Here is a 113,101-nt window from a genome sequence, read left to right as displayed (position 1 = left end):
CGCGCCCACCGAGCGCACGGGCGGGCGGGGCATCGCCACCGTGCAGGGGCGCACGCTCGGCGGCTCCTCCTCCATCAACGGGATGATCTACAACCGCGGCCAGCCCGGCGATCTCGACTCATGGGCCCAGCGCGGCAACCGCGGCTGGGGCTACGAGGACTGCCTGCCCTACTATCGCCGCACCGAGCGCCGCATCGGCTATGGCGAGCCCGACAAGCGCGGGCGCGAGCAGGGCATCCCCGTCACCGACACGGACTGGACCTCCCCGCTCACCGAGGCCTTCATCGCCGGCTGCGTGAACATGGGCATCCCGCGCAACCCCGACTACAATTCGGGCGACCAGGCGGGGGTGGGCTATTTCCAGCGCGCCATCCTCAACGGGCGGCGCGTCTCGGCCTATCGCGCCTTCCTGCACAAGGCGCTCGGCCGGCCCAACCTCGATCTGCGCACCGAGGCGCGCGCGAGCGAGATCATCCTCGAGGGCCGGCGCGCCGTGGGCGTGCGCTACCTGCGCGCGCGCGGCGGCGAGCCCGTGGAGGTGCGGGCGCGGCGCGAGGTGATCCTTTGCGGCGGCACGGTGAACAGCGCGCGGCTCTTGCAGGTCAGCGGCATCGGCCCGGCCTGGCTGCTGCAGCAAATCGGCGTCGAGGTGCGGCACGAACTCCCCGGCGTGGGCGAGAATTTCCGCGACCACTACGCAAGCCGCATCGTCATGCGCGCAAAGCCCGGCACGGTGACGCTGAACGAGCTCAGCAAGGGCGCGCGCCTCGCGGGCCAGGTGCTGCGCTGGGGGGCGGGGCTGCCCTCCATCCTCGCGATCGTGCCCTCGGTGGTCTATGTGTTCTGGAAGAGCTTCGAGGGGCTCGACCAGCCCGACCTGCAATGCGTCTTCACCCCCGGCAGCTACAAGGAGGGGCAGGTCTATGTGCTGGACGACTACCCGGGCATGACGGCCGGCGCCTGGCAGCACCGGCCCGAGAGCACGGGCTGGGTGCGCGCGAAGAGCCGCGACGTGTTCGAGGATCCGGAGATCCAGCCCAACTACCTCGCGCACGAGATGGACAGGCGCGTGCACCTCGCTGGCATCCGCTTCCTGCGCCGCGCGCTGAACACGCCCGAGATGCAGCCCTTCATCGAGGCCGAGACGCTGCCGGGACCGCAGGCGCAGAGCGACGACGAGCTGCTCGACTTCGCCTACCGCAACGGCAGCACGACCTATCACCTCATCGGCACCTGCCGCATGGGCCCCGCCACCGACCCGACGGCGGTGGTGGACGACCGGCTGCGCGTGCACGGCCTCGCGGGGCTGCGCGTGGTGGACGCCTCGATCATGCCCTCCATGACCAGCGCCAACACCTACGCCACCACGCTGATGATCGCCGAGAAGGCGAGCGACTTCATCCGCGGGCGGGAGGCGGAGACGGAAGCGGCGTGAGGCGCGCCCCGGCCCGCCGTCGCGGCCGTGCCTGAGCATGTGCGGGCGCTATTTCCTCCACCGCGATCCGGCCGCGCTGGCGCGCCATTTCGGCGCCGCCAACCCCACGCCCAACTTCGCGCCGAGCTGGAACATCGCGCCCACCCAGGATTCCCTCGTGCTGCGCCGCCACCCCGAGACCGGCGCGCGCCACCTCGACCTGCTGCGCTGGGGCCTCGTGCCCCGCTGGGCGAAGGACGCCTCGGCTGCGGCGCGGCTGATGAACGCGCGCGACGATTCGGTGGCGGTGAAGCCGAGCTTCCGCGAGGCCTTCCGCAAGCGCCGCTGCCTCGTGCCCATGGACGGCTTCTACGAATGGCGCGCCGAGGGCGGGCGCAACCAGCCCTATGCCTGCGCGCTGCGCTCGGGCGCGCCCATGGCCTGCGCGGGGCTGTGGGAGGGCTGGCGCCAGCCCGACGGAGCCTGGCTGCGCAGCTACACCATCATCACCACCGCCGCCGCCGGCCGCCAGGCGCTGCTGCACGCGCGCATGCCGGTGATCCTGCCGCCCGAGGCCTGGGATCCCTGGCTCACGGGCGAGGACGAGGCGGCGCTGCTGGCCCTGCTGCGCCCGGCGGAAGATGCGCTGCTGGCCTTCTGGCCCGTCTCCGCCCGGGTGGGGCGTGTGGCGGAGAACGACCCCGGGCTGCTGGCGCGCGACCCGGCCGCCCAGCCGCCCCCGGAACTCGACGACCCGCCGCCGCGCGCGAACGACCCGTGAGCGTCAGTCGTCGCGGTGGACCTTCTCCATCCGCTCGTGGCGCTCCTGCGCCTCGATGGAGAGGGTGGCGATGGGCCGCGCCTCGAGCCGGCGAAGGCCGATGGGCTCGCCCGTCTCCTCGCAATAGCCGTAGGTGCCGTTCTCGATCCGCTCCAGCGCCTGATCGATCTTGGCGATGAGCTTGCGCGCGCGGTCGCGGGTGCGCAGTTCCAGGGCGCGGTCCGTCTCGACGCTGGCGCGGTCGGTCAGATCGGCCTCGGCAATCCCGCCGGCGGAGAGGGAGTTGAGGGTCACGCCCGCCTCGCGCAGCAACTCGTGGCGCCAGCGCAGCAGCTTCTGGCGGAAATACTCCTGCTGCAGCGCGTTCATGAACTCCTCGTCCTCGGAGGGACGGTAGTCCGGCGGCAGGGTCACAACCATGAGCGTTTGCCTCGCCTTGTTGTGCGGCCAACCCGGCGTCAGCCGCGGTTCCAAGGGCTGGCCGCTGTCTAGGGGAGAGCGTGGCCGCCAACAAGGGGGTCAATCGCGACAAGTGGATGACCCGCCAGCGGGTTTGGCCTCCAGCGGGTTTGCGCCGAGCGGGATTGCGCCGACCGGGCCGTGTCAGGCCCCCGGCTCCTCGCCCCGGCGCGCGAGCTCCACCCGCGCGCGGAGGGAAATCTGACCGAGGATCTCGCGCAGGGCAGGGTCGGCCCCCGATTCGCCCTCGGCCAGCGCGGCCAGCCGGCCGAGCGCGGCGCGCCGCGCGCCACCGCCCAGCAGCCCGCGCTGCAGCTCCGCCAGCGCATCGAGCAGCGCACCCCCGCGGCGGCGTGCCGCGGCGTCGCGCTCGGCGGGGCTTGCGGCGCTCTCGGCGCCGAGAAGGGCGCTGGCGGTCACGGCGGCCAGGGGCGCGGCGGCCTCGGCGGCGGCGGCCTCGGCCTCCGCGGCCGGCAGACGGAAGCCGCCCGTCCCGGCCCGGGCGCGCACCGCCGCACGCCCCGCCAGCCCATAGCCCCGCACCGGCTCCACCATCGCCTGTCCTCCGCGCCTCCTGTCTTCCTGCCCGGCCCCGGCAGCTTCGCACCCCGCCTGGGCAGCTTTCGCCGCCCCCTGGCCCCCGGGGTGCTGGCACGCCGGTTGCGAGGCAGGGGCAGCAACCCGTGAGGCGACAGTGACGGTGCATCCTTTCCGCTTGGTGAAAAGACGCGGCGCGCTCGCCCTGCTGCTCCTGCTGCTGCTCGCGCCCGCGCTGGCCGCGGCCCAGCCCGTGCGCATCAAGGACATCGCGGATGTCGAGGGCGTGCGCGACAACCAGCTCGTCGGCTACGGGCTGGTCGTCGGCCTGCCCGGCACGGGGGACCGTCTGCGCACCGCGATCTTCACGCGCCAGTCCCTGGTGGGGATGCTGGAGCGGCTCGGCGTGAACACGCGCGACAACGAGGCGCGGCTGGACACGCGCAACATCGCCGCCGTGATGGTCACGGCCAACCTGCCCGCCTTCGCCCAGCCCGGCTCGCGCATCGACGTGGCCATCGCCTCGCTCGGCGACGCGACGAACCTCACCGGCGGCACGCTGCTCGTCACGCCGCTGCTCGGCGCGGATGGCGAGGTCTATGCGGTGGCGCAGGGCACGGTGGCCACGGGCGCCATCGCCGCGCGGGGCGCGGGCGCCTCGGTGCAGCGCGGCGTGCCCACCGCGGCGCGCATCGCCTCCGGCGCCATCGTCGAGCGCAGCGTGCCCTTCGCCCTGCAGGGGCGCGACACGCTGCGCCTTTCCCTGCGCAACCCGGACTTCACCACGGCCCAGCGCATCGCCGGGGCCATCAACCGCCGCCACCCGGGCGCCGCCCGCGCCACCGACCCGCGCACCGTGCTGCTGGCGCTGCGCGGGCGCGACCCCCTCGCCTTCATGGTGGAGATCGAGCAGCTCCGGGTGGAGCCCGACCAGGTGGCGCGCGTGGTGATCGAGGAGGCCTCGGGCACCATCGTCATGGGCGCCAATGTGCGCGTCAGCACCGTGGCGATCGCGCAGGGCAACCTCACCATCCGCATCACCGAGACGCCGCAGGTGAGCCAGCCGAACCCGCTGGCGGGAGGCGAGACGGTGGTGGTGCCGCGCACCCAGATCGAGGTGGACGACCAGGGCGAGCGCCGCATGGGCGTGCTGCAGAGCGGCGTGACGCTGGCCGAGCTGGTGCGCGGGCTGAACAGCCTGGGCGTGGGCCCGCGCGACCTGATCACCATCCTGCAGACCATCCGCGCCGCCGGCGCGCTGCAAGCAGAGCTGGAGGTGCGCTGACAATGACGGACAGGACCGGCCGCAGCGCCGATTTCCTCGGCCGCTCCGCGGCGGGGCAGGCCGAGCCGGAGCTGCGCTGATGATCGACTCCCTCATCCCCCTGCCGCCGCGCGGCGGCGCCGCCACCCCCGAGCGCATGCGCCAGGCAGCGCAGGGCTTCGAGGCGCAGGTGCTCTCGCAGCTTCTCCAGCCCGCCTTCGCCGGGCTCGACAGCTCGCGCTCCGCCTTCGGCGGCGGCTCGGCCGAGGCGCAGTGGCGGCCGATGCTGGTGGATGCCTTCGCCGCCGCCGCCGTGCGCGCGGGGGGCGGCATCGGCCTCACCCAGATGCTGCTGCGCGAGATGGAGCGCCGGCAGAACGCCACACAGACCCCGCAGGAGAACCGCCCATGATGGACGCCGTGATCGCCGCCGGAGAACGCCTCGCCGAGGCGCTGCGCGCCGAGAACGAGGCGCTGGCCGCGCTCGACCTCACGCGCGCCGCCGCCCTCGCCACGCGCAAGGTGCAGGCCACCGACGCCTTCGCCGCCGCCGCCCGCGCCGCCGAGCAGGTGAAGGCCCGCGCCCAGGGCGAGACCCGCGCCCAGGCCGAGCGCCTGGCCGCCGCGCTCGCCGAGCTCGGCCAGGAGAACCGTCGCCTGCTCGAGCACGCCATCGCGCTGCAGTCGCGCGTGATCGAGACCATCGCCCAGGCCACCCGCCCCTACACGGCCGCGCCGGGCTATGGGCGGGCCGGTCGCCATCGCCCCGCCCCCCAGGCGGCGGCCCTTGCGGTGGCGACGCGGGCCTGACAGAAGCCCGCCGCATGGACGGCGCGGCGGGCGAGGCGGAATGGCAGGCGCTGCTGGCGGGCGCGCCGGCGGAGGGCGAAGGGGGTTCGCTCTCCTCCCTGTTCGCCCCTCTCTTCGCCCCCCCGACCGCGCCCGATGGCTGCATCGTCGTGGGCCGGCTCGCCCAGACGCTGGACGGGCGCATCGCCACGCGCGGCGGCCACAGCCGCTGGATCGGCGGCGAGGGCGATCTGCGCCACACCCACCGGCTGCGCGCCCTCTGCCACGCAGTGGTGGTGGGCGCGGCCACGGTGGCCGAGGATGACCCGCAGCTCACCACCCGCCTCGTGCCCGGGCCCTCGCCGCTGCGCGTGGTGCTCGATCCCTCGCGCCGGCTCGGCGCGGGGTTCCGCCTGTTCCGCGAGGGCCCGCCCACCCTGCTGGTGACCGCCGCCGAGGGCCCCGACCGGCATGGCATGGCCGAGGTGCTGCGCATCGGGTGCGACGCGTCAGGCGGCCTTGATCTCGCCGCCCTGCTGCGCGCCCTGGCCGCGCGCGGCGCCACGCGCATCTTCGTCGAGGGCGGCGGGCAGACCGTCTCGCGCTTCCTTGCGGCGGGGCTGCTCGACCGGCTGCACGTGACGGTGGCGCCGATGATCCTGGGCTCCGGCCGCCCCGCCTTCGCCCTGCCCGAGGTGGCGCGGGTGGACGAGGGGCTGCGCTTCGCCTGGACCGTGCATGACCTGGCGCCCGACGTGCTGTTCGACATCGCGCTCGGGCGGCGCAAGCCGTGAGCCCCGCTTCGGAACATGCGGCGGCCAAGGCGCCCGACCTGGCCCGCGAGGCCATGGCCAGCCGCGCGCTGTGGCATGTCGCCCCGGGCGTGGCGGAGCTGCGGCCCTCCACGGCCGGCGCGGCCCCGCCCGGGGCGCTCGCCGTGCGCGCGCGCTTCTCGGCGCTCTCGCGCGGCACCGAGCGGCTCGTGCATTTCGGCCGCGTGCCGCCCGAGGCCGCGGACGCCATGCGCGGCCCCGGCCAGGAGGGCGATTTCCCCTTCCCCGTGAAATACGGCTACTGCCTCGTCGGTATCGTCGAGGAGGGCCCGCGCGCGGGCGAGCGCGTGTTCTGCCTGCACCCGCATGAGGAGCGCGCCCTGGTCGCGCCGCATTTCTGCGCCCCCATCCCCGACCACGTCCCCGACGCGCGCGCCACGCTGGCCGCCAACATGGAGACGGCGCTGAACGCGCTGTGGGACGCCGCCCCGCTCCCCGGCGAGCGCGCGCTGGTCATCGGCGCGGGGGTGGTGGGGCTGCTCGCCGCCTTCCTGCTCGCGCGCATCCCGGGCATGTCGGTGACGGTGGTGGACCGCGATCCGGCCCGCCGCGCGCCGGCCGAGCTGCTCGGCGCGTGCTTCGCCGCGCCCGAGGAGGCGCCCGGGGAGCAGGAGCTGATCCTGCACGCCAGCGCCAGCGAGGCGGGGCTGCGCGTGGCGCTGGAGAAGGCCGGCTTCGAGGCGCGCATCCTCGAGCTCTCCTGGTTCGGGGCCGCCTGCCCGGCCCTGCCGCTCGGCGCGGCCTTCCACCACCGGCGGCTGCGGCTGATCTCGACGCAGGTGGGCAGCGTCAGCCCCGCCCTGCGCGGCCGGCGCAGCCATGCCGAGCGGCTCGCGCTCGCGCTCTCCCTGCTCGGGGATGCGCGGCTCGATGCGCTGCTCGGCCCCGTCATCCCCTTCGCCGAGCTTCCCGCGCGCATCACCGCCCTGCTCGCCCCGCCGCCCGGCGCGGCACAACCCCTCTGCCCCCTCGTCAGCTACGGAACCTGAGCCCCATGTTCAGCCTCACCGTCGTGGATCACATCATGATCGCCCACAGCTTCCGCGGCGCCGAGTTCGGCCCCGCCCAGCGGCTGCACGGCGCGACCTTCGTGGTGGAGGCGGAGTTCCGCGCGCCGAAGCTCGACGACCTGCACCTGCTGATCGACATCGGCCTCGCCAAGGAGGTGCTGCGGCGCATCCTCTCCGGGCTCGACTACCGCAACCTGGACGAGGAACCCGTCTTCGCCGGGAAGAACACCACCACCGAGTATCTCTGCCTGCACATCCACGGGCTGCTCGCCGCCGCCTGCCGCGACGGCACGCTGGGCGCGGGCGGGCGGGGCGTGAGCGCCATCAAGGTGCTGCTGCGCGAGAGCCACATCGCCTGGGCCGCCTTCGAGGGGCCGGTGGGCCAGGCCTAGCATGGAGATCGCCCTGCTCGTTCCCGCCCCCTTCGACACCCTCTCGGGCGGCTATGGCTATGACCGGCGGATGGTCGCGGAGCTCGCCGCCCTCGGCCATGCGGTGCGGGTGGTGGAGCTGCGCGGCCGCTTCCCCCTGCCCGACGCCGAGGCCGAGGCCGAGGCGGCCCGCGCCCTCTCAGGCCTCGCGGCAGGCGAAGTGGCGCTGCTCGACGGGCTCGCCCTGCCCGCCTTCGCCGCCCAGGCCGAGGCGCTCGCACGGCGGGGCGCGGTGGGGCTGATCCACCACCCCACCAGCCTCGAGCCCGGCGCGGCGCGCGAGATCCTGGAACCCGTGGAGCGCCTGCTCTTCGCCGCCTGCGCGCGGCTCATCGTCACCTCGCCCCTGTCGGCGCGCGGGCTGGAGGCCTTCGGCGTGGCCCCCGACCGCGTGGGGGTGGTCGAGCCGGGCACCGACCCCGCGCCGCGCGCGCGGGGATCGGGCGGGCCGGGCTGCCGCATCCTCTCGGTCGGCTCGCTCATCCCGCGCAAGGGCCATGACGTGCTGCTGCGCGCCCTGGCGCGGCTCGCCGACCTCGACTGGACGCTGCGCATCGCGGGCCCCGCGCCTGACCCCGTGCACGCCGATGGCCTGCGCGCGCTGGCCGAGGAGCTCGGCCTCGCCCGCCGCGTCGCCTTCCTCGGCGCGCTGCAGGGCGCGGCGCTGGAGGAGGAATACGCGCGGGCGGACCTCTTCGCCCTCGCCACCCATTACGAGGGCTACGGCATGGCGGCGGCCGAGGCGCAGGCGCGCGGCCTGCCGCTCGCCATCACCACGGGCGGCGCGATCGCGGAGGTGGTGGGGCCGGGTGCCGCCATCCTCTCCCCGCCCGGCGATCACGCGAGCCTTTCGCGCGGCATGCGCCGGGCGATCTATGATCCCGCGCTGCGCGCGCAGATGGCGGAGGCGAGCTGGCAGGCCGGGCAGCGCCTGCCCCGCTGGCCGGATCAGGCCGCGCGGCTGGCGGCCGAGCTGGAGCGCGCCCATGGCTGAGAGCTTCGCCGCCGACTGGCTCGACCTGCGCGAGCCCTTCGACGCCGCCGCCCGCGCCCCTTCGCTCGCCGAGGCGCTGGTCGCGCATCTCGACGCGAAGGCCAGGCCGCGGTTTCTCGACCTCGGCGCGGGGTCGGGCAGCCTCACGCGCTGGCTCGGGCATTTCGTCGGCCGCGCCCATTCCTGGGTGCTGGCCGACGCCGACCCCGCGCTGATGGCCCGCGCCTTCGACGCCATGATCGAGGGCGCGGAGGCGCTGGGCTGGCCCGCCACCTGGCCGCAGAAGAAGGCGCTGCTGCTGCACGCCCCCACCGGCGCCTGGCGGATCGAGGGCATCCTGACCGATCTCGCCCGCGCCCCCGAGGGGCTACCGCTGGCCGCCGTGGATGCGGTGACCTGCTCGGCACTCTGCGACCTCGTCTCCGAGGCCTGGCTCGCGCGGCTCGCTGCGGCGCTCGCGCGCCACCGCCTGCCCTTCTACGCCGCGCTGAACGTCAGCGGGCGCGAGCGCTTCACCCCCCCGCACCCGGGCGACGCCTGGGTGGCGCGCGGCTTCGCGCGCGACCAGCGGCGCGAGAAGGGCTTCGGCGGCCCCGCCCTCGGCCCCGCCGCGCCGGCGGCCATCGCCCGCGCCTTCGCCGCGGCCGGCTATCGCGTGCTGCGCGCGCCCTCGGACTGGATCATCCCCGCCGCGGCGGGCGAGATGGCGCGCGAACTCGCCCTCGGCCATGCCGAGGCCGCGCTGCGCCACGAGCGGCGCGAGGCTTGGCGCATCGAGGCCTGGGCCGCCGTGCGCGCCGCCCAGGCCGAGGCCGGGCGGCTCTCCATCCGCGTCCCGCACCAGGATCTGCTGTGCCTGCCGCCGATCTAGAGCGCGAGGCGCGGCTGGCCGCCGCGCTGCGGGCCAATCTGCGCCGCCGCAAGGCCCAGGCCCGCGCCCGCGAGGCCCTTGCGGAGGGCGAAACCCAGCCCCCCGCCCCGGCAACTGGACCGGACTCGGCCCCCGGCGCTATCTCCCCCCACCCGGAGGAGACCGCCCCGGACCCCGCAAGCCGGAACCAGCCCTGATGCCCATCATGCCCGACCACTGGATCCGCCGCATGGCGACGGAGCATGGCATGATCGAGCCCTTCGTCGAGGCCCAGCAGCGCGCGGGGGTGATCAGCTACGGCCTCTCCTCCTTCGGCTATGACGCGCGCGCGGCGGGCGAGTTCAAGATCTTCACCAACGTGGACAACGCGGTGGTGGACCCCAAGGCCTTCAGCGAGCAGGGCTTCGTCTCGCGCAGCGGGGATGTCTGCGTCATCCCGCCCAACTCCTTCGTGCTGACGCACACGGTCGAGTATTTCCGCATCCCGCGCGACGTGCTGGTGATCTGCCTCGGCAAATCCACCTATGCGCGCTGCGGGCTGATCGTGAACGTCACGCCGCTGGAGCCGGAGTGGGAGGGCCAGGTCACCATCGAGATCAGCAACACCACGCCGCTGCCCGCCAAGGTCTATGCGAACGAGGGGATCTGCCAGTTCCTCTTCCTCAAGGGCGAGGGCGCGCCGGAGGTGAGCTACGCCGACCGGCGCGGCAAATACATGGGCCAGCGCGGCGTCGCGCTGCCGCGGCTGTGAGCGGGCGGGGCTGATGGACCGCATCCGCATCCGCGGCGGCCGGCCGCTCTCGGGCAGCGTGCCCATCTCGGGCGCGAAGAACGCGGCGCTGCCGCTGATGGCCGCCGCCCTGCTCGGCGACGGGCCGCTCGTGCTGACCAACGCGCCCGACCTCGCGGACATCGCCACCATGCGCGCGCTGCTGGAGCAGCACGGGCTCAGCGTCGTGCACGACAAGGCGGCGCGCAGCCTCACCCTCTCGGGCGGTGCGGTCAATCTCGAGGCGCCCTACGACATCGTGCGCAAGATGCGCGCCTCGGTGCTGGTGCTCGGCCCGCTGCTGGCGCGCTACGGGCGGGCGCGCGTCTCGCTGCCCGGGGGCTGCGCCATCGGCACCCGGCCGGTGGATCTGCACATCAAGGGGCTCGAGCAGCTCGGCGCGCGCATCGAGATCAACCAGGGCTACATCGAAGCGAGCGCGCCGCCCGGAGGGCTCGTCGGGGCGCGGATCATCTTCCCCCAGGTCAGCGTGGGCGCGACCGAGAACCTGCTGATGGCCGCGACGCTGGCCAAGGGCGAGACGGAGCTGATCAACGCCGCGCGCGAGCCCGAGATCACCGACCTCGCCATGTGCCTCATGCGCATGGGCGCGCGCATCGAGGGCATCGGCACCGACCGGCTGCGCATCGAGGGCGGCGCCTCCCTCGGGCCGGCCACCCACCCCATCCTGCCCGACCGGATCGAGGCCGGCACCTATGCCTGCGCCGCGGCCATCACCGGCGGCAGCCTGCACCTGGAGGGCGCGCGGCTCGACCATCTCGGCGCGGTGGCCCGCGTGCTGCGCGAGGCGGGGGTGGATGTGGCCGAGACCAATTCCGGCCTCTCCGTCTCCCGGCTCAACGGGCTGCGCGGCGCCGACGTGATGACCGAGCCCTTCCCCGGCTTCGCCACCGACATGCAGGCGCAGTTCATGGCGCTGATGTGCGTGGCCGAAGGCGCCTCCATGATCACCGAGACGATCTTCGAGAACCGCTTCATGCATGTGCCCGAGCTGATGCGCATGGGCGCGCGCATCAACTTCCACGGGGCCTCGGCCATCGTGCGCGGCGTGCCCAAGCTCTCCGGAGCGCCGGTGATGGCGACCGACCTGCGCGCCTCCGTCTCGCTCGTGCTCGCCGGCCTCGCGGCCGAGGGCGAGACCATCGTCAACCGCGTCTATCACCTCGACCGCGGCTATGAGCGGGTGGAGGAGAAGCTCGCGGCCGTGGGCGCCGAGATCGAGAGGCTGCCGCGCTGATGGACCTGCCCCAGCCCTTCGCCGCGACACAGGCGGCCACGGGCCTCGTGCTCGCGCTGCCCAAGGGGCGCATCCTGAAGGAGCTCGCGCCGCTGCTGGCGCGCGCGGGCATCGCCCCCGCGCCCGACCTGATGGACGAGGACAGCCGCCGCCTGCGCTTCCCCACCAACGACGCGGCGCTCGACGTGATCCGCGTGCGGCCCTTCGACGTGGCCACCTTCGTCGCGCACGGCGCGGCGCAGATCGGCGTCTGCGGCGCCGATGTGCTGATGGAATACGACACGGACCAGATCTACGCCCCGCTCGACCTCGGCATCGGCCGCTGCCGCGTCTCGGTGGCCGAACAGGGCGGCACGGCGAGCGGCGAGGACGCCTCGCGCTGGTCGCGCATCGCGGTGGCGACGAAATACCCCAACATCGCCCGCCGCCACTTCGCCGCCCGCGGCATCCAGGCCGAGGTGGTGCACCTGAACGGCGCGATGGAGCTCGCCCCCTCCCTCGGCCTCGCGCGCGTCATCGTGGACCTGGTGCAGACCGGCTCCACGCTGAAGGCCAATGGGCTGGTCGAGACGGAGGTAATCGCCGAAGTCACCTCGCGCCTCATCGTCAACCGCACCGCGCTCAAGACGCGGCCCGAGGAGGTGGCGGCGCTGATCGCGCGCTTCCGCGCGGCGCTGGCATGAGGCGGCTCGACACCCGCGCGGCGGGCTTCGAGGCCGCCTTCGCCGCCCTGCTGGACGAGGCGCGCGAGACCACCCAGCGAGTGGACGCCGCCGTGGCGGAGATCATCGCCGCGATCCGCGCCGAGGGCGATGCGGCGCTGCTCCGCCTCACCGCGCGCTTCGACGGCTGGAGTCCGGCCGATGCGGCGGCGCTGCGCGTCGGCGAGGCGGAGGTGGACGCCGCCTGCGCCGCCATCCCGCCCGGGCTGATGGCTGCGCTCGACCTCGCGGCCGCGCGCATCGAGGCCTTCCACCGCGCCCAGATGCCCGCCGATCTCGAACTGCCAGGCGCGGACGGCGTGGCGCTCGGCCTGCGCTGGGGGCCGCTCGACGCGGTGGGCCTCTATGTGCCGGGCGGCAAGGCCGCCTACCCCTCCTCGGTGCTGATGAACGCCATTCCCGCGCGCGTGGCGGGGGTGGGGCGCATCGCCATGGCGGTGCCCGCGCCTGGGGGTGTGCTGAACCCGCTGGTGCTGGCCGCGGCCCGCCGCGCGGGGGTGAGCGAGATCTGGCGCATCGGCGGCGCCCAGGCGGTGGCCGCCCTCGCCTGGGGCACGGCCTCCCTCGCGCCGGTGGACCGCATCGTGGGCCCGGGCAACGCCTATGTGGCGGAGGCGAAGCGCCAGGTCTTCGGCCGGGTGGGGATCGATTCCATCGCCGGCCCCTCGGAGGTGGTGATCATCGCCGATGCGGCGAACGCGCCCGAGCACCTCGCCATGGACCTGCTCGCCCAGGCCGAGCACGACGAGGCCGCGCAATCCATCCTGATCACCGACGATCCGGCGCTCGCGGAGGCCACCGCCGCGGCCGTCGCGCGCGCGCTCGATGCTTTGCCCCGCGCGGCCATCGCCGGCGAGAGCTGGCGGCGGCACGGCGCGATCATCCTGGTGCGCGACATGGACGAGGCGGCGGCGCTGACCAACCGCCTCGCCCCCGAGCATCTGCAGCTCATGGTGGCCGAACCCCGCACGCTCTTCGCGCGCATCCGGCACGCGGGCGCGGCCTTCCTCGGCCGCCACACGCCCGAGGCCATCGGCGACTACGTGGCCGGGCCCAACCATGTGCTGCCCACCGGCCGCACCAGCCGCTTCGCCTCGGGGCTTTCGGTGTTCGACTTCCTGAAGCGCAGCACCTGGGTGGAGTGCGACGCGGCGGGGCTCGCGGCCATCGGCCCCGCGGCGGTGCGGCTGGCGGAGGCCGAGGGGCTCGACGCGCATGCCCGCAGCGTGGCGCTGCGCCTCGGAATCCCTTGACCGGCTTTCGTTCCGGGCGCATCTAACGGCCGCCGGCGCCGGGGGGCCGCCCGCGGCGCGATCACCCGCGCCCACCCCGCTGCTGAAGGATTGGAATGTCGAAAGAGGATATGATCGAGTTCAGCGGCCAGGTCGTTGAACTCCTCCCCAACGCCATGTTCCGCGTGAAGCTGGACAATGACCACATGGTGCTCGCCCACACCTCCGGGAAGATGCGCAAGAACCGCATTCGCGTCCTGGCGGGGGATCGGGTGAACGTCGAGATGACGCCCTATGACCTGACCAAGGGGCGGATCACCTTCCGGTTCAAGTGACGCGCTGGCCGGGCTGACGTGCAGGGGCGGGGCCCGCGGCGGCCGAAGGGCCGGCCCGGGGCGCGCATCCCGCCCGGGCCCGCTTCCCAGGTGCCGCGCCCTGCCCTAACCGCAGCGGCGTGACCGATTCCCCTCCCCTCTGGCTCGCCTCCGCCTCGCCCCGCCGGCAGGAGCTGCTTGCGCGCATCGGTGTGACGCCGGCGCGCATCCTCGCCACCGAGATTGACGAGACGCCCCGCAAGGGCGAGCTGCCGCGCCAGCTCGCAGCCCGGCTCGCCGAGGCGAAGGCGCGCGCGGTCGCATCGCCGGAAGCGCTGGTGATGGCCGCCGACACGGTGGTGGGCCTGGGCCGGCGCATCCTGGGCAAGCCGGCCGACGCGGAGGAGGCGCGGCGCTTCCTCGCGCTCCTCTCCGGGCGGCGGCACCAGGTCCACACGGGGGTGGCGCTCCTCCTGCCCGACGGGGCGATGCGCCGACGGCTCGTCACCACCACCCTCGCCTTCCAGCGCCTGACCGACCAGCAGATCGCCGCCTATGTCGAGACCGGCGAGTGGCGGGGCAAGGCGGGCGGCTACGCCCTCCAGGGCCGGGCGGAGATGTTCGTGCGCTTCCTCTCGGGCAGCCATTCCAACGTGGTGGGGCTGCCGCTCTTCGAGACGGCGCAGCTCCTGCGCGGCTGCGGCTGGCTGCGGCCGTGATCGAAATCCGCCTGGCGCGCAGCCCCGGCGAGCGGCGCGTCGCTCTGGTGAAACATGGCGTGCTGACCGGCTACCGGCTGGAGCGCCCCGCCCGGCCGGACGGGGTGGGCGACATCCTCCAGGGCCGCATCCTGGCCGTGGCGCCCGCGCTGGCCGGCGCCTTCGTGGCGCTCCCGGAGGGGGTGACAGGCTTCCTGCCCGAAAGCGAGGCGCCGGAGCGGCGCCTGCCGCCCGAGGGGACGCGCCTGACGCTGCGCGTCATCCGCGCCGCGCAGGGGGGCAAGGGCCCCCGCCTCTCCGCCCGCACGCCGCAGCTCCCGGGCGAGGGGCTGCTCGCCCGCGGCCCCGATCAGGCCCTGCGCTGGGCCGCGCAGCACCCCGCGGCACGGGTGGTGGTGGACGATGCGGCCGAGCAGGCGCGCCTCGTCGCCGCGCTGGGACGCGAGCGGGTGGTCCGCGGCCAAGCCTTCGACGAGGCGCTGGAGGCGGAGGTGGAGCAGCTCGAATCTCCCGAGGCGGCCCTGCCCGGCGGAGGGCGGCTCATCATCTCCCCCCTGCCCGCGCTGACGGCGGTGGACGTGGACTCGGGCGGGGCGGAGCCCATGGCCGCGAACAAAGCCGCCATCCCGGAGTTCGCGCGGCAGATCCGTCTGCGCGACCTCGCCGGGCCCATCCTGCTCGACCTCGCGGGGCTCTCGCCGAAGCAGCGCGCCAGGCTGGAGGCGCCGCTGCGCGCCGCGCTGGCGGGGGATGGGCTCGCCCAGCCGCTCGGCTTCGGGCCGCTCGGGCTGTTCGAGCTGCGCCGGGCGCGAATCCATCCGCCGCTGCACGAGGTGCTGGCCGATCGCGCCCTCGCGCGGGGGCTCGCGCTGCTGCGCCGCGCGGCCCGGGAGGCGTCGGCCGCGCCGCACCGCCGCCTCGCCCTGCATGCGCCCCGCGCCGTGCTGGAGGCGCTGCGCGCCCTGCCCGGCGCGCTGGAGGAATACGCAGCCAGCGCCGGCCATGCGCTGGCGCTGCGCGAAGCTTCCGCCGAGGAGGTGACCGATGCCTGAGCGCAACCCGCCGGGCCGACCGCGCTGCCCGGTCTGCGGCCGGCCCGCGCCCCCGCGCCAGCCGGGCGCGCGCGGCCCCTGGCCCTTCTGCTCGGACCGCTGCCGGCAGGTGGATCTCGGGCGCTGGCTCAGCGGCGCCTATGCGCTGCCGATGCAGGAGCCGCAGGCGCGCGCCGGAGAGGAGGAAGGCTGACAGGGGCAGCCGCGTTCCGCGACTCCCGGCGAGGCGCCTCCGCTCCCGGTGTAACCCCGCCCCCCCGGCTGGACACCCCCGCGCCCCTTCGCTATCACCCCGCGACCGACGGCGCCCAGGTAGCTCAGTTGGTAGAGCATGCGACTGAAAATCGCAGTGTCGCTGGTTCGATTCCGGCCCTGGGCACCACCTTCCTCCCGTCCCGCCACCGCCCCGTCTCTGCGAAGGGATCGCCATGTCCGACACCCTCCCCTTCCGCAGCGAGGTGAGCTTCAGCGCCCCGCAGGCGAATGACCGCTTCCAGGGAGAGCGGGTGCGCTATGCCGGCACGGTGGAGGGACAGATCCGCCTCGAGTTCTTCAACCGGACCGGCGAGCGCTGCACGCTGAGCTTTCCGGCGAAGGATCTCAAGTCGGTGCTCGATTTCCGCACCCTGTTCGGCTTGTTCAGGCGCTGAGCGCACGCGCGTAGCCGGCCAGCGCGGCGCAGCGCGCCTCGGCCGGCGGCGCGTCCCAGGCGGCGGCCAGGGCGCGCGCCTCGGCCTGCGGCCCCTCCTCCAGCAGCGCCGCCATGGCCGTCGCCCAGGCCTCCGCCGCCTCGGCCGGCAGCAGCCGCGCATACCCGCCCAGATACTCGCGGTGCACCGGGATGTCGGAGGCGAGCACCGGCACGCCCAGCGCCAGCGCCTCCTGCGCCGGATAGTCGAAACCCTCCTCCAGCGAGGGGGCGAGCAGAGCGCTGGCCGCGCCAAGCAGGCGTCGCAGCGCGGCATCGCTCAAGCCCTCAGCCCGGCGCAGCCAGGCCGGCCCCGTGCGCCCGCCAAGCGCCGCGACGGCGTCCGCCCCGGGCGCGCCCACCAGGACGAGGTCCACGGCGCAGCAGGCGTTGAGCCGCCGCATCGCCTCGATGACCGTGCCGAGGTTCTTGCGCGCCGTGAACAGCCCGGCCGCCACGAAGAAGGGCCGCGCAGGGCGCACCCTCTGAACCGGGCCGTGCAGCGTGGGCGGCAGCGGCAGCGGCATGGGCCGCGCCGGCGGCAGGGCCCAGCCCCGCGCCGCCGCCGTCGCCGCGATGCGCGCCGCCGAATCGCGCGAGTTGGTGGTCAGCGCGAAGCCGCCCGCCGCCAGGTGCGCGAACATCCGCGCGAAGGCCTCGGGCAGCCCGGGCACGGCGAAATCGGGCCGGCGCAGCGGAATGTCGTCATGCACATGGGCGAGTCGCGCACGGGCCGGGGCGAGGGCGGCGATCAGCCGCGGATCGTCGAGGTTGCGATGCGAGAGGTTCACATAGACCGCCCCCGCCAGCGCCTCCGGGCCCAGCACGGGGGCGCGGCGCGGGCGGAAGCGCAGATCGGCGATCGCCCAGGAGAGGCGCTCGGCAAGGCCCGGCCGCCCCTCGCCGGCGGCCAGGCGCAGCACGGGCAGGGCGCCGCCATCCCCCGCCAGATAGGCCGCGACGCGCCGGCAGCCCGCATCGCCCTCGCGCCCCGCCCAGCGCGCGAGCGCCCCGCCCGCCACCGCCACCGCCACGGCGCGCGGCAGCAGCCGCACCGCCCCGCCATCTGTGAAAACGAAGCCCGCCTCCGGGTCATGCCGCAGCAGGTGGTCGGCGAACAGCGCCTCGAAGCGGTCTATGCCGCCCGGCGCGCGCCGTCCCCCGCGCCAGAGCAGGCGCGAGAGATCGAGCAGCAGGCGCGGCTCAGTCGAGCGCGTCATCCAGGAAATACCACTGGTCCAGATGGGGCAGGATGGCGGGCTCGATCCACTCGTTCAGCAGCGTCACATCCGCGAGCAGCGCCGCCTCGCCCGTCTCGGCGCGGGGCGGCAGGCGCCGCGGCGGGTGGAACACCACGCGGAACCGGTTCCCGGGCAGGCGCAGCACCTGGTTGACGACGATCACCGCGTCGGTGGCGCGGGCGAGCCGCGCGGCGACGGCGAGGTTGCCGCGCGTGTGCGGCGGCCGGCCGAAGAAGGGCGCCATCAGCCGCCCCGCCCGCGCCTCGTCGCCGAAGACGGCCACCACCCGGCCCTCGCGCAGCTCGCGCAGCCCCTGGCGCACGCCGGCCAGCGTCGGCTCCAGCAGCCGCACGCCGAGCCGGCCGCGCAGGCCGCGCAGCACGCGCGTGGCGCCGGGGCTTTCGGCCTCTTCGTAGAAGGAGGAGAGCGGCACGCCGAGCTCGCGCAGCGCCGCGCCCAGCAGCTCCCAGTTGCCGGTGTGCAGCGAAAGGCCGAGCAGCGGCCCGGCCTTGTGCGCCGCCACCCCGGCCTCATGGCCCTGCATCTCCACCCGCCCGGCCGGGAACTGCCGCTCGACGGAGGCGATCTCGCCCACCAGCGAGGCGAGGTGGACGATGAAGCGGCTCGCCATCGCCTCGCGCTCGGCCTCGGGCAGATCGGGGCGCAGCCGCGCGAGGTTGCGCCGCGCGCCCTCCAGCACCCAGGGCCGGGCGAGGCGCAGCTCCGCCAGCGTGAAGCGCCGCGCCAGGCTGGGGCCGAGATCCATGGGCAGGCGGCGGAAGGCGGCGTCCAGCGCGATCTCCCACGCGTCGCGCGCGCGGTTGAGGAGGGTGGGGCGGCGCCGGGCGAGCCGCGCGGCCAGGATGGGGTTCGCCTCCTCGCTCACCGCGGCAGGGCCCGCACGAGAAGGGGCGCGCGCGGGCGCAGCGAGAGCCGCGCCACCGGCTCGGCCACCACGCCCGGGCGCAGCACGAGGCGGAAGCGCCGCGCGAGCGTGGCGAGGCAGATCATCGCCTCCGCCATGGCGAAGGCGAGGCCCGCGCAGACGCGGGGGCCGGCCGAGAAGGGGATGTAGCTGTAGGGCCGCGGCCGCGCCTCGCCCAGGAAGCGGTCGGGGCGGAAGGCGTGCGGCGCCTCCCAGAGATCGGGCGAGCGGTGCAGCAGCCAGGGGCAGACCAGCACCAGCGCGTCCTTCTCCACCTCCAGCTCGCCGATCCGCATGGCCTCGCCCGCCTGGCGGGGCAGGATGGGCACGGGCGGGTAGAGGCGCATCGCCTCCTCGATCACGGCGCGCGTGTAGGGCAGGCGCGGCAGGTCGTCGAGCGCCGCGCCCCCGGGCGGCAGGGCGGCGTCCAGCTCCGCGTGCAGGGCGGCCTCGGCCCAGGGGGCCTTGGCGAGCAGGTAGAAGGCCCAGGTGAGCACGGCGGCCGTGGTCTCATGGCCGGCCATGAAGATGGTCGCGGCCTCGTTGCGCACCGCGGCGAGCGCGGCCTCGCTCACCGCGCCCTCGCCGGCGCGGCGCAGCAGCCAGTCGAGGATGGAGCCCGCCTCGCCCTCGCCGCGCAGATGGCCCGCGACGAGCCCCTCGACCACCGCCTGCACCTCGGCCGCGGCCTCGCGCACGGGCCGCGCGCGGCCCTGCGCCCAGCCCTCGGGCCAGCCCAGGAAATAGCCGAGGTTGAAGCTGTCCACCGCGCCCTGGTAGCGGGCGAAGCCGCGCACGATGCGGCGCAGCGCCTCGGCGGGCAGGCGGCGGCCGAACACGCTGCGCGCGATGATGCCGGCGGTGAGCTCGGCCATCTCCGCCAGCAGGTCGTGCACGGCCTCGGGCCCGGCCTCGGCCCAGCGCGCGGCGAGCGCGCCGGCCGCCTCGCTCATCAGCGGCGCGAACTCCGGCAGGTGGCTGCGGTGGACGATGTCCGCCACGATCGGACGGCGCTGCCGCCAGGTCGCGCCGTCGCTGACGAAGAGCCCGTCGCCCAGCAGCGGCTCGAGGGAGCGGCGCATCATCGCGCCCTTGCGCTCGAAGGCGGCGTGGTGGGTGACGAAGACGGCGCGCACCGAATCCGGGTGGTTGAACACGCAGACCTGGCGGCGCAGCAGCCGGAAGCGGAAATCCGCGGCGGCGAAGGCCTCTTCCGTCCAGCCGGCGAGCAGGCTCTCGCGCGCGAGCAGCAGGGCGCGCAGGGGGCCGGGCGGCGCAGGCAATGGGGGCGGATGGGCGGGGAGGAGCGCGCCCTCCTCCACCCGCTCGACGAAGGCGGGGGCGGCGGCGAGGCGCGCCAGCACGCGGTCGAGCAGCCCAGGCATCGGCTCAGTCCCGCGGCTCATGCGCGGCCATGAGGCGGCGCTGGGCGCGGCGCAGCCCGGGCTCGATGAGCCAGGGCAGCCGGTGCAGCAGCGTCACGCCCAGGCCGGGGGTGACGTGGCGCCTGCCGCGCTCGGCGCCCTCCAGGATACGGCGCGCGACATGTTGCGGCGCAAAAATCCGATTGCCGCGCATGAAGATCTCTGCGACCCTTGGTCGTGCTTTCACCTCTTCCTGCAATTGCGGCGTGTCCGTGTCCGGCGGGAAGGCCGTGGTGACGGTGACGCCCGAAAGGCCGAGCTCGAGATGGAGGATATCCCCCAGGGCGCGCAGCGCGGCCTTGCCGGGCGCATAGCCCGAATAGCCGTAGAAGCTCCCCAGCGCCGCGGCCGAGGAGACGAGCACCACCCGCCCGCGCCCCGCGCGCCGCATGGCGGGCAGGCAGGCGCGCAGCAGGTTCACCGCGCCCTGGTAGTTGGTGGCCCATTGCGCCGCGTGGTCCTCGGCGGCGAGATCGGCAAAGCGGCCCGGGCGGACGATGCCCGCGCAGGCGATGCACCAGCCGGGCGCGCCGTGCCGTTGCACCGCCGCCGAGATCGCCGCCTCCAGAGGCCGGGCCTCACGCACATCGGCGGGCAGCGGCAGAAAGCGCGCACGCGCCTCGGGCGGCAGGGCGTCGCGCGCGGCGGCCAGCCGCTCCGCCCCGCGGGCGATGGCGAGAACCTGCGCGCCGCGCGCCAGCAGCCCCTGCGCGAGCGCCAGGCCGATGCCGCTGGAGGCACCGCTCACCACCGCGAGCACGCCACCCCTCGCCCCTCCGCAAGCCTCGACATGGATTGCAGGGTAACCCCTTTCGGCACTGCGAGAAACGGCCCTGCCCGCCGGCGCGCCCGTCATAGAGCAAGTCGAAGCCGGTGGTTGGCGCTGGCGATGGCTGGCGCCGGCCGGTTCATGCGATGGACGGGCATGGCCTGCCCTGCCCCTCCGGCGCCCCCGCATTCCGCGGCGCAGCTTCCTGCCCGGGCCTCGCCGCATGCAGGCGCATTGACGCGGCCGGGCGCCTGCCCCTATTCGAGAACAAAACAGAAGCTTGCAGGGCGGCTGAGCGCACCCCGCGCGGCCCGTCCGTTCCCGGGGAGCCACCCTTCTTGATCACCGTCCCGGATTCACCGCTCGGCATCCTCGGCATCGCCGCGCGGCTTCCGGGCGCGCCCGATCTCGGCGCGCTGTGGTCGGTGCTGGAAGAGCAGCGCTCCACCGTGACCGACCGCCCCCCGCCCGACCGCTGGCACCCCGAGCGCTTCCTCAACCCCAACCCACGCGTGCGCGGGGCCACCTACACCTTCGCCGGCGGCTATCTGCGCGAGGCGCACGCCTTCGACGCCCAGGCCTTCGGCCTTTCGCCGCGCGAGGCGGCGCAGATGGACCCCCAGCAGCGCCTCATGCTCGAGGTGGTGTGGGAGGCGCTGGAGGATGCGGGCATCCCCCCCTCCTCGCTCGCCGGGCGGGCGGTGGGCGTCTATGTCGGCGCCTCCGCCACAGACTACGCGGACGGGCCGCTGCTCGACCTCGGCGCCATCGAAGCGCATTTCATGACGGGCAACAGCCTGTCCATCATCTCCAACCGCGTCTCCTATGTCTTCGACCTCAAGGGCCCGAGCCTGACGCTGGACACGGCCTGCTCCTCCTCCGTCGTCGCGCTGGCCGAGGCCGCGATGGCGCTGGAGAGCGGGCGGATCGAGCTCGCCATCGTGGGCGGGGTGAACGTGCTCGCCTCGCCCGCGCCCTTCATCGGCTTCTCGCGCGCGGGGATGCTCTCCCCCACCGGCCGCTCGCGCCCCTTCTCGGCGCTGGCGGACGGCTATGTGCGCAGCGAGGGCGCGGTGGCGCTGGTGCTGGGCAAGCTCTCCGAGGCGCGGCGCTACGCCCGGCCGCGCGCGCTGCTGCGAGCCATCGGCGTGAACTCGGACGGGCGGACGAACGGCATCAACCTCCCCTCCGTCGAGGGGCAGCGCAGCCTGCTGACGGCCGTCTATGAGCGGGCGGGGATCGCCCCCTCCGCGCTCGACTTCGTGGAGGCGCACGGCACCGGCACCCGCGCGGGCGATCCGGTGGAGGCGCGCGCCATCGGCACCGCGCTGGGGCGCGGGCGCAATGCGCCGCTGCCGCTCGGTTCGGTGAAATCGAACGTCGGGCATCTGGAGGCGGCCTCGGGGCTCGCGGGCCTCGCCAAATGCGTGCTCGCGCTCGAGCATCGCCGCCTTCCGGCCAGCCTCTACCTCGAACAGCCCAACCCCGAGATCCCGATGGAGGAGCTCGGGCTCGCCCCGGCGGCTCAGCCGGTGGCGCTCGCCCCCGCGGGGCGGCTGCTGGCCGGGCTGTGCAACTACGGCTTCGGCGGCACCAACGCCCATGCCGTGCTGGAGAGCGCCCCCCTGCCCGAAACCGCCCCCCCGCGTGGCGAGGGGTGCGATGTGCTGCTGCTCTCCGCCCATACGCGCGAGGCGCTGCAGGCCCTGGCCGGCGACTACGCCCAGGCCCTGCGCGAGCACGATCCGCGCTCGCTGGCGGCCGAAGCGGAGGCGACGCGCGACCGGCTGCGCCATCGCCTGGTGCTCGACCTCGGCGCGCGCGGGGACGCCGTAGCGGAGCTGGAGGCCTTCCACCGCACCGGCCGCCCCGCCACGCCGGTCGCCGCGATCCAAGGCGAGGCGGCGGCCGCGCGCGCGCGCGTCGCCTTCGTCTTCTCCGGCAATGGCAGCCAGTGGCCGGGCATGGGCCGCGCCGCCTACCGGGCCAACCCCCGCTTCCGCGCCGCCTTCGACGAGATCGCGGCCATGGTGCGCGCCGAGGGCGGCGCCTGCCCGCTGGAGACCATGGAAGCTGCGGACTGCGCCGAGCGTCTGCGCCTGACCACCGCCGCGCAGCCGCTGATCTTCACCACCCAGATGGCGCTCGTGGCGGCGCTGGAGGCGGAGGGGCTGCGGCCCGATCTGGTGCTTGGCCATTCCGTGGGCGAAGTGGCCGCGGCCTGCTCCTCGGGCGCGCTCAGCCTCGCGGATGCGGTGCGCCTGATCGTGCGGCGCAGCGCGCAGCAGGAGTTCGCGCGCGACCTCGGCCGCATGGCCGTGCTCGCCTGCGACGGCGCGCGCGCGGCGGAGCTGCTGGCGGAGGCCGGCGGTGGGGAGGTGGAGGTGGCGGCGCTGAACGGCCCGGCCTCCACCACCATCTCCGGCACCCAGGAAGGGGTGGCCGCAGTGATCGCCGCGGCCCGGCGCGAGCGGCTGGCGGCGGTGCAGCTCGACATCGAATACCCTTTCCACAGCGCGCTGCTCGAGCCGGCGCGCGAGCCGCTGATCGCCGCCCTCTCGGACATCGCCCCGCGCCCGGCGCACACGCCCTTCCTCTCCACCGTGACCGGCCAGGCGGCGGCGGGCGAGACGCTGGACGCGGCCTACTGGTGGTCCAATGTGCGGGCGCCCGTGCTGTTCCAGCCGGCGGTGGAGGCGGCGCTGGCCGAGGCCGGTGTGGTGGTGGAGATCGGCCCCCGCCCCATCCTGGGCGGCGCGATCGCCGAGGTGGCGCGCGGCGCGGGCCGCCGCGCCGCCGTGCTGGCAAGCCTGACACAGGAGGCCCCTCCCCCCGGCAGCGACCCCATCCGGCGCATCGTGCTCGAGGCGCTGGCGCGCGGCGCCGACCCCGGCCCGCGCGAGCGCCCCGCGCCCAGCCCGCGCCGCGGCCCGCGCCGGCTGCCGCGCATGCGCTGGAACCGCGCGCGCTACCGCATCGAGCCGACCAAAGAGGCCTATGGCATCTACGGCGTGGAGCAGGTGCCGGTGCATCCTCTGCTGGGCGCGCGCATCGCGCCCGGCGGTGCGGAATGGCGCCACCTGCTGGGCGCCGACATGGTGCCTTTCCTGGCCGGGCACCGGGTGGATGGCGAGGTGGTGTTCCCCGCCACCGGCTACATCGAGATCATGATCGCCGCGGGGCGCGAGGCGCTGGGCACCGCACGGCTGCGCGTGGAAATGCTCGACGTGCTGCGCCCGCTGGTGCTCGAGCCGGGCGAACCGCGCGAGCTCAGCGTCACTTGGCATGAGGCCGAACGTGCCGTGCAGGTGCGCTCGCGCCGGCGCTTCGAGCCGGCGGAGAGCTTCGTGCTGCACGCCCGGGGCCTCGTCTCGCCGGAGCCCTCCGCCCAACCCCCGGCCCCGCCCGAGCCGCCCAACCTCGAATGGGAGGGGCGCGAGGCCGTCTACGCCGCGGCCGAGGCGGCGCGGATGAGCTATTCGGGCGCCTTCCGCGCCGTGGTGGCCTGCGGCCGCGCCGGCCCCGTCACCGTCTCCGAGATCGCGCCCAGCAGCCCCGACCTCGGCGCCTTCAAGGATGTCTTCGCGACCGACCCCGTCTCCTTCGACGCCGCCTTCCATGGGCTGATGCTCGGCATCGAGCGCGGGCCGGGAATCGTGGCGGGCGAGCTGCCGGTGCGGGTGGCGCGGCTGTCGCTGTACGAGCCGGGGCGCAAGGCGCACCGGGCGGTCGCGCGGCTCATCCGCCGCACGCGCGGGGCGCGGGTGTTCGACGTGGATCTGCTCTCGGCCTCGGGCTCGGTGGTGGCGCGGGCCGAGGGGGTGGTGATGCGCCGCGTCACCTACGCCGCCTCCCGCGCCGAGGACCGCGTGGTGCGCGTGCGCGAGGAGGAATGGGCGCCGGCGCGGCCCGACCTCGCCGCGGCGCTGGCCGGGCTGGCTCGCGCCACCGCCGACCAGCACGCCGCCGAACGCGAGGCGCTCGCGGCCTTCGCGCTTTCCGCCGCCGCGCGCGCCGTGCACGATGTGGCGGGACCGCGCTTCTCTCCCTCGGGCCCGGCGCGGCTGCCGCCCGGTGCGCGCACCGCGTGGCAGGCGCTGACCGACGCGCTGCTGGAGGCCGGGGTGCTGCGCCATGACGGGGCGCAGCTCGCCTTCACCCAGCCGTCCGAGCTGCCCTCGCCCGCCGAGGCGCTTCGCCTTCTTGCCCGCCGCGCCCCGGCCGCGCCGGCCGATCTGCGCCTCGCCGCGCATATGCTGGGCGCGCTGCCCGGGCTGCTCGCCACCGGCTTCCCCACGCCCGAGGGCGCGCCGCTCGCCGAGGCGATGGCGGCGCACTCCGTCTTTCTCGCCCCGGTGCTGGACGCGGCGCGACAGGTGGTGGAGCGCCTCGCCGCCGACCACCCCGAGCGGCAGCTTCGGCTCGGGCTCACGGAGAGCGCGCTGCCCGGCCTGCTGCCGCGGCTGCTGCCGCTGGCTCGGACGCGGCGGATCAGCCTGCGCCTGCTCACCGCCTCGCCGGAGGCGGCGGAGGGGGCGCTGGCGCGGCTCGGCGCGCGCGAGGTCGTGGGCATCGGCGACCCGGCGTCCGAGGAGGAATCCCAGAGCCTCGACCTGATTCTTGCGGTCGCCGCCCAGCCGCTCGGCGAGGGCAGCCCCTCCGCGCTAGACCTGCTGCGCGCCCTGGCGCGGACGGATTGCCCGGTTCTGCTGGCCTCGCCGGCGCACCACACGGCGATTGACCTGCTGCACGCCGCCACACCCGACTGGTTCCGCCTCTCGCTCACGCCCGAGGAGCCGGTGGGCGCCTGGCCCTTCCCCGAGGAGACGGACGCGGCGCTCCTCGGCGCTGGCCTCCGGCCCGCCTGCGCGCCGGCCCTCCTTCCGGATGGCTCGCGCCTGCTGGCCCTGGTGCCGGAGGCGCTGCCGCCGCCCGCCAGCGCGCCCGCACCGCGCAGGGGCGAGGGTCTCGCGCTGTTCGGGCTGCGCGCGGCGGCGATGGAGCGCCTCGCGCAATGGCTGCCCGGGGCGGAGCTGCGCAGTTTCCCCGAACCCGCCGCTCTCGCCGCCGCGCTGGCCGAGCGCAGCCAAGCCCCCGGCCGGCCAGCCGTGGCGGTGGACCTCGACCTCCCCCGCCCCAGCCCGGTGCGCGAGGCGCTGGCCGGGCGGATCCTGCGCCTGCGCGGCCTGGCCATGGCGCTGGCCCGGCAGGGAGGGAACCCGCGCCTCTACGTCGTCTGCGAGGAGGAGGACGCCGTGGCGCACGCCACCGCCGCCTTCGGCCGCGTGCTGATGAACGAGTTCCCCGAGATCGACGTGGTGCTGCTGCGCACCGAGCCGGGCTGCCCCGGCGCGGCGATCGAGGAGGCGCTGCGCCGAAGCCTCGCCGGGCCGCTGACCGAGCGCGAGGTGATGGTGCGCGGCCGCGGCCTCTCGGTACCGCGGGCGGTGCGCGTGGGTGCGCCGCTGCGCGCCCCTCAGCCGGGGCGCGAGCGCTCCCGCCTCGTCGCCGAGCCCGGCGGGCTCGACCGGCTGGCTTGGCGCATCGAGCCGCGGCGGCCGCCCCGGGCGGGCGAGGTCGAGGTGGAGGTCGCCGCGACCGGCCTCAACTTTCGCGACATCATGCTTGGCCTCGACGTGCTGGACGACGAAATCCTGGGCGAGGGGCTGACCAACGGCGCGCTCGGCTTCGAGTTCGCCGGGCGCATCCGCGCTCTCGGGCCGGAGGTGGGGGGGTTTTCGCCCGGCGATGTGGTGATGGGCTTCGCCGCCGACGCCTTCGCCTCGCACGTCACCGTGCCGCAGGGGCAGATCTTCCGGGCCCCGCGCGGGCTGTCCGCCGAGGCGGCGGCGGCCATCCCGGTCGCCTTCGTCACGGCTTGGCATGCGCTGGTGGAGACGGCGCGGCTGCGTGCGGGCGAGACCGTGCTGATCCATGGCGGCGCTGGGGGCGTGGGACTCGCCGCGCTGCAGATCGCGAAGCTCCAGGGCGCGCGGGTGGTCGCCGCCGCGGGCACGGCCGAGAAGCGCGAGCTGCTGCGCCATCTCGGCGCGGACATCGCCGTGGATTCGCGCAGCCCCAACCTCGAGGAGGAGGTGCGCGCCGCCACCGGCGGGGTGGATGTGGCGCTGAACTCCGTCGCCGGCGACGCGATGCGCGCGACGCTGCGGCTGCTCAAGCCCTTCGGCCGGTTCGTGGAACTGGGCAAGCGGGACTTCCTCGACAACACCCGCCTGCCGCTGCGCCCCTTCGTGCGCAACCTCGCCTATTTCGGGGTGGACCTCGATCAGCTTCTGCGCCACGCGCCGCATGTGGCGGCCGAGGCGGCGCGCCGGGTGATCGAGGCCTTCGAGGCGGGCGCGCTGCACCCCATCCCCTATCAGATCTTCGAAGGGGCCTCGGCGCCCGAGGCCTTCCGGCTGATGCAGGCCTCGGGGCATGTGGGCAAGCTGCTGGTGCGGCCCGCCCCGCAGGGCGTCGCGGCCGGCGAGGGCCAGCCCGCCTTCCGCCCCGGGCCGGGGGCGCATGTGGTGCTGGGCGGCACAGGCGGCTTCGGCCTTGCGACCGCGCTGTGGCTGGCCGAAAGGGGGGCGCGCACCGTGATCGTCGCCTCGCGTCGGGGCGAGATCGCGCCCGAGGCGGCGGCGCGGGTGCAGGCGGCCGAGGCGCGCGGCTGCCGGATCCTGGCCGAGCGGCTCGATGTGACCGTCACCGAGGAGGTGATCGCCGCCGTCGCGCGCTGGCGGCAGGAGCATGGCGCCATTGCGGGCGTGATCCACAGCGCCATGGTGCTGGACGACGGCATGATCATCGGCCTCACCCCTGAGCGCCTGCACAGCGTTCTGGCCCCGAAGGTGGACGGCATGCGCGCGCTGGCCGCCGCCACGGAAGGCCATGGGCTGGACTACCTCGTGGCCTATTCCTCCACGACCACGCTGGTCGGCAGCCCGGGCCAGGCGGCCTATGTGGCGGCCAACGCCTATCTGGAAGGGGCCGTTCTGGAACTGCGTGCGCGGGGCGTGCCGGCGCTGGCCGTCTGCTGGGGCGCGATCTCGGATGTGGGGATCATCGCCCGCACCCAGGGGCTCGGGGAGCGGCTGCGCGCCTCGACCGGCGTGGCGGGCGTGCCGGCCCGCGAGGCGCTGGAGCATCTGGGCGCTCTGCTCGCCGCCCCGCGCGCCGCGCCCGCCATCAGCAGCTATTCGGTGCTGCGCTGGTCCCCTTCGGCGTCCAAGCTCGCCACGTTGCGCGGGCCCTATTTCGGCCAGGTTTTCGGCCCGGGCGCGCAGCGCATGGGCGCCGCCGGCGAGGAGACGCTCGACTTCTCGAAGCTCCCGCGCGAGGAGGCGCAGCGCCGCCTCGCCGAGGTGGTGCGCGAGGAGGTGGCGCGCATCTTGCGCCTGCCCGTCGAGGACGTGGACCCCGACCGGCCGCTGATCGATGTGGGGCTCGACTCGCTCATGGCGCTCGAACTGCGGCTGATGCTGGAAAAGCGCACAGGCCTCGAGTTGCCGATGCTGGCGCTGGGCGGCGGCCGTTCTGTTCAGGAACTGGTCAGCCGCATGCTGGCATCCCATCCCGGGGCGGATCGGGCCGGGAAGGCCTGAGCCCGGCAATCGCACGCGACCCAGAGGGCAGGCCAGGACGCGATGGAGGACAGGGCGAGAGGCGGCATCGAGGGCGGAGCGGGGCCGGATGCGGGCGCCAGTGGGGAAGCGCCCCTGCCCGGCGCCCCCACCCGACACCGCCGACCGGCGCCGAGCGCCGGCGCGAGCGGCTGCGAGCCGCGCAGCTTGCCCCCGCCCGCCCCAGCCCCTCCTTCGCCGAGCATCCCGCCTATCTCGAGATCACCCGCGGCCGGGCGCTGACACGACTCGCGGGGCTGCGCGATCCCTACTACCGCCGGCACGAGGGGCGCGCGGGGCCGCACACGCGCCTCGACGGCCGGGCGCTGCTGAACTTCACGAGCTACGACTATCTCGGCCTCAACGGCCACCCCGAGGTGCTGGCCGCCCATCGGGAGGCGGCGGAGCGCTTCGGCACCACCGTCTCCGGCAGCCGCCTCACCTCGGGCGAGCGCGAGGTGCACGCCGCGCTGGAGGCGGCGCTGGCCGAGACCTACGCCGCCGAGGCGGGGCTGCTCTTCGTCAGCGGCCACGCCACGCCCGCCTCGCTGTTCCAGGCGATCCTCGGCCCCGGGGATCTGATCCTGCACGATGCGCTGATGCACAACTGCGCCGTGGTGGGCGCGGCCGGCGTGCGCTGCCACCGCCGGGCCTTCCGCCACAACGACCTCGACCATCTCGAGCGCATGCTGGCGCGCAGCCGGCACGAGCACGGCCATGTGCTCATCGTCACCGAGGGCCTGTTCTCCATGGACGGCGACGGCGCGCCGCTGGAGGCGCTGCTGCGCATCAAGGAGCGCTACGGCGCCTGGCTGATGGTGGACGAGGCCCATGCGCTGGGCACGCTCGGCCACACGGGGCGCGGCAGCCACGAGCATGCGGGGATCGATCCCGCCCGGGTGGACATCTGGTTCGGCACCCTCTCCAAGGCCCTGGTGAGCTGCGGGGGCTATGTCTGCGGCTCGCGCGCGCTGATCGACATCCTGCGCGCCCGCGCTCCCGGCCTCGTCTATTCCGTGGGTATGCCCGCGCCGACGGCGGCCGCGAGCCTCGCCGCGCTGCGGATCATGCGCCGCGAGCCCGAGCGCGTGGCGCGGCTGCAGGCGTTGAGCAGCCGCTTCCACGAGGGGCTGCGCCGCGCCGGGGCAGAGATGGGCACCGCCTGGGGCGTGGCCATCCTGCCCGCCATCATCGGGACGGATCTGGCCACGCTGCAGGCGGCCGAGGCGCTGGAAGCACGGGGCGTGCTGGCCTTTCCCGTGGTCCAGCCCGGCGTACCCGAGGGGGCGGCGCGGCTGCGTTTCTTCATCTCCGCCGCCCACCGGGAAGAGGAGCTGGACCAGGCGCTGGCCGCCATCGGCGAGGTGCTGCCGCGGCGATGACCACCATCCGCCGCAACAAGGGCCTGCTCGCCGGGCCCGAGGCGGCCGTGCTCGACGCCCTCACCCCGCGCCTGCCAGCCTGGGTGACGCCCGACCGGCTCTCGGCGCTGGGCGTGCTGGGCGCGGGGTTCGCCGGGCTCGGCTTCGCCTTCGCGCTCGATCACCGAGGGTTCCTGCTGCTGGCCTGCCTGGGGCTGGTCCTGAACTGGCTCGGGGATTCGCTCGACGGGCGGCTCGCACGGCATCGCGGCATCGAGCGGCCCGCCATGGGCTTCCTGCTCGACAACGGGCTGGACACGCTGAGCTACTTCCTCTTCGCCACCGGCTATGCCGTCTCGGGCCTCGTCTGGGCGCCGGTGCCCTTCATCCTGCTCGCCCTCTACTACATGTTGGCGAACCTCGCGCTGGCGCGGCTTGCTGTCACCGGCGTGTTCGACCTCTCGGTGGGCGCGATCGGCACCACGGAAATCCGCGCGGGCCTCGTCATCGTCGCGGGTGCGGTGGCCGTGATGAGCAATGCCGCCATCCAGGCGCCTCTGCTGTTCGGCTTCGCGATCTTCGACCTGCTCTGCTTCGCCTGGATGGCGCTGATGATCGTCTCCTACCTGCTCACCCTGCGCGCGGACGTGAACAGCGCCCGGCGCGAGTGATCAGCCGAGCTTCGCCTTCAGCACCTCGTTGACCAGCGCGGGGTTGCCCTTGCCCGCCATGGCCTTCATGGTCTGGCCCACGAAGAAGCCGAACAGCTTGTCCTTGCCGGCGCGGTATTCCGCCACCTTGTCGGCGTTGGCGGCCAGCACCGCCTCCACCGCCGCCTCGATGGCGCCCGCATCCGTCACCTGCCTCAGGCCCCGCTTCTCGACGATGGCGCCGGGCGGCTCGTCGGCCTCCAGCATCGCCTCGAACACCTCCTTGGCGAGCTTGCCCGAGAGCGTGCCGTCGGTGATCAGGTCGAGCAGCTCGCCCAGATGCTTGGCACTCACGGGGCTGTCGGTGACGCTGCGCTTGAGGCGGTTCAGCGCGGCGAAATACTCGCCCGTCACCCAGTTGGCGGCGAGCTTGGCGTCGCGCCCGCGCGCCACCTCCTCGAAGAAGGCCGCCGTCTCGCGCTCGATGGTCAGCACATGGGCGTCATAGGGCGTGAGGCCCATGGCGATGTAGCGCGCCCGGCGCTGGTCGGGCAGTTCGGGCAGGCTGGCCCTGAGCTGGTTCACCCAGCTCTGCTCCAGAACCAGCGGCGGCAGGTCGGGGTCGGGGAAGTAGCGGTAGTCGTGCGCGTCCTCCTTCGAGCGCATGGAGCGCGTCACGCCGCGCGCCACGTCGAAGAGGCGGGTTTCCTGCTCGACCGTGCCGCCCGACTCCCAGACTTCGATCTGGCGTCGCGCCTCGGCCTCGACGGCCTGCATGACGAACTTCACGCTGTTGACGTTCTTCACCTCGCAGCGCGTGCGGTAGCCCTCGCCGGGCCGGCGCACGCTCACGTTCACGTCGGCGCGCATGGAGCCCTCGTCCATGTTGCCGTCGCAGGTGCCGAGGTAGCGCATGATCTGGCGCAGCTTGGCGAGGTAGGCGCCGGCTTCCTCGGGGCTGCGCATGTCGGGCTCGCTCACGATCTCCATGAGCGCCACGCCGCTGCGGTTGAGGTCGATGAAGGATTTCGTCGGGTGCTGGTCGTGCAGGGACTTGCCGGCATCCTGCTCGAGGTGCAGGCGCGTGATGCCGATGGTCTTCGTCGTGCCGTCCGCGAGGGTGATCTCCACCGCGCCGCGCCCCACGATGGGGTGGGCGTACTGGCTGATCTGGTAGCCCTGCGGCAGGTCCGCGTAGAAGTAGTTCTTGCGGTCGAAGCGCGACCAGAGATGGATCTCGGCGTTGAGCCCGAGCCCGGTGCGCACGGCCTGCGCGATGCACTCCTCGTTGATCACGGGCAGCATGCCGGGGAAGCCCGCGTCCACGAAGCTGACCTGGCTGTTGGGCTCCGCGCCGAAGGCCGTGGCGGCCCCGCTGAACAGCTTGGCCTTGGAGAGCACCTGGGCGTGGACCTCGAGGCCGATCACGACCTCCCAGGGGCCGGTTTCGCCTTGGATGGTGTAGCTCATGCCATGATCCCCGGCTTTGCGTCGAACCCCGCCGCGCGCTCGATCGCCCCGCCCACGGCGAACACCGTCTCCTCGTCGAAGGCACGGCCGATCACCTGCAGCCCGAGCGGCAGCCCCTGCGCATCGAGCCCGGCCGGCACCGCGAGCCCCGGCAGCCCCGCGAGGTTCGCCGTCACGGTGAACACGTCGTTGAGGTACATCGTCACCGGGTCGTCCTGCTTTTCGTCCATGGCGAAGGCGGCGGAGGGGGTGGCCGGCGTCACGATGGCGTCGCATTGCGCCCAGGCCTCCTCGAAGTCGCGGCGGATCAGCGCGCGCACCTTCTGCGCCTTGAGGTAGTAGGCGTCGTAATAGCCCGCACTCAGCACATAGGTGCCGATCATGATGCGCCGGCGCACCTCCGCGCCGAAGCCGCGCGCGCGGGTGCGCTCGTACAGATCCTTCAGGTCCGCGCCGTTCTCGCGCAGCCCGAAGCGCACGCCGTCGTAGCGGGCAAGGTTGGAGGAGGCCTCGGCCGGCGCCACCACGTAATAGGTGGGCAGCGCGTATTTCGTGTGCGGCAGGCTAATGGGCACCGTCTCCGCACCCGCCTCGCGCAGCCAGGCCAGGCCCTGCTCCCACAGCGCCTCGATCTCGGCGGGCATGCCGGGCAGGCGGTATTCCTCCGGCACGCCGATGCGCAGCCCCTTCACCCCGCGCGCCACCGCGGCGCGGAAATCGGGCACGGGGAGGTTCGCGCTCGTGCTGTCCTTCGGGTCATGGCCGGCCATGGAGGAGAGGAGGATCGCGTTGTCCTCCACCGTGCGCGCCACCGGCCCCGCCTGGTCGAGCGAGGAGGCGAAGGCCACGATCCCCCAGCGCGAGCAGCGCCCGTAGGTCGGCTTGATGCCGGCGATGCCGCAGAAGGCCGCGGGCTGGCGGATGGAGCCGCCGGTGTCGGTGGCGGTGGCGCCCATCGCCAGCCTTGCGGCGACCGCCGCGGCCGAGCCGCCCGAGGAGCCGCCCGGCACCAGCCGCTTCGAGGGATCATTGGCGCGCGACCAGGGGTTCTCCACCGGGCCGAAGGCGCTGGTGAGGTTGGAGGAGCCCATGGCGAACTCGTCCATGTTCAGCTTGCCCAGGAACACCGCCCCGTCGCGCTTGAGGTTCGCGGTCACGGTGCTCTCGTAGGGCGGCACGAAGGGGCCAAGGATGCGCGAGGCGGCCGTGGTCCTCACCCCTTCGGTGCAGAACAGATCCTTGATGCCGAGGGGGATGCCCTCGAGCGGCCCCGCCTCGCCCTTCGCGCGCCGGGCATCGGAGGCGCGCGCCGCCTCCCGCGCCGCCTCGGCGGTGACGGTGATGTAGGCGTTGAGCCGCGGGTTGAGCCGCTCGATGGCGTCGAGGAAGGCGTCGGTCAGTTCGAGCGACGAAATCTCGCGCCTCTCGAGCGCATCCAGACCCTGGGCGAGAGTGAGATCCGTCGGGCGCATCACTCGACCACCTTCGGCACCGCGAAATACGCGCCCTCTCGGTCGGGGGCGTTGGCCAGCACCTTCTCGGCGATGCCGCCATCGGTCACCGCATCGGCGCGCCAGGGCAGCCGCGCCTCGCCGGGCGCGCCGCCCGCCATGGGCTCCACCCCCTCCGTGTCCACCTGTTGCAACTGCTCGATCCAGCCGAGAATCCCGTTGAGTTCGCCCCGCAGGGTCTCCACCTCCGACTCCTCCAGGCGAAGACGGGCCAGGTTGGCGACGCGACGCACCGTCGCGGCATCGAGCGACATGACATCCACTTCCGTTCGTGAGGGTCGGGCCGCATAAGGCCCCGCATGGCTCTCTCCACCATGGCGGCGCTGCGCGCAAGCCTGCCGCGCGGGGCGCGGCTGATTGGCCTCGATCCTGGGCGGCGGATCATCGGCCTTGCTCTTTCGGACGTGACGCTGCTGCTCGCGTCGCCCTATGCGGCGCTGAAGCGGGGCAGGCTGCGCGACAATGCGGCCGAGATCGCCGCCATCGCCCGCAAGGAGGGGGCGGGGGGGCTGGTGGTGGGGCTGCCGCTTTCCATGGACGGCAGCCTCGGCCCCGCCGCCCAGGCGGCGCGGGACTGGGCGCTGGCGCTGAGCGAAGCGACGGGCCTGCCCTGCGCGCTGTGGGATGAGCGGCTCTCCTCCGCAGCGGTGAACCGGGCGATGATCGAGGAGGCCGATCTCAGCCGCCGCAAGCGCGCCGCGGCGGTGGACGCGGCCGCCGCCACCTGGATGCTGCAGGCGGCGCTGGACGCGACGCGCGGGCCGATCAGTTCTCCGTGAAGGCGCGGCGCATGCTCTCGCGCAGTGGCTGGGTGAGGTAGCGCCAGAGGCTGCGCTGCCCGGTGACGATATGCGCCTCCACCGGCATGCCGGGGGCGAGGAACACGCCGGGCAGCCGCTCGATCTGCCCGGGCACGAGGGTGATAAAGGCGCGGTAATAGGTCATCCGCGTCTGCGGGTCGTTCGTCGCGTCCGCCGCGACGAAGCTGACGCGACCCTCGAGCGCCGGGACGACGCCCTGGCGGAAGGCGGTCAGGCGCACATCCGCGCGCAACCCCACATGCACCATGTCGATGTCGAGGGGCTGGATCTGCACCTCCGCCACCAGCGCGTCCTGATCGGGCACGAGGTCCATCAGCGGATCGCCGGGGCGCACCACCCCGCCCACCGTGAACAGGCGAAGGTTGACGATGGTGCCCGCCTCGGGCGCCAGGATTTCGCGCCGCTGGGCGACGTCCTCGGCGGCGCGCAGCCGCTCCTCCGTCTCGGCGAGCCGCCCGGCCACCTCGCGCGATTCGGCCGCGACCTCCTGCACGCGGGCGTTGCGGGCGTTGCGCGCGAGGCTCTGCGCCTCGGCCACCTGCGCCTCGGCGCGGGCGATCTGCGCGATCAGCTCCTCGATGGTCCCCTCGGCGCCCGCACGGGCGCGCTGCACGGCCAGGAGTTCGGGCAGGCGCGACAGGCCCTGGCTCACCAGGCCGCGCCGCATCGCCTCCTCCTGGATCACCAGCTCGAGCTGACGGCGGGCGGCGCGGAGCTGCCCCTGGGCGGCCTCCATGGAGGCGCGGCCCTGCTGCTCGCGCGCCTCGGCGATGGCGAGCTGGCTCTCCAGCGCCGCGCGGCGGGCGGCGAAGAGCGCGGCCTGCCCGGCCATCGCCTCGCGCGCGCGGGGATCTTCGCTGCGGCGCAGCCAGTCGGGGAAGGCGATGGCGGGCGCGTCCTCGGCCTCGGCGGCGAGGCGGGCGGCCTGGGCGGCCAGCGCCGCGCGGGTCGCGCGCAACGCCTCGCGCGTGCTTTCGGCCTGGATGGTGTCCAGGCGCATCACCACCTGGCCCGCCTGCACCCGGTCTCCGTCGCGCACGAGGATCTCGCGCACCACGCCGCCCTCGAGGTGCTGCAGAGTCCGGCGCATGCCCTCGACGCGGATCTGGCCGGGGGCGAGGGTGGCCTCGGCCAGCGGCGCGAGGGTGGCCCAGGCCATGAAGCCGCCGAACAGGCCGATGCACACCAGCAGGCCGAAGCCCAGCACCCGCCGGGTGGGCGGGCGTTCGGCGTCGAAGGGCGCGGCGGCGCTGGCGCTCATGCCCCGCCTCCGGTCGCCGCGGGCGGGGGCGCGCCGGGGGGCGGACGCAAGGCCGCCACCCCGGGCGGCAGCGGCATGCCCGCGCGCGGGCCGCCCATCAGCCGCGCCAGCACCTCATCGCGCGGGCCGAAGGCCTCCACCGCGCCCTCGCGCAGCACCATCACCTTGTCCACCGCCTTGAGCAGCGCGGGGCGGTGCGAAACGACGACGAAGCTCGTCCCCGCCGCCTTGAGCGAGAGCAGCGCTTCGGTCAGCCGCGCCTCGGTCTCGCCGTCGAGGTTGGAGTTGGGCTCGTCGAGCAGCAGGAGCTTCGGCCCGCCATAGAGGGCGCGGGCGAGGCCGATCATCTGCCGCTGCCCGCCCGAGAGGTGCTGGCCGCCCTCGCCGATCTCGGTGTCGTAGCCCTGGGGAAGGCGCAGGATCATGTCGTGGCAGGCGGCGCGCCGGGCGGCGGCGAAGGCGGCCTCCGGGTCGGGCGGGCCGAGCCGGGTGATGTTCTCGAGCACGGTGCCGGAGAACAGTTCCACCTCCTGCGGCAGATAGCCGACATGGCGCCCGAAATCCTCGCGCGGCCAGAGGAACACATCCGCCCCGTCGAGGCGCACGGTGCCCTGCTGCGGCGGCAGGCTTCCGGCGAGCAGCCGCAGCAGGGTGGATTTCCCCGCCGCCGAGGGCCCGATCAGCGCCAGCCCCTCGCCGGGCGAGAGCGCGAGGCTCACCCCCTTGATCAGCGGGGCGCCCTGGCCGGCGAAGCCGAAGACCACGCGCTCCGCCGTGAGCCGCCCCTCCGTGACGGGCGGGGCGGTGCCCGTGGGGCGTAGCGGCGGGCGTGCGAGGAAGGCGCGCAGCCGCGCGCGCGCCTGGCGCGCCAGCACGAGCTGCCGCCAGCCGCCGATGAGCTGCTCCACGGGCGCGAGGGCGCGGGCCATGATGATGGAGGCAGCGATGGAGGCGCCGGGCGTGGCTTCCTGGCGCAGCACCAGGAAGGCCCCGAGCCCGAGCACCGCCACCTGCACCCCGAAGCGGGCGAACTTGGTGGCGGCGAGGATGATGGCCGAACGGTCGCCCGCCTTGAGCAGCCCGGGCTGCGCCTCGGCGAGGCGGCGCTGCCAGCGTTCGCGCACCGCCCGGCCCATGCCCAGCGCATCGATGGCCAGCGCGTTGCGCGCCATGGCCTCCGCACTGCGCTGCGCGGCCGTGACGGTCGGCGCGGCCTCGCGCAGCAGCCGCGCCGTCAGCGCCTCGGACAGCACGGTCAGGCCGAAGAGGGCCAGCGCGCCGCCGAGCGCCACCCAGCCGAGCAGCGGGTGGATGAGGAAGATCACCGCGAAATAGACCGGGGCCCAGGGGATGTCGTTCAGCACGAGCGAGGACGGCGAGGCGAGGAAGCCGCGCAGCGTCTGCAGATCGCGCAGCGCCTCCATGCCGGCGGGCTGGCCGCGAAGCTGCGCCTCCAGCGCGCGGTCGAACACGGCCGGCGCGGCGCGCCACTCCACCCAGGCGGCGAGGCGCTGCATCACGATGCTGCGCGTCGCTTCCAGCACAGCCATAACCACCAAGCCGAAGACGGTGATGACGGTGAGGTGGATCAGCGTGTCAATGTTCCGCGCGGCCAGCACCCGGTCGAAGAGCTGGAGCATGTACAGCGGCACGACGAGCTGCAGCGCGTTCACCACGCCCGAAAAGGCGAAGACCGCCAAGAACTGCGCCCGCACCGACTCGAGGGCGCGTTCCAGCGGATCCTTGCGCGCGGGCCGGCCGGCGGTCTCAGACATGCTGCGTCATCCTGGCGCCTGCCCGGCGGCGCGCCGCGCGCCGCCCAGGCGCTGCGAGGTAACACGCGGCGCGGTGCCTTCCAACGCCCATCCTCCCCCGCCGCCCCCATGATTTCCGGCCGGCCGATCCGGGGGTAGAAGGGGGGCGATGAGCGGCTTCACCTATCCGATCCTGCCCGGGCGCCACCTCCTCGCCATCGAGGGGCTGCAGCCGCCGCACATCTCGGCGCTGCTTGATCTCGCGGAGTCCTACGCGCTGCTCAACCGGCAGGGAAAGACGCAACGGGACCTCCTCAAGGGCCGCACCCTGATCAACCTCTTCTTCGAGGACAGTACCCGCACCCGCACGAGCTTCGAACTCGCCGGCAAGCGGCTGGGCGCCGACATCGTGAACATGAGCGTGAGCACGAGCAGCGTGAACAAAGGCGAAACGCTGCTCGACACCGCCGCCACGCTGAACGCCATGAACACGGACCTGCTGGTGGTGCGCCACGCGCAGTCCGGCGCGCCCGCGCTGCTTGCGCAGAAGGTGGATGCGGCGGTGATCAATGCCGGCGACGGCACCCATGAGCACCCGACCCAGGCGCTGCTCGATGCGCTGACCATCCGCCGCCGCAAGGGGCGGCTGCAGGGGCTCGTCGTGGCCATCTGCGGGGATGTGCTGCACTCGCGCGTGGCGCGCAGCAACATCCACCTGCTCTCGGCCATGGGGGCGCGGGTGAGGATCGTCGGCCCGCCCACCCTCATCCCCGCCGCCGCGGCGCGGCTCGGCGTCGAAGTGCACCACGACATGCGCGCGGGCCTCTCGGATGCCGATGTGGTGATGATGCTGCGCCTGCAGCGCGAGCGCATGGCGGCGGGGCTCGTTCCCTCGGCCCGAGAGTTCTTCCGCTTCTACGGGCTGGACGCGGCGAAGCTGCGGCATGCGCGGCCCGACGCCATCGTGATGCACCCCGGCCCGATGAACCGCGGCGTGGAGATCGACAGCGCCATCGCCGACGACCCCGAGCGCAGCGTGATCGGCGAGCAGGTGGAGATGGGGGTCGCGGTGCGCATGGCCGTGCTCGACGTGCTGGCCCGCGGCCTGCGGCGGAACGCCTGATGCCGCGCCCCGCCCGCCCCGACGAGGCCGAGGCCGCGCGCGCCCTTGTCCGCGCCGCCTATGCCGCCTGGATCCCCGTGATCGGGCGCGAGCCCGGCCCGATGGGCGACGACTACGCCGCGCGCATCGCCGCGGGCGAGCTCTGGTGGGACGAGGGGGGCCAGGCGCTCTGCGTGCTGGTCGCGCAGCCGGACGCCCTGCTGCTCGACAATGTGGCGGTGGCCCCGGCCGCGCAGGGGCGGGGGCTCGGGCGCCGGCTCGTCGCCTTCGCGATCGAGGAGGCGCGCCGGCGCGGCCTGCCCGCCGTCACGCTCTACACCCACGCCCGGATGGAGGCGAACATCGCGCTCTACGCCCGCCTCGGCTTCCGCGAGACCCACCGCGCCCAGGAGAAGGGCTTCGAGCGCGTGTACATGCGGCGGGAGGTGGCATGAGGCCGCTGCTCATCACCAATGCCCGGCTGCTCGACCCGGCCTCGGGCCTCGACGCGCCGGGCGCGCTGCTCATCGAGGGCGGGCGCATCGCCTCGCTCACCGGCGCCGCGGCCGATGAGGCGGAGCGGCTGGACGCCGGGGGGGCGCTGCTCTGCCCCGGCCTCGTGGACATGCGTGCCGCGCTGGGCGAGCCCGGGGCCGAACACCGCGAGACCATCGCCTCCGCCGCCGAGGCCGCCGCCGCGGGCGGCATCACCACGCTCTGCCTGCTGCCCGATACGGACCCCGCGCTGGACGATCCCGCGCTGATCGAGTTCGCGATCCGCCGCGGCGAGGCGACCGGCAGAGTCAGCCTGCTGCCCTATGCGGCGGCCACCAAGGGCTGCGCGGGGCAGGAACTCTCGGAATACGGGCTGCTGCGCGAGGCGGGGGCCATCGCCTTCACCGACGGTCGGCGCGCCATCGGCTCCGCGCGGACCATGCGCCTTGCCCTTTCCTACGCGCGCGCCTTCGGCGCGATGGTGGTGCAGCATCCCGAGGAGCCGAGCCTCGCCGCCGGCGGCGCGGCGACGGAGGGCGAGCTCGCCACCCGCATGGGCCTGCCCGGCATCCCCGCCGCGGCCGAGGCCATCATGGTCGCGCGCGACATCGCGCTGGCCCGCCTCACCGGCGGGCATGTGCATTTCGCCCATGTCAGCACCGCCGCCGCGCTCGACCTCATCCGCGCCGCCAAGGCCGAGGGCCTGGCCGTGACGGCCGACACGGCCCCGCCCTATTTCGACCTGAACGAGACGGCGATCGGGGATTTCCGCAGCTACGCCAAGCTCTCGCCCCCGCTCAGGCGGGAGGAGGACCGCCTCGCCGTGCTCGCCGCGCTGGCCGACGGCACGCTGGACGCCATCGCCTCCGACCACCAGCCGCGCGACGCGGACGACAAGCGCCTGCCCTTCGCCCAGGCCGAGGCAGGGGGGGCGGGTCTCGCCACGCTGCTCGGCGTGACGCTGGCGCAGGTGCACAATGGGGCGCTGTCGCTGGCCGCGGCGCTCGCGCTGCTCACCTGCCGCCCGGCCGCGCTGCTCGGCATCGAGGCAGGGCGGCTGGCCGTGGGCGCGCCGGCCGATCTCTGCCTCATCGCGCTGGAGCGCGCCTGGCAGGTGAAGGCGGGCCAGCTTCCGGGCAAGGCGCAGAACTCGCCCTTCGACGGGCGAGCGCTGGAGGGCCGGGTCATCGCCACCTTCAAGGCCGGGAGGCGCGTGTTCGGATGATGGGCGAGGCGCTGGCGGGAGGGGCGGCGGCGCTGCTGGCCGCGCTGCTTGGCTCCATCCCCTTCGGGCTGCTGCTGACGCGCGCGGCGGGGCTGGGCGACATCCGCGCCATCGGCTCGGGCAACATCGGCGCGACCAACGTGCTGCGCACGGGCCGCAAGGGGCTGGCGGCGGCCACCCTGCTGCTCGATTTCGGCAAGGGCGTGCTCGCCGTCTGGCTCGCCGCCACGCTGTTCGGGCCGGCGGCCGCGCCGATTGCGGCCGTGGCGGCGGTGCTGGGGCATTGTCACCCGCCCTGGCTCGGCGGCAAGGGCGGCAAGGGCGTGGCGACGGCGCTCGGCGTGCTGCTGGGGCTGGGCTGGGGCGTCTTCGTCGCGGCGGCGGCGGGCTGGCTTGCGGCGGCGGCGGCCTCGCGCATCTCCTCGGTCGGCGCGCTCTCGGCCATGGCGGTGGCGGCGGGCGTGGGGTTCCTGGTGCTGCCGCTCGGCGCCGCCCTCGCCGTGCTGGTCATCGCCGCCTATGTGGCGTGGCGGCATGAGGGCAACATCCGTCGCCTGCTGGCGGGCATCGAGCCGCGCATCGGGGAGAAGCGATGAGGCGGCGCCCGGGGGCGCGACAGGCATGAACGCGGAGGCCCTGTTCCGCCTCGCCCGCACCGAGGGCGTGGGCCCCACCCTGCACCGCCGCCTCCTCGCCCGGCATGGCAGTCCCGAGGCGGCGCTGGAGGCGCTCGGCCCGCGCGCCTTCCCGCGCGACTCGGCCCAGCGGGAGATGGAGGCGCTGGCCCGGCGCGGCGCGCATCTCCTCTTTTTCGGTCACGCCCCCTACCCGCCCCTGCTCGCCTTGCTGGAGGACGCGCCGCTGCTGCTCGCCGCCGAGGGCGATCTTGCCGCGCTCGACGCCGCGGCCGTGGCGCTGGTGGGGGCGCGCAACGCCTCGGCCCTGGGACGACGCTTCGCCGAGGATCTGGCCGATGCGCTCGCCGCGCGCGGCGTGGCCGTGGTCTCGGGCCTCGCGCGCGGCATTGACGGTGCGGCGCATGAGGGGGCGCTCCGCTCCGGGCGGACGATCGCGGCCATCGCGGGCGGGCTCGACCGGCCCTACCCGCCCGAACACGCGAAGCTCCAGGCGCGGATCGTCGCCGAAGGCGGGCTGGTGCTCTCCGAGGCGCCGCTTGGCGCCGCGCCCTTCGCCCGGCACTTCCCGCGCCGCAACCGTATCGTTGCCGGGCTCTCGCTCGGGGTGGTGGTGGTCGAGGCGGCGCTGCAGTCGGGCACCCTCATCACCGCGCGCCTGGCGGCCGAGGCGGGGCGCGAACTCTACGCCGTGCCCGGCCACCCGCTCGACCCGCGCGCCCGGGGCGCGAATGACCTGATCAAGCGCGGCGCGCGCCTGGTGGAAAGTGCGAGCGACGTGCTGGACCATCTGCCCGCCGCCCCCTCCGCCGCCCCGCTGCTGCGCCTCGCGGAGCTGCCCGAACCTCCGGCGGAGGAGGGGGAGGAAGCGCCTCCTGACCTCGGACTCACGGCCCAAGTGCTTGAATCCATGGCTGGCGCGCCGATCTCGGTTGACGAGTTGGGCCGCCGCTGCCAGCTATCGCGCTCGCAACTCGCCGCGGCCCTGCTCGAGCTGGAGCTGGAAGGCCGCATCCAGACCCTGCCCGGGAACCGGGTGGCCCCGCTCTGATCGGGGCCTTGGAAGGACAGCGCCCGTGCCCGACGTCGTCGTCGTCGAAAGCCCCGCCAAGGCCCGCACCATCGAGAAATATCTCGGCTCCGGCTTCAAGGTGCTCGCCAGCCTCGGCCATGTCCGCGACCTGCCCGCGAAGGACGGCTCCGTCCGCCCCGAGGAGGATTTCGCCATGGACTGGGAGGCGGACGAGCGCGGCCAGAAGCAGGTGAAGGCCATCGCCGCCGCCCTGCGCGGGGCGAACCGCCTCTTCCTGGCCACCGACCCGGATCGCGAGGGCGAGGCCATCTCCTGGCACGTCAAGGACATGCTGGCGAGCCAGGGTGCCCTGCGCGGCGTGGATGTGCGCCGCATCACCTTCAACGAGATCACGAAGCGCGCGGTGCAGAACGCCCTCGCCCACCCGCGCGACCTCGATACGCCCCTGATCGAGGCCTATCTCGCCCGCCGCGCGCTCGATTACCTGGTGGGCTTCACCCTCTCGCCCGTGCTGTGGCGCAAGCTGCCCGGCTCGAAGTCCGCGGGGCGCGTGCAGAGCGTCGCGTTGCGCCTCATCTGCGAGCGCGAGGCCGAGATCGAGGCCTTTCAGGCACGCGAGTACTGGACCATCGAGGCGCGCATGGCGAACCTCGCCGGCGCCCCCTTCACCGCGCGGCTCACCCACCTCGACGGGCGGAAGCTCGAGCAGTTCGATCTGCCCGACGAGCCGGCGGCGCTGCGCGCCAAGGCCGCCGTGGAGGCGGCGGAGTGGTCCGTCGGTTCCGTCGAGCGGAAGCGCGTCAAGCGCCACCCGCCCCCGCCCTTCCAGACCTCGACGCTGCAGCAGGAGGCCTCGCGCAAGCTCGGCATGGGCGCGCAGATGACCATGCGCACCGCCCAGCAGCTCTATGAAGGCGTGGACATCGGCGGCGAGACGGTCGGCCTCATCACCTACATGCGCACGGACGGCGTGCAGATGGCGCGCGAGGCCATCCAGGCGCTGCGCGCGCACATCCGCCACGCCTTCGGCGAGGACTACCTGCCCGCCGCCCCCCGCGAATACAGCTCCCGGGCCAAGAACGCGCAGGAGGCGCACGAGGCGATCCGGCCCACCGACGTCTCGCGCACGCCCGAGCAGGTGGCGCCCTTCCTCAGCGAGCCGCAGAGGAAGCTCTACGAACTCATCTGGAAGCGCGCCGTCGCCTCGCAGATGCAGTCGGCCGAGCTCGACCAGACCACGGTGGAGCTCGTGGAGAAGACGGGCAAGGCGAGGCTGCGCGCCACCGGCAGCGTCATCGCCTTCGACGGCTTCCTCCGCCTTTACCGTGAGGATGTGGACGACGCGGCGCAGGACGAGGACGAGACACGCATCCTGCCGCCGCTGCGCGAAGGCGAGCCGGTGAAGCGCGGCGAGGTGACGGCCAGCCAGCACTTCACCCAGCCACCGCCGCGCTATTCCGAGGCGAGCCTCGTGAAGAAGCTGGAGGAGCTCGGCATCGGCCGCCCCTCGACCTACGCCTCCATCCTGCAAGTGCTGCAGGACCGGCAATACGTCCGGCTCGAGAAGCGCCGCTTCATCCCCGAGGACCGCGGGCGCCTCGTCACCGCCTTCCTCGTCGCCTTCTTCGAGCGCTATGTGGACACGGGCTTCACCGCCGCGCTGGAGGAGCAGCTCGACGACATTTCGGGCGGGAGGGCGGACTGGCGGGCGGTGATGCGCGCCTTCTGGCGCGATTTCCGCGCCGCGGTGGACGCGACGGCCGATCTCAAGATCAGCGACGTGATCGACCGCCTCGACGCCGAGCTGGGCCCGCATTTCTTCCCCCGCCGCGCCGATGGCGGCGACCCGCGCGCCTGCCCCTCCTGCGCGGGCGGGCGGCTCGGCCTCAGGCTCGGGCGCACGGGGGCCTTCATCGGCTGCTCGAACTATCCCGAATGCCGCTACACGCGCCCGCTCGCCGTGGCCGGCGCCGAGGGCGAGGGCACGACGCTCGCCGAGGGCATCCGCGTGCTCGGCACCGACCCGGCGACGGGCCAGCAGGTGACGCTGCGCCGCGGGCCCTATGGGATCTACGCCCAGCTCGGCGAGCCCGGCACGGACGAGAAGGGTAAGCCCACCAAGCCCCGCCGCGCGAGCCTCACGCGCGGCATGGACCCCGAGACGATGACGCTCGAGCAGGCGCTCGCGCTGCTCTCCATGCCGCGCGTCGTAGGGCGCCATCCCGAGACGGGCGAGGAGATCACCTCCAACCTCGGCCGCTTCGGGCCCTACTTGAAGATGGGCGCGCTCTCGAAATCCCTCGACCGGGACGACGACCCGCTGACCATCGGCCTCAACCGCGCCGTGGCGCTGCTCGCGGACGCGAAGCCGCGCGGCATCACCCTGGGCGAGCACCCCGCGGGCGGGACGGTGGAGGTGCGGCGCGGCCGCTTCGGGCCCTTCCTGCTGCACGGCTCGCGCGTGGCCAACCTGCCGCGCGGGACGGAGATGGAGGCGGTGACGCTCAAGGAGGCCGTCAGGCTCCTCGCCGAGAAGGGCAAGGAGCTGCCGCCCAAGGGCAAGGCGGGCGGGAAGGCGGGCGCGAGGGCGCGCCAGCCGGCCCGCGCCGCGCCCGCGCGCAAGGCCACGGCCAAGACGCCCGTCGCGAAGAAGCCGGCGGCGAAGAAGTCGGCCGCGAAGAAGCCGGCCGCGGCCAAGGCGGGCGCGAAGAAGCCCGCCGCGCGCAAGCCCGCCGCCGGCAAGGGCGCGCGCTGATGGCCCGGCGCGGGCCGCCGGCCAAGGGCCACGCCGCGCGCGGCAGGAAGAGCAACGCCAAGCCCCGCGCCGGCGAGGACTCGCCCGCCCCGAAGCGCGCCCCGAAACGCGCCCCGCGCGCCCAGGTGAAGGCCCCCCGCCGCGCCCCCGCCGGCCCCGCGCCCCTGCCCTCCAAGGCCGAGATCCGCGCCTTCCTCGCCAGCGCCGAAGGCCGGGTGGGCAAGACCGAGATCGCCCGGCACTTCGGCCTGGCCACGGAGCAGCGCCCCGCGCTGCGCCAGCTCCTCTCCGAGATGAAGCTGGAGGCGAGCGCGGCCCCCGTGGGCAAGCGCACGCTGCGCGCCCCCGAACGCCTGCCCGACACGGGCGTGGTGGAGGTCTTCGGCACCGACCCGGACGGCGATCCCATCGCGCGGCCCCTGGCCTGGGACGGGCCCGGCAAGCCCGTGATCTACATGCACCCCGAGCGGCGCGGCCAGACGGCGCTCGCCCCCGGCGAGCGGGTGCTGGCGCGGCTGCGCCATCTCGGCGGCGACAAGTACGAGGGGCGCACGCTCAAGCGCCTCGGCCGCCCCACCGAGCGCGCGCGCATCCTCGGCGTCTTCCAGGACGGGCGCATCATCCCGACCGACCGCCGCCAGAAGGCCGAATGGGTGGTGCCCCGGGGCGAGGATGGCGGGGCGCATGGCGGCGAGATCGTGCTGGCCGAGGCGCTGCCCTCCACGGGCTTCGGGCTGCGCCCCGCGCGCATCGTGGAGCGCCTCGGCAGGCTGGGCGAGCCGCGCTCCGTCTCGCTCATCTGCATCCACGCCCATGGCATCCCCGAGCTCTTCACCGCCGAGGCGGAGCGCGAGGCCGAGCGCGCCCGCGCCGTGCCGCTCGGCTCGCGGAAGGATCTGCGCGACATCCCCCTCGTCACCATCGACGGCGAGGACGCGCGCGACTTCGACGATGCCGTCTTCGCCGAGCCCGAGGGCGCGGGCTGGCGGATCCTCGTCGCCATCGCGGATGTCGCGCATTACGTGAAGCCGGGCTCCGCGCTGGACCGCGAGGCCTGGACGCGCGGCAACAGCGTCTATTTCCCCGACCGCGTGGTGCCCATGCTGCCCGAGCCGCTCTCGAACGGCTGGTGCAGCCTGAAACCCGGCGAGGAGCGCGGCTGCCTCTTCGTCGAGATGCGCTTCGACGCGAAGGGCCACAAGACCGGCCACCGCTTCGGGCGCGGGCTGATGCGCTCCGCAGCACGGCTCACCTACGAGCAGGTGCAGGCCCATGCCGAGGCAGGGACGGACCCCGAGGGCCTCGCCCCCGGCCACATCGCCCGCCTCTACGGGGCCTTCCGCGCCCTGCTCGGCGCGCGCGAGCGGCGCGGAACCCTCGATCTCGACCTGCCCGAGCGGCGCGTGCTGCTCGACGCGAAGGGCCGCGTCACCGGCGTCATTCCCCGCGCACGCCTCGATTCGCACCGGCTGATCGAGGAGTTCATGGTGGCCGCGAATGTCTGCGCGGCCGAGGAGCTCGAGCGGCTTGGCCAGCCCTGCATGTATCGCGTCCACGCCCCGCCCACCGACGAGAAGCTGCGCGCGCTGCGCGAGTTCCTGGGCACGCTCGGGCTGTCGCTCGCCGATGCGGGGTCCATCCGCCCCGCGCATTTCGCGCGGCTGCTGGAGGCCGTGCGCGACCGGCCGGAGGCGCGCATGGTCCATGAGACGGTGCTGCGCAGCCAGTCCCAGGCGGCCTATGAGCCGGACAACCAGGGCCATTTCGGCCTGGCGCTGCCGCGCTACGCGCATTTCACCTCGCCCATCCGCCGCTATGCCGACCTGCTGGTGCATCGGGCGCTGATCCGCGGCCTGAAGCTCGGCACGGACGGGATCACGGAAGCCGAGGCCGCCCGCTTCCCCGACACCGCCGAGCACATCACCGCCACCGAGCGCCGCGCCGCCGCCGCCGAGCGCGACGCGGTGGACCGCTACCTGGCCGCCTACCTGGCCGAGCGGGTGGGGGCCGTCTTCGCCGCGCGCATCTCGGGCATCCACCCCTTCGGCGTCTTCGTCACCCTCGAGGAGACCGGCGCCTCCGGCTTCGTGCCCATGAAGGCGCTGCCGCAGGATTTCTGGATGGTGGAGGAGGGCAACCGCCGCCTCATCGGCCGCCGCAGCCGCCAGGTGCTGAGCCTGGGCGAGGCGGTGGAGGCCCGCCTCGTCGAAGCGAACGGGCAGACGGGCTCGCTGCTGTTCGAACTGATGCTGGGCGGGGCGGCGGCGCCGCTGCGGGGGGCGCGACGCAGGCGCAAGGCTTGACCCCGAGGCCCGCCCTGGCCGATAAGCGCGCCTCTTCCCGATCCGAATTCAGGCGGCAGCAGACATGGCAAAGGCCAATACCATCCTCATCAAGCTCGTGAGCACGGCCGACACCGGCTACTTCTACGTGACGAAGAAGAACACCCGCACCGCGACCGGCAAGCTCGAACTGAAGAAATACGACCCCGTGGCGCGCAAGCACGTCCTCTTCCGCGAGGGCAAGATCAAGTAACCCCCGTGGGCGCGGGCGGCACGAGCTATTCGGCCGCCGCGCGCTCCATTTCCTCTTCGGTCGCCAGATAGGCCCGGTTCCGGCCATCGCGCTTGGCGCGATACAGGGCTGCGTCCGCCGCGCCGATGAGTCGGTCCGCGGGCGTTCCCGCCTTGCCGACCGCCACGCCGATGCTGAGGGTGACGGGGATGCTGTGTCCCTCCGCCGTCACCGGCTTCGCCGCCACGGTGGCGCGCAGTCGCTCGGCCACGCGCATTGCTTCGGGCGCCTCCGCCCCTGCCAGCACCGCCAGGAATTCCTCGCCGCCATAGCGCGCCACCACGTCGGCGGCGCGGAGCTGCTCGCGCAGCCGCTCGGCCACCTCGCGCAGCGCCGCATCCCCCATGTTGTGGCCGTAGGTGTCGTTGATGGACTTGAACTTGTCGATGTCGAGGATCAGAACGGCGGCATTCTCGGTGCGCAGGAGGCTGTCCAGATGCCGGCGCACATAGCGGCGGTTGCGCAGCCCGGTAAGCTGATCCGTCACCGCCAGCTCCAGCGAGCGGTCGAGATCCGCGCGCAACCGCTCCTGATACCGCTTGCGGCGCACCTGGTTGCGCGCGCGCGCGCGCAGCTCATTGGGGTCGAGCGGGCGGAAGCAGTGATCGTTGGCGCCGAGGTCGAATCCGCGCAGCACCTCCTCCTTCTGCTGCGCGTCGGCCAGCAGGATCACCGGCAGATCGCGGGTCGCGTTCTGGGCCCGCAGGCGGGAGGCGAGGCGCAGCACCTCGCTCGGGTCCGTGCCGAGCGCCAGCAGCGCCACGTCCAGGTCGCCCTGGGAGAGGCGGCGCAGCGCCTCCTCGGCGGTCTGGACCGGATAGACCAGGAAACCATCCGCCAGCAGGGCTTCGCGCACGCGCTGCGCCTCGTCCGCGTCGGCGCCCAGCACCAGGGCGCGGGCGCCCTCCACCGAAGGGGTGGGCTCCGCCCCGCTCTCGATGCCGAGCTCGCGCACCGTCTCCGTGCGCAGCCGCCAGGCGTCCTGCACCTGCTTGACCCGCAGCAGCGCCCGCAGCCGGGCGAAGAGGGTGGCGTTGTCCACCGGCTTGGAGAGGAAGTCGTCCGCCCCGGCCTCCAGGCCACGCACGCGCTCCACCGTGTCGGTCAGCGCGGTGATCATGACGACGGGGATGTGCTGGGTGCGCGGGTCCGCTTTCAGCGCCCTGCACACTTCATAGCCATCCATCCCCGGCATCATGACATCCAGAAGAATGACGTCTGGCAATTGCGTGAAAGCGATGTGCAACGCCTCCGGACCGCTGGAGGCGAGCAGCACTTCGTAATACTCGGCCTGGAGCTTGGCCTCGAGCAGGCGGAGGTTGGTGGCGATGTCGTCCACCGCGAGGATGCGCGCCGTCATGCGCCGAAACTCCCCCACCGCCGCCCCGGGGCCTCGCGCGACCGCAACAGGAGTGCCCCGTGTCCGACATCACCTTCAGCAAGCCGGCTGAGACGGCCAACAGCGCGCTCTTCTTCCGCCGCTGGCTGCGCAACCCGCTGCAGATGGGCTCGATCATCCCCTCCTCGCCGGCGCTGTGCCGGCGCATCGCGGCCGCGGTGCAGCGCGGCCCGGAGGAGCATGTTCTGGAACTGGGCGCCGGCACCGGCGTCGTCTCGGCCGCGCTGCTCGCCTCGGGCGTGCCCGCGCACAAGCTGACGGTGGTCGAGATCGTGCCCGAGATGGCCGACTTCCTCCGCGAAGCCCTGCCCGGCGTGAACGTGATCTGCGGCGACGCCTTCGATCTGAAGAACGCCCTGCCCGAACACCTGCATGGGCGGATCGGCACGGCGATCTGCGGCATCCCGCTGGTGCTGCTGCCGCTCGAACGCCAGCGTGCCTTCGTGGAGGCGGTGGAGAGCGTCGCCCCGGGCAAGGGCTTCCTGCTCTACACCTACTGCATCACCTCGCCCCTGCCCTATGGCAAGCTCGGCCTCGCGGCGAAACGGCTGGCCTGGACGCCGCTGAATTTCCCGCCGGCCAGCGTGTGGCGCTACACGCCCCGCCCCGCACGCTGACCGGCGGGCTGCGCCCACCCTGCGCGTGATGCCGATCCCGTTGTCCGCCTGCTCCTGCATGACATGGCGATAGCACGGCGGCCGCGGCTGAGGGAGTGGAAGCTCTTCGATACACGCCATCGCCGCAGCCGATCCTGACGCCTCAACCGGAGGTGAGGGTCACATCCCGTCCTTCCGGCCCCCGCAGCCGGGCGACGAGGCGGGGATGCGCGCCGCGCTTGACGACCAGCGCCTCCCCGAGCCCGCGCTCGGCAAGAGCGGCCTTCACCGCATCGGCCTCCGGGTGCTCGGCCAGCAGTTCGACCAGGCGGAAGTGGCTGTCGCGCAAGCGTTTTCCGGCGCGTTCGCCCTTCCACTCGATCATCGGCGGGATCAGGTTGTCCAGATCCTGGCGCTGCGGCGGCAGGGCCATGCGCCAGTGCAGGTCGCCGCGGCGCATCTCCCGCACCTCGCCCCCGCGCGGGCCGAGCCGCGCCATCAGCGCATCCATGGCCGTGGTCCGCGCCACCCAGGCCAGGAGCCGGGGCTCCGCCTCCAGCATGGTCTTCACCCCGGGGTCGTCCAGGTCGAACAGCCGCGGATGCGGCGGCTCGGGCTGCGAGGGGTCGGCGGCGATGATCTCGAGGTAGCAGTCTGGGCCAAGGCCCAAGAGCATGTTGTGCGTGCCCGCCCCCTCATGCTGGCCGCCGGGCTGCGGCTTCACGCCGAAATGCTGCTCGACGAAGGCCGCGCCCTCCTCCAGGGTGCGGGCGCCGAGCACGATGTGGTCTATCTCTGCCATCCTCAGCGGGCCTTGAACTGCGTGGCGCCGAACATGTTCTCGCGTTCCTCCTCGCTCATCGGTCCCTGGCGCTGGCGATCGGCCAACACCGCCACCCCGCGCTGCACGGCGGCGCGGGCGGCGATGGCATCGTGCCAGCGTTTCACGGAAGGGAAATGCGCGAGATCAATCCCGCGCCGGTCCGGGTTGCGGACCCAGGGGAAGGTCGCGATGTCGGCGATGGTGTAGTCCGGCCCCGCGAGGTAGGCGCTCTGCGCGAGGCGCTTCTCCAGCACCCGGTGCAGGCGCTGCACCTCGTTCGCGTAGCGCGTGATGGCGTAGGGGATCTTCTCCGGCGCATAGGCCGCGAAGTGGTTGTACTGGCCGAACATCGGGCCCACCCCGCCCATCTGGAACATGAGCCACTGCAGGCAGAGGTGGCGCGCCTCGCCCGCAGCCGGCAGCAGGGAGGAGCCGGTCTTCTCGCAGAGATAGATGAGGATGGCCCCGCTCTCGAACAGCGCGAGGGGCCGGCCCTCGGGGCCCTCGGGATCCTCGATGGCGGGAATGCGGTGGTTGGGCGTGATGGCCAGGAACTCCGGCCGGAACTGCTCGCCCGCGCCGATGTTCACGGGCACCACCTCATAGGGCAGGCCGAGCTCCTCCAGCAGGATGTGGACCTTGTGGCCATTCGGGGTGGGCCAGCTGTGGACGCGGATGGGGGCGGGCATGGGATTCCTCTGCCTTGTCGCGCGACGATGCCGCCCCGTGCGGGGCGCGTCCAGGGCGGTGCTTCAGTCCCGCGCCACGCCGAACTCCAGGTCGCGCTGGACCCAGACGGCGATCAGCAGCCCGAAGCCGAGCATGGTGGTGAGCATGGCCGAGCCGCCATGGCTGATCAGCGGCAGCGGAACGCCGCCCACGGGGATGCTGCCGGTCACCATCGCCACGTTCACGAAGACATAGAAGAACCAGTTGGCGCCGAGCCCGATGGCAAGCAGCCGCCCGAACTGGTGCCGGCAGCGCAGCGCCACCAGCAGGCAGAAGGCCACCACGCAGAGGAGGAGGAAGAGCGTGACGAGCGCTCCCACGAGGCCGAACTCTTCGGCGATCATCGTGAAGATGAAGTCCGTCTCCTTCTCCGGCAGGAAGTTCAGGTGGCCCTGAGTGCCCTGGAGAAACCCCTTGCCCCAGACGCCGCCCGACCCGAGCGCGATCTTCGACTGGATGATGTTGTAGCCCGCCCCCAGCGGGTCGCTCTCCGGGTCGAGGAAGGTGGTGATTCGCGCGCGCTGGTAGTCGCGCAGGTTGGCATAGACGATGGGCGCGGCCGCCGCGGCCCCCGCGATCACGCCCGCGAACTTCCACCAGCGCACGCCCGAGGCCCAGAACACCACGCCCCCGAGCGCCAGCGTGATCAGCGAGGTGCCGAGGTTCGGCTGCTTGTAGATCAGCACCACCGGCACCGCGACGAGCAGCAGCGGCGGCAGCAGGAAGAAGGGATTGCCCACGCGCTCCCAGCTCGCGCGGTGGAACCAGGCGGCGAGAGCCAGCACCAGCATGATCTTCATCAGCTCCGAGGGCTGAAGCTGGAAGGGCCCGAGATTGATCCAGCGCTGCGCGCCTCCCCCCACCTGCCCGTGCAGCGCCACCAACACGAGCAGCCCGACCCCCACGAGATAGCCGAGCGGCGCCAGAGCGGCGATGAGCCGGATGTCCACGAAAGCGATGCACAGCATCATCACCAGACAAAAGCCGAAGCGCAGCGCGTGGCGGTTGGCGTAGAGATCGGCATTGCCCGAACCCGCCGAGGTCAGCGCCACGTAGCCGATGCCCGCGATGGCGCAGAGCAGCAGGACGAAAAGCCAGGGGATGGACCAGAGCTTGCGCAGCACCCCCGCGCCGCGGTCGCGCGCCAGCAACCGGCGCTCGAAAAGGGAGGAGGAGGAGATCATTTCGTTGCGCCCTCAGGCGCCGGGCGGCCGCCTTCGCGGCCTTGGCTGCGCCGCGCCATCAAGACACCCGGGCACATCACCAGGGCCCTCACCCTCCGCGCGCCGCATCGGCGACGCGCGGCCCGGGCGGAGCCGCCCGGAAGCGGTTGAAGGTATCCACCAGAACATCGCGGGCGAGCGGAGCCGCCGCCCCCGAGCCGGAAGTGCCGTGCTCCACCACCACGCTCACGGCATAAAGCGGGTTGTCGTGCGGGGCATATCCCACGAACAGCGCATGCGGCCGCCACTCGCGCGGCAGGGTGGCGACGTTGAAGCCGCGCTCGCGCTGCTCGCGGCTGACGCGCCGCACCTGGGTGGTGCCCGTCTTGCCCGCCATCATCCCGAAGCCGCCCGGCAAGCGTGAGGCCTGGGCCGTCCCGCCCCCCTCGTTCACCACGGACCACATCGCATCGCGCATCAGACGCAGGTCGCGCTCGGGGATGCCCATGGAGGGCCAGTCCTCGGGGCGCGAGCCGCGCACCGGCCGTCCGCCGATGGCACGCGTCAGATGCGGCTGCACAGCACGGCCCGAGGCGAGCCGCGCCGTCATCACGCAGAGGCTAAGGGGCGTAAGCTGATAGAAGCCCTGACCGATGCCGTGCACGATGGTGTCGCCCAGCGCCCAGGGCCGCCCCTGCGCCTCTCGCCACTCCCGCGTGGGCACGAGGCCGCGCCGTGTGCCGGGCAGCTCGATGTCGAGGTCCACCCCCAAACCGAAGCGCCGCGCCATCGCCGCGATGCGGTTGATGCCGAGCCGCTTCGCCATCTCGTAATAGTAGACGTCGCAGGAGACCTTCACGGAGGTCCGCATGTCCACCGCACCGTGGCCGTTGCGGTTCCAGCAGTGGAAGCGAGTCTCGCCGAGGTCGTAGTGGCCGGGGCAGACCACGCGCTCGAAGGGAGTGGTGACCCTGGCCTCCAGCGCCGCCAGCGCCACCACCATCTTAAAGGTGGAGCCCGGCGCATAGAGCCCGTTCGTCGTCTTGTTGATGAGCGGGGTGGAGCGCCCGGACGTCCATTGCCGCCACTGCGCGGCGGTGACGCCCGCATTAAAAATGTTCGGGTCGAAGGAGGGCTGGCTCGCCATCGCCAGTACCTCGCCGTTGCGCGCGTTCATCACGACGACCGAGGTGCCCTCCTCGATCTTGCCGCGGATGGTCTTCTGCAGCTCCGTGTCGATGGTGATCTCGACATCCTGGCCCGGCACGCCCTCGCGCCGGTCAAGCTCCCGGATCACCCGCCCCACGGCGTTCACCTCGAGCTGCACCGCCCCCGCACGCCCGCGCAGCACCTGATCGTGATGGCGCTCTATGCCCGCCCGGCCTACCCTGATGCCGGGAAGCTGCAGCAGCGGGTCGCCGTCCATGTCGCGCTCGGCCGGAGGCGCCACATAGCCCACGATGTGCGCGAGGTGCTCGCCCTCCGGATAGATGCGTGTGGTGCCGACATCGGTCAGGATACCCGGCAAATCCGGCGCGTTCACCTCGATGCGCGCCATCTCCTCCCAGGTCAGGAACTCGCGCACGATCACGGGGACGAAGCGGCGGCGGCGGCGCACCTCGCGCTCGATGCGCGCGCGCTCATGCTCGGCTAGAGGAACGATGCGATGGAAGGTCTCGAGCGTCGCGTTCACGTCCGAGGTCTGCTCGGCGACCAGGAGCGCCCGCCAGTTCAACCGGTTCCCCGCCACCACGCGGCCGTTGCGGTCGAGCACCCGCCCGCGCGGGGGGGAGAGCAGCCGCGCTGAGAGGCGGTTCTCCTCGGCCAGGGTCGCGAAACGCGCGCCCTGCTCCACCTGCAGCCGGTAGAGCCGCCAGCCGAGAAAGCCGAAGGCGCCGAGCTGCAGCCCGCCCAGCACCAGCGCCCGACGGGTGAAGACGGCGCGGCGGCGCTCCTCCTCGAGCTTCACGCCGCGCATGGAGAAATTGGCGATTCCTCCCTTCTCGCGGCGGCGCCAGATGCGCGGCCATTTCATGACCCGCCGCCCCAGCCACGCCCAGGCCTCATGGCGCGGCCCCTTCGGCGCGGCGCATCGCCATGTGCGCGCGGGTGAGGATCCAGGCGAGCCCCGGATAGAGGCCCACCGCCACGCCGAACATGTGCAGCCCTGGCATGGGGGCGGGCCACTGCCAGCCGAGCAGCGCCTGCAGCACCCAGCCGAGCACCGCCGCCCCCGCCGCGACCACGCAGAAGGCAAGCCAGCCGAGGAGGAAGGAGGTGCGCGCCAGCACCTCACGTGCCCGGAAGGCGACGCCATGCACCAGCAGCAGGGTCAGCACGCCGATGCCCATGGGCGTGAAGGAGAGAAGATCGAGCAGCAGGCCGAGCACGAACACCACCGGCGCGGGCATGGCGGCCGGCCGGAAGATGCTCCAGAAGAAGACGCAGGGCAGGGCGGCGGCCATCATCAGCCCCGGGACGCCCACCGGGGTCGCGCCCAGCACCATCAGCGCGGCCGCGAACACCGCCGGAAAGGCGGCGCGCAAGGCGGCGTCGAGCCTGCGCATCAGCCCCATCGGCGGCTCGGGGCGGCCCTTGGGCCCCGGTGTCGAGGCCATGGGGATCACCGCCGGCCGCGCGGTTCGGGCCGGGCCACCGCCTCGGGGGGCAGAATGCCCGCGAGGCCGAAGTCGAACAGGCGCAGCACGTCCAGCCGGTCGAGCTGGGCGAAGAGCTCCACCTCCGCCGCGCCGCTCTCGGTCCAGCGCACCACGCCCACCGGCAGCCCCGCGGGGAAGGCGCCGGCCTCGGCGCTCGTCACCACCCGCTCCCCCTCGCGCGGCAGGCTGCCCTCGGGCCAATGCTGCAGCCGCGGGCGGGCCTGGTTGTTGCCCACCATGATGGCGCGCGCGCGCGAGCCCTCCAGCGTGACGGGGACGCGGCTGTTGATGTCGGTGGCGAGCAGCACCCGCGCCGAGCGCGCGCCCACCTCCGTCACCCGCCCGGCGAAGCCGCGCTCGTCGAGGGCGATCTGCCCCTTGCGGATGTTGTGCTGCGGCCCGGCGGCGAGCAGCACGGCGCGCGCGTAGGTGCCGCCCGCATCGGCCACCACCCGGGCGGTGCGGAACTGCGGCGCGGGATCGGGGATCCAGGCGAGCTGGCGGCGCAGCAGCGTGTTCTCCGCCTCCAGCGCCAGCGCCGCCGCCTGCCAGCGGTGCAGCCGCTCGTTCTCCTCGACGAGGCGCGCGTTCTCCGCGCGCAGCTTCATCAGCGCCTCGCCCTCCGCGATGGCGCGGCGCACGGCGGTCACGGGCTGCTGCGCCGCCGTCCAGACGGGCGAGAGGGCATCCGCCAGCGCCATGCGCGCGCGCTCGACCAGCAGCGCATCCGCCTTGCCCAGCAGCATCGTGCCGAAGGCGACGGCGATGAGCACGGGCAGCGAGAGCCGCGCCAGGGCCTGCCGCAACGGGATGCTGAGACGGATCAAGAGCCCCCCATCGGTTCGAGACGCCGTTCAGAGACGAGCGGCCGCCGCCAGCGGGCGGCCGGGAGCGGAGCGGGCGCCGGTGCCCCGGCGGCCCGCCTTAATACATGGACGAGAGCACCTGGCGAAGCCGTTTGATCTCCTCCAGCGCCCGCCCGGTGCCGAGCGCCACGCAGTTCAGCGGCTCCTCCGCCACCACGACGGGCAGGCCTGTCGCATCCCTGAGCACTTCGTCGAGCCGCGTCAGCAGCGCGCCGCCGCCGGTGAGCACGATGCCCTTGTCCACGATGTCGGCCGCCAGCTCGGGCGGCGTGTTCTCGAGCGCCACCTTCACCGCGTCCACGATCTGCGTCACCGGCTCGTTCAGCGCGAAGGCGATCTCGCGCTGGCTGACCACCACCTCGCGCGGGACGCCGTTCATCAGCTCGCGCCCCTTCACCTCGGTCATCGGCCCCTCCTCGCCCTCATAGGGGGGCGAGGCGGCGCCGATCTCCATCTTGATCCGCTCGGCCGAGCTTTCGCCGATCAGCAGGTTGTGGGTGCGCCGGACGTAGCTGATGATCGCCTCGTCCATCTTGTCGCCCCCCACGCGCACGCTGCGGGCATAGACGATGCCGCCGAGGCTGATCACCGCGACCTCGGTGGTGCCGCCGCCGATGTCCACGACCATGGAGCCGGAGGGCTCGGTCACGGGCAGGCCGGCGCCGATCGCGGCCGCCATCGGCTCCTCGATCAGCAGCACCTTGCGCGCGCCGGCGCTCTCGGCGCTCTCCTGGATGGCGCGCCGCTCCACCGCCGTGCTGCCCGAGGGCACGCAGACGATGATGAGCGGCGAGGTGAAGCTGCGCCGGTTGTGCACCTTGCGGATGAAGTGCTTGATCATCTCCTCCGCCACCTCGAAATCGGCGATCACGCCGTCCCTCAGCGGGCGGATGGCGGCGATGTTGCCGGGCGTGCGGCCGAGCATCTGCTTGGCCTCCTCGCCCACGGCCAGCACCTGCTTGCGGCCGCGGTTGTCGGAGATCGCCACCACCGAGGGCTCGTTCAGCACGATGCCGCGCCCCTTCACGTAGACGAGGGTGTTCGCCGTGCCGAGGTCGATGGCCATGTCGGCGGAGAGGAAGCCGAACAGGCGTGCAAACATGCGGGATGGACCTTGCGTCTGGGGTGCGGTGCGGAAGCGCCGATGCCTAGCCGCTCGGGGGGGATGGGGCAAGCTTGGCCCTCCCCGGGGCCCGGGCCTGCCCCCGGGTCAGCCCAGCACGAGGCCGAGCGCCTCGGCCCAAAAGGGGCCCCAGCTCTTGCGGTGCGGCTTGCCCGGGCGCCAGTTGCGCAGGTAGCAGGCCCAGGCCGCCTCCTCCTGCCCGGCATCGGGCTTGGGCAGGGGGGCGGGATCGGTGAACAGCAGCAGCCGGGCGAAGGCGCAGGCCAGCTCATCGCCCTCGGCGCCGGCGAAGCTGCGCCAGATCGCCTCCGCCTCCCAGGGCAGCCCGGCCTCCAGCGTCAGCAGCTTCGCGGGGCCGCGGCTCGCGGGGTGCTGCATCACCCCGCGCACACCCCCGCCCCGTTCGAACTGCCAGAAGCCGGTGGCAGGGCCGAGCTCTCCCGGCTTCTTGCCGGGCACCACCTGGTCGCGATGGCGAAAGCGGCTTTCCTGCAGGCCGATGGCGATCAGCATGGCCTCGGCCGCCGCGCCGCCGGGGATGCGGTGCTCGGCCGCGAGCCGCGCGGCCATGGGGCGGATCAGGGTGACGTAGGGAACGCTCATCGCGGGCCTCCCGCCGGCTGCGGCGGGAGGCTAGCGCGAAGAGGCCTGCCGCGGAAACGCATTCCCGCTCCGGCGGCGGCAGGGCAGGCCCGCCGCCGCCCGTGTCCGCTCAGGCCCGCAGCACGGCCGGCGGCTCCGTCCGCTCGCGCTTCACCAGCAGCTTGTTGAGCGCATGCACATAGGCCCGGGCGGAGGCCACGATGGTGCAGGTGTCCGCCCCCTGCCCATCCACCAGCTTGCCCTTCTCTTCCAGCCGCACCGTGACGCGCGCCTGCGCGTCCGTGCCGCCGGTGACGCTCTGCACCGCATAGAGCTTGAGGTTCACCTCGTGCGGGAAGGCCTGGCGCAGGGCGTTGAAGGTGGCATCCACCGCGCCGTCGCCGGTGGACATGCCATCGCGCCGCTCGCCGTCCACCTCCAGCGTGATGCTGGCCATGGGCTTGGCGCCCATGCCGGTCGTGACGTGCAGTCCGATGAGGCGGATGCGCTCATGCGCGCGGCCCACCTCGTCGTCCACCAGGGCGGCGATGTCCTCGTCGTAGACGACCTTCTTGCGGTCCGCGAGATCCTTGAAGCGCTTGAAGGCGTCGTTGAGCTGGTTGTCGCCGATCTCGTAGCCCAGCGCCTTCAGGCGGTCGCGGAAGGCGGCGCGGCCCGAATGCTTGCCGAGCACGAGGGAGTTCTTCGTCCAGCCCACGCTCTCGGGCGTCATGATCTCGTAGGTGGAGGCGTCCTTCAGCACGCCGTCCTGGTGGATGCCGCTCTCGTGCGCGAAGGCGTTGCGGCCGACGATGGCCTTGTTGGGCTGCACGTCGAAGCCCGTGGTGGCGGCGAGCAGCTTCGAGGTGCGCAGCAGCTTCGTCGTGACGATGTTGTTGCTCACCGGCACCGCGTCATGGCGGGTGCGCAGGGCCATCACCGCCTCCTCGAGCGAGGCGTTGCCCGCGCGCTCGCCGATGCCGTTGATGGTGCACTCCACCTGGCGCGCGCCGGCGCGGATCGCGGCCAGCGTGTTGGCCACCGCGAGGCCGAGGTCATTGTGGTTGTGGGTGGAGAAGATCACCTGATCGGCCCCCGGCACGCGGGTGCGCAGCATGGTGAACAGGGCGAACATGTCCTCCGGCACGGCGTAGCCCACCGTGTCGGGGATGTTGATCGTGGTGGCGCCCGCCTTGATCGCGGCCTCGACGCAGCGGCAGAGGAAATCATGCTCCGTGCGCGTGCCATCCTCGGCCGACCACTCCACGTCGTCGGTGTGCTGGCGTGCGAGGGTGACGCTGCTGGTCACCAGCTCCAGCACCTGCTCGGGCTCCAGGCGGAGCTTCACGCGCATGTGCAGCGGGCTGGTGGAGACGAAGGTGTGGATGCGCTTGCGCGCGGCGGGCTTCACCGCCTCGGCGGCGCGCAAGATGTCGGCCGGCGCGGTGCGCGCCAGGCCGCAGACCACGGGGCCGTCCTTGGCAAACCGCTTCGCGATGGCCTCCACGCTCTCGAAATCGCCGATGGAGGCGATGGGAAAGCCCGCCTCCATCACGTCCACGCCGAGTTCGGCCAGCGCCTCGGCCATGCGCAGCTTCTCCTCGAGGTTCATGGAGAAGCCAGGCGACTGCTCGCCGTCGCGCAGGGTGGTGTCGAAAATGATGACGCGATCCTCGGCCAGGGCGCCGAAGGAAGGGTGCGTGATGGGCATGGTGTCAGGCTCGCTTCGATGAGGTGTCCGCTTCAAGTGATCCCCTGGGAGGAGCGGGCCGCGGCACGCGGCGTCGCCTCACGCCCAGGGGCGGAGAAGTCGAAGCGGAAGGAGCAGGGCGAGCGCGTACGCCCGGCGATACGCCGGGGCGGAAGAGACAACCCGGATCGGGGCGCTGGCCATACTGGAACGATAGCAGCGGCCGCCAGGCGCCGCAAGCGGGCGGATCCGGCGCGGGCCGCCTGGCTTGTCGGAAGAAGGGCCGGGATGGCGCCGGACAGCACCGCGCGCCTCCGGCACCTGCCCGACATTGCGGCCCATGGACGGGCCCGGAGCCGCCGCCGCCGTGCTTCCGCCCGCCGGCTGGCTATTCTCAACGGCCTGTCATACAGCCATTCTTTTCGTCCTGACAGTTTATGTGTAAATACCGAATGACATCCCCGGCGATGGAGGAAACAGCATGTTCCGCAAGCTCGGTGTCGAGTTCCTCGGCACCTTCTGGCTGGTGCTCGGCGGATGCGGCAGCGCCGTCATCGCCGCCAAATTCCCCGAGGTGGGCATCGGCCTCGTCGGCGTCTCCCTCGCCTTCGGCCTCACCGTCCTCACCATGGCCTATGCGCTGGGGCATGTCTCAGGCGGGCATTTCAATCCCGCCGTGACGATCGGCGTGGCCGCCGCCGGACGCATGGATCCCGACGAGGCCATTCCCTACATCATCAGCCAGGTGGCGGGCGCCATCCTTGCGGCCATGATCCTGTGGTTCATCGTCTCCGGTCAGCCCGGCGGCTGGGATCCGGCCGCCAAGGGCCTCGCGCAGAACGGCTACGAGAGCGCCTCGCCGGGCGGTTATTCCATGGCCGCGGCCTTCCTGACCGAGATGGTGTTCACCTTCCTCTTCCTGATGGTCATCCTGGGCGCCACCTCGCGGAAGGCGCCGGCGGGCTTCGCCCCGCTCGCCATCGGGCTGTGCCTGACGTTGATCCATCTCGTCACCATCCCGGTGACGAACACGAGCGTGAACCCGGCGCGCTCCACCGGGCCCGCGGTCTTTGCGGGCGGGCTGGCCCTGCAGCAGCTCTGGCTGTTCTGGGTGGCGCCGATCCTGGGCGCGGCGCTCGCGGGCCTCGCCAACCGCTTCACGGAGGACAACGAGTAGAGGCCGCGCCCCGGGTTTGACGGGGACGGGCGCGGGCGCGATAGCTCGCCGCCATGTCCTTGTCCTTCGAGGCGTTGCGCCGCGCGGTGGCGCGCCGGCCGCGCCTGTGGGCGGCGCTGCTTCCGCTCTACCGCCGCTGGGTGAGCGCCCGGTTCGCCATCGCACGCTGGCCCAGGCGCCCGCTGTTCGGCGGGCTTCTGCCCACCGGCTTCGAGCGCGCCTATCGCCGTCGCCTGCGCGCCGAGGCCGCCCGCGCCGCCCAGGACAAGGCCGCCATCGCCCGGCACATCGCCGCCCTGCCGCGCCGCCCGCTCATCTCGGTCCTGCTGCTGGGCGAGGCAGCGCGCCCGGGCGGGCGAGAGGCGAGCAGCGCCTCCCTCGCCGCGCAGCTCTGGCCGGAATGGGAGCTGCTGCCCCCCGGGGACCCGCAGGCCAGGCTGCTGGCGGCGCGCGGCGAATGGGTGGTGCTGCTGCGCGCCGGCGACAGGCTCGCGCCCGAGGCGCTTTATGAAATCGCCATTGCCGCGGAGGAGGAGCGGCACCTCGCCGCGCTCTATGCCGACGAGGATCGGCTCGACCCACGGGCCGGGCGCTGCGCTCCGATGTTTCGGCCAGGCTTTGACCCCGATCTGCTGCGTGCGATGGACCCCATGCGCCACCTGGCCGCCTTCCGGCGCGAGACAATGCTGGCCCTGGGCGGTTTGCGCCCCGCCTTCGCGCCGGCCGAGGCGCATGACCTCGCGCTGCGCCTACTCGCGGCGAAGGGGGCCGGCGCCTTCCGCCGCATCCCCGCCATCCTCTGCCATGCCGCTCCGACGCCGGAGGCCGAGGACCGCGCGCACAGCGACGCCTCGCGCCGCGCCCTGCGGGCGCATCTCGACGCCATCGGCGTGGCGGCCGAGGTGGACGCCGCCCCGCTCGCGCCGCTGCTCCACCGCATCTCCCCTGCCCTGCCCCGGTCCGCGCCGCTGGTCAGCGTGATCATCCCCACGCGCGACCGAGCGGGGCTGCTGCGCGCGGCGCTCGAGGGGTTGCTGCACCGCACGGAGTATCCGGCACTCGAGGTGCTGGTGGTGGACAACGACAGCCGCGAGCCCGAAACCCGCGCGCTCTTCGCCGAGCTCGCGCGCGATCCGCGCCTGCGGGTCCTGCCCATGCCCGGGCCTTTCAACTACCCGCTACTCAACAACGCCGCCGCGGCCGAGGCGCGCGGCGAGTTTCTGCTGCTGCTGAACAACGACACGGAGGTGATCCAGCCCGACTGGCTCGCCCGCATGGTGGCGAAGGCCGCCGATCCGACCATTGGCGCCGTGGGTGCGCGCCTGCTCTACGCGGACGGGCGGCTTCAGCATGGCGGGGTGGTGACAGGCATCGGCGCGCGGCGCGACGCCATCGCGGCGCATCTCTCGGCCGGCAGCCCGGGCAATGATCCAGGCCCGTTCGGCTGGATGGGCATCACACGCGAGGTCAGCGTGGTCACCGCCGCCTGCCTCTTGGTGCGCCGGGAGCATTACCTCGCGGTGGGCGGGATGGACGCCAAGGCGCTGCGCGTCGCCTTCAACGACGTGGATTTCTGTCTCAAGCTGCGCGCGGCGGGGCTGCGCAACCTCTACATGGGCGAGGTGGCGCTGTTCCACCTCGAATCCGTCAGTCGCGGCGCCGAGGACACGCCCGAGAAGCGCGCCCGTTTCCAGGCCGAATGCGCGACCATGCGCGCGCGCTGGGGCGTTGTGCTCGACAACGATCCCTTCTGGAACCCGAATCTGGACCCGCTCTGGACCGAGCCCTGGCCGGCGCGCGCGCCGCGCCGCCCCAGGCCCTGGGCCGCCTATCTGCCCGGCGGGTGAGTGGCCCACCAGTGGCGCGCGATTTCCTCGCGCGTCGCCACCCAGACATCGCCGGCCGCGCGCACATGGTCGAGGAAGCGCGCCAGCGCCGCGGCCCGGCCCGGCCGCCCCACCAGGCGGCAGTGCAGGCCGACGCTCATCATGCGCCCGCCCTCCGCACGCAGCAGGTCGAAGGCGTCGCGCAAGTGGCGCTCGAAGCCATCCGGATCGCCGAAACCGGGCGGAACCGCGAACTTCATGTCGTTGTTGTCGAGCGTGTATGGCAGGATGAGATGCGGCTTGCCCGCGACATTCACATAATGCGGCAGGTCGTCGTCATAGGCGTCGCTGTCGTAGAGGAAGCCGCCGTGCTCGGCGACGAGACGGCGCGTGTTGGGCGAGATCCGCCCCGTGTACCAGCCCACCGGCCGCCGCCCGCAGAGCCGCTCGATGGTTTCCACGCAGCGGGCGATCTCCGCGCGCTCCTGCGCCTCCGGCACCGCGTGGTAGTCGATCCAGCGCCAGCCATGGCTCGCCACCTCATGGCCCTGTTCGGCAAAAGCGCGCGCCACTGTCGGGTTGAGTTCCAGCGCCCGGCCCACCGCATAGACGGTGAGGCGCAAGCCGCGCTCGGCGAAGAGGCGCAGCACCCGCCAGACGCCGGCGCGCGCGCCGTAGTCGAACTGGCTCTCGACCGTACGGTTGCGCGCGCCGATCAGCGGTGCGCCGCCGGGGACTTCGTGCAGGTAGATTTCGCTGCCGGCATCGCCGTTGAGCACCGTGTTCTCGCCCCCCTCCTCGTAGTTCAGCACGAAGGAGAGGGCGAGGCGGGCCCCATTCGGCCATTTCGGATCCGGCGGATGCGCCCCATAACCGAGGAAGTCGCGGGGGTAGGCGGTGCCGTCGTCGAGGATCGCGCTCATGGCCCGGCAGCTTGGCCATCGCGGCGCGCCGGTCAAGGCGAGGTGACAGGCGCGGCCGGGCGCGGCACAAGGAGCGTCGCGAATCCGAGGAGGCGAAGCCATGCCCAGCGCGCACAGCATCTCCAGGGGCAGGATCCAGGCGGCAGGCGTCGCGGCGCTGCTCGGCCTGCTCTCCGCCTGCACCCAGCCGGTCTCCGAGACGCGCTTCCCGAGCCCCACCCTTGTCGGCGATCAGCCCGCCGCAGGGCCGCCCGCCACACCGCCCGTGCCGGCCCCCGGTACGGATGTGCCGAGCGACCGCGCCTTCGTCGTGTTCTTCGAGGCATGGTCGGCCGCCATCCAGGAACCTGCGATGGAGGGGCTGACGCGCGTGGCGCAGATCGCGCGCGAGCATCCGCGGCAGAATGTGCTCGTGATCGGCTACACCGCCCCGCGCGGGTCGGGCGAAGCGAACCGGCTTCTCTCGCGGCTGCGGGCCCAGATCGTGCGCGACACCCTGGTGGAAAAGGGCGTTCCGCCGCAGCGCATCCGCATCATCTCGCGCGGCCCGATTCCGGGCTTCGAAAGCGTGGAGAGCCGGCGCGTCGAGGTCCGCGCCGAGGAGCCTCGCCCGGTGCGACGAGCCCGGTAGCGTCGCACGGAGCGGCGGCTGGTAAGCTTTTGTTTCGGCAACCAGCCGCCTGCCCACTTGGCGTGTTCCATACGTTTGGCCATTCAGGCGAAGGCCCGCTCCACCTCAGGCCCGGGCACAGGGGCGAGGGCGATTTCCCGAATGATCTTGCAGCGCACTGCCTGCTCGAAGGCCTCATAGCCCTCCGCGACCATGAGGAAAGCGCCCGGCCCGCCGATCACACGCTCGCGGAAATACTCGTCCAAGGGCTGCTGCAGACCGAGCCCCGGTGGCGGTGGCGTGCGGTCGAGAACCGCAAGGCCGTTGAGCACGATGCCCTGTTCCAGCGCGTCTCGCCGGGCGAGTTCCACGTCGCGGCCGGAGTTGTTGATGCCATCGCCTGAGATGTCCACCACCCGCCGCGTGCCCTCATAGCCTTGGCCGAACAGGCGAGCGGCGAAGTCGATGGCCCCGGAGATGGAGGTGTAGAGGTGCGTCCGGCGCGGGGCGGCGTCCACCGCGCGGGCGAAGCGCTCGCAGGCCTCGGCGCCGTCGAGCTTCATCCAGGGAATCAGATGCTCCTGGATGTTCCAGTCGGACCAAGTGAAGAGGGTCACGGCGATCTGCCCCAGCGGGCCGCGGGTCAATGCCTCGATCATGCGCTGGTCGCGAAAGGCGGCGGCATAGCCCTTGAACTGCATCTCCATCTCCTCGGCGTCCACCGAACGCGAGACATCGACCGCGAGCACCAGCTCCACGTCCACAGGTTCGAGGGCGCGAGCAGGGGCGGCGCGAAGAAAGGCGGGGGCGGCGAGGGCGGCGGCGAGGAGGCGGCGACGGTGCATCGGATCCCTCAGTCTCCAGATCGGTCCGCTTCCCCGGCGTGGGGAAGCGGATCAGGTGGATGGGCCGTGCCGCGATTCCCGCTTTGATCCGCACTATGCGGCGCGCAGGTCAGGATTCAAGACGTATTTGCTGCGCTGCACAACAGTTTTTCCGATCTCCCTTGTCGGAAAAGGCGATTTTGGCCCTCGCCGGGAGTGTTGCAACAATTCGTGAACGAAACGTTAGCGCCAAGCCTTGGAAATCACGTGGCGAATCGGGTGCCTCCCACGCGCGGGTCCGCGTTCAGCCGCGCACTGAGCGCCCGAAGCCTGCGATAGCGCCCCTCGCCCAACGCGGGCAGCACCTTGTCGGCGAAGTCGAGGGCGATCACCGCCGTCACATCCGCCTGAGTGAGCCGGCCGAGGCAGAGGAAGCCCCCCTCCAGCATCGCCTCCAGCGCCGCGAAGCCGCCGCGCGCCTGCTCGATCAGCTTCTCCGCCCCCTCGGCCCAGCGCAGGGCCTCGGGCCGGCGCTGCGTCTCGTAATAGGCCTGGACGGATTTCTCGGCCGCCCCCACGCCGAGCGCCACCGCGCGCAGCACCGCGCGCCGCTCGGCCCCCGCGGGCGGCGTCAGCGCGGCGGGGCCGGCCAGGCTGTCCAGGTGGTCGAGGATGGCGGCGGAATCCACCAGCACCTCGCCATCGGCCAGCACAAGGGCGGGCACCCGGCCGAGCGGGTTGTGGCGTGCGATCTCCGCCCCGTCGGTCACGGTGGAGAGCGGCAGCGCCTCCCACTCCAGGCCGTAGAAGTTCAGCGTCGCCGCCACGCGTCGGACGAAGGGCGAGAGGGTGCGGCCGATCAGCTTCATCAGAATCCAGCTCCGGGTTGGGCGAGGTAGGTCAGTTCCGCTGCCGTGCTCTCGCGCCCCAGCGCGGCGTTGCGGTGGGGGAAGCGGCCGAAGCGGGCGATCACGTCCCGGTGGCGCCAGGCGTAGTCGATGGTCCCGTTCGGGCGGGCATGGGCGGGGTGGTCGCGCAGCCCCTCGAACAGCGCGACGGAGAGATCCTGCGCGGGCATCTCCTCGGCGTGCTCGAAGGGCAGGTAGAGGAAGATCCGCTGGGTGGGCGCGAGGGCGAGGTCCATCCGCGCGCCCGGCACGAGGCGCCGCGCCAGGGCCAGCGCATGGGCGTCGCTCGCGAAGGCCTCGGGCGCGCCGCGATGGAGGTTGCGCGGGAACTGGTCGAGCACCAGGAACAGCGCCAGCGCCCCCTCCGGCGTGGCGGCCCAGCCATCCAGCGCCCCCTCCCGTCCGGGGGCCAGCAGCGCGCCGAACCGGGGGCGGATCGCCTCGTCGAAGGCGGGATCCTTGGCGAACCAGGCGGGGCGGAAGACGTCGGGCCCGTCGGCGAACCAGAACGCCAGGATGTCGGCGATCATGGCAGGGCCCGCTCGATCACGCGGATGGAGTGCAGCGCCTCCCGCCCCGAGAGCTCCGCGATCTGGTGGCGGCAGGAGGTTCCGTCGGCGACGATCAGGTGCTCCGGCGCGGCGGCGCGCACCGCGGGCAGCAGGGAGAGCTCCGCCATCGCCTTCGAGGCCTCGAGGTTCTTCGCGTCGTAGCCGAAGGCCCCCGCCATGCCGCAGCATGAGGAGGCGATGGGCGTCACCGCTAGGTCGGGGATGCGGCGCAGCGCCTTCACCGCGGCGGGTAAGGCCCCGAAGGCCTTCTGGTGGCAGTGGCCGTGGATGTGCGCCGCGGGCGCGACGGGGCGCAGCGCGGGCAGCCCGCCCTCGCGCTCCAGGAACTCGGTGGCGAGGAAGGCGCGGCGCGCCAGGGCTTCCGTCTCGGGCCCCGGCAGCAGGGCCAGGAACTCGTCGCGCAGCGTCATCAGGCAGGAGGGTTCGAGGCCGATCACCGGGGCATCCGAGGCCGACAGCGCCGCCAGGGTGCGCCGCGCCTCGGCCCGCGCCTCCTCCACCATGCCGGCCGCGAGCCGGGTCCGGCCGCAGCAGAGCGGCCGCCCCCCGGCGGCGGCGGGCTTCACCGTACAGCCCGCGGCGGCGAGCACGCGCACGGCGGCGCGCAGGTTCTCGGGCTCGAAGTGGCGGTTGAAGCAGTCGGCGAAGAGCAGCACCTCGCGCGCGCCCCCGCGGGCGCTGGCCTCCGCGTCGCGGAAGATGTCGCGGCGGAAGCGCGGCAGGCGGCGTTCGGCGCTGAGGCCGATCCAGCGCTCGCCGAGGCGCGCGAGCACCGGCACGCGCTCGCGCAGGTTGGCGAGGAAGGGCAGCCGCGAGGCGAGCCCCGCCCAGCGCGGCAGCGTCGCGATCAGGCGCTCCTTCAGCGGAACGCCGCGGGCCGCGTTGCGCGCGGCCAGCGCCTCGATCTTCAGCCGCGCCATGTCCACGCCCGTCGGGCATTCGCGCCGGCAGCCCTTGCAGGAGACGCAGAGGCTCATCGCCTCCTGCACCGCCTCGCCCGCGAGCCCGCCCGGGATCTGGCCGGTGAGCGCGAGGCGCAGCGTGTTCGCCCGGCCGCGGGTGAGGTGCTGCTCGTCCCGCGTCACGCGGTAGGAGGGGCACATCACGTTCGCGTCGAACTTCCGGCAGGTGCCGTTGTTGTTGCACATCTCGACCGCGCCGAGCAGGCCGCCCTGCGGGCCCGGATAGGCGCTCCAGTCGAGGACGGGCGTGATCCGCTCATCCGCCGCGTAGCCCGGTCCGTAGCGGAAGAGGCTCCGGTCATCCATGCGCGGGGCGCGGACGATGCGCCCCGGGTTGAGCAGGCCCTGCGGGTCGAAGGCGTCCTTCACCGCCTCGAAGGCGCGCACAAGGCGCGCGCCGAACATCGGCGCGTGGAACTCCGAACGCACGATCCCGTCGCCATGCTCGCCCGAATGGCTGCCCTTGTATTCGCGCACGAGCGCGAAGCACTCCTCCGCGATCTCGCGCATGCGGCGCACGTCGGCGCCGTCCTTCATGTTCAGCACGGGGCGCACATGCAGGCAGCCCACGCTCGCATGCGCATACCAGGTGCCCTTCACGCCGTGCCGCTCGAAGACGGCGGTGAGGCGCTCGGTGTAGTCGGGCAGGTCCTCGAGGCTGACGGCGGCGTCCTCGATGAAGGAGACGGGCTTCGCGTCGCCCTTCATGCTCATCATGATGTTGAGGCCGGCCTCGCGCACCTCCGCGATCCCGGCCTGGAAGGCGGCGTCGGTGGCGCGCACCACCATCCTCGGCAGGCCGAGGTCGCCCATCATCTCCTCCAGGCGGTCGAGCGCTTCGAGCAGCGGCCCGTCCTCGTGGCCGTGGAACTCGACGATGAGCAGGCTGTCCGGCTCGCCGATCAGCATGCGCTCGATGATCGGCCGATACAGCGGGATGGAGCGGCCGAGCTCGATCATCGTGCGGTCCACCAGTTCCACCGCCTCGGGGTCGAGCGTGACCAGGTGCTTCGCCGCCTCCATCGCGCGGCGGAAGCTCGGGAACTGGCAGATGCCCACCACCTTGCGCGGCTTGATGGGCCAGAGCCGCAGCTCGAGCGCGGCGGAGAAGGCAAGCGTGCCCTCGCTGCCCACCAGGAGCCGCGCGAGGTTGCCGCGCCCCACCTCGCCCGGCGCGGGGTTCGCGCCGCGCGCCTCGGGCGTCAGCGCATCGAGGTTGTAGCCGCCCACGCGGCGAAGCTGCGCGGGGAAGCGCGCGGCGATCTCGGCGGCCTCGCGCGCGCCGAGCGCGTGCAGCCGCGCGATGAGCTCCGTGCGCGGACTGCCCTCGCCGAAGACATGGCGCGAGCCGTCGGCGAGGACGGCCTCGATGGCGCGCACGTTGTCGGCCATCAGCCCGTAGCGGATGGACTTCGCGCCGCAGGAGTTGTTGCCCGCCATGCCGCCGATGGTGCAGCGCTGCCAGGTGGAGGGGTCCACGGGGAAGAACAGGCCCCGCGGGCGCAGCGCCTCGTTCAGCGCGCCAAGGGCGATGCCCGGCTCCACCCGCGCCGTCTCGCCCTCCACCTGCAGCACGCGGCGCAGGTGCTTCGTGCAGTCGAGCACGAGGGCGCGGTTCACCGTCTGCCCGCATTGCGAGGTGCCGCCCCCGCGCGGCAGCACGGGGATGCCCTCCTCGCGGCAGATCGCCATGGCCGCCTCCACGTCCGCGACGCTGCGCGGCACGAGCACGCCGATGGGCTCCATCTGGTAGATGCTCGCATCCGTCGCGTAGCGGCCGCGGTCGGCGGGGGTGAACAGGACTTCCCCCGCCGTCTCGCGGCGCAGGCGTTCGGCGAGGCGGGAATCCCCGATGCGGGCGGCGATGGCGTTCATGCCCCGCATCTAGCCCCGCGCGCGCGCCGCGTCACATGGATCATGCTCATGGGCGCGAGAAGCGGAACTCATTTGGCGCGCGGCCCGCGCCGTGGCACAGCGGCGGCGTCACGAGGAGCGCCCCATGGCCTACTACCAGTCCAAGCCCGTCGCCGGCCGCCACTTCCTGCAGATCCCCGGGCCCACCAACGTGCCCGACCGCGTGCTGCGCGCCATGGACAACCCGACCATGGACCACCGCGGGCCGGATTTCGGCAAGCTCGGCCTCGCGCTGCTGGAGAAGGTGCGGGCCGTGTTCCAGACCTCGGGGCCCGTGGTGATCTACCCCGCCTCCGGCACCGGTGCGTGGGAGGCGGCGCTCGTCAACACCCTCTCGCCCGGGGACCGCGTGCTGATGTGCGAGACGGGCTGGTTCGCCAGCCTCTGGCGCGAGATGGCCGAGCGCCTCGGCCTGCGCCCCGAGTTCCTGAAGGGCGACTGGCGCCGCGGCGCCGACCCCGAGCAGATCGAAGCCCGGCTGCGCGAGGACAAGGCGCAGGAGATCAAGGCCGTCTGCGTCGTGCACAACGAGACGAGCACGGGCTGCACCTCGCGCATCGACGAGGTGCGCCGCGCGCTCGACGCCGCGGGCCATCCCGCGCTGCTGCTCGTGGACACCATCTCCTCGCTCGCCTCCATCGACTACCGGCACGAGGAATGGGGCGTGGACGTGACGGTGGCGGGCTCGCAGAAGGGGCTGATGCTGCCGCCGGGCCTCAGCTTCAACGCGATCAGCGCCAAGGCGCTCAAGGCCAGCGAGACGGCGAGGCTGCCGCGCAGCTTCTGGGACTGGAAGCCGATGCTGGCCGCCAACGCCACCGGCTACTTCCCCTACACGCCGGCCACCAACATGCTCTACGCGCTCGACGCGGCGGTGGACATGCTGCTCGAGGAGGGGCTGCAGAACGTCTTCGCCCGTCACGACCGGCACGCCGAGGCCACGCGCCGCGCCGTGCGCGCCTGGGGCCTCGAGATCCAGTGCGCCGAGCCGCGGCACTATTCCTCGAGCCTGACCGCGGTGCGCCTGCCCGAGGGGCACTCGGCCAACGCGCTGCGCGCCGCGATCCTGGAGAAGTTCAACATGAGCCTCGGCAACGGGCTCGGCCAGCTCAACGACCGCGTGTTCCGCATCGGCCATCTGGGCGACTTCAACGACCTGGCGCTGATGGGCACGCTCTCGGGCGTGGAGATGGGGCTCGCCGTGGCCGGCGTGCCGCACAAGGCCGGCGGCGCCCGCGCGGCGATGGACTACCTCATCGGCAACGCGGTCTAGGCGGCAGGCGATGCATACCAGCGGCCGCTTGCCTTGACTCGTGAGAAGGCGGCGCGGCCGCTGGTGTTTCCCTGTTTTGGCGCGCCGCCGCCCCACCGGGCCCCAACGCGGCTTGCCGCGTTGAGTGGTGGCAACCCGGCGTGCGCGACACGTCCGGCGTGACCGCCGCCCGCATCACTCTGGCGGGCTGGCGGTTCCCTCCCCCAGGGGGCGGGTCATGAGCACCGTGTCCACCCATTGCCCGTGCTTCCAGCCCGTGCCGGGCAGCAGCCCGGCGTGCCGGAAGCCCATGGCCGCGTGCAGGCCGATCGAGGCCGCGTTGGCGCTGTCGCCGATCACGGCCACCATCAGCCGGAAGCCCTTGGCGGTGCAGCGCGCGATGAGCTCGGCCATCAGCGCCCGTCCCGCGCCCTTGCGGTGCAGCCCGGGCGCCACATAGACGCTGTTCTCGACGGTGAAGCGATAGGCGGGACGGGTGCGGAAGGCCGCCGCATAGGCGTAGCCGAGCAGCCGCCCGCTCGTCTCGGCCACCAGGTGGTCATAGCCCTGATCGAGCACGGCCCGCCTGCGCCGGGCCATCTCGGCGTCCGAGGGTGAGGCGAGTTCGAAGCTCGCGCGGCCGTGCCGCACCCAGTGGGCGTAGATGGCGGTGAGGGCCGGGATGTCCCCCTCCCGGCTGTCGCGGACAAGCATGCGCCGCCCATGCCGCGAAGTGCCGCGCGCCGCAAGCGGATGACCGCGCGGGTGTTCCGCGCTACCACGGGCGCGGCAGCAGGAAGGGGGCGAGGATGGACGGCATGGCGGAGGAGGCGACGACGCCGATCCTGGCGGTGGAGGGGCCGGTGGCCACCATCCGCCTGAACCGGCCGAAGGTGCACAACCGCATCGAGCCGGACGATCTGCTCGCCCTCTCCGAACAGCTCGCGCGCGTCGAGCGGGACCGCGCGATCCGCGTGCTGGTGCTCACCGGCACGGGCAAGTCCTTTTCCTCCGGCTACCACCTGGGCGACCTCGCCGCACGGCCCGGCGCGGAGGTGACGGCGCGCGCGGAGGGGCCCTCCTTCGAGGGGGTGTGCACGCAGCTCGAGAACCTGCGCGTGCCCGCCATCGCGCGGCTGAACGGCGGCGTCTATGGCGGCGCGACCGACCTCGCCCTCTGCTGCGACTTCCGCATCGGCGTGGAGACGGCGGAACTGCGCATGCCTGCCGCGGCGCTGGGCATCCACTACTACCCCTCGGGCATCCTGCGCTACGCGAGCCGGCTCGGCCACAACGCGGCGAAGAAGCTGTTCCTTACCGCCGAGACGATCAAGGCGCCCGAGATGCTCGCCATCGGCTACCTGACCGAGATGGTGCCGGCCGCCGAGCTCGATGCGCGCGTGGCGGCGCTCGCGCAGCGCCTCGCCGCCAATGCGCCGCTGGCCGTCGAGGGGGTGAAGCGCAGCCTCAACGAGATCGCACGCAGCGCCTTCGACGCGGCGGCGGCGCTGGAGCGCGCCAACCAGAGCCAGCGCAGCGAGGACCTGAAGGAGGGCCTCGCCGCCTTCCGCGAGAAGCGCCCGCCGCGCTTCATGGGGCGGTGATCCGGCTCAGCCCGGGGTGCAGGCCAGGAAACGCAGCGCGACGGTGCTTCCGGCGAGGGAGCCCGGCAGGGGATGGAAGCCCGTCAGGGTGGACTGCTGCCCGGGCCCCATCAGCCCCGTGATGGTCCCGGACTTCCTCTCGCTCTGACGGGTCATGGTCACATCCGCGGTGACGCGCACCGCGTGCGCATGACGATTGGCGAGCATGAAGCGCAGGGAGTGCAGCGCGCTGCCCGCATGGCTCACCTCGATGACCCGCAGGTCGCAGCCGTTCTCCCTGTTGCCCGTCACGGTGAGAGCACTCCCCGTCCAGGTGGTCTGCGCCGCCGCGGCCCCGGAGAGAGCCAGCGACAGAGCCAGGGTGGCCGGTGCGATGCGGGGCTGCATGATGGTCTCCTGCGGGTTTCGGCAAGACTGCCCCTCGGTGGAGACAGGGTCCATCGCCGCCTTCCTATCCGGCTGATCTGCCGGATCGATGGAGCGAGGTGCGGCATTTGCGGCTGGCCCGTCCGCAGCCACGCACCGCGGTCCCGTCAGGGAAGTTTCTCTGTGTATAAACGCGCCGGCCAGATGGGGGGCTCTCCGCGGCCTGGATGGATCATCCTTGACGCGCCAGCGCGCCGGGCGTAAGGTGCGCTGCTGGCCGCAGAGGCCATGTCCGGCCCCTCCTGAGGTTGGGGGGTCGCCGCCGCTCCGCGAGGTTCGCGCAGCGGCGCGTTTTCGTTTGGAGGGGTTTCTCGCGTGTTCGAGGCGTTGGGATCGAAGCTTCAGGGGGTGTTCGACCGCTTGCGCGGCCGCGGCGCCCTGTCCGAAGCCGATGTGAACGACGCCCTGCGCGAGGTGCGGGTGGCGCTGCTGGAGGCGGATGTCGCCCTGCCGGTGGTGAAGGACCTGATCGCCCGCGTGCGGGAACGCGCGGTGGGGGCGGAGGTGATCCGCTCCGTCTCCCCCGGCCAGCAGGTCATCAAGATCGTCCATGACGCGCTGGTGGAGGCGCTGGGCGGGGCACCGGGGCAGGAGGGCGCCCCGCGCGGGCTCGATCTCAACGCCCCTGCGCCGGTCCCGATCCTGATGGTGGGCCTGCAGGGCTCGGGCAAGACGACCACCTCCGGGAAGATCGCGCTGCGGCTGCGCACGCGCGAGCGCAAGAAGGTGCTGCTCGCCTCGCTCGACGTGCACCGGCCCGCCGCTCAGCTCCAGCTCGCCCAGCTCGCCGAGCGGGCGGAGGTGACGAGCCTGCCCATCATCGCCGGCCAGACGCCGCTGCAGATCGCCGAGCGCGCGATGGCGACCGCGCGCGGCGAGCTCTACGACGTGGTGATCCTCGACACGGCCGGGCGGCTCGCCATCGACGAGGCGCTGATGGAGGAGGTGGCGGCGGTGAAGGCCGCCGTCCGTCCGCACGAGACCCTGCTCGTCGTGGACGCGATGACGGGCCAGGACGCGGTGAACACCGCGCGCGCCTTCAACGAGAAGGTCGGCGTCACCGGCATCGTGATGACGCGGGTGGACGGCGATGCGCGCGGCGGCGCGGCACTCTCCATGCGCGCGGTCACCGGCGCGCCGATCAAGCTGCTCGGCGCGGGCGAGAAGCTCGACGCGCTGGAGGATTTCCACCCCGACCGCATCGCCGGGCGCATCCTCGGCATGGGCGACATCGTCTCGCTCGTCGAGCGCGCGGTGGAGAGCATCGACCAGGCGGAGGCCGAGAAGCTGGCCGCCCGGATGCAGAAGGGGCAGTTCACCCTCGAGGACTACGCCGCCCAGCTCCGGCAGATCGGCAAGATGGGCGGCATGACGGGGCTGATGAGCATGCTGCCCGGCGTGGCCAAGGTGAAGGCCCAGCTCGAGGACGCGAAGCTGGACACGGGGCTGCTGAAGAAGCAGGCCGCCATCATCGGCAGCATGACGCCCGGCGAGCGGCGCAACCCCGACATCATCAAGGCGTCGCGCAAGCGGCGCATCGCCGCCGGTTCCGGCAGCACCGTGCAGGAGGTGAACCGCCTCCTCAAGCAGTTCGAGGACATGCGCGACATGATGAAGCGCATGAACAAGATGGGCCAGAAGGGGATGCTGCGCGGCGGGCTCGCCGGGCTGCTGAACCCTCAGGGCCGACGACCCTTCTAACATTTCGACACACAGGAGTGATTGACCGATGGGCCTGAAGATCCGCCTTGCCCGCGCCGGCGCGAAGAAGCGCCCCTACTACCACATCGTGGTGGCCGACAGCCGCAGCCCGCGCGACGGCCGCTTCATCGAGAAGCTCGGTTCCTACAACCCGATGCTGCCGGCCGAGCACGCCGACCGCATCCGCCTGCAGGACGAGAAGATCAGGGAGTGGCTCGGCAAGGGCGCCCTGCCGACCGACCGCGTGGCGAAGTTCCTCGGCCGCGCCGCCATCATCCCGATGCCCGCCATCCCCGAGCAGCCCAAGCAGTCCGCGCCGAAGAAGAAGGCGCAGGAGCGGGCGGCCGCGGCGGCCAAGGGCTGACGCAGGGGCGCTGACGGCGGCACGCGATGGGCGAGGGGCTGGTCCTGCTGGGCGAGATCGGGCGGCCGCACGGGGTGCGGGGCCTGGTGCGCGTGCGCAGCTTCACCGCCACGCCGGAGGGGCTCACGGCCTATGGGCCGCTCTCCGACGGGCGGGGGCGCAGCCTTGTGCTCACCCTGCTCGCGGCTGATCTCGCGCGCATCGAGGGCGTGACCGATCGCGACGCCGCCGCGGCGCTGACGGGCACGAAGCTCTACGTGCCACGCGCGGCGCTGCCGCCGCCCGGGGAAGAGGAGTTCTACCTCGCGGACCTCGAGGGGCTGCGGGGGGAGACGGCGGCGGGCGAGAGTCTGGGCGTCGTCACCGCCGTGGAGGACCACGGGGCCGGCGCCTTCCTCGTGCTGAGCGGCCCGCCCGAGCGCCTCATCCCCTTCACCCGCGCCGCCGTCCCGGTGGTGGACGTGGCGGGCGGGCGCGTCGTCGTCGTGCCGCCGGTCGAGGTCGTGGCGGACTCGGCAGAGGATGCGGCGTGATGTGGCGCGCGAGCGTGCTGACCCTCTTTCCCGAGATGTTCCCGGGCCCCCTCGCCCATTCCCTAGCCGGGCGCGCACTGCGCGAGGGGCGCTGGTCGCTGGCGGCCGAGGACATCCGCGCCCATGGCGAGGGGCGCCACCGCACGGTGGACGACACGCCCTTCGGCGGCGGCGCGGGCATGGTGATGCGCCCCGACGTGGTGGACCGCGCCATCGCGGCGGCCGTGCCGGAGGGGGATCCGCGCCCGCTCATCTACCTCACCCCGCGCGGGCGGCTGCTGGATCAGGCGCTGGTGCGCGAGCTGGCCGCGGGCCCCGGCGTGGTGCTGCTCTGCGGCCGCTACGAGGGCGTGGACCAGCGGGTGATCGAGGCGCGCGCGATGCGCGAGGTCAGCATCGGCGACTATGTGCTCTCGGGCGGTGAGGTCGCCGCGCTCGTGCTCCTCGACGCCTGCGTGCGGCTGCTGCCCGGCGTGATGGGCGCGGCCGAGAGCGCGGAAGAGGAAAGCCACGCGGCGGGCCTCCTCGAATACCCCCACTACACGCGGCCCGCCGAGTGGCAGGGCCGCGCGGTGCCGCCCGTGCTGCTCTCCGGCCACCACGCCGAGGTGGCGCGCTGGCGGCGCGAACAGGCCGAGGCCGCGACGCGCGAGCGCCGGCCCGACCTGTGGAACCGGCCCCGCTTCGGAACACGGATGGACGCGGGCTGCGGGCCTGCCTAGATCGAATCTTGGAAAGGACGAGACCGATGAACCTGTTGCAGCAGTTCGACGCCGAGCAGAAGGCGAAGCTCCTCGCCGCCCGCCCCGTGCCCGATTTCGCCCCCGGCGACACGGTGCGCGTGATGGTGCGCGTGGTGGAAGGCGAGCGCGTCCGCACCCAGGCCTATGAGGGCGTGGTGATCGCGCGTTCCAACCGCGGCCTGCACAGCAACTTCACCGTGCGCAAGCTGAGCTACGGCGAGGGCGTGGAGCGCGTCTTCCCGCTGCACTCGCCCTCCATCGCAGAGATCAGCGTGGTGCGCCGGGGCAAGGTGCGGCGCGCGAAGCTCTATTACCTGCGCGGCCGCACGGGCAAGTCGGCGCGCATCGCCGAGAAGCTCGGCCTGAAGGCCGAGCCGGCGCCGGCCAAGGACGCCGAGTGAGCACCGATGGGGGCCGCGCCGCAAGGCCGGCCCCCTTTCGCCTGGAGGGGGACGCCAATGGCCGCAACCGGCCCGCGCACGCTGTTCGACAAGATCTGGGCCCATCACGTCGTCGAGACGCTGCCCGACGGCACGGCGCTGCTCTACATCGACCGCCACCTCGTCCATGAGGTGACGAGCCCGCAGGCCTTCGAGGGGCTGCGCGCGGCGGGCCGCCGCGTCCGCCGGCCCGACGCCACCATCGCCGTGGTGGACCACAACATCGCGACCGACGAGAGCCGGCGCACCGGCATCACCGACCCCGAGAGCCGGCTGCAGGTCGAGACGCTCGAGAAGAACGTCGCCGAGTTCGGCGTGCCCTACATCCCGCTGCTCGACGACCGCCAGGGCATCGTGCACGTGATCGGGCCGGAACTCGGCCTCTCGCTGCCGGGCATGACGATCGTCTGCGGCGATTCCCACACCTCCACGCACGGCGCGCTCGGCGCGCTCGCCTTCGGCATCGGCACGAGCGAGGTCGAGCATGTGCTCGCGACGCAGACGCTGCTGCAGAAGCCCGCGAAGAACATGCGCGTGCGCGTGGAGAGGACGCTCGCGCTGGGGTGCACGGCGAAGGACATCGTGCTCGCCATCATCGGCAAGATCGGCACGGCGGGCGGCACGGGCCATGTGATCGAGTATGCCGGCGAGGCGATCCGCGCCCTCGACATGGCGGGCCGCATGACGGTCTGCAACATGAGCATCGAGGCGGGCGCGCGCGCCGGCATGGTGGCGCCCGACGAGACGACCTTCGCCTATGTGAAGGGCCGGCCTCACGCGCCGAAGGGCGAGGCCTGGGAGCGGGCGCTGGCCTACTGGCGGAGCCTTCCCTCGGACCCGGGCGCGCCTTTCGACAAGGAGGTGGTGCTGGACGCCGCCGCCATCGCGCCGATGGTCACCTGGGGCACGAGCCCCGAGGATGTGCTCCCGATCACCGGCACCGTCCCCGACCCCGCCGAGGCGCCGGACGAGGCGCGCCGGGCGCAGCTCCAGCGGATGCTCGACTACATGGGCCTGACGCCCGGGCAGAAGCTCACGGACCTCAAGGTGGACGTGGTCTTCATCGGCTCCTGCACCAACTCGCGCATCGAGGACATCCGCGCCGCCGCCGCCATCGCCCGCGGCCGCAAGGTGGCCGAGGGCGTACGCGCCATGGTGGTACCGGGCTCGGGCCTCGTGAAGAAGCAGGCGGAGGCGGAGGGGCTGGATCGCATCCTGAAGGAGGCCGGCTTCGAGTGGCGCGAGGCGGGCTGCTCGATGTGCCTCGGCATGAACCCCGACAAGCTGACGCCCGGCCAGCGCTGCGCCTCCACCTCCAACCGCAACTTCGAGGGACGCCAGGGCCCGGGCGGGCGCACGCATCTGCTCTCGCCCGCCATGGCCGCGGCCGCCGCGCTGGCCGGCCACCTCGCCGATGTGCGGGACTGGCAGCCCGCAGCAGGGAGCGCAGCATGAAGCCCTTCACCACGCTCACCGGCATCGCCGCGCCGCTGCCCAAGGCGAATGTGGACACGGACCAGATCATCCCCGCGCGCTTCCTCAAGACCATCGCGCGCACGGGGCTGGGCCGGCACCTCTTCGCCAATTTCCGCTACCGCGAGGACGGCTCCGAGAACCCGGACTTCGTGCTGAACCAGGAGCCCTATCGCCGGGCCGAGATCCTCATCGCCTTCGAGAATTTCGGCTGCGGCTCCTCGCGCGAGCACGCGCCCTGGGCGCTCCTCGACTTCGGCATCCGCTGCGTCATCGCGCCCGACTTCGCGGACATCTTCCACAACAACTGCTTCAAGAACGGCATCCTGCCGGTGAAGCTGCCGCGCGAGATCTGCGCCCAGCTCATGGAGGATGCGAAGCTCGGCGCCAACGCCCGCATCACGGTGGACCTGGAGTGCCAGGTGGTGGTGCGCCCGAACGGCGAGGAGATCCCCTTCGAGGTGGATCCCTTCCGCCGCCACTGCCTGCTCAACGGGCTGGACGACATCGGCCAGACGCTGCAGCACAAGGCCGCCATCGACAGCTACGAGGCGAGGCAGCGCGCGGCCCAGCCCTGGCTGTTCGGGCCGTAATCCGCCGCCGGACGGCAGCCGCCACACCAACCCTGCCGCGCGGCGGAGTGTCTTCCGCCCCGCCGCACGGCAGCCGCCACACCAACCCTGCCGCGCGGCGGCAAGAAGGTGACAGCCATGCCCGCGAACAAGAAGCTTCTCATCCTCCCCGGCGACGGGATCGGCCCCGAGGTGATGCGCGAGGTGCGCCGAATCATCGAATGGATGGAGCAGCGCCGCCACGCGCGCTTCGAGATCAGCGAGGGCCTGGTGGGCGGCGCGGCCCTCGACGCCGAGGGCGTGCCCTGCCCCGATTCGACCGTGGCCGCCGCGCGCGCGGCCGATGCGGTGCTGTTCGGCTCCGTCGGCGGGCCGAAGTGGGATTCCCTGCCCTTCGAGCGCCGGCCCGAGCTCGGCATCCTGCGCCTGCGCAAGGAACTCGGCCTCTTCGCGAACCTCCGCCCCGCCGTGGTGCTCGACCCTCTGGTGGACGCCTCCTCGCTCAAGCCCGAGGTGGTGCGCGGCCTCGACATCATGATCGTGCGCGAGAGCACGGGCGGCATCTATTTCGGCGAGCCGCGCGGCATCACCACCGACGCGGCGGGCAGGCGCACGGGCATCGACACCGAGGTATACACCGAGGAGGAGATCGCGCGCGTGGCGCGCATCGCCTTCGACCTCGCACGCAAGCGGCGCAACAAGGTGACGAGCACCGAGAAGGCCAACGTCATGCAGTCCGGCCGGCTGTGGCGCGCGGTCGTGAGCGAGGTGCACAAGGCCGAGTTCCCCGACGTGCAGCTCGAGCACATGTACGCCGACAACGCGGCCATGCAGCTCTGCTCGCGGCCGAAGCAGTTCGACGTGATCCTCGCCTCCAACCTGTTCGGCGACCTGCTCTCGGACCTCGCGGCGGCGCTGACGGGCTCGCTCGGCATGCTGCCCTCGGCCACGCTCGGCGCGGTGCAGCCGGACGGGCGGCGCCATGCGCTCTACGAGCCCATCCACGGCTCCGCGCCCGACATCGCGGGCAAGGGCATTGCCAACCCCTCCGCGCAGATCCTCTCCTTCGCCATGCTGCTGCGCTGGTCCTTCGGCATGGAGGAGGATGCGCGGATGATCGAGACGGCGGTGGAGAAGGTGGTGGCCGGCGGCCTGCGCACGGCCGACATCATGCAGCCCGGCATGGCCCGCGTGGGCACCGCCGTGATGGGCGAGGCGGTGGTGCGCGAGCTGGAAAAGCTCGCATAGCGCCCCGCCGTTTTTGCGCGGCCCCGGGGGTTGCGCATCCTGACACGGGGCGGTAATCCCCCGCCCACGGCCAGCGCCCGTAGCTCAATGGATAGAGCATCAGACTACGGATCTGAGGGTTGGGAGTTCGAATCTTCCCGGGCGCGCCACGTTTTCAATGAGTTAGCCGACCACTTTCCGGCCAGCCTTGCGGACCCCGAGCGTTGCGGACCCCGTGCGGACCCCGAGCGCAAGGAACCCCTCTCCGGGGGGGTGGTGCGCCTCGCCCCGCCCGATGCCCCAGCCGGGAGGGGGGTCGGCAGCGCGGCGGCGCGGCAGCGCGGGATGGCAGCGCGAAGGGTGCCCCCCCCCGCTCGGCAGATGCCCCAGGCGCGGGGCGGCGCGTCAGCCGCCCGCAGGCGGTCCAGGAAGCCCGCACAAGGCGGCGAAGGGGCGGCCGGTAGGGGTGCACGCGGCGCGGCTTGGGCGGCCTCTGCGGGCTTCCCTGCGCGGCTTGGGCGGCCTTCCCGAAAGCCCGGCAGCGCGAAGGGGGTGGCGCGGGCGGCAGCTCGGCGGCGGGCGAGCTTCGGGCCTCGCCCCCACCACCAAGCCGTCGCGCAACTTTATTGCTCTGGGCGGCTACTCTCGAGAAATAATATTACCTAGCCTGCTGCTGCGCTTCCGCCGCCCGTATATGCGTCGCCACTAAAGGACCCGGCCCGGCTCGCGGCCGGCCCCTCGGGCGGCCCGGCCAGCGCCAGCCGCGACGGATGCGGCGGCCAAGCGGCAAGCGGGTCGGCCAGCGCGCGGGCAAGGTCGGCCATCACCTCAAGCCGCCAGCAGGTGTCGCGCTCGATCGGCCGCAGCAGCTCGGCAAGCTCCTCGCCCTCGAGGCGCCCCTTGCGGTAGAGCCGGCGCGCCGTCCGCGCGATGGTGAAGCGGTGGCGGTCAAAGGCACGCTGGAAGTGCTGGTCCAGCGCGTCGCGTAGCCTGGGTGCCTCGGCATCCACGCCAAGTTCCCGCAGCCGCGCGGAAGCGGCGATGGCGGTGCGCGCGTCCGTTACGGAAAAGTTCGACGCCCCCATCGCCGCCACGCGCCGGCCGTAAAACGCCGGCCGCAGTCTCGCCCGCCATGCTTCGGCCTCCGCGCCCGCCGCGCTGATCGCCAGCCGCTCCAAGGCCACAAGCCGTGCTGTTTGCTGGCATGGCTCCGGCGGGGGCGCGGCCTGCCCCCAATCGGGGGGCGGCGCAGCGCGGCGGCGCGCGATCTCCGCCGTGTCGCGCTCGGCGCGGCCGCTGCGCGCGCCCATGATGAGCCGCCGCACGGGCACGAAGCCGAGCACCATGAACAGCGCGTGCCCGGTCTCATGCAGCGCCCCGCGCAGCCGCCAGCGGCGCATCTCACGGGGGCTCATCGGTCGCCCCCGGGCGGCCAGTAATCGAGCCAGGCCTGCCCTGTCGGGTGCGGCAGCCGCACAAGCGCGGCGAGGCCGCCCTGCCCCTCAAGCACGTTCGGCGCGCCCGGCGCGGGCTCGGGCAGCACGGCGGGCGGCGGCACCGGCAGCTCGCGCGCGCGCAGCTCGGGCGGCAACGCTTGCAGCCGCGTGGCGATCTCGTGGCGCAGTTCGTCCACGCGCCGCGCGACCGCGAGCCCGGCGGCGATGGTCTCGGCGGCGCACGGGTAGCCCTCTCCGATGAAGCGCGTCCACCGCATCAGCAGGTCCGCGCACTCCCGCCGCATGTGCGCGATCTCGGCCAGCCGGCCCACGGCTTCCGCATCGCGGATGCGGTCGCGCAACTCCGTGATGCGGCGGCGCACATGGGCCAGGCGCTCGCCGGCCTCGCGGCCGTCGGCTTCGGCGCCAATCGTCATGTTGCTCTCGCTGATGCGGCGCAGCAGCCCGGGCGCTTCGGCCTCAAGCGCGGCCAGCTCGGCGCGCAGCCCGTCCGGATCATCGGCGGGCGCGGGCGGCGGCGTGGGCTGGGGGGTCGGGCGGGTGAAGAACATGCGGGGGCACTCCGGCCGCGCGGGGTTGCATGGCGCGCGCCCGGGCGCGGCAGGCCGGGCAGCACGTGAAGGAAGGGGGCAGCCCGCGACAGGCACTCGGCCTCGCTGCGACGGATTTTTCCGGCCGGGGCTCGGCGGCGACAAGCGACACCCCTAAAGGGGGTTGTCGCTCGTCGCGCGCGTCGCGGGGTGCCCTTGCGAAGGTTGTCGCTGCGTTGTCGCGCCTTGTCGCGCGCCTGTCGCGGGCTGTCGCAGGCTGTCGCGGCGTCATGTCGGCCAAGCCCAGCCGTCGCGGGTTGCGACAAGCCCCTTGTCGCGCAGCGTCGCGGCCACGCGGTTGAAGATGTCGCGACGGCTTTTCGGGTTGTCCGAGAGGGTCAGCCCGCGCCGCTCGCACTCGGCGCCCCAGCGCGTCAGGGGCACTCCGCGCAGCCCGGCGGGCATCCGCCACGCGGCGGGCAGGGGCTCGCCGGCGTCCGCGATGGCGTCATGGAGGAAGGCGAGTGCCGTTCGCTCGCGCGGCGACAGGCGCGCCCGGCGCGGGGCGTCGCCTTCGGCCTCCTCGGCAACCGGCGCGGTAATCGGGTCGCCGTCCTCATCGACCCCGAGCGCCTCGGCGCGGATCGTGAACGCCAGCGGCTCCAGCGTGGTGCCGTTGCGGTTCTTCCCGAGATGAACCGTGCGCGGCGCTTCGCGGTCCTCCGGAACCTCAACGCGCATCGTCACGTCCGCGTCGCCGTTCAGGATGCCGTGTCCGCGCGGCGTCGCGCCGCCCGTGCCGTTGCTGCTTCCGGCCTTGGCGCCGTGGTGGACCACCAGCAGCGCCCGCCCGCCCTCGCACAGCCGCCGCAGCAGGCGCACCGCGCGGCCCATGGCGCGGGCGTCGTTCTCATCCAGGGCCGGGAAGGCGCGCGCCAGCGTGTCCAGCACAATCAGTTCGGCGCGCGTCCGCTCGGCCGCGTCCAGCAGCGCCAGCAAGTCGGGCGGCTCGTGCACCCCGTCGCCTTGCAGGTCAATGGGATCGGCGACCACGTGAAAGTCCGGGGTGTCGCCGTGCGCCTGCCGCAGCGCGGCGGCGCGGCGCAGCATTCCCGCGCCATCTTCGGCTGCCGCAAAGAGCACCGGCGCGCGGCGCACCCGGCGCCCGAAGATGCTCCGGCCCGTCGCAACCGCGTGTGCCAGGAAGGGTGCCAGCACGCTTTTGCCTGATCCGGGCACGCCGAACAGGATGCCGAGGTCGGCGGGCGCGATCAGCCCCTTGATGATGTATCCGCGCGGCGGCGCGGCGGCGCAGGCGGCGAGCGACCAGCACCGCAGGCGGCGCGCCGCACCCGTCGGCGCAGCAGCGGCAGCGGCGGCAGGCGTGGTGGCGGCCGGCACGTGCACCCCAAGCCCCGGGGGCAGTTCAAGCGACATGACGGCCCCCCTCCGCAACCAGGTCCGCCGCATCCGCGCCCGGCGCGCTCGGGCGGATGATGGTCACCGGCAGCCCCCCTTCCGCGATGCGCGCGGCTGCCAGCTCGGCGGCGCGAAGGCCGGCCGCATCATGGTCTGCGACGATGGCGCACTCGCGCGCCCAGGGCGGCGGTTTGACGCACGGGAGGTTGCTCGCCCCCAGGCTCGCCCAGACCGGGCATTGCAGCAGCATCGAGGCGGCGAACGCGGTTTCCACGCCTTCCGCCAGCGCCCATCGGCCGCGCGGGTCGCACTGCCACGCGAAGCGCACGGCGTTGCCGCGCAGCGAGCCGAGGGTCAGCCTCATCTTGCGCCCATCTCGCAGCACGGGCGCGCCATCCCGGCGCAGCAGCACGATTTGCACGGCGCGGATCAGGCCGTCTGCCGCGCCATTGACGCCGATCACCAGCCCCTCGCGCCCCGCGTGCCAGCGAAGGGCGGGCGGCCAGCCCGCAAGCCCGGCGTGCGGCGGCAGCCGCGCCGGGTCCAGGCCGCGCCCGAGCAAGTATTTCTCGGCGGGCGTGCCCGCGATGCTCTCTCGCGCGCCGTGCCAGATTTCCAGCGCGAGGCGCGCCGTGTCGCGCGGCACCGGCTCCGGTGCCGGCGGCGGCTTGCGCGGCTGCGGCTCCGGGCGGGTCGCGGCCTCGCCCAGCCAGGCGCGCGCCCAGCGGGCCGCATCGGCCAGCGTGCCGCCGCGCTGCCGCACGATGAACGCCAGCATGTCGCCGCCCTGGCCGGCCTCATGATCGTGCCAGCGCCCGCGCTTCGGGCCTGCGATCACCAAGGCCAGAGAGCCGCGGCGCCCCCAGCGCCACTCGGTGCGGCCGCGTTGATTGGGGTCGCCGAGCAGCGCAAGCGCCAGCTCGGGCGCGCGCTCGGCGAGGCGCTGGGCCAGCTCGGGTAGAGGCTCTTTCTGCTGCATGGGGGCGGCTCCAAGCCGTCGCCCGCGGTGGATTTTTCGCGCCCGTCGTGGCACGATGGATCTGCTCCGTTGATCCTTCGTGTGCCTCGCCGTCCGCGCTTGCCTCGCGGACGGCGTTTCACTTTGCGGCGGCGCGCTTGCGGGCGACTTCATCCGCGCGATGCGCGAAGCTGCGCGCGGCAGCCCACGCGAGAAGGTCGGCCTCTGCATAGGCCACCCGGCGCAGCCCCAGCCGCACGAAGCGCGGGCCGTCCCCTGTCGCGCGCCACCGCTGCAAACTGCGCGGCGCGACCCGCAGCAGCTCGGCGGCTTCATGTTCGGTCAAAAGCCTCATGACGGTGCCCCTTCAAAGCGCGGCGCGCCGTGCGCCGCCGGGGCTAGCCATTAGTCACACGCTGCGCGCGCGCGCTAACGGTCTTTAGTGGGTGGCTTTCGCCCAAAGCGGGGCGCGGCCTCAAGCACGAGTCCGGCCTTCATCGCGCGGCGCACGCGGCTGCGCGCGGCCTCCCTCGTGATCCCGCGCGCGAACATCAGGAAATCCACGGCCTCCGCTTGCGTGCGGCACTTGCCGAACACCGCTATGTCGCGCGCGTCGCGCTCGGCGCGGAACACCTCCCGCGCCCGGCGCGGCGGCGGCGCGAAGCCCGCGCGGATCACCTCGGCCAGCTTGATGCGCGCCAGCGTCCATTCGCGGTGCCGCTCGGGCGGGTCGCAGTCACGCGGGCGCGCAAAATGGCAGTAGGCGAGCTCGTCCACGGCGCGCGCCAGCACTTCGCGCCAGTCCTCCGGCGTCTCGGCGCGCTGCAAGTCGCGCAGCAGTTCGGGCAGGTCGTTCGAGCGCAGATCGGCGAAGCGGAGCCGCGACGAAGGGCGGCTCACGTGCGCGCCCTCCGGCGTTCCAGCGGCACCACCACCGCAGGCATGGGCGCGCCTTCGCCCATCGCCAGCACGTGCGCTGCCCATGCGTCCAGCGCGGCGGCGCGCTCGGGCAGAAACTGGTTGCGCTGGTAGATGCGCGCCACGCCATTGATCGCGCCTTGCGTGTGGTTCAGCAGCCTGTCCGCGACGTGCGGCGGGAAGCCCGCGCCGGCAAGCCACGTCACGCCCGTCCGGCGGAAGTCGTGCAGCACCCATGGCTGCATTGGTTCGGCACCGCGCGTCGCGCGCTCCTTCGCAATCGCTTTGTCGAGCTCGCGCTTGACCCAGTTGTGCCCGCCGATCGGGCGCAGCGCGCCGCCGTGCAGCACCCCGAACACAAGCGCGTCCGAGGGGGGCAGCGCGGGCAATGGCGCGTCGGGCGCGATGCCGAGCCGATCGCGCAGCAGCGCGCGCGCGGGCGCGGCAAGGTGCACCACGTGCGCTTCGCCGTTCTTCGTGCGGCGTGGCGGCTGCGTCCACGCGGAGAGGTCGGGCGCGATCTCGCCCCAGGTCATGCCGTTCACTTCGTCGCGGCGGGCGAGCGTCAGCAGCAGCAGCTTGACGGCGGGGCCGTAGGGCGCGGGCAGCGTGCCCGCCGCGCGCCAGACTTCGCCGATCTCGGCATCCGTCAGAACGCGGTCGCGCTCGGCCTTGTGGTCGGGCTTGGGCAGCCCCGCGAAGGGATTGTGGGCGAGCCGCCGCCGCTTCACGGCCCAGCCGTAGCAGGCCGAGCCGTAGCGCAAGATGAGTCCGGCCGTGGTGGGCTTACCGGCCTTCGTGAAGCCGTCCACAACGCGAAGGACGGCGGCATGGTCCAGCGCCGCCGCGGGCGTGGCCAGATGCGCCTTGAACGCTGCGCGCATCGCGCGGGTTGCCTCGGCGGCGTAGCGCGGGCGGCGGTTGCACAGATGCAGGGCTTGCCAGTCGGTCAGTAGCGCGTCGAGCGTGAAGGCGGCTTCGCTTGCGGCGCGGGCGGCCTCGGCCTTGCGTCGGGCGGCTTCCGCAGCGCGTGCGGCGCGCTCGGCGGCCGGGTCCGCGCCAGCGGCGATCCTGCCCATGACGATGCGGGCGGCGTCGCGGGCTTGCTCGATAGTGATGCTGCCCCACGCGCCGAGCTTTTCGCGGCGGCGCTCGCCGGTCGCGCGGTCGGTCCAGCACACGAAGAATGTCTTGCTGCCGGGGGTGGCGCGCAGGCGAAGCCCTTTCACCACGGCGTCAGACAGCCACGCTTCGCGCTTGCCCTCCGGGATTGACAGGGCCGCAACGGTCCTATCAGTCAGGCTCGGCATAGACCCTCTTACTCCCCTTTTGCGGACCCCGTGCGGACCCCGAAAGCGGGTCCGCAATGGCAGTTTACGGCGTTCACTGGCGAGAGAGTAAGAGGGTCACCTCTCGGAAAGCAAGCTTTTTGGCGGTTTTTGGCGGCTCGGGGTCCGCAATGGCGAAGGCGGCGGGCATTCTACGGATCTGAGGGTTGGGAGTTCGAATCTTCCCGGGCGCGCCACTTCCTTCAGCACCACCGCCTCATCGCATCGCGCTCCCCATCGGGCAGGCCGTCCGGCCGCCGTCCACCTGCAGATGCGCGCCCGTGATGCCCGAGGCCGCCTCCGAGCACAGGAACAGCACCGCCGCCGTGATCTCCGAGGGCAGGCAGTAGCGCCCCATCGGGATGGCCGCGCGGTAGCGCTCGGCCGGGTCGTTCGCGCCGCGCCGGGCCGCCTGCTCCTCGAGCGAGTGGATCATGCGCGTCTCGGTGGGGCCGGGGCAGATGGCGTTGACGCGCACGCCCTCCCGCGCCACCTCACCCGCGACGGATTTCGTCAGCCCCAGCACCGCTTGCTTGGAGGCGACATAGGGCGAGAGCCCCGCCGAGCCCACCAGCCCGGCCGTGGAGGCCGTGTTCACCACTGCCCCCTGCCCCTGCGCGCGCATCACCGGCAGCACATGGCGCAGACCGAGGAAGACGCCCTTCACGTTCACCGCCAGCACAGCGTCGAACACCGCCTCCTCCTGCTCGACGAGGGGCTTCACCTCGCCCTCGATGCCGGCGTTGTTGAAGAAGCAGTGGATGGCGCCCCAAGCCTCCAGCGCCGCCTCCACATAGGCCGCCACATCGGCCGCGCGCGTCACGTCGGCGGCGCGGAAGCGCACGTCATGGCCCTCGGCGCGCAGCGCGGCGGCCGCCTCATGGCCCGCGGGGTCGCGGTCCACCATCAGCACCCGCGCGCCCTCGCGCGCGAAGCCGCGCGCGGCGTCGAGCCCGAGCCCATGGGCCGCGCCCGTCACCACCGCCACCCTGCCCTCGAAGCGCATCACGCCCCCTCCCCGGCCCCGGCCAGCCCCTCGCGCAGCGCGCGCGCCGCCACCTCGATCAGCAGCGCCGCGCGCGGGATGAAGCCGGTCATGGTCAGCACGCCGTGCATCATGTCGGCCGCGTGCAGATGCGTCACCGCCACGCCCTCGCGCTCCAGCCGGGCGGCATAGTCGCGCCCCTCGTCCACCAGCGGGTCATGGCCCACCGTCAGCACGAAGGCGGGCGCGACGCCGGCGAGGCTCGCCGCGCGCAGGGGCGAGGCGCGCCAGTCGTTCCAGCTTGCGGGATCGGGCGCGTAATGGGCGCGGAACCAGCGCATGGCGGGCGTGGTCAGCGCCGCCCCGGCCTCGAAGCGCGCCATGGAATCGTGGGTCTGGGCCATCTCCACCACCGGATAGAGCAGGAGCTGGAAGCGGAGCGGCGGCAGCGCGCCCTCCCGCGCCATCAGCGCCATCACGGCGGCAAGGTTGCCGCCCGCGCTGTCGCCCCCCACGGCCAGGCGCCGGGCGTCGAGGCCGAGGGCGCGCGCCTCGGCCGCGGCGAAGCGCACCGCCTCGGCCACATCCTCCACCGCGGCGGGAAAGCGGTGCTCGGGGGCCAGGCGGTAGTCCACCGCCAGCACCGCGCAGCCCGCGCCATTGGCCAGGCTGCGCGCCAGGTGGTCATGCGTGTCGAGGTCGCCGAAGACCCAGCCGCCGCCATGCGCGAAGACGAGGCCCGGCAGCGCCTCGCCCGGTGCGCTGCCGAGGGGGCGCAGCAGCCGCGCCGCCCGGCCCGAGGGCAGGCGCAGCTCACGCACCTCCGCCACGGTGGGCTGAGGCGCCTGCAGCCGGCTGCGGCCGCCGGCATACTGGGCGCGCGCCGCCTCGGGCGTCAGCGTCTCGTAGGCGGGGATGTTCGCGGCCTGCGCCATCTCGAGCAGGCGCCGGCAATCGGGATCGAGGGGCGCGGCCATGGTTCAGCCCTGCCCCGCTGCGGTCATGGTCATCGCGGCACTCCTCCCCTCCTGCCTGGGCGCGATGATGCGGGGCGGCGGCGGGCCCGGCAACGCCCGCATGGTGGCCAAGGCCCCGCGCGGCTGCGTAGCATGGGCGCGCAGCCCGGCAAGGAGATGCCCTTGGACGACAGCGCGCGCCCGCTCGTGATCTGCCTCGGCAATGCGGTGGCCGACCATGTGTTCCGGGTGGACGAGATCCCCCAGCCTCCCGCGAAGGAGCGCGCGCGCGGCTACGCCCTCACCGCCGGCGGCATGGCCGCCAACGCCGCCATCGCGGTGCGCCGGCTCGGCGGGCGCGCCGTTTTCTGGGGCCGGGTGGGCGACGACAGCAACGGCGGGCTGCTGCTCCGCGCGCTGCGCGAGGAAGGGGTGGAGACGGGCGACATCCGCGTGATCCCGGGCGCGGTCAGCCCCACCTCGGCCGTACTGGTGGACCGGATGGGCGAGCGCGTGATCCTCGGCTTCCGCGGCGAGCGGCTCGATCCCGACCCCGCCTGGCTGCCGATCGCCCGCCTGGCCGAGGCGGGCGCCCTGCTCTGCGACCCGCGCTGGCCGGAGGGAGCGGCCCGTGCCTGCGCCGAGGCCGAGGTGCGGGGCGTTCCCACCGTGCTGGACGGCGAGCGCAGCGAGACGCGCGTGCTGCTCGACCTCGCGCCCCGCGTGCGGCACGCCATCTTCTCGGTGCCCGGCCTCGCCAATTACGGGCTCGGGCTGCGGCCTGTCGAGGCGCTGCGCAAGGCCGTCTCCGAAGGCGTGACGGAGCTCGCCGCCGTCACCCGCGGCGAGCAGGGCGTGCTCTGGCTGCGGCGCGGCGAGGGGACGCCCCGCCACATGCCCGCCTTCCCCGTGGCGGCAACCAACACATCCGGCGCGGGCGACGTGTTCCACGGCGCCTATGCGCTGGGCCTCGCCGAGGGGATGGAGGTGGAGCAGGCGCTCAGGCTCGCCAACGCGGCGGGAGCGTTGCGGGCGCGTGACGGGCGCACCGCCACGCGCGCGGAGACGGAAGCCTTCCTGGCCGCCCAGGGGTGAGCGACCCGCGAAAGCCACTTCCGGCGCCCCGTGGCGCTGTGCCACCCTCTGAGCCGTCCAAGGCAGTGAGGAAGCACAGAACGTGACGCCGCCCGATTCCGTCGCCGCCGCCCCCGCACAGACCGGCGGCGAGGCCATGCGCGATGCCATCCTGCGCAAGCTCACCTTCGACATCGGCAAGAGCCGCGCCGGCGCGCTCGACCGCGACTGGTTCATGGCCACCGCGCTCGCCGTGCGCGACCGGGTGATCGAGCAGTGGCTGAAGGACATGCGCAGCGCCTACGACACGGGGCGCAAGCAGGTCTATTACCTCTCGCTCGAGTTCCTGATCGGCCGGCTGCTGCGCGAGAACATGTCCAACTTCGGCCTGATGGCGGAGGTGCGCGCGGCCCTCGTCTCGCTCGACGTCAACCCCGCCCTGGTCGAGGCCTGCGAGCCGGACGCGGCGCTGGGCAATGGCGGCCTGGGGCGGCTCGCGGCCTGCTTCATGGAGAGCCTCGCCTCGCTCGGCATCCCGGCCTTCGGCTACGGCATCCGCTACGACCACGGGCTGTTCCGCCAGGTGATCCGCGACGGATGGCAGCTCGAGTACGCCGAAGACTGGCTGAACTTCCAGAACCCCTGGGAGTTCGCGCGCCCCGAGATCGCCCACACCATCGGCTTCGGAGGCTCAGTCGAGGAGATCACCCGCGAGAACGGCGAGGTCCGGCAGGTCTGGAAACCGGCCGAGACGGTCCTCGCCGTGGCCTATGACACGCCCATCGTGGGCTGGCGCGGCCAGCACGTGAACACGCTGCGCCTGTGGTCCGCGCGCGCGGTGGACGCGATCCGCCTCGACGCCTTCAACCGCGGCGACCATGTGGGGGCGGTGGTGGAGCGCGCGCGCGCCGAGGCCATTTCCCGCGTGCTCTACCCGGCCGACGACAGTCCGGAGGGGCAAGAGCTGCGCCTGCGCCAGGAGTTCTTCTTCTCCTCCGCCGCGCTGCAGGATCTGATCCGCCGCCACCTGCGCGTCTATGGCGACCTGACCTCTCTGCCCGAGCGCGTCTCCATCCAGCTCAACGACACGCACCCCGCCATCGTGGTGGCGGAGCTCATGCGCATCCTGGTGGACGACCACGGGATCGAGTGGCACGAAGCCTGGCGGATCACGCGCGGCACCATCTCCTACACCAACCACACCCTGCTGCCCGAGGCGCTGGAGAGCTGGCCGGTGGCGCTGATGGAGCGGCTGCTGCCGCGCCACATGCAGATCATCTACCTGATCAACGCCGTCCACCTCGGCGAGGTGGCGGCGAAGCATCCGGGAGACAACCGCCTGCTCGCCTCCGTCTCGCTCATCGAGGAGCATCACGGGCGGCGCGTGCGGATGGGCCACCTCGCCTTCGTAGGCAGCCACAAGGTGAACGGCGTCTCGGCGCTCCACTCCGAACTGCTGAAGCAGACGGTGTTCCGCGACTTCCATCTGCTGGATCCCGAGCGGATCACGAACAAGACCAATGGCGTGACGTTCCGCCGCTGGCTGCAGCAGTGCAACCCCTGCCTGACGGAGCTTCTGGTCGAGAGCATCGGCCCCGCCTTCCTCGACGACCCCATGGCGCTGAAGGCGCTCGAGCCGCTCGCGGAGGACGCCGCCTTCCAGTCCCGCTTCGCCGATGTGAAGCGCGTGAACAAGGAGGCGCTGGCGAAGCTGATCCGCGAGCGCACCGGCGTCCGGGTGGATCCGAACGCGATGTTCGACGTGCACATCAAGCGCATCCACGAGTACAAGCGCCAGCTTCTCAACATCCTGGAGACGCTCGCGCTCTACGACGCCATCCGCGCCGAGCCGCACCGGGACTGGCAGCCCCGCGTGAAGATCTTCGCGGGCAAGGCGGCGGCGAGCTACCACCGCGCCAAGCTCATCATCAAGCTGGCCTACGACGTGGCCCGGCTCGTCAACCGCGACCCCACGGTGCGCGACCGGCTGAAGGTGGTGTTCCTGCCGAACTACAACGTTTCCCTCGCCGAGATGATCATCCCCGCCGCCGACCTCTCGGAACAGATCTCCACCGCCGGCATGGAGGCCTCGGGCACGGGCAACATGAAGCTCGGGCTGAACGGGGCGCTCACCATCGGCACGCTGGACGGCGCGAACGTCGAGATGCTCGAGCATGTGGGCGCCGAGCACATGTTCATCTTCGGCCTCAAGACGCCGGAGGTCGAGCAGCGTCGGCGCGAGGGGTGGCGGGGTGAGGCGGCCATCGCCGCCTCCTACCGGCTGCAGCAGGTGATGGAGCAGCTTGCCTCCGGCGTCGTCTCCCCCGACGACCGCGGCCGCTTCAACGAGATCGTGCAGACGCTGCGCGAGCACGACCATTTCCTCGTCACCGCGGATTTCGACAGCTACTTCGCCATGCAGCGCGAGGTGGACGCGCGCTGGGCCGACCAGCCCGGCTGGCGGCGCTCGGCCATCCTCAACACCGCGCGCCTGGGCTGGTTCTCCTCCGACCGCACCATCCGCGAATACGCCGAGGAGATCTGGCGCATTCCGGTGGGGCGCTGAACCCGTGGGCGCCCTGCGCGCCAGTGCGGAGGAGCTCGCCTCCCTGCTCTCGGCGACGCACGGGAATCCCTTCGCGCTGCTCGGCCCGCATGCAGCGCCGGGCGGCGTGGTTTGGCGGTGCTTCCTCCCCGGCGCCCGCGCGGTGGAGGCATTGCTGGAGGGCCGCGCCCTTCCCTTGGAGCGACGCGGAGAGGAGGGCTTCTTCGAAGCCCTTCTGCCCGGCGTGCGGCGAGAGGAATGCCGGCGGCTGCGCGTGCACTACCCCGATGGCGCGCAGGAGATCCACGATCCCTACGCCTTCGGCCCCACCCTCGGCCCGCTCGACGACCACCTGCTGCTGGAGGGCACGCATGTGCGCCTCTATGAGCGGCTGGGCGCCCACCCCACCACGCATGAGGGCGTGGCGGGAACGCGCTTCGCCGTCTGGGCGCCGCATGCGCGCCGCGTGTCGGTGGTGGGTGACTTCAACCTCTGGGACGGGCGGCGCCACCCCATGCGGCGGCGGGTGGATTCCGGGCTGTGGGAAATCTTCCTGCCCGGCGTCGGCCCGGGCGCCCTCTACAAGTACGAGCTGATCGGCCCCGACGGAAACCTGCTCCCGCTGAAGGCCGATCCCTTCGGCTTCGCCGCAGAGCTGCGTCCCAACACCGCCTCCATCGTCGCCGACATCGAGGGCTTCGCGTGGAGCGACGAGTCCTGGCTCGCGCGGCGCGCCGCGACGGACTGGCCGCGCGCACCTCTGTCGATCTACGAGGTGCACGCCTCTTCCTGGAAGCGCCATCCCGACGGGCGTTTCTGGAACTGGGAGGAGCTGGCGGCCGACCTCATCCCCTACGCCAAGGGCATGGGCTTCACGCACATCGAGTTCCTGCCCGTCATGGAGCACCCGCTCGACGCCTCCTGGGGCTACCAGCCCATCGGGATGCACGCGGTCACGGCGCGGCTCGGCGGCCCGCGGGGGCTGATGGCCTTCATCGATGCCGCCCACGCGGCCGGGCTGGGCGTCATCCTCGACTGGGTGCCCGCGCATTTCCCGCAGGATGCGCACGGCCTGGCCTGGTTCGACGGCACGCCGCTCTTCGAACACCCGGATCCGCGCCGCGGCTTCCACCCCGACTGGCGCACCGCGGTCTACGACTACGGCCGGACGGAGGTGCAGAGCTTCCTCGCCTCCAACGCCATGTTCTGGATCGAGCGCTTCCACGCCGACGGGCTGAGGGTGGACGCGGTCTCCTCCATGATCCACCTCGACTACTCGCGCGGGCCCGGCGAATGGGCGCCCAACGAGGATGGCGGCAACGACAACCGCGACGCCATCGCCTGCCTTCGCAAGATCAATGCGCTGGTGCGCGCCGAGGGGCGCGGCGCGCTGATGATCGCTGAGGAGGCGACGGACTGGCGCGGCGTCACCGCGCCGGTGGAGGAAGGCGGCCTCGGCTTCCACTTCAAGTGGAACATGGGCTGGATGAACGACACGCTGCGCTACGTGGCGAAGGAGGCGGTGCATCGCCCCTGGCACCACCAGTGGATGAACTTCGGCCTGATGTACGCCTTCAACGAGCGCTTCATCCTGCCGCTCAGCCATGACGAAGTGGTGCACGGCAAGGGCTCGCTGCTCGGGCGTCTGCCCTCGGGCGGGCCGGGGGCCGACGACTGGCAGCGCTTCGCGACGCTGCGCGCCTATCTCGCCTTCATGTGGGGCCACCCGGGCAAGAAGCTGCTCTTCATGGGCGGCGAGTTCGGCCAGTGGCGCGAATGGAGCGAGGCGCGCGAGCTGGACTGGTGGCTGCTGCAATACGCCCCGCACCAGGGCCTGCAGGCGCTGGTACGCGACCTCAACGGGCTGCACCGCGGCCTGCCCGCCCTGCACGCGCGCGATGCGGAGCCCGAGGGCTTCCTCTGGACCGATGCGAACGATGCGGCAGGTTGCACCTTCGGCTGGCTGCGCTTCGACGGAGCAGGCGGGCCGCCAGTCGCGGTGCTGTGCAATTTCCAGAGCGCCCCGCGCGAGCACCACCTGACCGGCCTGCCCTGCCCGGGTGCCTGGCGCGAGCTGTTGAACACGGATTCGCGCCTTTATGGCGGTTCGGGCCTCGGCAATCTCGGTCGCGTGACGGCCAAGGCCGAGCCCGCCTTCGGCCAGCCGGCCTCGGCGCGGCTGCTGCTTCCCCCGCTTGCCACGCTGATGCTCGTTCCGGAACAATGGCCGGCGCCGGAGAGAGACGAGCCCCGAGATGCGTGACCGCGAGCTGGCCCCCGCCCCCCTGGCGCGCACCGCCATGGCCTTCGTGCTCGCAGGCGGCCGCGGCTCGCGCCTGATGGAACTGACCGACCGGCGCGCCAAGCCCGCCGTCTATTTCGGGGGCAAGACGCGCATCATTGACTTCGCGCTGTCCAACGCGCTGAACTCGGGCATCCGCCGCGTCGCGGTCGCCACGCAGTACAAGGCGCACAGCCTCATCCGCCACCTGCAGCGCGGCTGGAACTTCTTCCGCGCCGAGCGCAACGAGAGCTTCGACATCCTGCCCGCGAGCCAGCGCGTCTCCGAGCACAACTGGTATCTCGGCACGGCGGATGCGGTGTTCCAGAACATCGACATCATCGAGGATCTCGCGCCGCGGCACATGGTCATCCTCGCGGGCGACCACATCTACAAGATGGACTACGAGCGCATGCTGCAGCAGCATGTGGATCAGGGGGCGGACGTCACCGTCTCCTGCATCGCGGTGCCGCGCGAACAGGCCAAGGGCTTCGGCGTCATGGCCGTGAACAGCGAGGCCTGGATCACCGATTTCGTCGAGAAGCCCGCCGACCCGCCAGGCATTCCAGGGCGGCCCGATCTCGCGCTGGCCTCCATGGGAATCTACGTCTTCGACACGGCCTACCTGATTGCGCAGCTTCGCCGCGACGCGGCCGATCCCTCCTCCAGCCACGATTTCGGCAAGGACATCATCCCCCACATCGTGCGCACCGGCCGCGCGGCGGCGCACCGCTTCGAGCGGAGCTGCGTGCGCTCGGTGCGCGAGACCGCGCCCTACTGGCGCGACGTGGGCACGGTGGACGCCTACTGGGAGGCGAACATCGACCTGGTGGACGTGGTCCCGCCCCTCGACATCTACGATCAGGACTGGCCCATCTGGACGCACAGCGAGGTGGTGCCGCCCGCCAAGTTCGTGCATGACGAGGAAGGCCGGCGGGGCGAGGCCATCTCCTCCCTGGTGGCCGGGGGCTGCATCATCTCGGGCGCCTCCTGCCGGCGCTCGCTGCTGTTCACCGGCGTGCATGTCCATTCCTTCGCCAGGCTGCACGAGGCGGTGGTGCTTCCCGGCGTGGATGTGGGGCGCGGGGCGCGCCTATCGCGCGTGGTGGTGGACCGGAGCTGCCGCATCCCCGAGGGGCTCGTGGTGGGCGAGGACCCGGCGCTGGACGCCGCGCGCTTCCGCCGCACGGAACAGGGCATCTGCCTCATCACCCAGGCCATGCTGGACCGGCTCGCGTGAGCGCCTCCCTGCGCGTACTGGCCGTCGCCTCCGAGTGCTTCCCCTTCGTCAAGACCGGGGGGCTTGCGGATGTGGTGGGGGCGCTGCCCGCCGCCCTCGCGCCGGAAGGCGTGGAGGTGACCACGCTGCTGCCCGGCTATCCGGCCGTGCTGCAGGCGCTCGGGGCCGTGCACCGGGTGGACGCGCTGCCCGAATTGATGGGCGCGCCGGCGCGGCTGCTGCACGCCGAGGCCGCGGGGCTGCGCCTCGTGGCGCTCGACGCGCCGCATTTCTTCGCCCGCGCGGGCTCCCCCTACCTCGCGCCCTGGGGCGAGGACTGGCCGGACAACGCCGCGCGCTTCGCCGCACTGGCGCGCGCGGGGGCGAGCCTCGCGCAGTCCGAGGGGTTCGACGCCGCGCACGCGCATGACTGGCAGGCCGGGCTGCTGCCCGCCTATCTGCGCTACGAGGCCCCGCGGCTGCCCTGCCTGTTCACCCTGCACAACCTGGCCTTCCAGGGCCAGTTCCCGCCCGAGGTGTTCCCCCTGCTGGGCCTGCCGGGCGATGCGTTCCGCGCCGAGGGCCTCGAGTATTACGGCCGCGTCGGCTTCCTCAAGGCGGGGCTGTGGTATGCGGCGCGCATCACCACCGTCTCGCCCAGCTATGCCGCGGAAATCCGGACCCCCGCCTGGGGCATGGGGCTCGATGGGCTGCTGCGCGGCCGCGCGCGCGACCTCTCGGGCATCCTCAACGGGCTCGACACCGGGGAGTGGAACCCAGCCACCGACCCGCGGCTGCCGGCCAACTTCTCGGCCGATGATCCCGCGCCGCGCGCGGAGAACAAGCGCCAACTCCAGGCCCGCATGGGGCTCGCCCCCGAGCCTGATGCCCCCCTCTTCGCCTTCATCGGCCGCTTCACCTGGCAGAAGGGGGTGGACCTCGCGCTGGAGGCGCTGCCGGCCGTGCTCGACAACGGCGCGCAGATCGCCTTCCTCGGCACCGGCGAGGGCGCGCTGGAGGAGCGGGTGCATGGCGCCACCGGAGCGAACCCCGGGCGGGTGGGCAGCTTCGTCGGCTTCGACGAGGGCTTCGCGCGGCTCGTCTATGGCGGTGCGGATTGCATCCTGCTGCCCTCGCGCTTCGAGCCCTGCGGGCTGGGGCAGCTCTGCGCGCTGCGCTACGGCGCGCCGCCCATCGTGGCGCGGGTGGGGGGCCTCGCGGACACGGTGATGGACGCGAACGAGATGGCGCTGGCCATGGGCGCGGGCACCGGCTTCCAGTTCTCTCCCGTCACGCAGGATATGCTGATGGCTGCCATCGAACGCGCCATCCGCCTGTATCGCGAGCCGGGGGCCTGGGCGCGGCTGGTGGCGAACGCCATGGCCACCGATGTCTCCTGGGCGCGCTCGGCCGCGCGCTACGCCGCGCTGTTCCGCGCGATGACGGGGCGTGGCTAGCCTGCCGGGCGTCACGCCCGGGCCCAAGGGGCTGCGGGTGGCGCTGCCCGCACCGGGGGCCGATCGCGTCTGGTTCTGCCTGTTCGAGCACGGCGAGGAGGTGCTGCGGGCCCCCCTCGCCCCGCGCGGCGACGGGCTGTTCGAGGGGCTCCTGCCCGGGCTCGGCCCCGGCGCGCGCTACGGCTTCCGGGCCGATGGCCCCGTGGCGCTGGGCCGCTTCGATCCGGCCAAGCTGCTGCTCGACCCATGGGCGCGCCGCCTCGAGGCGCCGCTGCGCCTGCACCCGAGCCTGTTCACGCCGGGCGAGGACAGCGCCCCGCACCTGCCCAAATGCGTCGTGGAGGCGCCCGCGCCCGCGCCGGGCTGGGCGCCGCTGCCCGCCCGGCCGCTGATCCTCTACGAGCTGCATGTGCGCGGCTTCACCATGCGCCATCCGGAGATCCCGAAGGGCATCCGCGGCACCTTCGCGGGCCTCGCGCACCCCGCGGCCATCGGCCATCTCGTCGCGCTCGGCGTCACCGCCGTCGAGCTCATGCCATGCGCCGCCTGGATCGACGAGCGGCACCTGCCGCCGCTCGGCCTCGCCAACCACTGGGGCTACAACCCGGTCTGCCCCCTCGCGCCCGATCCGCGCCTCGCCCCCGGCGGCATGGCCGAGGTGCGGGCCGCCGTGCAGGCGCTGCGCGCCGCCGGCATCGCCGTGATCCTCGACGTGGTGTTCAACCACACCGGCGAGGGCGACGCCGAAGGCCCCACGCTCAACCTGCGCGGGCTGGGCGAGGCGCACTGGTACCGGCTGGGGCACAACCAGTCCGGCTGCGGCAATGTGCTGGCCTGCGACCGGCCCTGGCCGCTGCGCCTCGTCATGGACGCGCTGCGCCACTGGGCGCTGGAGGCCGGGGTGGACGGGTTCCGGCTCGACCTCGCCACAACCCTCGGCCGGCGCGACCCCGATGGCCGCTTCGACCCCATGGCCCCGCTCTTCGCCGGCATCCGCCAGGACCCGGTGCTGGCGACGCGCCGCATCATCGCCGAGCCCTGGGACGTGGCCGAGCACAGCCTCGGCGCATTCCCACCCGGATGGGGCGAGTGGAACGACCGCTTCCGCGACGACATCCGCCGCTTCTGGCGCGGCGATCGCGGCATGGTGGGCGCGCTGGCCACGCGCCTCGCCGGCTCCTCGGACGCGCTGCCGGGGCGGCCGGGCGATTCGATCAACTTCGTCACCGCCCATGACGGCTTCACCCTGGCCGACCTTGTCTCCCATGCGCGCAAGCACAACGAGGCCAATGGCGAGGAGAACCGCGACGGCAGCGACGCGAACCTCTCCTGGAACAACGGCCATGAGGGGCCGAGCGACGACCCCGCCATTCTCGCCCGCCGCGCCGCCGACGCGCGCGCCCTGCTGGCGAGCCTGCTGATCGCGCGCGGCGCGCCCATGCTCTCCATGGGCGACGAGATCGGCCGCACGCAGCGGGGCAACAACAACGCCTATTGCCAGGACAACGCCCTCTCCTGGATGGATTGGGAAGGGGCGGACGCCGCGCTGCTCGGCTTCGCGCAGCGGCTGGTGGCGGCCCGCCGCGCCCACCCCGCCCTGCACGCCACCCGCCCGCTCACCGGGGCGGAGGTCGCGCCCGGCATGCGCGACGTGGCCTGGCTCACCCTCGAGGGCGCGCCCATGCAGGGCTGGGAGCAGGCCGAGAGCCTCGCCATGCTCCTGCACGAGGGGGAGGACCGGGTTCTCGCCGCCTTCCACCAGGGCGGGGGCGCGGCGCTGCTCGCCCTGCCGCCGCCGCGCTGGGGCCATCACTGGACGCTGATCGCCGACAGCGCCGATCCGGAGCGCGAGGGCGCGGTGGAGGGCCCCCAGGGCATGGCTCCGCGCTCCGTGCTGCTGCTGGCCGAGTCCCCCCTGCCCCCGCGCCGCGCCGAAGCCCCGGACGGGGCGCTGCTGGGCGCGCTCGCCGCCGCCGCCGGCATCGAGACCGTCTGGTTCGACCTGACCGGCGCCGCCCATCGCGTCCCCGAAGGCACGGTGCGCGCCCTGCTCGGCGCGCTGGGCCTGCCCGCCGAGACCGCCGCCCAGGCGCGCGACAGCCTGGCGCGACGGCGGGAGAGGCCGCTGCTGCCGCCCCATCTCGCCGCGACCGAGGGGGTGGCCCCGCGCCTGCCCAGCTCCGCCACGCGCCGGCTCTCCGCCACCCTGCACCTGGAGGGGGGCGAGACGCGCGAGCTCTCGCTGCTGCCAGAGGAGGGGATGCTGCGCCTGCCCCCCCTGCCCCCCGGCCATCACCGGCTGGAGGCGGCGGGCGCGCTGTGCCGGATCACCTGCGCCCCCGCCCGCGCCTTCCGCCCCTCCGCGCTGGAGGCGCCGCGCTTCGGCCTCACCGCGCAGATCTACGCCCTGCGCCACGCGGCCGAGCAGGGCATGGGCGACTTCACGGCGGTGGCGGAGCTCGCGCGCGCCGCCGCGGCCGAGGGCGCGCTGTGGCTCGGCCTCTCGCCGCCGCACGCGCTGCACCTCGCGGACCGCGCCCGCGCGAGCCCCTACCAGCCCAGCGACCGCCGCTTCCTCGACCCCATGCTGATCGACGCGGCCCGCCTCGGCCCCTGCGCCGCGCCGGGCGGGGCTTGGGTGGACTACCCGGCGGCCTGGGCTGCGAAGCGCGCCACCCTCGCCGCCGCCTGGGCGCGCTTCGACCGGCGCGACCCTAGCTTCCAGGCCTTCCGCGCCGCCGGCGGGGCGGCGCTGCGCGGCTTCGCGCTGCACGCCGCGCTCTCGGAGCATCTCGGCCATGGCGATCACCGCCGCTGGCCCGCCGGCCTCGCGCATGTGGACGATCGCGCGGTGCCCGGCTTCGCCGCCCGGCTGGCGGAGGAGACGGAGTTCCACATCTTCCTGCAATTCCTGGCCGATCGGCAGCTCGCCGAGGCCGCGGCCGCCGGCGCGGGGCTCTACCGCGACCTCGCGGTGGGCAGCGCGCCCGACGGCGCCGAGGCCTGGACGCGCGCCCTGCCCTTCCTGGAGGGCTTCTCCATCGGCGCGCCGCCCGACCCGCTCGGCCCGCTCGGCCAGGTCTGGGGCGTGCCGCCGCCCGATCCGCTCGCCTCGGCGGCCGAGGGCCATGCGGGCTTCGCCGCGCTGATCCGCGCCAACATGCGCCACGCCGCCGCGCTGCGGATCGACCATGTGCTCGGCCTCAGGCGCCTCTTCCTGGTCCCCGAGGGCGCACCCGCCGCCGAGGGTGCCTACCTGGCGCAGGACATGGAGGGGCTGCTCGCCGCCATCCGGCTGGAAAGCCACCGCGCCCGCTGCGCCGTGGTGGGCGAGGATCTGGGCACGGTGCCCGATGGGCTGCGGGAGCGCCTGGGCGAGGCCGGGCTTCTCTCCTATCGCGTGCTCTGGTTCGAGCGCGAGGAGGGCCGCTTCACGCCCCCCGCGCGCTGGCCGCGCGAGGCGGTGGCCTGCCTCGCCACCCATGACCTGCCCACCCTCGCCGGCTGGTGGGCGGGCGAGGACATCGCCGAGCGCGAGGCGCTGGGCCTGATGCCGCCCGGCGCCGCCGAGACCGCCCGCGCCGGGCGCGCCGCCGAGCGGCGGGAGATCCTCGCCGCCCTGCGGGAAGCGGGCCAGCCCCTGCCCGAGGACGCCGCCGAGGGCCCCTTCACGGAGGCCCTGGCCGCCGCGCTGCACGCGCATCTGGCCGCCACCCCCTCGCTCATGCTGCTGATCCAGGCCGAGGATCTGGCCGGGGAGCGCGTCTCGGTGAACCTCCCCGGCACGGACCGCGAGCGCCCCAACTGGCGCCGCCGCCTGCCCTGCGCCGCCCAGGCCCTGATGGCCGGGCCGCTGGCCCAGGCCATCCTCTCCGCCGTCAAGCGAGCGAGGCCAGCTCCCCAACCGTGACGGGCTTGCTGGGGAAGCGCGTGCGCAGCCCCTCCAGCGCGGCGGGCGGCACGCCGCGCGCGGCGGCCATCACCGCGTGAACCGCCGGGCCGCAGACGCGCCCCTGGCAGGGCCCCATGCCCGCGCGCAGATAGGCCTTGAGCTGGTTGGGCCCCTGCGCGCCCAGCGCGGTGGCGGCGCGCACCCGCCCGGCCGTCACCTCCTCGCAGCGGCAGAGGAGGGTCTCGTCAGGGATGTCCGCGGCCGGCAGCGGCGGGAACAGGGCATCGAGGAAGGGCCGGGGCGCCAGCTCCGCCTGGCGGCGCAGCAGCAGCGGCCCGGCCAGCGCGTCGCGCTGCTCGCCGGTCAGCGTGCCGAGCCGCCGCGCCGCCTCCAGCGCCGCGATCCGGCCCGAGAACTCCGCCGCCCGCGCGCCGCCGATCCCCGCGCCATCGCCCGCGACCAGCACGCCGGGGCGGGTGGTGTTGCCCCAGCCATCCAGCACGGGCCGCAGGCAGGCCTGGGCGGCGTCCCAGAGATGGGCGCAGCCCTGCAGCGCGCGGGTGATCTGCGTGTTGGGCACGACGCCATCGTGCAGCAGCAGCAGCTCGGCCGCCTCGCGCCGGCCGTCGAACACAATGTGCGTCAGCCGCTCCCCACCCTCGGCGGCCAGGGCCCGGGCGCGGATCACCGGCACGCCCGCGCGCCGCACCCGCGCCATCCAGCCCAGCCCCCGCAGCAGATAGCCCGGCGCGGTCAGCGCGGCCGGCAGATGGAGCGCGGCCCGCTTCCAGCCCCCCGGCGGCGAAAGGTCCAGGATGCCCGCGAGGCGCCCGCCCTTGGCGAGCATCTGCGCGGCGTAGAGCCAGAGCAGCGGCCCCTGCCCCGCCATCCACACCCGCCCCTCGGGCAGCAGCCCCGCGGATTTGAGAAGGATCTGCGCCGCCCCCACCCCCATCACGCCGGGCAGGGTCCAGCCCGGGATGGGCAACGGCCGCTCGATCGCGCCGGGGCAGAGCAGCAGCACCCCCGCCCGCGCCCGATGCGCCACCCCGCCCTCGGACCAGGTGACGGTGCGGTCCTCCTCCACCGCCCAGAGGGTGGCGCCGAAGCGGGCCTCGGCGCCTGAGGCGCGGAAGGCCTCAATGAGCCGCAGCCCCTCGCGCGCCTGGGCCGCGCCCGGGGCGCGGGGCTCCGGCCGATGGAAGCCGCCCACCGCGCGGTGCACCTGGCCGCCGGGAGCGAGGTTCTCGTCGAGCAGGAGAACCTCGATGCCGCGCGCCCGCGCCTCGAGGGCCGCGGCCATGCCGGCAGGCCCGCCGCCGAGGATGATGAGCGGAACCTCCCTCACAACGCCCCCCGCGCCCCCCGCTGCGGGGCGGCGCGCATCCCCGGCGTGACGGGGACGAGGCAGGCCTGGCGGTTGGGCACGCCCTCGACCTCCACCAGGCAGTCGAAGCAGGCGCCCATGAGGCAGAGCGGCCCGCGCGGTGCGCCGCTCACGGGCGTCTCGCGGAAGGCGGCGATGCCCGCGGCCAGCAGCGCGGCGGCGAGCGGCTCGCCCGCCCGGGCGGGAATCTCGCGCCCCTCCCAGGCAATGGTGCAGTCGGTGGGGCCGCTGCGGCGGAACATGCTCACCAGCGGCGCGCCGGGCCGCAGTCGAGATGCACGAAGCCGTCGCGCCGATACAGCCCCACGCCGCCCGTCTGCATGTCGGCCGCCGCACGGGCGATGCCCAGCGCCTCGCGCCCCGGCAGGCGGCAATCGGCCGCCATGCCCGACATGTGCAGCGAGGCGCGGCTGACGCGGCGCGACTGGCGCGCGCGGCTGGCGTTGGTCTCCGGCGTGCGGTAGCCGCTGATCACGAGCCAGGCCTCGTCGGACCCGAGGCGCTCGCGCACCGACGCCAGCACGTCGAAGAGGCGGGGGTCCATGGGGGTCGCCTCGTCCATGCCGGGGTCGCGCATGATGGCGTCCAGCCGGCGCAGCGCCTCGCGCTCGTAGCGGCCCTCGCGCCAGTAGATTCCCTCGAAGGAATCGCCCGTCTGCACACGGCGGATGGCGATGCGCCGGGTGCTGCCCGTCAGCGCCTGGGCCACGGCCGGGGCGGCGAGGAAGGTGGTGGCGAACCCCCCGACGCCGGCCAGGAAGGCGCGGCGCGTGGCGATCTCGGCCTCGGGGCAGGAGAAACCCTCCAGCCCCTCGCAGGCCGGGCAGGAATGGGCGAAGAGCCGCATCGCTCAGGCCCGTGCGACGACCGCCCGCGGGCTGCGCGCCTCCATGGCGCGCACATAGGCGTCGTCGAGTCCGTAGAGGTCGGGGCGGGAGCGCACGCGCCCGTTCTCCACCAGCACCGTGTCGTAATGGAGGCGGATGGGGAGCTGGCGGCGCAGCGCGGCGGTGATGGTCTGCCGGCTGGCGAGGGTGCGGTCCACCCGCTCGCGGCTCCAGCCCTCCGTGCCTTCGAGCAGCAGCATCAGCAAATCCATGGGCCGCTCGAGGCGGATGCAGCCGGAGGAATAGGCGCGGTCCGCCCGGCGGAACAGATGCCGCTCGGGCGTGTCGTGGAGGAAGATGTCGTCGTTGTTGGGCATGTTGAACTTGAGCCGGCCGAGCGCGTTGGCGTCGCCCGCGTCCTGCCGGATGAAGAAGGGAAAGCGGTCCGGGTTCACCGCGCGCCAGTTCACCGTGGTGGGGTCCACCTCCACCACTTGGCCGTCCACGCGCTGGAAGATGCGGAAGCCGCGGGCCTGCAGCGCGGTGGGATCGCGCTGCAGGCGCGGCAGGAGATCCTCGCGCGCGTTGCGCTGCGGCACGCCCCAGGGCGGGTTGAACTGCACCGAGGTCATGCGCGTGACGATCATGGGCGTGGCGCGGGCGGGGCGGCCCACCACCACGGCCATCTCCATGATCACGCGGCCTTCCTCGATCACCGCCAAGCGGAAATCGGGGACGTTCACCTCCACCCGTCGCTCGCGCCCCGGCGCGGCCTGGCCGCGGCGCATGTCGAGCGCGGCGCGGAGCTGGTTCACGCTGGCCTCGACGGGGCGGTTGAGCGCGGCCAAGGTCACGGGGCCCACCCGGCCCGTGGGGTCTATCCCGCGCTCGGCCTGGAAGCGCCGCACCGCCGCCTGGAGGCGCTCGTCATAGATCGGGCCATCGCCCGGGCTGGCGGCGAAGGCGGGGTCGGTCAGCGCCAGGCGCTGGCGCATCGGCGGCACGCGGGCGGGGTCGGTCGCGCCGGGCTCCAGGATGCGGCCCTGGATCTCGGGCACGCGCGGCCAGGCATTGCCCGCGCGGGCCCTGGCGGCGGCCAGCGCCGCCTTCAGCGGGGCCATGTCGGGATGATGCAGCGCGGCGCGCTCGATCACCTCGGCGGGCTCGGCGGCCTCGATGATCTGCTCGAACCAGCGCATCAGAAGGGCGGGGTTGGACTCGCGCCGGATGTCCACGCGGCCCGCGGGAACCCCGGCGCGGCCCTGCACCAGATCGGTGAGCGCGCCAGCGGCGGCGGAGGCGATCTGCTGCGGATCGGGCGTGGCGCCCGGGGTGAGGCCATACCAGCGCGGATCGAGCCCATCCTCCTCCAGCCGGAGCAGGCGCTCGCCCAGCCGGCGCAGAGCTTCGGGCCCGGCGGCCAGGGTGCGCGTGGGCGCGGGAGCGGCCGGCGCGGACGCCTGGGCGCGGGCCACACCCGGCGCGGCGGCGAGGGCGAGGAGGCCCCCGAGGACAACACGGCGATCCATGCGCAGGTCTCTGTTCCAGCCTTCCTGGCTTCTCTACACAGGCGCGCGCCGCGTCGCCAAGGACTCAGGCGGCCGCCCTGCCGGGGAATCCCGGCCCGAAGCGGCGGGCCGAGAAGGGCTCGAGCGCGGCATCCAGCGCGCCGCGCGCGATCATCGGGGCGAGCAGCCGCGCATGGGCGGCCGCGAGCGTCACCCCGGAATGGCAGTTCGCGGTGAAGGCCCCGGGGAACCGCTCCGAAGCGTCATAGACCGGAAGCCCGTCGGGCGCCATCACCCGCAGCGCCGACCAGGCGCGCACGATGTTCAACCGCGCGATCCAGGGAAAGCAGCGCACGGCGCGATCGGCGATGGCAGCCATCACCTCGGTCTTCTGCGAGAGGTCGAAGCCCGCCTCCTCGTGGGAATCGCCGATCATCAGCGTGCCCTCCGGCGTCTGGCGGATGGTGGTGGTGGGCAGCGGCAGCACCTCCCGCGCGCGCTCGGTGACGAGGATCTGCCCGCGCTGCGGCCGCACCGGCGCCGAGAGGCCGAAGAGCGGCGCGAGCGCCGCGTTGCCGAGCCCCGCGGCCAGCACGATCACCCCCGCGCGGAAGGCGCCCGCGGGCGTCTCCACGTGGAAGTCGTGCGGGGCGGCGCGGCCCCCCGTCACCCCCGCATGGGGGACGTAGCGCCCGCCGAGCCCGGTGAAGGCCTTGTGCAGCGCGTGCAGCAGGTTCAGCGGGTTGGCGTGGCCGTCATAGGGGGTGAAGGAGCCGCCCGCCACCTCGGGCCCCAGGCCGGGGAGCATCTCCGCCAGCTCCCGGCGATCGAGCATGCGGTACTCGTAGCCGTGGTTGCCGGCCTCGGCCTTCATCCGCGCCATCCGGTCCGCGCGCTCCTGCATCTCGGCGTCCGAGAGGCAGAGGTGCAGGCCGCCCGGCTGGCTGAGGCCGCAGTCGAGCCCCGTCGCGGCGGCGAGATCGCCCGCCAGCCCCGCCCAGCCCTCGGCCGAGGCGCGGGTCCAGCGCTGGTAGTGCGGCGCGCCGAGACCCTTGGACTGCACCCAGACCAGCCCGAAATTCCCGCGCGAGGCGCGCAGCGCCACATCGCCCTCGTCGAGCAGCGTGGTGGCCAGCCCCTCGCGCTGCAGCCCATAGGCGATGGCGGCGCCCACGAGGCCCCCGCCCACCACGATCGCGTCCGCCATCGGCTCTCCCCTCCGCGCGCGAGGCAGGAAGCACCGGGCGGGCACGCCGCGCAAGGGCGGCGTTGACGCGGGGCCGAGGCGCGCGCGAGCCTGCCCCGTCATGAGCCCTCTCGACACGCCTGCCCGCCGCAACAGCGCCCTTCCGGCCGCGCTGGAGGAGGCCCGCGCGCGCTACGCCGCCGCCCGCCCGGCCAGCGCGGCCGCCCACGCCGCGGCGCGCGCGGTGATGCCGGGCGGCAGCACCCGCAGCGTGCTGTTCTGGACGCCCTTTCCCATCGTCATGGCGCGCGGCGAGGGTGCGATGCTGTGGGATCTGGACGGGCACGCCTATCGCGACTTCCTGGGCGAATACTCGGCCGGGCTGTTCGGCCACTCGGAACCGCGTATCCTCGCCGCGGCGCAGGCGGCCATGGCGCGGGGCATCAATCTCGCCGCCGCGGGGCAGGACGAGGCGCGCTTCGCCGCGCTGATCTGCGGCCGCTTCCCCTCCATCGAGCGGGTGCGCTTCACCAACTCCGGCACCGAGGCGAACATCATGGCGCTGGCCGCCGCCCGCGCCTTCACCGGCCGGACGGAGATCATGGTGGCCCGCGGCGGCTACCATGGCGGCGTGCTGACCTTCGCGCGCGAGGACAATCCGGTGAACCTGCCGGTGCCCACGCGCTTCCTCGACTACAACGATGCGGAAGGGGCGCGCGCCGCCATCCGCGCCGCCGGCCAGGCGCTCGCCGCCGTGCTGGTCGAGCCCATGCTCGGCTCGGGCGGCTGCATTCCGGCCACGCCGGAGTTCCTCGCCGCGCTGCGCGAGGCCTGCGACGAGACGGGCGCGCTGCTCATCCTCGACGAGGTGATGACAAGCCGCCACGGCCCCGCGGGCCTGCAGGGGCGCATGGGCGTGCGGCCGGACCTCACCACCCTCGGCAAATACATCGCCGGCGGCTTCAACGCCGGCGCCTTTGGCGGGCGGGCGGAGGTGATGGAGCTCTTCGACGGGCACCGCCCGCGCGCGCTGCCCCATGCGGGCACCTTCAACAACAATGTCTGGTCCATGGCCGCGGGCTGCGTGGCGCTGGGCGAGATCTTCGGGCCCGCAGAGGCGGAGGCGCTCTACGCCCGCGGCGAGGCGCTGCGCGCCGGGCTCAACGCCGCCTGCGCCAAAGCCGGCGCAGCCATGCAATTCACCGGGCGGGGCAGCATGATGGCCGCGCATTTCCGGCGCGGTCCCATCGCCGCCCCCTCCGCCGCGACGGCGGAGGAGGAGCAGCGGCGGGAACTCTTCTTCCTCGACATGCTGCAGGCCGGGATCTACCTCGCCCGGCGCGGGATGATCTGCCTCTCCCTCCCGCAAGGGCCCGAGGACGACGCGGCGCTGCTGGCCGCGCTGCGGGAGTTCCTGGCCACGCGGGCGCCGCTGCTCGGCTGAGGCCTGAACAGGGCGGAGATCAGGCCACCAGCCAGCCCAGCACGAGCACGACCGAGACGACGAGCAGCAGCGCGCGCAGCACCGCCCAGACCTCACCGCCCGCCCCGCCTTCCTCGGGCTTGGCGGTGCTGTAGAGGACCACGGGGGGAAGCGGATCGCTGCTCTCGCGCCCCGCGGGGTCCACGCCCAGGAAACCATTGGTCATTGCTCACCTCCCTTGCAAAACAGCGACGGGGCAGGCCCTGTCGGCCGCTCCCTTGGCCGAGAGTTCCAGAATGGGACGCTCCACCATCGCCACGGATTTAAATCGACTCCATCTTTGTCAAGTGAAGAAGAGCAATCTCGCCGTGGAAATCATGTATCGGCGAGCGTGACGATCTCCGTGCCTTCTTCCACCGTCTCGCCCGGATAGGCGCCGACATGGGCCACAACCCCCGCGCGTGGTGCAGTCAATTTGATCTCGGTCTTCATGGCCTCGAGAACCGCAAGCAACTGACCAGGCTCGACCTGATCCCCAACCTGCACGAGAAGCTGCACAACCCGACCGGGAATCGGCGCGGAAAGCCGGTTCTCCGACGCCGCCTCTCCCGCCGCCGGCGCATGCGCGTCGCGCCGCCACAGCCGCCAGCTCTCGGCGCCGAGACGGATGGTGCAGCCCCCCTGCTCGGGGATGACGGCGACGGCGCGTCGCACCCCGCCCTCCTCCAAAGCGAGCGTGCCCGCGCTGCGCCGCAGCGCGAGGCGGCGCGGCGCATCGCCCTCCACCTGCGCCTCCACGACGCCGTCGGCGTGGCGGCGCAGCGTGACGCGGCGCGGCCGCAGCCCGTCGTCCCAGAGTTCGACGGTCTCCGCCGGCCCCTGCAGCCGCCAGTGGCGCAGCGCCTGCCAGGGCCCAGCCCCCTCCTCCTCATCCGCCGCATCGCCCAGCGCCGCAGCAAGGACCGCCTCGGCCGGCGCCGGCTGGGGCGGGGCCAGCAGCGCCTCGCCGTGCCGGGCGAGGAAGCCGGTGTCCAGCGCCGCGGCGTGCAGCGCCTCATGCGCCAGCAGTCGCCGAAGGAAGAGCAGGTTGTTGCCCACCCCCTCGATCTCGAGCCCCGCCAGCCCTTGCGCGAGATGCCGCAGCGCCGCCTCCCGGTCCTCGCCCCAGGCGATGAGCTTGGCGAGCATGGGGTCGTAGAAGGCGCTGACCGCATCGCCCGCCGCCACCCCCGCATCCAGGCGCAGATCCCCGCCCTGCGGTGCGAGGTGGAATTTCCGCAGCCGGCCGGTGGCCGGGCGGAAACCCTGCTCGGGTTCCTCGGCGTAGAGACGCACCTCCACCGCATGCCCCCGCGGCGCGGGCGGCCAGTGTTCGGGCAGCGCCTCGCCGGCCGCGACGCGGAGCTGCCACTCCACCAGGTCGAGCCCGGTGACCATTTCCGTCACCGGGTGCTCCACCTGAAGGCGGGTGTTCATCTCGAGGAAGAAGGCCTCCTCGCCCTCCACCACGAACTCGACCGTGCCGGCGTTCACATAGCCCACCGCGCGGGCAGCGTTCACCGCGGACTCGTGCAGCCGCGCGCGCAGCGCGGGCGACAGCGCGGGGGCTGGCGCCTCCTCCAGCACCTTCTGGTGGCGGCGCTGGATCGAGCAGTCGCGCGTATGCAGATGCACGATGCGGCCGTGCGAATCGCCCATCACCTGCACTTCGACGTGGCGGGGCCGGGTGAGGTATTTCTCGATCAGCACCCGGTCATCGCCGAAGGCGGCCAGCGCCTCGCGCCGCGCGCCGTGCAGCTCCTCGAGGAAGCGCGCGGGGTCATGGACGGGGCGCATCCCCTTCCCGCCCCCGCCGGCGCTCGCCTTGATCAGCACGGGAAAGCCGATGCGCCCCGCTTCGGCGGCGAGATGCGCGTCGTCCTGCGCCTCGCCGTGATAGCCGGGAACGGTGGGCACCCCGGCGGCCACCATCAGGCGCTTCGACTCCGCCTTGCTGCCCATGGCGCGGATGGCGTGCGGCGTGGGGCCGATGAAGGCGATGCCCGCATCAAGGCAGGCCTCGGCGAACTCCGCGTTCTCGGAGAGGAAGCCGTAGCCGGGATGGATCGCCTCCGCCCCGCAGCGGCGCGCGACGTCGAGGATCACGTCGCCGCGCAGGTAGCTCTCGCGCGCCGGCGCGGGGCCGATGAAGTGCGCTTCCTCGGCCGTGCGCACATGCAGCGCGTCGCGGTCCGCCTCGCTGAACACGGCGACGGGCAGGATGCCCAGCCGCCGCGCGGTGCGGGCGATGCGCAGCGCGATCTCGCCGCGGTTGGCGATGAGGAGCTTGCGGAACATGCGGCTCACATCCTGAACACGCCGAAGCGCGTGGGCGGAATGGGCGCGTGCAGCGCGGCCTGCAGGGCGAGGCCGAGCACGTCGCGCGTCATGGCCGGCGGGATGATGCCGTCGTCCCACAGCCGGGCGGTGGCGTAGTAGGGATCGCCCTCGCGTTCGTACTTCTCGCGGATGGGGGCCTTGAAGGCCTCCTCCTCATCAGCGCTCCAGGCCTTGCCCGCGGCTTCGAGATTGTCGCGCCGGAGCGTGGCGAGCACGCTCGCCGCCTGTTCGCCGCCCATCACGCTGATGCGCGCGTTGGGCCAGGTGAACAGGAAGCGCGGGGAGTAGGCGCGGCCGCACATGCCGTAATTGCCCGCGCCAAAGCTGCCGCCGATCAGCACCGTGAGCTTGGGCACCTGCGCGGTGGCGACCGCGGTGACGAGCTTCGCGCCATCCTTGGCGATGCCGCCCGCCTCGTATTTCCGGCCGACCATGAAGCCCGCGATGTTCTGCAGGAAGAGCAGCGGGATGCCGCGCTGGCAGCACAGCTCGATGAAATGCGCGCCCTTCTGCGCGCTCTCGCTGAACAGGATGCCGTTGTTCGCGATCACGCCCACCGGCATGCCCCAGATGCGCGCGAAGCCGGTGACGAGCGTGCTGCCGTAGCGCGGCTTGAACTCGTCCAGCACGCTGCCGTCCACGATGCGCGCGATCACCTCGCGCACCTCGAAGGGCTCGCGCACGTCGCGCGGGATGAGGCCGTGCAGTTCCGCCGGATCATGGGCCGGCGGCTCGGGCGGATGCGGCGGCGCGGGCGGGGCGGGCAGGTTCAGCGTGGCGACGATCCGGCGCAGCAGGCCGAGCGCGTGCATGTCGTCATGCGCGAGGTGATCCGCCACCCCCGAGAGGCGCGTGTGCACGTCGCCGCCGCCAAGATCCTCCGCGCTCACCACCTCGCCGGTGGCGGCCTTCACCAGCGGCGGGCCGCCCAGGAAGATGGTGCCCTGGTTCTTCACGATCACCGCCTCGTCGCACATCGCGGGCACATAGGCGCCGCCCGCCGTGCAGGAGCCCATGACGGCGGCGATCTGCGCGATGCCGGCCGCGCTCATGTTCGCCTGGTTGAAGAAGATGCGGCCGAAATGCTCGCGGTCGGGGAAGATTTCGTCCTGGTTGGGCAGGTTCGCGCCGCCCGAATCCACGAGGTAGAGGCAGGGCAGCCGGTTCTGCTGCGCGATCTCCTGCGCGCGCAGGTGCTTCTTGACGGTGAGCGGGTAGTAGCTGCCGCCCTTCACCGTCGCGTCATTGGCGACGATCACGCAGAGCCGGCCGGAGACGCGCCCGATGCCGGTGATGAGCCCCGCCCCCGGCACCTCCCCGCCATACATGCCGTGCGCGGCCAGCGGCGAGAGCTCGAGGAAGGGCGCTCCGGGGTCGAGCAGCCGTTCGACACGCTGGCGCGGCAGAAGCTTGCCGCGGGCGAGGTGCTTCTCGCGCGCCGCAGGCGGCCCGCCCTCGGCGGCGGCGGCGGTGCGCGCGGCGAGCTGCGCGAGCAGCCCCGCCGTGTGTTCGGCGTTCGCGCGGAAAGCCGCGCTTCGCGTGTCGAGGCTGGAGGCGAGCTTCACGTCACGCCGTCTCGCGGAAGAGTTCGCGCCCGATCAGCAGCCGGCGGATTTCGCTCGTGCCCGCGCCGATCTCGTAGAGCTTGGCGTCGCGCAGCAGCCGGCCCGTCGGGTAGTCGTTGATGTAGCCGTTGCCGCCCAGGATCTGGATGGCGTCCAGCGCCGCCCTGGTGGCTTCCTCGGCGGCGAAGAGGATGGCGCCGGCCGCGTCCTTGCGCGTCGTCTTGCCCGCGTCGCAGGCGCGCGCCACGGCATAGACATAGGCGCGCGCGGCATTCAGCCGCGTGTACATGTCCGCGACCTTGCCCTGGATGAACTGGAACTCGCCGATCGGCTGGCCGAACTGCCTGCGCTCGTGGATGTAGGGCACCACCACGTCGAGGCAGGCCTGCATGATGCCCAAGGGCCCGGCGGCCAGCACCGCGCGCTCGTAGTCGAGGCCCGACATGAGCACGCGCACACCGCCATTGACCTCGCCCAGCACATTCTCCTCCGGCACCTCGCACTCCTCGAAGACGAGCTCCGAGGTGGGCGAGCCGCGCATGCCGAGCTTGTCGAGCTTCTGCGCGGGGGTGAACCCCTTGAAGCCCCGCTCGACGATGAAGGCGGTGATGCCCTTGGGCCCCGCCTCCGGCGCGGTCTTGGCGTAGACGATGATCGTCTCGGCGTAGTGCGCGTTGGTGATCCAGAGCTTGGTGCCGTTCAGCACATAGCGGTCGCCGCGCTTCTCGGCGCGCAGCTTCATGCTCACCACGTCGCTGCCCGCGCCCGGCTCGCTCATCGCCAGCGCGCCCAGATGCGCGCCGCTGATGAGCGGGGGCAGGTAGCGCGCCTTCTGCCCCGGCGTGCCGTTGCGCTCGATCTGGTTCACGCAGAGGTTGGAGTGCGCCCCATAGGAGAGGCCGACGCTGGCGCTGGCGCGGCTCACCTCCTCCATGGCCACGCAATGCGCGAGGTAGCCCATGGCGGAGCCCCCGCGCTCCTCGGCCACCGTGATCCCGTGCAGGCCGAGCGCGCCGAGTTCGGGCCAGAGATGGCGGGGGAACTCGTCCGTGCGGTCGATTTCGGCCGCGAGCGGGGCGATGCGCGCCTCGGCGAAGTTGCGCACCGTCTCGCGCAGCGCGTCGATCTCGGGGCCCAGGCCGAAGTCGAGCAGGGGCAGCGGGTTATTGCCGGGCATCGGGTTCCTCCCGCCCCGAGGCTAGCCGAAAGCAGAGCGGGCCGGAACGCCCTCAGCCGGGCCCGCTCTCGCGCAGGCGCAGGGCGAGGGGCGGGTCGTCAGTCGCCATGGCGTCCACGCCGAGCCGCAGGGCGCGGGCGATGCTCGGGGCATGGTTGGCCGCCCAGACGGAGAGGCGCAGACCCGCCGCGCGCAGCGCGTCCCGCAGGGCTTCGCTCGCCTGGGCCTCGTGCACGCCGAGTTCGGTCGCGCCGCAGGCCCGGCATTGGGCGATCAGATCCTGCGGGCGCATGCCGCGCAGTCGCCGGCCATCGGCCAGCCAGACAAGCTGATCGAAGCCCCCTGCTGCCGCCGCCTCGGCGACGGTGGCGGGTTCGAAGCTCATCAGCACGGTGCGGGCGCGCCAGCCGGCCGCGTCGAGCACGGCGAGGCTGCGCGCGACCAGGCCCGGATAAGGCGCGCCCGAGGCGTCGGCCTTGATCTCCAGCCGCAGCACCCGGCCCGCGGCGGCGACGAGGCCCAGCGCCTCGCTCAGATGCGGCACGGGCTCGCCTCCCGTTCCGCGCACCCGCAGCCGCGAGAGCGCCTCCCAGGAGAGGGCGCGCACCGGGCCCTGGCCGTCGGTCATGCGATCGAGCGTGGCGTCGTGCATCACCACTGGCTCGCCATCGGCGCTGGCGTGGATGTCGATCTCCACCTGCTCGGCCGGCAGGGAGAGGGCGCCGCGGATGGCCGCGAGGCTGTTCTCCGGCCAGAGGAAGGCGCCGCCGCGGTGGCTGGCGATGGCGGTGCGGTGCGTCATGCCCGCTTGGTGCGCGCGGCGCGGCCCCTCGGTCAAGCCGGGCCGTCGCGCCCTTCCCAGGCCTGGCGCAGCACGGCCGCGAGATTGGACCCGAAGCGCGGCCCGTCGCAGAGCGGCGAGGCGGCCACGCGCGCGCGCATGCCCGCGCGCAGCGCCGCCAGCGCCGGGATGTCGCTGGCGCGCCGGATCGCCTCGGCCACATACTCCTCCTCGGAGAACACAGCCCAGTCCGCGAGGCCCACGTTGGAGAGGTGCGAGAAGGCGTGCCGCCCGGCGAAGGAGCTGCCCACCAGCGTCAGCACCGGCACGCCCATCCAGAGCGATTCGCAGACGGTGAGCCCGCCCGTGTAGGGGAAGGGATCGAGGGAGATGTCGATCTCGCCATAGGCGGCGAGGAGCTGGTCATGCGGCACCGCCCCGTGCATCTCCACCCGCGCGAGGTCGAGCCCCGCGGCGCGCGCCCGCGCGGTGAAGCCCTCGCGCGTCGGGCCGTCACCCAGCGCATGGGTGCGCAGCACGAGCCGGGCTTCGGGCAGCGCCCGCAGGATGCGCGCCCAGACCGCGAGCACGCGCGGCGTGACCTTGGCGAGGTTGTTGTAGCAGCCGAAGGTGACCGCGCCGGAGAAGCCGGCCGGCGTGGGGGCGACCGGCGGCGCGGCCGGCGGCGGGGCGTAGCACACATAGCCATCGGGCATGCGCAGCAGCCGCTCCGTGTAGAAGGGCTCGAAGCCCTCCGGCGTCTCCCAGCGGTCGGTGAGCATCCAGTCGATGTTGGGCGTGCCGGTGGTGGAGGCCTGGGAGCCCACCCACTTGATCTGCACCGGCGCGGCGCGATGGCGCAGCAGCCGCACCCGCCCTCCCTGCCCGTGCCCGCCGAGCTCGATGAGGATGTCGAGCTGCGCCGCGCGCAGCCGCTCCAGCAGCACGGCATCGGGCGTGCCGGGCTCGATCAGGTGCCAGGCATCGGCGCGGGCGCGGAAGCGGGCGGCGATGTCGCCCGGCCGGTCCCCCAGGCTGAAGACGTCAACCTCGAAGGCGTCGCGCGGCAGGTTCTCGATGCCGGCGACGGTGAGCCAGCCCACCGGATGCTTGCCGAAATGGGCCGAGAGCAGGCCGAGCCGCAACGGCCCCTCCGCCCGCGGCGGCGGCGCGGTGTAGGGCAGCAGACCCTCCGAAAGGCGTTGGTGAAGGGCGCGCGCGCGGCCGGCCAGCGCCTCGGCGCGGCCCGCCTCCGGGTGATACGGCCCGACACTGGTGAGGCCGAGCAGCAGCGCGTTCTCGCCGCCTGCGGCCTCCGCCTCCTCCATCGCCTCCTCCTGCAGCCCCTGGGAGACGAGCACGAGGGCCAGCGTGGCGCGGGTGCGCTCATCGGGGCCGA

At 73.4% G+C, this 113,101-nt stretch carries 100 protein-coding genes and 2 tRNA genes (2 of these 102 only partly in view); 54 read left to right on the top strand and 48 right to left on the bottom strand.

Features of this window, described 5'->3' with window-relative positions:
- Together H596_RS0106515 and H596_RS0106510 are read left to right on the top strand one after the other, a co-directional pair.
- A protein-coding gene (locus H596_RS0106515) for a GMC family oxidoreductase (protein WP_027284198.1) crosses the window boundary here: on the top strand, nt 1–1,435 show its 3' portion. It extends 197 nt beyond the left edge of the window; 1,435 of the gene's 1,632 nt are visible here — the last part of the coding sequence; the start codon falls outside the window, past its left edge; its stop codon occupies nt 1,433–1,435.
- A gap of 37 nt (nt 1,436–1,472) precedes the next feature.
- The gene (locus H596_RS0106510; RefSeq protein ID WP_027284197.1) at nt 1,473–2,195 is read left to right on the top strand and encodes an SOS response-associated peptidase; all 723 of its coding nucleotides are present in this window, start codon (nt 1,473–1,475) and stop codon (nt 2,193–2,195) included.
- Nucleotides 2,196–2,198: 3 nt separating this feature from the next.
- Here the strand turns inward: H596_RS0106510 and dksA are convergent, their stop codons facing one another.
- The gene (gene dksA, locus H596_RS0106505; RefSeq protein WP_027284196.1) at nt 2,199–2,615 is read right to left on the bottom strand and encodes an RNA polymerase-binding protein DksA; all 417 of its coding nucleotides are present in this window, start codon (nt 2,613–2,615) and stop codon (nt 2,199–2,201) included.
- Between the two features lie 183 nt (nt 2,616–2,798).
- Entirely contained in the window at nt 2,799–3,209 is a 411-nt protein-coding gene (locus tag H596_RS24065; protein ID WP_051212497.1) for a flagellar assembly protein FliX, read from the bottom strand.
- A gap of 160 nt (nt 3,210–3,369) precedes the next feature.
- Between H596_RS24065 and H596_RS0106495 the strand changes: the two genes are divergently transcribed.
- From H596_RS0106495 to H596_RS0106410, 18 genes are all read left to right on the top strand, one after another.
- Entirely contained in the window at nt 3,370–4,476 is a 1,107-nt protein-coding gene (locus H596_RS0106495) for a flagellar basal body P-ring protein FlgI (protein ID WP_245583961.1), read from the top strand.
- A 79-nt stretch (nt 4,477–4,555) separates the two neighbouring features.
- Complete coding sequence (locus H596_RS20425) at nt 4,556–4,867, top strand: rod-binding protein (protein WP_051212496.1); 312 nt, start codon at nt 4,556–4,558, stop codon at nt 4,865–4,867.
- Nucleotides 4,864–5,265, top strand: a complete 402-nt coding sequence (locus H596_RS0106485; protein ID WP_027284194.1) for a hypothetical protein — start codon at nt 4,864–4,866, stop codon at nt 5,263–5,265. Before H596_RS20425 ends, H596_RS0106485 begins: the two co-directional genes overlap by 4 nt.
- A gap of 14 nt (nt 5,266–5,279) precedes the next feature.
- Nucleotides 5,280–6,038 (top strand): RibD family protein, encoded by a 759-nt coding sequence (locus H596_RS20420; RefSeq protein ID WP_084602599.1) that lies wholly within the window; start codon nt 5,280–5,282, stop codon nt 6,036–6,038.
- Nucleotides 6,035–7,066 carry a zinc-dependent alcohol dehydrogenase gene (locus H596_RS0106475; RefSeq protein ID WP_245583960.1) on the top strand — a complete coding sequence of 344 codons (1,032 nt, stop codon included), beginning with the start codon at nt 6,035–6,037 and terminating at the stop codon, nt 7,064–7,066. The genes H596_RS20420 and H596_RS0106475 overlap by 4 nt, the downstream gene beginning before the upstream one ends.
- A 5-nt stretch (nt 7,067–7,071) precedes the next feature.
- Nucleotides 7,072–7,479 carry a 6-pyruvoyl trahydropterin synthase family protein gene (locus H596_RS0106470; RefSeq protein ID WP_027284192.1) on the top strand — a complete coding sequence of 136 codons (408 nt, stop codon included), beginning with the start codon at nt 7,072–7,074 and terminating at the stop codon, nt 7,477–7,479.
- A 1-nt stretch (nt 7,480) separates the two neighbouring features.
- On the top strand, nt 7,481–8,512 hold the full coding sequence (locus H596_RS0106465) for a glycosyltransferase family 4 protein (RefSeq protein ID WP_027284191.1): 1,032 nt from the start codon (nt 7,481–7,483) through the stop codon (nt 8,510–8,512).
- Nucleotides 8,505–9,383 carry a class I SAM-dependent methyltransferase gene (locus H596_RS0106460; protein ID WP_027284190.1) on the top strand — a complete coding sequence of 293 codons (879 nt, stop codon included), beginning with the start codon at nt 8,505–8,507 and terminating at the stop codon, nt 9,381–9,383. The genes H596_RS0106465 and H596_RS0106460 overlap by 8 nt, the downstream gene beginning before the upstream one ends.
- Nucleotides 9,384–9,579: 196 nt before the next feature.
- Nucleotides 9,580–10,134 carry a dCTP deaminase gene (dcd, locus tag H596_RS0106455; RefSeq protein WP_027284189.1) on the top strand — a complete coding sequence of 185 codons (555 nt, stop codon included), beginning with the start codon at nt 9,580–9,582 and terminating at the stop codon, nt 10,132–10,134.
- Between the two features lie 13 nt (nt 10,135–10,147).
- The gene (gene murA / locus H596_RS0106450) at nt 10,148–11,410 is read left to right on the top strand and encodes a UDP-N-acetylglucosamine 1-carboxyvinyltransferase (protein WP_027284188.1); all 1,263 of its coding nucleotides are present in this window, start codon (nt 10,148–10,150) and stop codon (nt 11,408–11,410) included.
- Nucleotides 11,410–12,093, top strand: a complete 684-nt coding sequence (hisG, locus tag H596_RS0106445) for an ATP phosphoribosyltransferase (protein WP_027284187.1) — start codon at nt 11,410–11,412, stop codon at nt 12,091–12,093. The genes murA and hisG overlap by 1 nt, the downstream gene beginning before the upstream one ends.
- Nucleotides 12,090–13,385 (top strand): histidinol dehydrogenase, encoded by a 1,296-nt coding sequence (gene hisD, locus H596_RS0106440; RefSeq protein ID WP_027284186.1) that lies wholly within the window; start codon nt 12,090–12,092, stop codon nt 13,383–13,385. The genes hisG and hisD overlap by 4 nt, the downstream gene beginning before the upstream one ends.
- Before the next feature lie 95 nt (nt 13,386–13,480).
- A complete protein-coding gene (infA, locus tag H596_RS0106435; protein ID WP_026033499.1) occupies nt 13,481–13,699 on the top strand; it encodes a translation initiation factor IF-1 in 219 nt (72 codons plus the stop codon).
- Nucleotides 13,700–13,818: 119 nt separating this feature from the next.
- Nucleotides 13,819–14,397, top strand: a complete 579-nt coding sequence (locus H596_RS0106430) for a Maf family protein (protein WP_027284185.1) — start codon at nt 13,819–13,821, stop codon at nt 14,395–14,397.
- Nucleotides 14,394–15,449 (top strand): ribonuclease E/G, encoded by a 1,056-nt coding sequence (locus tag H596_RS20415; RefSeq protein ID WP_051212494.1) that lies wholly within the window; start codon nt 14,394–14,396, stop codon nt 15,447–15,449. The genes H596_RS0106430 and H596_RS20415 overlap by 4 nt, the downstream gene beginning before the upstream one ends.
- Entirely contained in the window at nt 15,442–15,642 is a 201-nt protein-coding gene (locus H596_RS0106420) for a DNA gyrase inhibitor YacG (protein WP_027284183.1), read from the top strand. The genes H596_RS20415 and H596_RS0106420 overlap by 8 nt, the downstream gene beginning before the upstream one ends.
- Nucleotides 15,643–15,755: 113 nt before the next feature.
- Nucleotides 15,756–15,831, top strand: a tRNA-Phe gene (locus H596_RS0106415).
- 46 nt (nt 15,832–15,877) lie between these two features.
- Entirely contained in the window at nt 15,878–16,099 is a 222-nt protein-coding gene (locus H596_RS0106410; RefSeq protein ID WP_027284182.1) for a hypothetical protein, read from the top strand.
- Here the strand turns inward: H596_RS0106410 and H596_RS0106405 are convergent.
- The 4 genes from H596_RS0106405 to H596_RS20405 are packed head-to-tail and all read right to left on the bottom strand — an operon-like array spanning nt 16,089 to nt 20,475.
- Nucleotides 16,089–17,357, bottom strand: a complete 1,269-nt coding sequence (locus tag H596_RS0106405; RefSeq protein ID WP_027284181.1) for a glycosyltransferase — start codon at nt 17,355–17,357, stop codon at nt 16,089–16,091. The two genes, H596_RS0106410 and H596_RS0106405, sit on opposite strands and share 11 nt — an antisense overlap.
- Nucleotides 17,341–18,264, bottom strand: coding sequence for a lysophospholipid acyltransferase family protein (locus H596_RS0106400; protein ID WP_027284180.1), 924 nt, complete (start codon nt 18,262–18,264; stop codon nt 17,341–17,343). The genes H596_RS0106405 and H596_RS0106400 overlap by 17 nt, the downstream gene beginning before the upstream one ends.
- The gene (locus tag H596_RS20410) at nt 18,261–19,709 is read right to left on the bottom strand and encodes a cytochrome P450 (protein ID WP_084602598.1); all 1,449 of its coding nucleotides are present in this window, start codon (nt 19,707–19,709) and stop codon (nt 18,261–18,263) included. Before H596_RS20410 ends, H596_RS0106400 begins: the two co-directional genes overlap by 4 nt.
- The gene (locus tag H596_RS20405; protein WP_169579851.1) at nt 19,693–20,475 is read right to left on the bottom strand and encodes an SDR family NAD(P)-dependent oxidoreductase; all 783 of its coding nucleotides are present in this window, start codon (nt 20,473–20,475) and stop codon (nt 19,693–19,695) included. The genes H596_RS20410 and H596_RS20405 overlap by 17 nt, the downstream gene beginning before the upstream one ends.
- Before the next feature lie 359 nt (nt 20,476–20,834).
- On the opposite strand from H596_RS20405, the gene H596_RS20400 reads away from it, so the two are divergent.
- Genes H596_RS20400 through H596_RS20390 form a run of 3 tightly spaced genes read left to right on the top strand, consistent with a single transcriptional unit; the run spans nt 20,835 to nt 30,153 of the window.
- Entirely contained in the window at nt 20,835–28,103 is a 7,269-nt protein-coding gene (locus H596_RS20400) for a type I polyketide synthase (RefSeq protein WP_037300242.1), read from the top strand.
- Nucleotides 28,067–29,503: an aminotransferase class I/II-fold pyridoxal phosphate-dependent enzyme gene (locus tag H596_RS20395; protein ID WP_084602595.1), complete on the top strand. Its 1,437-nt coding sequence runs from the start codon at nt 28,067–28,069 to the stop codon at nt 29,501–29,503. The genes H596_RS20400 and H596_RS20395 overlap by 37 nt, the downstream gene beginning before the upstream one ends.
- Nucleotides 29,500–30,153 (top strand): CDP-alcohol phosphatidyltransferase family protein, encoded by a 654-nt coding sequence (locus tag H596_RS20390; RefSeq protein ID WP_051212487.1) that lies wholly within the window; start codon nt 29,500–29,502, stop codon nt 30,151–30,153. Before H596_RS20395 ends, H596_RS20390 begins: the two co-directional genes overlap by 4 nt.
- Here H596_RS20390 and gatB read toward each other — a convergent pair whose 3' ends face one another.
- The 3 genes from gatB to gatC are packed head-to-tail and all read right to left on the bottom strand — an operon-like array spanning nt 30,154 to nt 33,367.
- Nucleotides 30,154–31,602 (bottom strand): Asp-tRNA(Asn)/Glu-tRNA(Gln) amidotransferase subunit GatB, encoded by a 1,449-nt coding sequence (gene gatB, locus H596_RS0106370; RefSeq protein ID WP_027284179.1) that lies wholly within the window; start codon nt 31,600–31,602, stop codon nt 30,154–30,156.
- Nucleotides 31,599–33,074, bottom strand: coding sequence for an Asp-tRNA(Asn)/Glu-tRNA(Gln) amidotransferase subunit GatA (gene gatA, locus H596_RS0106365; RefSeq protein ID WP_027284178.1), 1,476 nt, complete (start codon nt 33,072–33,074; stop codon nt 31,599–31,601). Before gatA ends, gatB begins: the two co-directional genes overlap by 4 nt.
- Nucleotides 33,074–33,367: an Asp-tRNA(Asn)/Glu-tRNA(Gln) amidotransferase subunit GatC gene (gene gatC / locus H596_RS0106360; protein ID WP_027284177.1), complete on the bottom strand. Its 294-nt coding sequence runs from the start codon at nt 33,365–33,367 to the stop codon at nt 33,074–33,076. Before gatC ends, gatA begins: the two co-directional genes overlap by 1 nt.
- Before the next feature lie 45 nt (nt 33,368–33,412).
- On the opposite strand from gatC, the gene ruvX reads away from it, so the two are divergent.
- Nucleotides 33,413–33,892, top strand: coding sequence for a Holliday junction resolvase RuvX (ruvX, locus tag H596_RS0106355; protein ID WP_027284176.1), 480 nt, complete (start codon nt 33,413–33,415; stop codon nt 33,890–33,892).
- Here the strand turns inward: ruvX and H596_RS20385 are convergent.
- Both H596_RS20385 and H596_RS20380 read right to left on the bottom strand, forming a co-directional pair.
- Complete coding sequence (locus tag H596_RS20385) at nt 33,879–35,195, bottom strand: HlyD family type I secretion periplasmic adaptor subunit (protein WP_051212484.1); 1,317 nt, start codon at nt 35,193–35,195, stop codon at nt 33,879–33,881. The genes ruvX and H596_RS20385 overlap by 14 nt on opposite strands.
- Complete coding sequence (locus tag H596_RS20380; protein WP_051212482.1) at nt 35,192–36,970, bottom strand: type I secretion system permease/ATPase; 1,779 nt, start codon at nt 36,968–36,970, stop codon at nt 35,192–35,194. The genes H596_RS20385 and H596_RS20380 overlap by 4 nt, the downstream gene beginning before the upstream one ends.
- Before the next feature lie 148 nt (nt 36,971–37,118).
- On the opposite strand from H596_RS20380, the gene H596_RS0106340 reads away from it, so the two are divergent.
- From H596_RS0106340 to rpmG, 8 genes are all read left to right on the top strand, one after another.
- The gene (locus H596_RS0106340; protein ID WP_027284175.1) at nt 37,119–38,072 is read left to right on the top strand and encodes an aspartate carbamoyltransferase catalytic subunit; all 954 of its coding nucleotides are present in this window, start codon (nt 37,119–37,121) and stop codon (nt 38,070–38,072) included.
- Complete coding sequence (locus tag H596_RS0106335) at nt 38,072–38,506, top strand: GNAT family N-acetyltransferase (protein WP_027284174.1); 435 nt, start codon at nt 38,072–38,074, stop codon at nt 38,504–38,506. The genes H596_RS0106340 and H596_RS0106335 overlap by 1 nt, the downstream gene beginning before the upstream one ends.
- Entirely contained in the window at nt 38,503–39,771 is a 1,269-nt protein-coding gene (locus H596_RS0106330) for a dihydroorotase (protein WP_027284173.1), read from the top strand. The genes H596_RS0106335 and H596_RS0106330 overlap by 4 nt, the downstream gene beginning before the upstream one ends.
- Nucleotides 39,771–40,367, top strand: a complete 597-nt coding sequence (gene plsY / locus H596_RS0106325; RefSeq protein ID WP_027284172.1) for a glycerol-3-phosphate 1-O-acyltransferase PlsY — start codon at nt 39,771–39,773, stop codon at nt 40,365–40,367. Before H596_RS0106330 ends, plsY begins: the two co-directional genes overlap by 1 nt.
- A gap of 25 nt (nt 40,368–40,392) precedes the next feature.
- On the top strand, nt 40,393–41,457 hold the full coding sequence (gene dprA / locus H596_RS0106320) for a DNA-processing protein DprA (protein WP_027284171.1): 1,065 nt from the start codon (nt 40,393–40,395) through the stop codon (nt 41,455–41,457).
- Between the two features lie 25 nt (nt 41,458–41,482).
- A complete protein-coding gene (gene topA, locus H596_RS0106315) occupies nt 41,483–44,194 on the top strand; it encodes a type I DNA topoisomerase (protein WP_027284170.1) in 2,712 nt (903 codons plus the stop codon).
- A complete protein-coding gene (rnr, locus tag H596_RS20375; RefSeq protein ID WP_084602594.1) occupies nt 44,194–46,497 on the top strand; it encodes a ribonuclease R in 2,304 nt (767 codons plus the stop codon). The genes topA and rnr overlap by 1 nt, the downstream gene beginning before the upstream one ends.
- A gap of 64 nt (nt 46,498–46,561) precedes the next feature.
- Nucleotides 46,562–46,729, top strand: coding sequence for a 50S ribosomal protein L33 (gene rpmG, locus H596_RS0106305; protein WP_027284169.1), 168 nt, complete (start codon nt 46,562–46,564; stop codon nt 46,727–46,729).
- 25 nt (nt 46,730–46,754) lie between these two features.
- Here the strand turns inward: rpmG and H596_RS0106300 are convergent, their stop codons facing one another.
- Entirely contained in the window at nt 46,755–48,128 is a 1,374-nt protein-coding gene (locus H596_RS0106300) for a PleD family two-component system response regulator (RefSeq protein ID WP_027284168.1), read from the bottom strand.
- A 59-nt stretch (nt 48,129–48,187) separates the two neighbouring features.
- Between H596_RS0106300 and H596_RS0106295 the strand changes: the two genes are divergently transcribed.
- Nucleotides 48,188–48,784: a class I SAM-dependent methyltransferase gene (locus H596_RS0106295; protein WP_027284167.1), complete on the top strand. Its 597-nt coding sequence runs from the start codon at nt 48,188–48,190 to the stop codon at nt 48,782–48,784.
- 142 nt (nt 48,785–48,926) lie between these two features.
- Here H596_RS0106295 and H596_RS20370 read toward each other — a convergent pair whose 3' ends face one another.
- From H596_RS20370 to H596_RS0106250, 9 genes are all read right to left on the bottom strand, one after another.
- Nucleotides 48,927–49,565, bottom strand: coding sequence for a VOC family protein (locus H596_RS20370; protein ID WP_037300239.1), 639 nt, complete (start codon nt 49,563–49,565; stop codon nt 48,927–48,929).
- Nucleotides 49,566–49,567: 2 nt separating this feature from the next.
- Nucleotides 49,568–50,275, bottom strand: a complete 708-nt coding sequence (locus H596_RS0106285; protein ID WP_027284166.1) for a glutathione S-transferase family protein — start codon at nt 50,273–50,275, stop codon at nt 49,568–49,570.
- 63 nt (nt 50,276–50,338) lie between these two features.
- Nucleotides 50,339–51,499, bottom strand: coding sequence for a rod shape-determining protein RodA (gene rodA, locus H596_RS0106280; RefSeq protein WP_037300238.1), 1,161 nt, complete (start codon nt 51,497–51,499; stop codon nt 50,339–50,341).
- Between the two features lie 88 nt (nt 51,500–51,587).
- A complete protein-coding gene (mrdA, locus tag H596_RS0106275; protein WP_037300235.1) occupies nt 51,588–53,513 on the bottom strand; it encodes a penicillin-binding protein 2 in 1,926 nt (641 codons plus the stop codon).
- Between the two features lie 28 nt (nt 53,514–53,541).
- On the bottom strand, nt 53,542–54,096 hold the full coding sequence (gene mreD / locus H596_RS0106270; protein WP_027284163.1) for a rod shape-determining protein MreD: 555 nt from the start codon (nt 54,094–54,096) through the stop codon (nt 53,542–53,544).
- 5 nt (nt 54,097–54,101) lie between these two features.
- A complete protein-coding gene (gene mreC, locus H596_RS20365) occupies nt 54,102–54,965 on the bottom strand; it encodes a rod shape-determining protein MreC (RefSeq protein WP_037300233.1) in 864 nt (287 codons plus the stop codon).
- Nucleotides 54,966–55,062: 97 nt separating this feature from the next.
- On the bottom strand, nt 55,063–56,106 hold the full coding sequence (locus H596_RS0106260; RefSeq protein ID WP_027284162.1) for a rod shape-determining protein: 1,044 nt from the start codon (nt 56,104–56,106) through the stop codon (nt 55,063–55,065).
- A 108-nt stretch (nt 56,107–56,214) separates the two neighbouring features.
- On the bottom strand, nt 56,215–56,730 hold the full coding sequence (locus tag H596_RS0106255; protein ID WP_027284161.1) for a hypothetical protein: 516 nt from the start codon (nt 56,728–56,730) through the stop codon (nt 56,215–56,217).
- 109 nt (nt 56,731–56,839) lie between these two features.
- On the bottom strand, nt 56,840–58,420 hold the full coding sequence (locus H596_RS0106250) for a 2-isopropylmalate synthase (protein WP_027284160.1): 1,581 nt from the start codon (nt 58,418–58,420) through the stop codon (nt 56,840–56,842).
- A 460-nt stretch (nt 58,421–58,880) separates the two neighbouring features.
- On the opposite strand from H596_RS0106250, the gene aqpZ reads away from it, so the two are divergent.
- Both aqpZ and H596_RS20360 read left to right on the top strand, forming a co-directional pair.
- Entirely contained in the window at nt 58,881–59,576 is a 696-nt protein-coding gene (gene aqpZ / locus H596_RS0106245) for an aquaporin Z (protein ID WP_027284159.1), read from the top strand.
- A 53-nt stretch (nt 59,577–59,629) separates the two neighbouring features.
- A complete protein-coding gene (locus H596_RS20360) occupies nt 59,630–61,423 on the top strand; it encodes a glycosyltransferase family 2 protein (RefSeq protein WP_051212480.1) in 1,794 nt (597 codons plus the stop codon).
- Here the strand turns inward: H596_RS20360 and puuE are convergent.
- Entirely contained in the window at nt 61,405–62,325 is a 921-nt protein-coding gene (puuE, locus tag H596_RS0106235; RefSeq protein WP_027284158.1) for an allantoinase PuuE, read from the bottom strand. The genes H596_RS20360 and puuE overlap by 19 nt on opposite strands.
- Nucleotides 62,326–62,425: 100 nt before the next feature.
- Between puuE and H596_RS22790 the strand changes: the two genes are divergently transcribed.
- Nucleotides 62,426–62,956 carry an OmpA family protein gene (locus H596_RS22790; RefSeq protein WP_051212478.1) on the top strand — a complete coding sequence of 177 codons (531 nt, stop codon included), beginning with the start codon at nt 62,426–62,428 and terminating at the stop codon, nt 62,954–62,956.
- 83 nt (nt 62,957–63,039) lie between these two features.
- Here the strand turns inward: H596_RS22790 and H596_RS0106225 are convergent, their stop codons facing one another.
- The 4 genes from H596_RS0106225 to H596_RS0106210 form a co-directional block, all read right to left on the bottom strand.
- Nucleotides 63,040–63,780, bottom strand: a complete 741-nt coding sequence (locus H596_RS0106225) for a DUF1194 domain-containing protein (protein WP_027284157.1) — start codon at nt 63,778–63,780, stop codon at nt 63,040–63,042.
- Between the two features lie 242 nt (nt 63,781–64,022).
- The gene (locus tag H596_RS0106220; RefSeq protein WP_027284156.1) at nt 64,023–64,628 is read right to left on the bottom strand and encodes a glutathione S-transferase family protein; all 606 of its coding nucleotides are present in this window, start codon (nt 64,626–64,628) and stop codon (nt 64,023–64,025) included.
- Nucleotides 64,628–65,197 carry a DUF924 family protein gene (locus H596_RS0106215; protein WP_037300229.1) on the bottom strand — a complete coding sequence of 190 codons (570 nt, stop codon included), beginning with the start codon at nt 65,195–65,197 and terminating at the stop codon, nt 64,628–64,630. Before H596_RS0106215 ends, H596_RS0106220 begins: the two co-directional genes overlap by 1 nt.
- A complete protein-coding gene (locus H596_RS0106210; protein WP_211225254.1) occupies nt 65,194–68,076 on the bottom strand; it encodes an FAD-binding and (Fe-S)-binding domain-containing protein in 2,883 nt (960 codons plus the stop codon). The genes H596_RS0106215 and H596_RS0106210 overlap by 4 nt, the downstream gene beginning before the upstream one ends.
- Nucleotides 68,077–68,200: 124 nt before the next feature.
- Here H596_RS0106210 and H596_RS0106205 point away from each other — a divergent pair, with 124 nt between their 5' ends.
- Complete coding sequence (locus tag H596_RS0106205; RefSeq protein ID WP_027284153.1) at nt 68,201–69,388, top strand: pyridoxal-phosphate-dependent aminotransferase family protein; 1,188 nt, start codon at nt 68,201–68,203, stop codon at nt 69,386–69,388.
- A 174-nt stretch (nt 69,389–69,562) separates the two neighbouring features.
- Here H596_RS0106205 and H596_RS0106200 read toward each other — a convergent pair whose 3' ends face one another.
- Nucleotides 69,563–70,081, bottom strand: coding sequence for a GNAT family N-acetyltransferase (locus H596_RS0106200; RefSeq protein WP_027284152.1), 519 nt, complete (start codon nt 70,079–70,081; stop codon nt 69,563–69,565).
- A gap of 95 nt (nt 70,082–70,176) precedes the next feature.
- Between H596_RS0106200 and H596_RS0106195 the strand changes: the two genes are divergently transcribed.
- Nucleotides 70,177–70,971, top strand: a complete 795-nt coding sequence (locus H596_RS0106195) for an enoyl-CoA hydratase/isomerase family protein (RefSeq protein ID WP_027284151.1) — start codon at nt 70,177–70,179, stop codon at nt 70,969–70,971.
- A gap of 6 nt (nt 70,972–70,977) precedes the next feature.
- Here H596_RS0106195 and H596_RS0106190 read toward each other — a convergent pair whose 3' ends face one another.
- Nucleotides 70,978–71,412, bottom strand: a complete 435-nt coding sequence (locus H596_RS0106190; protein WP_027284150.1) for a hypothetical protein — start codon at nt 71,410–71,412, stop codon at nt 70,978–70,980.
- A gap of 300 nt (nt 71,413–71,712) precedes the next feature.
- Here H596_RS0106190 and ffh point away from each other — a divergent pair, with 300 nt between their 5' ends.
- The 9 genes from ffh (at nt 71,713) to H596_RS0106145 (ending at nt 78,620) form a co-directional block, all read left to right on the top strand.
- A complete protein-coding gene (gene ffh / locus H596_RS0106185; protein WP_027284149.1) occupies nt 71,713–73,098 on the top strand; it encodes a signal recognition particle protein in 1,386 nt (461 codons plus the stop codon).
- Nucleotides 73,099–73,126: 28 nt separating this feature from the next.
- Complete coding sequence (rpsP, locus tag H596_RS0106180) at nt 73,127–73,462, top strand: 30S ribosomal protein S16 (RefSeq protein WP_027284148.1); 336 nt, start codon at nt 73,127–73,129, stop codon at nt 73,460–73,462.
- Nucleotides 73,463–73,488: 26 nt separating this feature from the next.
- Entirely contained in the window at nt 73,489–73,995 is a 507-nt protein-coding gene (gene rimM / locus H596_RS0106175) for a ribosome maturation factor RimM (protein ID WP_027284147.1), read from the top strand.
- On the top strand, nt 73,992–74,717 hold the full coding sequence (gene trmD / locus H596_RS0106170) for a tRNA (guanosine(37)-N1)-methyltransferase TrmD (protein ID WP_027284146.1): 726 nt from the start codon (nt 73,992–73,994) through the stop codon (nt 74,715–74,717). Before rimM ends, trmD begins: the two co-directional genes overlap by 4 nt.
- Nucleotides 74,718–74,743: 26 nt before the next feature.
- Nucleotides 74,744–75,139 carry a 50S ribosomal protein L19 gene (gene rplS, locus H596_RS0106165; protein WP_027284145.1) on the top strand — a complete coding sequence of 132 codons (396 nt, stop codon included), beginning with the start codon at nt 74,744–74,746 and terminating at the stop codon, nt 75,137–75,139.
- Between the two features lie 57 nt (nt 75,140–75,196).
- Nucleotides 75,197–76,633 carry a 3-isopropylmalate dehydratase large subunit gene (gene leuC, locus H596_RS0106160; RefSeq protein WP_027284144.1) on the top strand — a complete coding sequence of 479 codons (1,437 nt, stop codon included), beginning with the start codon at nt 75,197–75,199 and terminating at the stop codon, nt 76,631–76,633.
- Nucleotides 76,630–77,244, top strand: a complete 615-nt coding sequence (leuD, locus tag H596_RS0106155; protein WP_027284143.1) for a 3-isopropylmalate dehydratase small subunit — start codon at nt 76,630–76,632, stop codon at nt 77,242–77,244. The genes leuC and leuD overlap by 4 nt, the downstream gene beginning before the upstream one ends.
- Nucleotides 77,245–77,361: 117 nt before the next feature.
- The gene (leuB, locus tag H596_RS0106150) at nt 77,362–78,471 is read left to right on the top strand and encodes a 3-isopropylmalate dehydrogenase (protein WP_027284142.1); all 1,110 of its coding nucleotides are present in this window, start codon (nt 77,362–77,364) and stop codon (nt 78,469–78,471) included.
- A gap of 73 nt (nt 78,472–78,544) precedes the next feature.
- A tRNA-Arg gene (locus H596_RS0106145) sits at nt 78,545–78,620 on the top strand.
- 492 nt (nt 78,621–79,112) lie between these two features.
- On the opposite strand, the gene H596_RS0106140 is transcribed toward H596_RS0106145, so the two are convergent.
- The 9 genes from H596_RS0106140 to H596_RS0106100 all read right to left on the bottom strand — a co-directional run bounded on the left by H596_RS0106140 (nt 79,113) and on the right by H596_RS0106100 (nt 87,022).
- Nucleotides 79,113–79,850, bottom strand: coding sequence for a hypothetical protein (locus H596_RS0106140; RefSeq protein ID WP_027284141.1), 738 nt, complete (start codon nt 79,848–79,850; stop codon nt 79,113–79,115).
- Between the two features lie 11 nt (nt 79,851–79,861).
- Nucleotides 79,862–80,458, bottom strand: a complete 597-nt coding sequence (locus H596_RS20350; protein ID WP_037300223.1) for a hypothetical protein — start codon at nt 80,456–80,458, stop codon at nt 79,862–79,864.
- Nucleotides 80,459–80,725: 267 nt separating this feature from the next.
- On the bottom strand, nt 80,726–81,874 hold the full coding sequence (locus tag H596_RS0106130; protein ID WP_169579849.1) for an AAA family ATPase: 1,149 nt from the start codon (nt 81,872–81,874) through the stop codon (nt 80,726–80,728).
- Nucleotides 81,864–82,889 carry a toprim domain-containing protein gene (locus H596_RS0106125; protein ID WP_169579848.1) on the bottom strand — a complete coding sequence of 342 codons (1,026 nt, stop codon included), beginning with the start codon at nt 82,887–82,889 and terminating at the stop codon, nt 81,864–81,866. Before H596_RS0106125 ends, H596_RS0106130 begins: the two co-directional genes overlap by 11 nt.
- Nucleotides 82,890–82,953: 64 nt before the next feature.
- Nucleotides 82,954–83,169, bottom strand: a complete 216-nt coding sequence (locus tag H596_RS23765; RefSeq protein WP_051212476.1) for a helix-turn-helix transcriptional regulator — start codon at nt 83,167–83,169, stop codon at nt 82,954–82,956.
- Between the two features lie 74 nt (nt 83,170–83,243).
- A complete protein-coding gene (locus tag H596_RS0106115; protein WP_027284138.1) occupies nt 83,244–83,714 on the bottom strand; it encodes a hypothetical protein in 471 nt (156 codons plus the stop codon).
- Entirely contained in the window at nt 83,711–85,042 is a 1,332-nt protein-coding gene (locus tag H596_RS0106110) for a tyrosine-type recombinase/integrase (RefSeq protein WP_027284137.1), read from the bottom strand. The genes H596_RS0106115 and H596_RS0106110 overlap by 4 nt, the downstream gene beginning before the upstream one ends.
- Nucleotides 85,043–85,277: 235 nt before the next feature.
- Nucleotides 85,278–86,066 carry an SDR family NAD(P)-dependent oxidoreductase gene (locus tag H596_RS0106105; protein WP_037300222.1) on the bottom strand — a complete coding sequence of 263 codons (789 nt, stop codon included), beginning with the start codon at nt 86,064–86,066 and terminating at the stop codon, nt 85,278–85,280.
- Nucleotides 86,066–87,022, bottom strand: a complete 957-nt coding sequence (locus tag H596_RS0106100; RefSeq protein ID WP_027284135.1) for an alpha/beta hydrolase — start codon at nt 87,020–87,022, stop codon at nt 86,066–86,068. Before H596_RS0106100 ends, H596_RS0106105 begins: the two co-directional genes overlap by 1 nt.
- 162 nt (nt 87,023–87,184) lie before the next feature.
- On the opposite strand from H596_RS0106100, the gene H596_RS0106095 reads away from it, so the two are divergent.
- The 6 genes from H596_RS0106095 (at nt 87,185) to glgX (ending at nt 99,487) form a co-directional block, all read left to right on the top strand.
- Nucleotides 87,185–88,096 (top strand): PfkB family carbohydrate kinase, encoded by a 912-nt coding sequence (locus H596_RS0106095; protein WP_169579847.1) that lies wholly within the window; start codon nt 87,185–87,187, stop codon nt 88,094–88,096.
- 82 nt (nt 88,097–88,178) lie between these two features.
- Nucleotides 88,179–90,641, top strand: coding sequence for a glycogen/starch/alpha-glucan family phosphorylase (locus tag H596_RS0106090; RefSeq protein ID WP_027284133.1), 2,463 nt, complete (start codon nt 88,179–88,181; stop codon nt 90,639–90,641).
- A gap of 4 nt (nt 90,642–90,645) precedes the next feature.
- Nucleotides 90,646–92,883, top strand: a complete 2,238-nt coding sequence (gene glgB, locus H596_RS20340) for a 1,4-alpha-glucan branching protein GlgB (protein ID WP_051212470.1) — start codon at nt 90,646–90,648, stop codon at nt 92,881–92,883.
- The gene (gene glgC / locus H596_RS0106080; RefSeq protein WP_027284132.1) at nt 92,876–94,141 is read left to right on the top strand and encodes a glucose-1-phosphate adenylyltransferase; all 1,266 of its coding nucleotides are present in this window, start codon (nt 92,876–92,878) and stop codon (nt 94,139–94,141) included. The genes glgB and glgC overlap by 8 nt, the downstream gene beginning before the upstream one ends.
- Before the next feature lie 8 nt (nt 94,142–94,149).
- On the top strand, nt 94,150–95,577 hold the full coding sequence (gene glgA, locus H596_RS0106075) for a glycogen synthase GlgA (RefSeq protein ID WP_027284131.1): 1,428 nt from the start codon (nt 94,150–94,152) through the stop codon (nt 95,575–95,577).
- Nucleotides 95,570–99,487 (top strand): glycogen debranching protein GlgX, encoded by a 3,918-nt coding sequence (gene glgX, locus H596_RS0106070; RefSeq protein WP_027284130.1) that lies wholly within the window; start codon nt 95,570–95,572, stop codon nt 99,485–99,487. Before glgA ends, glgX begins: the two co-directional genes overlap by 8 nt.
- On the opposite strand, the gene H596_RS0106065 is transcribed toward glgX, so the two are convergent.
- The 5 genes from H596_RS0106065 to H596_RS0106045 form a co-directional block, all read right to left on the bottom strand.
- Nucleotides 99,456–100,817, bottom strand: a complete 1,362-nt coding sequence (locus H596_RS0106065) for a (2Fe-2S)-binding protein (protein ID WP_027284129.1) — start codon at nt 100,815–100,817, stop codon at nt 99,456–99,458. The genes glgX and H596_RS0106065 overlap by 32 nt on opposite strands.
- Complete coding sequence (locus H596_RS0106060) at nt 100,814–101,098, bottom strand: (2Fe-2S)-binding protein (RefSeq protein ID WP_027284128.1); 285 nt, start codon at nt 101,096–101,098, stop codon at nt 100,814–100,816. The genes H596_RS0106065 and H596_RS0106060 overlap by 4 nt, the downstream gene beginning before the upstream one ends.
- A 2-nt stretch (nt 101,099–101,100) precedes the next feature.
- Nucleotides 101,101–101,703, bottom strand: coding sequence for a DUF882 domain-containing protein (locus H596_RS0106055; protein WP_051212468.1), 603 nt, complete (start codon nt 101,701–101,703; stop codon nt 101,101–101,103).
- A gap of 3 nt (nt 101,704–101,706) precedes the next feature.
- The gene (locus H596_RS20335; protein ID WP_051212466.1) at nt 101,707–103,212 is read right to left on the bottom strand and encodes a L,D-transpeptidase family protein; all 1,506 of its coding nucleotides are present in this window, start codon (nt 103,210–103,212) and stop codon (nt 101,707–101,709) included.
- A gap of 64 nt (nt 103,213–103,276) precedes the next feature.
- Nucleotides 103,277–104,398 (bottom strand): NAD(P)/FAD-dependent oxidoreductase, encoded by a 1,122-nt coding sequence (locus H596_RS0106045; protein WP_051212464.1) that lies wholly within the window; start codon nt 104,396–104,398, stop codon nt 103,277–103,279.
- 100 nt (nt 104,399–104,498) lie between these two features.
- On the opposite strand from H596_RS0106045, the gene H596_RS0106040 reads away from it, so the two are divergent.
- Nucleotides 104,499–105,821 (top strand): aminotransferase class III-fold pyridoxal phosphate-dependent enzyme, encoded by a 1,323-nt coding sequence (locus H596_RS0106040; RefSeq protein WP_027284125.1) that lies wholly within the window; start codon nt 104,499–104,501, stop codon nt 105,819–105,821.
- Nucleotides 105,822–105,840: 19 nt separating this feature from the next.
- On the opposite strand, the gene H596_RS0106035 is transcribed toward H596_RS0106040, so the two are convergent.
- The 6 genes from H596_RS0106035 to H596_RS22785 form a co-directional block, all read right to left on the bottom strand.
- The gene (locus H596_RS0106035; RefSeq protein ID WP_027284124.1) at nt 105,841–106,026 is read right to left on the bottom strand and encodes a hypothetical protein; all 186 of its coding nucleotides are present in this window, start codon (nt 106,024–106,026) and stop codon (nt 105,841–105,843) included.
- Between the two features lie 149 nt (nt 106,027–106,175).
- Nucleotides 106,176–108,137, bottom strand: a complete 1,962-nt coding sequence (locus tag H596_RS0106030; protein ID WP_027284123.1) for an acetyl/propionyl/methylcrotonyl-CoA carboxylase subunit alpha — start codon at nt 108,135–108,137, stop codon at nt 106,176–106,178.
- Between the two features lie 5 nt (nt 108,138–108,142).
- A complete protein-coding gene (locus tag H596_RS0106025; protein ID WP_027284122.1) occupies nt 108,143–109,744 on the bottom strand; it encodes a carboxyl transferase domain-containing protein in 1,602 nt (533 codons plus the stop codon).
- A 1-nt stretch (nt 109,745) separates the two neighbouring features.
- On the bottom strand, nt 109,746–110,921 hold the full coding sequence (locus tag H596_RS0106020) for an isovaleryl-CoA dehydrogenase (RefSeq protein WP_027284121.1): 1,176 nt from the start codon (nt 110,919–110,921) through the stop codon (nt 109,746–109,748).
- Nucleotides 110,922–110,973: 52 nt separating this feature from the next.
- The gene (locus H596_RS0106015) at nt 110,974–111,723 is read right to left on the bottom strand and encodes a glycerophosphodiester phosphodiesterase (protein ID WP_027284120.1); all 750 of its coding nucleotides are present in this window, start codon (nt 111,721–111,723) and stop codon (nt 110,974–110,976) included.
- Between the two features lie 32 nt (nt 111,724–111,755).
- Nucleotides 111,756–113,101, bottom strand: partial view of an O-linked N-acetylglucosamine transferase, SPINDLY family protein gene (locus H596_RS22785; RefSeq protein ID WP_051212462.1) — the 3' portion only. 922 nt of this gene lie beyond the right edge of the window; only the last 1,346 of its 2,268 coding nucleotides appear in the window; its start codon lies off the right edge, out of view — the gene reads right to left on this strand; its stop codon occupies nt 111,756–111,758.

Source organism: Rubritepida flocculans DSM 14296, assembly GCF_000425365.1.
Classification (GTDB): Bacteria; Pseudomonadota; Alphaproteobacteria; order Acetobacterales; family Acetobacteraceae; genus Roseococcus; species Roseococcus flocculans.
The sequence above is the reverse complement of the archived record's forward strand: the minus strand, read 5'-3'. Positions and strand labels throughout refer to the sequence as shown.

Bases quoted from the DNA above. Each gene is read 5' to 3' on its own strand.
- ruvX (WP_027284176.1), top strand. From the start codon at position 33,413: ATGGCTCTCTCCACCATGGCGGCGCTGCGCGCAAGCCTGCCGCGCGGG.
- H596_RS0106140 (WP_027284141.1), bottom strand. From the start codon at position 79,850: ATGCGCCGCTGGCGGCTGCGCGGGGCGCTGCATGAGACCGGGCACGCG.
- dksA (WP_027284196.1), bottom strand. From the start codon at position 2,615: ATGGTTGTGACCCTGCCGCCGGACTACCGTCCCTCCGAGGACGAGGAG.
- H596_RS20410 (WP_084602598.1), bottom strand. From the start codon at position 19,709: ATGAGCCGCGGGACTGAGCCGATGCCTGGGCTGCTCGACCGCGTGCTG.
- H596_RS0106195 (WP_027284151.1), top strand. From the start codon at position 70,177: ATGGACGGCATGGCGGAGGAGGCGACGACGCCGATCCTGGCGGTGGAG.
- H596_RS23765 (WP_051212476.1), bottom strand. From the start codon at position 83,169: ATGAGGCTTTTGACCGAACATGAAGCCGCCGAGCTGCTGCGGGTCGCG.
- H596_RS0106105 (WP_037300222.1), bottom strand. From the start codon at position 86,066: ATGCGCTTCGAGGGCAGGGTGGCGGTGGTGACGGGCGCGGCCCATGGG.
- gatA (WP_027284178.1), bottom strand. From the start codon at position 33,074: ATGCGCCCGACGGATCTCACTCTCGCCCAGGGTCTGGATGCGCTCGAG.
- gatC (WP_027284177.1), bottom strand. From the start codon at position 33,367: ATGTCGCTCGATGCCGCGACGGTGCGTCGCGTCGCCAACCTGGCCCGT.
- plsY (WP_027284172.1), top strand. From the start codon at position 39,771: ATGGGCGAGGCGCTGGCGGGAGGGGCGGCGGCGCTGCTGGCCGCGCTG.
- H596_RS0106250 (WP_027284160.1), bottom strand. From the start codon at position 58,420: ATGCCCATCACGCACCCTTCCTTCGGCGCCCTGGCCGAGGATCGCGTC.
- H596_RS0106285 (WP_027284166.1), bottom strand. From the start codon at position 50,275: ATGCCCGCCCCCATCCGCGTCCACAGCTGGCCCACCCCGAATGGCCAC.
- H596_RS0106330 (WP_027284173.1), top strand. From the start codon at position 38,503: ATGAGGCCGCTGCTCATCACCAATGCCCGGCTGCTCGACCCGGCCTCG.
- H596_RS0106035 (WP_027284124.1), bottom strand. From the start codon at position 106,026: ATGACCAATGGTTTCCTGGGCGTGGACCCCGCGGGGCGCGAGAGCAGC.
- leuD (WP_027284143.1), top strand. From the start codon at position 76,630: ATGAAGCCCTTCACCACGCTCACCGGCATCGCCGCGCCGCTGCCCAAG.
- H596_RS20385 (WP_051212484.1), bottom strand. From the start codon at position 35,195: ATGAGCGCCAGCGCCGCCGCGCCCTTCGACGCCGAACGCCCGCCCACC.
- H596_RS0106100 (WP_027284135.1), bottom strand. From the start codon at position 87,022: ATGGCCGCGCCCCTCGATCCCGATTGCCGGCGCCTGCTCGAGATGGCG.
- H596_RS0106340 (WP_027284175.1), top strand. From the start codon at position 37,119: ATGAGCGGCTTCACCTATCCGATCCTGCCCGGGCGCCACCTCCTCGCC.
- infA (WP_026033499.1), top strand. From the start codon at position 13,481: ATGTCGAAAGAGGATATGATCGAGTTCAGCGGCCAGGTCGTTGAACTC.
- rplS (WP_027284145.1), top strand. From the start codon at position 74,744: ATGAACCTGTTGCAGCAGTTCGACGCCGAGCAGAAGGCGAAGCTCCTC.
- puuE (WP_027284158.1), bottom strand. From the start codon at position 62,325: ATGAGCGCGATCCTCGACGACGGCACCGCCTACCCCCGCGACTTCCTC.
- H596_RS20360 (WP_051212480.1), top strand. From the start codon at position 59,630: ATGTCCTTGTCCTTCGAGGCGTTGCGCCGCGCGGTGGCGCGCCGGCCG.
- H596_RS0106460 (WP_027284190.1), top strand. From the start codon at position 8,505: ATGGCTGAGAGCTTCGCCGCCGACTGGCTCGACCTGCGCGAGCCCTTC.
- H596_RS0106470 (WP_027284192.1), top strand. From the start codon at position 7,072: ATGTTCAGCCTCACCGTCGTGGATCACATCATGATCGCCCACAGCTTC.
- H596_RS0106335 (WP_027284174.1), top strand. From the start codon at position 38,072: ATGCCGCGCCCCGCCCGCCCCGACGAGGCCGAGGCCGCGCGCGCCCTT.
- H596_RS0106190 (WP_027284150.1), bottom strand. From the start codon at position 71,412: ATGGACCCTGTCTCCACCGAGGGGCAGTCTTGCCGAAACCCGCAGGAG.
- murA (WP_027284188.1), top strand. From the start codon at position 10,148: ATGGACCGCATCCGCATCCGCGGCGGCCGGCCGCTCTCGGGCAGCGTG.
- aqpZ (WP_027284159.1), top strand. From the start codon at position 58,881: ATGTTCCGCAAGCTCGGTGTCGAGTTCCTCGGCACCTTCTGGCTGGTG.
- H596_RS0106260 (WP_027284162.1), bottom strand. From the start codon at position 56,106: ATGTTTGCACGCCTGTTCGGCTTCCTCTCCGCCGACATGGCCATCGAC.
- H596_RS0106130 (WP_169579849.1), bottom strand. From the start codon at position 81,874: ATGTCGCTTGAACTGCCCCCGGGGCTTGGGGTGCACGTGCCGGCCGCC.
- H596_RS0106405 (WP_027284181.1), bottom strand. From the start codon at position 17,357: ATGACGCGCTCGACTGAGCCGCGCCTGCTGCTCGATCTCTCGCGCCTG.
- dprA (WP_027284171.1), top strand. From the start codon at position 40,393: ATGAACGCGGAGGCCCTGTTCCGCCTCGCCCGCACCGAGGGCGTGGGC.
- H596_RS0106465 (WP_027284191.1), top strand. From the start codon at position 7,481: ATGGAGATCGCCCTGCTCGTTCCCGCCCCCTTCGACACCCTCTCGGGC.
- H596_RS0106210 (WP_211225254.1), bottom strand. From the start codon at position 68,076: ATGAACGCCATCGCCGCCCGCATCGGGGATTCCCGCCTCGCCGAACGC.
- H596_RS0106485 (WP_027284194.1), top strand. From the start codon at position 4,864: ATGATGGACGCCGTGATCGCCGCCGGAGAACGCCTCGCCGAGGCGCTG.
- H596_RS20425 (WP_051212496.1), top strand. From the start codon at position 4,556: ATGATCGACTCCCTCATCCCCCTGCCGCCGCGCGGCGGCGCCGCCACC.
- leuC (WP_027284144.1), top strand. From the start codon at position 75,197: ATGGCCGCAACCGGCCCGCGCACGCTGTTCGACAAGATCTGGGCCCAT.
- gatB (WP_027284179.1), bottom strand. From the start codon at position 31,602: ATGAGCTACACCATCCAAGGCGAAACCGGCCCCTGGGAGGTCGTGATC.
- H596_RS0106220 (WP_027284156.1), bottom strand. From the start codon at position 64,628: ATGAAGCTGATCGGCCGCACCCTCTCGCCCTTCGTCCGACGCGTGGCG.
- H596_RS0106040 (WP_027284125.1), top strand. From the start codon at position 104,499: ATGAGCCCTCTCGACACGCCTGCCCGCCGCAACAGCGCCCTTCCGGCC.
- H596_RS0106060 (WP_027284128.1), bottom strand. From the start codon at position 101,098: ATGTTCCGCCGCAGCGGCCCCACCGACTGCACCATTGCCTGGGAGGGG.
- glgC (WP_027284132.1), top strand. From the start codon at position 92,876: ATGCGTGACCGCGAGCTGGCCCCCGCCCCCCTGGCGCGCACCGCCATG.
- H596_RS20380 (WP_051212482.1), bottom strand. From the start codon at position 36,970: ATGTCTGAGACCGCCGGCCGGCCCGCGCGCAAGGATCCGCTGGAACGC.
- H596_RS20350 (WP_037300223.1), bottom strand. From the start codon at position 80,458: ATGTTCTTCACCCGCCCGACCCCCCAGCCCACGCCGCCGCCCGCGCCC.
- mreD (WP_027284163.1), bottom strand. From the start codon at position 54,096: ATGGCCTCGACACCGGGGCCCAAGGGCCGCCCCGAGCCGCCGATGGGG.
- H596_RS20390 (WP_051212487.1), top strand. From the start codon at position 29,500: ATGACCACCATCCGCCGCAACAAGGGCCTGCTCGCCGGGCCCGAGGCG.
- H596_RS0106205 (WP_027284153.1), top strand. From the start codon at position 68,201: ATGGCCTACTACCAGTCCAAGCCCGTCGCCGGCCGCCACTTCCTGCAG.
- H596_RS20420 (WP_084602599.1), top strand. From the start codon at position 5,280: ATGGACGGCGCGGCGGGCGAGGCGGAATGGCAGGCGCTGCTGGCGGGC.
- rodA (WP_037300238.1), bottom strand. From the start codon at position 51,499: ATGATCTCCTCCTCCTCCCTTTTCGAGCGCCGGTTGCTGGCGCGCGAC.
- H596_RS0106420 (WP_027284183.1), top strand. From the start codon at position 15,442: ATGCCTGAGCGCAACCCGCCGGGCCGACCGCGCTGCCCGGTCTGCGGC.
- H596_RS0106200 (WP_027284152.1), bottom strand. From the start codon at position 70,081: ATGCTTGTCCGCGACAGCCGGGAGGGGGACATCCCGGCCCTCACCGCC.
- leuB (WP_027284142.1), top strand. From the start codon at position 77,362: ATGCCCGCGAACAAGAAGCTTCTCATCCTCCCCGGCGACGGGATCGGC.
- H596_RS0106410 (WP_027284182.1), top strand. From the start codon at position 15,878: ATGTCCGACACCCTCCCCTTCCGCAGCGAGGTGAGCTTCAGCGCCCCG.
- H596_RS0106055 (WP_051212468.1), bottom strand. From the start codon at position 101,703: ATGCGGCTCTTCGCCCATTCCTGCCCGGCCTGCGAGGGGCTGGAGGGT.
- rimM (WP_027284147.1), top strand. From the start codon at position 73,489: ATGGGCGAGGGGCTGGTCCTGCTGGGCGAGATCGGGCGGCCGCACGGG.
- H596_RS0106255 (WP_027284161.1), bottom strand. From the start codon at position 56,730: ATGAGCGTTCCCTACGTCACCCTGATCCGCCCCATGGCCGCGCGGCTC.
- H596_RS0106020 (WP_027284121.1), bottom strand. From the start codon at position 110,921: ATGCCCGGCAATAACCCGCTGCCCCTGCTCGACTTCGGCCTGGGCCCC.
- H596_RS0106015 (WP_027284120.1), bottom strand. From the start codon at position 111,723: ATGACGCACCGCACCGCCATCGCCAGCCACCGCGGCGGCGCCTTCCTC.
- H596_RS20335 (WP_051212466.1), bottom strand. From the start codon at position 103,212: ATGGATCGCCGTGTTGTCCTCGGGGGCCTCCTCGCCCTCGCCGCCGCG.
- H596_RS0106030 (WP_027284123.1), bottom strand. From the start codon at position 108,137: ATGTTCCGCAAGCTCCTCATCGCCAACCGCGGCGAGATCGCGCTGCGC.
- H596_RS0106215 (WP_037300229.1), bottom strand. From the start codon at position 65,197: ATGATCGCCGACATCCTGGCGTTCTGGTTCGCCGACGGGCCCGACGTC.
- mrdA (WP_037300235.1), bottom strand. From the start codon at position 53,513: ATGAAATGGCCGCGCATCTGGCGCCGCCGCGAGAAGGGAGGAATCGCC.
- rpmG (WP_027284169.1), top strand. From the start codon at position 46,562: ATGGCAAAGGCCAATACCATCCTCATCAAGCTCGTGAGCACGGCCGAC.
- dcd (WP_027284189.1), top strand. From the start codon at position 9,580: ATGCCCATCATGCCCGACCACTGGATCCGCCGCATGGCGACGGAGCAT.
- hisD (WP_027284186.1), top strand. From the start codon at position 12,090: ATGAGGCGGCTCGACACCCGCGCGGCGGGCTTCGAGGCCGCCTTCGCC.
- H596_RS0106225 (WP_027284157.1), bottom strand. From the start codon at position 63,780: ATGCACCGTCGCCGCCTCCTCGCCGCCGCCCTCGCCGCCCCCGCCTTT.
- H596_RS24065 (WP_051212497.1), bottom strand. From the start codon at position 3,209: ATGGTGGAGCCGGTGCGGGGCTATGGGCTGGCGGGGCGTGCGGCGGTG.
- H596_RS0106110 (WP_027284137.1), bottom strand. From the start codon at position 85,042: ATGCCGAGCCTGACTGATAGGACCGTTGCGGCCCTGTCAATCCCGGAG.
- rnr (WP_084602594.1), top strand. From the start codon at position 44,194: ATGGCCCGGCGCGGGCCGCCGGCCAAGGGCCACGCCGCGCGCGGCAGG.
- hisG (WP_027284187.1), top strand. From the start codon at position 11,410: ATGGACCTGCCCCAGCCCTTCGCCGCGACACAGGCGGCCACGGGCCTC.
- H596_RS0106045 (WP_051212464.1), bottom strand. From the start codon at position 104,398: ATGGCGGACGCGATCGTGGTGGGCGGGGGCCTCGTGGGCGCCGCCATC.
- H596_RS20370 (WP_037300239.1), bottom strand. From the start codon at position 49,565: ATGGCAGAGATAGACCACATCGTGCTCGGCGCCCGCACCCTGGAGGAG.
- H596_RS22790 (WP_051212478.1), top strand. From the start codon at position 62,426: ATGCCCAGCGCGCACAGCATCTCCAGGGGCAGGATCCAGGCGGCAGGC.
- H596_RS0106510 (WP_027284197.1), top strand. From the start codon at position 1,473: ATGTGCGGGCGCTATTTCCTCCACCGCGATCCGGCCGCGCTGGCGCGC.
- rpsP (WP_027284148.1), top strand. From the start codon at position 73,127: ATGGGCCTGAAGATCCGCCTTGCCCGCGCCGGCGCGAAGAAGCGCCCC.
- H596_RS0106300 (WP_027284168.1), bottom strand. From the start codon at position 48,128: ATGACGGCGCGCATCCTCGCGGTGGACGACATCGCCACCAACCTCCGC.